Genomic DNA, 115,343 nt, shown 5'->3' with positions numbered 1-115,343 from the left:
GCCACTGACGCTGTGGTTATATTCCGCCACAACGAAGATATAGCCATCATATTGCGCTACCGCATTTGACCACTTTTTGGTGTGCTCTTGGCTGTACTGTGCGTACGCAGCTGGCATCGCTTCGTCCAGCAACGGCAAATTAAAATCAGCAATGTCCACCAATTCAAAGGTTGCATCAGTACGCTGGCTGGCTTGTTCCAATACCCAATTGGCTACGGCAATGTTGTTGCGGCCTGGGCGAGTACTACCGGTAATTACGGCTATCTTGATCATCGTCATCTCCTGTTAAGGCACCCCCATGGGTGGCTCAAAATCTTTTCACCAGCACAGTATGAAGACTACTAAAAAGCAATCAACCGCATTAATATAGACGGACAGTTTCTTATTAGGAAACCATGAATGGATACGTTATTGAGCATGCGCGTTTTGGTCGCCATCGTCGATCACCACAGTTTTGTCCAAGCGGCAGAGCAATTGGGGTTGTCCAAGGCCATGGTCAGCAAACATGTAATGCACCTTGAAAACCGGATGGGCGCGCGCCTACTGAATCGGAACAGCCGCAACCTCAGCCTGACCGAATCGGGGCGCATTTATCTGGAACGTTGTCGTACCGTATTGGAAGAACTGGATGAAGTCGAAGCGACTGTCAGTCGCGCCACGGTTTCGCCGCGCGGCACCATAAAATTCACCGCCCCCATGTGGTTAGCGACCGATTACTTTACCGGTTTACTGCATGAATTCCGCACGCTTCATCCTGACGTTTATTTTGATATCGACATCAGTGGACGTTTTGTCGATATTGTCGAAGAAGGTTTTGACCTAGCCTTACGTGCCAGTCGCACGCTGCACCCCAACCTGATTGCCCGACCACTGATGCCGATGGAATTCCATATCGTGGGGGCACCCGACTATTTAGCCCGATACGGTTGTCCGAAACATCCGAGCGAACTGAGCCAACACGCGATGCTGGCGTATTCCCTGGTTAAAAACCAGCAGATCATTCTTACTGGCCCAGAAGGTGATGTTAACGTACCGATCAAGCCGGTCTTACAATCCAATAACGAGTCCATGTTACTCGCCGCTGCATTGAACAGCATGGGCTTGACCATCATGCCGGGAGGCTTGGCCAATCGGGAAATTGAACTCGGGAATTTACAACGGGTATTGCCTGACTACCGACCGCAAGACAGCAAACTCTATGCGGTGTACACCAGCCGCCGATATCTGTCGGCGAAGGTACGCACCTTCATCGACTTCTTATCGGAACGAATGGCAACGTAAATCGTCACTCAATATGACGGCGCACATAGGCGGCGCCATGATTAGGGCGTACACGCCCACCTCGAGCCTCCAAGTGCGCCCGGCAAAAGGCCGCACCATACAACAGTACTAAGGCGGAATACTGCACCCACACCAACAACAACACCAAGGAACCCGCAGCACCGTAGGCCGATCCTACGGCTGTATTGGTGAGGTAGCGGGCCATGAAATAACGCCCCAACATGAAGAGCAGCGCGGTGAGCAACCCCGCCGGCAATACATCGCGCCAGGACAGGAAAACGTCCGGCAGTACCTTGAAGACAGCGGCGAACATGACACTGATCACCACCATGGAACCCAACAATTCAACCCCGACAATGCCCGATTCCGGCACCTCAACCCACTGGTCTGCATAGTTCAGCAGCGCCTGTACTAAAACGCTCAAGAGCAAGGAAGCCATCAGCAAGATACCGATCGACAATACGATCACCAGCGAGAACAGCCGCTGCCGCAGATACACCACCATGCCAGAGCGCGAAGGTTTGGGCACCACATCCCAAATCGCGTTCAAAGATTGCTGCAAATGCGCAAACACGGTGGTGGCCCCCACGATTATGACGCCTAAACCGATCAACGTCGGCAGCCAACCACCGCGATCCAAGCGCGCGCCCAGCACCGCGTTTTGAATCAACAAGGCGGCATCGGCGCCGACAAAGGAGGTTAAGTACGCCAAAACCTGACCTTCCGCCGCAGACTCTCCAAACACCACTCCGGTAAGCGTTACCAACACGATCATCACTGGAGCTAGGGAAAATAAGGTAAAGAAAGCCAGCGCAGCAGCATAGATAAACGCCTTGGTTTCGAGCCAATTGATCGCCGCCAAACGGGCGATAGAAAGCCAATACCGAAGGTTTGGCCCGACCAGCAATAAACGCTGAAACCCATATGGATACTTCATTCAAACCTCTTGTTTTCGCGAATGCCTTCCAGTTGATATCGTCCGTTCAGCAGTCTTGGCACTACTAGGCCGCTCAGGGTATAGTCTCACACCAGATGTTCCACAAGAACGATAAGAAGGTCAGCATCTGATGTTGAAGTTGTCGACATTAACGCTCGTCGTCGGAGCGTTCATGCTCTTTGTCAGCGCGCCAAGTTGGGCTAACGAACACCTCAGCCCCGAACACCACCCGGAACGTCCCATTTGGGCAATTGCCGATGTGTGGCCGTGGGGTTATACCGATCGAGAGATGCCTCAGGGTTTATTGGTGCGTTTGACCGAACACCTGATGGCACGGACGGGTATCGATGCACAGGTTATCGTTCGGCCGTATGTGCGTACCTTAAAAGGCCTAAACGAAGGCAGTATCGACTTGGCGTATGCCTTTACCAATCCGGCATCTGCACCCGACCTGATCAACCTGGGCACCATCGTCAATTCCGCCACGTTGCTCACCACACTCTCGGATCCGGGTAGCCCTGCTCCCATGTTAGACCATTTTTACGGGCGACCTGTGGGTTATATTCGTGGCACTTACTACGGTGAGGAGTTCGAGCAAGCCGAACAGATTATAAAAGTACCTGCAGAAGACGCCGCCCAAGTCATGCTATTACTGGCCCGAGGACGTGTCGACGCCGTGGTCACCACAGAACAGGCGATCTTCTATGGGGCGCCTCGATTAGGCATTCCAGCCGAACGGCTAAACAGTAGCGTACTCCGCGCGAGCCAAACAGGTTACCTCTATGGCTCGCCACATTCCGACTTCCGCGACCAATTCGCCAACATAGCGCAAAGTTTAGACGCCCTGCACCTGAACGGTGAACTGGAGCGCTTATTCCAACCTCCGGGCAGTGCGCTTGCGCCCTAGGGGTTGGTGGTGATATAGCGCGCTAAGGGCAACTGGCTCTGCACCACCAAACCGCCGGGACGCCCGAGCTGCAACTGTAAGCCTTGGCGCACCAGCCAGCCCTGATTCACCTCTAAGGCATACAACGCCGGTTGACGGACACAATGCGGCGTTTCCGATAGCGGCTCCATATCATTGACTTGAACAACGCGTTGCTGCTCATCAAGAAACAGGATGGTGAGCGGAATCAGGGTATCCTTCATCCAAAAGCAGTAATTACCTGGCCGATCAAACACAAACAACATGCCTCGATTCTCGGGCATGGAAGGCCGATGCATTAAGCCCACATTGCGTTCTTCCGTGGTGGCTGCAACTTCCGCAATCACTTGTCGATTGCCCAGCGTCAGCGTAATCTCCGGCAATTGCAGGGCGGGCTGCTGCGCGTTGGTCGATTGCGCCCCAGCCGGACCCGCCAGCCCAACGGCGACGAGAAGGGCCAGCGCCCGGATTTTCATGCCGAACCACGTTTTCATGACCTTGCCTCTGCGTTATTTTAATTTACTTTCTATGCGATCCAATTGCGCCTGCAAGGTACTGACTTGCGCGCGAATCCATTTCACATCTGCCGCCTCACCTTCACCGCTTTCCAACGCCATCGCAGCGCTTTCCTTTTGCATGACTTCCAACACAATACCAATCATCATGTTCAAAAACACGAACGCGGTGAGAAAAATAAACGTCAGGTAATACAACCAACTCCATGGATACTGTTCCATGGTGCCGTACATAATCGACGTCCAACTTTCAAATGTCGCGACCCGGAACAGAGTCAGCATGGCAATCGATATGTTGCCCCACAGAAACTCATCAACGGAGGCAAACAGAAAACTGCCAATCGCCGCGTAAATATAAAAAATGATGAACATCAACAGCAGCACATAGCCCATGCGCGGAATGGACTTCAGCAGCGCGGCCATTAGCATGCGCAATTCAGGTATCAGCGAGACCAGCCGCAAAACCCTAAAAATACGTAACAAGCGGGCCAGCAACACCATCTCGGAGTCATCGACCGGAATCAAACTCGCCACCACAATAATGGTGTCAAAAATGTTCCAGCCATTCTTGAAGAAATCGACCGGGCGTCGCTCGGCGGCCAGCCGGATCAGCAGTTCAGCGAGGAAAAAAACGGTAATAAAGAGATCGAACCAGCCCATGATCTGCTCAAAGCGACTGGTTTCTTCATAGGTCTTCGCGCCGATCAACAAGGCCGAAATGATGATGATGGCAATGACAAAGCTTTCGAACCACTTGTTGGCGCGCAGAGCTTCAAAGTGGTCACGCAGATTTCGTGCAGCAGTGGTCATGATGTTAGGTCTCAAGCACGGATAAGCAAACGGCAGGCATTATCCGTGATTGTGCGGCGGGTTCAAAGTGTGTTTACGGGTTGGAAGCGCATGGCGGGTTTTTGCGGGCTGTACAAGCCATCACCTGCGCAGCCCGCCCGTTCAGCTTTAGTTTTCCATCGCCATGCGCTGCTCGGCACGGCGTTTCATCTCCAGTTTGCGGGTGAAATACCAACTGCTGAATGCCACCAGAGATACCACAAGTATAATCAGAGTGGCCAAGGCATTGATCTGAGGCGATACCCCACGACGCACCGACGACAGTACCTCGATGGGCAAGGTAGTAGCACCCGGTCCCGTTACGAAAGAGGCGATCACCACATCGTCGAGCGACAACGTGAAGGCGAGCAACCAAGCGGACAATAACGCGGGGGAGATCAACGGTAGCGTAATAAAGATAAAGGTTTTCAGCGGTGTGGCGCCTAAATCTTGCGCCGCTTCTTCAATACTGGTGTCCATTTCGCGCAACCGTGAGGATATAACCACCGTGGCATACGCCATGCTGAACGTGGTGTGGGCAATCCAGATGGTCAACAATCCCCGGCTCGGCGGCCAACCCACCCATTGCTGCATCGATACGAACAACAGCAACAACGACAAACCAATAATAACGTCGGGCATAACCAGGGGCGCCGTGATCATGCTGTTGAACAGGCTTTTGCCGCGAAAACGCCGGATGCGTACCACCACTATGGAGGCCAGCATGCCAAACACCGTGGCCGAACAGGCTGAAAAGAACGCCACTTGGAGCGAACGTCCAACGGAAGCCATCAGTTGGCGATTGGCAAACAACTCACCGTACCACTGGGTCGACCAACCCGCCCATACGGTTACCAAGCGACTGGAATTGAACGAATAGATGACCAGAATGACCATCGGCACGTACAGAAATAAAATGCCTACCCAGAAGAAAAAACGAGAGACGTTGAACGATTTCATCAGCGATTCTCCAGTTCTTTTTGTTGGTAGTGCTGGAAGATGCTGATCGGGATGATCAAGATCAAAATCATGATGCCCGCCAGTGCCGACGCCACAGGCCAGTCACGATTATCGAAAAATTCCTGCCACAGCACTTTACCGATCATCGGCGTACCCGTGCCGCCCAGCAATTCAGGGATGACGTATTCACCGACTACCGGAATAAACACCAACATGGAACCGGCAATCACCCCGTTTTTCGACAACGGCAAGGTGATGCGGAAAAAGCTGGTGATCTTGCGCGCACCCAAATCGGACGCGGCCTCTATGAGTGTGTGGTCGTGTTTCGACAGGTTGGCGTACAGCGGCAGAATCATAAAGGGTAAATAGGAATACACGATACCGATGTATACCGAGAAATAGGTGTTCATCATTTGGATGGGTGCATCAATGATGCCAATCGATTGCAAAAACGTATTGATGTACCCACTGTTACTTAATAACCCCATCCACGCATAGACGCGGATCAGGAACGAGGTCCAGCTTGGCATCAGAATCAACAGCAATAATGTGGGCTGCTGATAGGCGGGGGCCTTAGCAATGGCGTAAGCCATTGGGTAGCCAATCAGCAAACAGAAGACGGTACTGAAAAATGCGATTTTCAGACTGTTCCAATACGCGTTGATATACAGCGTGTCACCAAACAACCAGATGTAACTGCCCAGGCTCAGACGAATATTGAGCGCGTTATCGACCCATTCCATCATTGCCGAATAGGGCGGAATGGAGATCTGCGCATCGGCGAAAGAGATTTTCGCCACAATAAAGAATGGCAACAAAAAGAAGATGCCCAGCCAGAGGTATGGCCCGCCGATCACCGACCACCGAATCCCCGGCAGCCGGGCAATATCCCAACGGGACTTAGGTGGATTATTTGTGGTTGGGTTGCTCATGATCTCAGTACCACCCCGCTGTCGTCGCTCCAGTGGACAAATACCTTATCGTCCCATGTCGGTCGATCAGTACGGCGTTCGGTATTGGCGAGGAAACACTGCACCACCTTGCCAGAAGGTAATTCCACGTAGTACTGACTGTGCCCACCCAAATAGGCGATGTCGTACACCGTGCCTTCAGACCAGTTGTGCTCGCCTTCCGGCTGCTCGGTCGACAGCCAGGTTTTTTCCGGGCGCACCGCAAACAACATGCGTTTTTCATCCACCCCGGAAGTGACGCCCCGGCCGATGTAGATCGGCTTGGTGAGATCGGCACTTTCCAAAATCATGTGGTCTTGTTCGTCGGCCACAATATCGCCTTCAAACACGTTGATAGAGCCAACAAACTCGGCCACCATGCGGTTGGTCGGACTTTCATAGATGTCGACCGGCGAACCTACTTGGGCAATCATGCCCTCGTCCATAATCGCCATGCGATCCGACATCGTCATGGCCTCCTCCTGATCGTGCGTCACCATAACGCAGGTCACGCCCACGCTTTCCAAAATATCTACAACTTCTAACTGCATTTGCGTGCGCAATTTTTTGTCGAGCGCGCCCATGGGTTCGTCAAGCAGCAGCATTTTGGGCTGTTTTGCCAAGCTGCGGGCTAACGCTACGCGCTGACGCTGCCCACCGGACAATTGGTGGGGTTTGCGCTTGGCGTATTTTTCCATGTGCACCAGCTTCAACATGCGCGCGATACGATCGGTAATTTCCTGCTTCGGCAAACGGTCTTGCCGTAAGCCAAAGGCCAAATTCTGTTCCACGGTCATGTGCGGAAATAACGCGTAGGACTGAAACATCATGTTAATGGGCCGCAAATAGGGCGGCAGTTGGGTGATGTCTTGTCCGTCGAGAATAATTTTTCCGGCCGACGGTATTTCAAAACCGGCCAGCATACGCAACAACGTCGATTTGCCGGAACCAGAAGCCCCCAGCAACGCAAAAATCTCGCCTTTACGAATATCCAAGCTGACGTTGTCGACCGCCAACATTTCGTCGTAGTACTTGCTGATACCTTCAATGTGCAGCAGGGTTTCGGTGCTGCGCGACGAGGCATTTTGTTTCTTCATTGCACCGGCGGATTTTGTCATGCGGGTTAACCCCTTATGTTCTTCTGATGATCAGCACAGTAAGCAGCACCCGACAACATAGGTCACCTTAGGTACTACGCAGTTACAGGATTAAGAATAGGGGCCAATGTTGGCCCCATCGGTGTTTTTGTGTTGCGTTGTGTTCGAACCGCTTAACGGCTGGACTTAATGCGCGTCCAGGCACGGGTGCGGATACGGTCTACACTGGGTGGCAGTGTCTCGAACGACCACAACTCGGCTTCTTCACTGGGGAAAATACCGGGGTTTTCGAGGATTTCAGGATCAATAAATTCACGTGCGGCCAGGTTAGGGCTGCCGTACCACACATAGTTGGTGATGTCGGCACCGATCTGTGCATCCAATACGAAGTTGATAAAGGCATGGGCGTTGGCAACATTGGGCGCATCGGCAGGGATGACCATCATATCCGACCACAGGGCCGTACCTTCATTCGGAATCACATATTCCACGGCCACACCGGCATCGGCTTCATCGGCTCGTGCTTGCGCGATGAATACGTCTCCCGACCAGCCTAACGCCAGGCAGATGTCGCCATTCGCCAAATCGGTGATGTAGCGTGAACTGTGGAAGTAGGTGATGTACGGACGAATGCTCAACATCAATTCTTCCGCTTTTTGGTAGTCGGCGGAGCTTATGCTGTTGGGGTCTAGGCCCAAATAAAACAGTGCGATGGGCAAAACCTCACCGGACGAATCCAAGACAGAAATGCCACATTCCGCTAACTGGGAAGCGTATTGCGGATCAAACAGCAAATCCCAACTATTGGTCGGTGCGTCGTCGCCTAGAATTTCATTGACTTTGTCGACGTTGTATCCCAGACCCGTGGTGCCCCACTGCCAAGGCACACCGTATTCCAAGTTGGCATCATAGGCGCGCAATGAGTCCATCAAGTCCATGTCGAGATTGCCGTAATTCGGAATCATCGACTTATCGACTTTCTGATAGGCGCCTGCGGCGATTTGGCGTGCCATGTAGTTGGTGGTTGGCACCACAATGTCATAACCGCTGTTGCCTGCCAAAACCTTAGCTTCCAACACTTCGTTGGAGTCGTACATGTCGTACACCACACGAATGCCGGTGGCCGCTTCAAACTTTTCAATGGTGTCTTCGGCAATGTAGTCGGACCAGTTGTATACCCGGACTTCATTCGCCATCAGCGGGCCGCTGACCACAGCCGCCATGGCTGCGCCCAACAGTGTTTTCTTTATTGCAGGTTTCATGGTTTATCCCCTACGGTCGTGAGTGTTTATTAAATTACTTTCTTATCTTTTTGCATAGTCCGAGGATCATTTTCCCTTCAGTCTATGCCATGTTTTATCTAACGCACTCTTCGTTTTTGTAATAAGTTCGTCCAGATGTTGGTCATTAATGACCAACGGGGGTGACATCATCATGGTGTCGCCGGTTGCCCGCAACACCAAGCCATCCTGTAATGCCATATCACGGCACAGTGTGCCGGTACTTCCTTCGTCGGGATAACGCAACCGCGTCGTCCGATCTTTCACCAACTCGATAGCACCTAGCAAGCCAACACCGCGTACTTCGCCCACCAAGGGGTGGTCGGCGAGCGTAGCAATCGCCTGCTGGAATTTAGGGCCAATGTCGTCTTTAACCCGCTCAACAATGCGTTCGCGTTTGAGAATACGCACATTTTCCAAGGCCACCGCAGCACAGACCGGATGGCCCGAATAGGTATAGCCATGGTTGAAGTCGCCACCTTTCGCCAAGGTTTCGGCAAAGTGGTCGGCCATAACAACGCCGCCGATCGGCAAATAGCCACTGGACAGCCCCTTGGCAATGGGCATTAAGTCTGGTTGCAGGTGATAGTATTGGCTGCCGAACCACTCTCCAGTGCGGCCAAAGCCACAAATCACTTCATCCACCACCAGCAAAATGCCGTATTTTTTCACAATCCGCTGGATTTCTGGCCAATACGAGTCGGGTGGGATGATCACACCACCCGCGCCCTGAATGGGCTCGGCAATGAATGCCGCGACCTTATGGCTGCCCAGTGCCTTGATTTTTTCTTCCAAGCTGCGGGCGGCACGTACACCGAATTCGTGCGGGGTTAAATCGCCGCCCTCACCGTACCAATAAGGCTGATCGACATGCTCAACGCCGGCAATGGGCAAGTCACCTTGCTTATGCATGCCCGGCATACCGCCCAAGCTCGCGCCTGCAACGGTTGAACCGTGGTAACCGTTCTTCCTACCAATAATGATTTTGCGTTCAGGCTGATTTTGAATGTCCCAATACCGACGCACCATGCGAAATACCGTGTCGTTCGCCTCGCTGCCGGAACCGGTGAAGAAAACCTGGTTCATGTGACTGGGGGCGATGTCGGCAATTTCGTGCGCCAACTCGATAACCGGTGTAGTGGTCGTTTTGAAGAACAGGTTGTAATAAGGCAGTTGCTGCATTTGCTGGCTGGCTGCCTGCACCAGCTCTTGTCGGCCATAGCCTAAATTCACGCACCACAGGCCCGCAAAGGCATCCAGATATTGTTTGCCGTCGCTATCCCACAAATGGCAACCTTCCGCTCGCTCAATGATGCGGGAGCCTTCGGCACGAATATCAGCATTATTGGAGAACGGATGAAAATGATGCTGCGCATCCATACGTTGCCATTGCTGCGTCGTTGTGACAGATGTGTTGGCTGCTGTGGCCGCTTTTATGGTCATGGCTGCTGTGCTCCACGAGGCCATACGCCTCAAATGTGGGGCGTTCACGCCCCACGTCGTCGTTATTGTTATAACAGGCTCTTCATGCCTGAATTAAACCGATGACAGCAGGTATTCCCGCTCCCATGAGCTGATGACTTTCTTAAAGCCTTCGTATTCCGCCCAGCGGGTGGCAATGAAGCCATCCACAAAATCATCACCCAACACTTCGCGCAGTTCCGTGCACTCCGACATCATGTCCAAGGCGACTTCCAAGTTGAACGGCACATGGTCGTCGGCCTGATCACCCAAGCGACCGGCGACGGGCTTACGAGGTTTGAGATCGTCGACCATGCCGAGGTAACCGCAAATCAAATTTCCGGCCAAGGCGATGTAGGGGTTGGTGTCCGAACCGGGCAAGCGGTTTTCAACGCGTCGTCCTTCCGGGCTGGAGGCCGGGACACGTAAACCAACGGTACGATTCTCTTCGCCCCACTCAATGTTGACGGGGCTGTTGCCCGCCGCACCGGGCAAGTACCGGCGATAGCTGTTCACGTTGGGGGCAAACATCGGCATCGCTTGTGGAATGTAAGTTTGTAATCCGGCAATGAAGTTGTAGAACAGCTTCGATGCCGTGCCATCCGGGTTCGAGAAAAGGTTCTTACCCGTTTTCACATCCACAATAGATTGATGAATATGCATGGCGCTGCCCGGCTCGTTGGTGATCGGCTTCGCCATAAAGGTGGCACTGATATTGTGTTTGAGCGCGGCTTCACGCACCGTGCGCTTGAACACAAACACTTGATCGGCCAGTTTGAGGGCATCGCCGTGGCGGAAGTTGAACTCCAACTGCGCGGTGCCTTCTTCGTGAATCAGGGTGTCGATATCCAGATTTTGCGCTTCGCTCCAATCGTAGATGTCTTCAATGATCGGGTCGTATTCGTTGGCGGCGTCGATACTGAATGACTGACGACCACTTTCACTGCGCCCGGAACGGCCAATCGGCGGTGTGAGTGGTAAGTCAGGGTCGGTACAGCGGGCGGTTAAATAGAACTCCATTTCGGGAGCCACAATGGGTTTCCAACCCTTGTCTTCATACAATTCCAACACTTTTTTCAACAAGTTACGGGGCGACAGGTTAATCGCATTACCCATGTTGTCGTAACAATCATGGATAACTTGCGCGGTGGGCTCTAAGGCCCAGGGTACGAGAAAGACGGCGCTGTCGTCCGGGCGCAAATGCATATCGATGTCGGCCGGGTCGAGCAGGCTGTAGTACACCTCATCGTCCGGGTAATCGCCGGTGGCGGTTTGCAGCAACACAGATTCCGGCAAACGAATGCCTTTTTCGGCAATAAATTTGTCGGTGGGCATAATTTTGCCCCGCGCTATGCCCGTTTGGTCAGGCGTGATGCATTCGATTTCAGTGATATTGTTTTCTTTAAGCCACTTCGTGAGCTTTTCCATAGTGTTCCAGTGGGGTGATGCGCATCATAACAACTGAGTTTGACGACACGCGGCCCCGAAAGCCTCAAACAGGTTTTTGTTAGGTTGATTTTCCATTACACGCCATTCCGGGTGCCACTGCACTGCCATAGCAAACGCGGTGGCACCGTCAACACTGAAGGCTTCCACCAACCCATCGTCCGCGATGGCTTCAGCAGTTACCCCCGGTGCTAAGCGATCAATCCCTTGGGTGTGCAGGGAATTGACGCGATATTCTTGTACGCCGGTTATGCGCTCAAGCTGTCCACCTGATACACAGTTGATGCGGTGCGCGTCCGCGTATTGTTCGGCCACAGTGAGCGTTTTATCTTCTCGATGCTCCTGATATGGACCGACCTTATGCAGGTGTTGATGCAAGGAACCGCCTAACGCCACGTTCATTTCTTGCAAACCACGGCAGACCCCGAACAACGGCTTTCCTGCATCCAATGTACTGCGAATTAAATCCAGTGAGAGCTGATCGCGGGCTTCGTCGTACAGCGTGCCCTCAATGTGTTCCCCGTCATAGTGCTCAGGGTGCACCATGGAATAACCACCCGGCAGAAATACACCATCCAGCCGTTTTATCCACGCGCGCACATCCACCAAATCACTTAACGCAGGAAGCAACACTGGCACAACATCGGCGGCCTGCACCAGAGCCCGCAAATATTTATCGCCTACCGTGTGAAACGGATGTGGTGGAATAACTTTGACATCGGCGACCACGCCAACCCAAGGCTTGCCCGAACTGAGGCTCATATTGCACCCGAAAATGATGTTTATGCACTGCCTTTGTACTGTAGCCCAAATGACCGCGCTGTGTGTTTGTTTTTTGCAACATTAACATAAAATATAATTAACACAAGAGAGCTTAAAGCCACTTTTGTAAATTATATCGAACACTCGGAAACGCTCTATTCTAGCGCACTCACGCCCTGCTTTCGTGCAGCCTATGCACAGACTTACTCTGTTTTCTGACCATTCAGACCATCATCTATGCACTGTGCAAAGGTCACACCACAAACCCCTGAGCTAGAAAGGCCGTGATCTCCGCTGCACTGGCTTCCCGACATTCCGGCGCGCGCTCACCCGCCCACAATGGCGAGAAGTCAGCCACGCCCTGCGCCTCTGCAGCTTGGCGCAATGGTGCCAGAGCATTAGATGCCAAAGGGAACGGAGGCACAATGGCACTCATAGCACCCAAATCATTCATCAATTCCGTGACCAAACCACGCGCCGGGCGCCCCGAATACAAATTGGTCAAGGCGGTCATCTGCGCCGCCGAACTGCTCAAGGCAGCGCGGTGCAGAGGTGATGTCGTGGCTTCAAGACTGCGTAAATAAGCCGTGCCAACCTGCACCCCAGCCGCTCCGGCCGCCATCGCTTCGGTTACGTCTTCGGGCGTTGCAATGCCTCCGGCAGCGACCACCGGCACCTTTACATTAGCCAGTACATCACGCAGCAAAGGCATACGACGCTGCTGTGTTTTGAGGTCGGTTGAAAGGAACATCCCCCGATGTCCACCGGCTTCCAAGCCCTGGGCAATAATCACATCAGCGCCCTGTTTTTCCAACCAAAGCGCCTCGTCGAGCGTGGTCGCTGAAGACCATATCTGGGCACCCAAACGCTGCACCCGTTTTAGCAACGCCGGAGCTGGCAAACCAAAATGAAAGCTGACCACGGCAGGCTTATGCGCCTCTAGCACCTCGGCCATGGCATCATTAAAGGGCTGGCGGCTGGGTTGCGAGGTTGATGTTGGCAACGTTAAACCGAAGCGTTCGTAACAGGGTTGCAAAGCGGCACGCCACAACAGGTCACGTTCGGCATCGTATTCGGGGGGCATATGGCAGAAAAAGTTGACGTTATAGGGGCCTTGAGTGTGCTGGCGAATTTGTCGCAAGGCCGCATCCAATTGTTCGGCTGACAACATGGCGCAGGGTAAGGAACCTAACCCGCCTGCCTCAGTGACGGCAATGGTTAGAGCGCTGTCCTGCACACCGGCCATCGGTGCTTGTATTAGGGGAAATGCTAAACCGAGCTGCGTTAAATCCATCATTTTTGACACCTTGTTTACTGATTAAGCACGGCAATAGTGGCACGCAGTTTGCGGCTGCAACGCCAAGCACCATAAAATATTTTTAACAAATAAGTTCAAAACAGCCAAAATGTTAATTATATTAAACACCCTAAGCAAGACGAGGGGACCATTGTGAAGACCACCACGCTACTGTTAGAGCACGCTTTTATCAACGGAGAATGGCAACAGGCTGATACAGGAAAAACCTTTCCTGTGCGCAACCCTGCCACCGGTGACGTGCTGGCCAACGTAGCCGACTGCTCTGCACTCGATGCAACCCGCGCCGTCGAAGCCGCCGCCGAGGCGTTTAAAACCTGGCGGCATACCACCGCGAAAGAGCGTGCAACGATTTTGAAACGCTGGTTCGCGCTGATTAACGAACATCAAGACGACATTGCCCTATTAATGACGCAAGAATGCGGTAAGCCGCTGGCAGAGTCCAAGGGCGAAGTGGCCTATGGCGGTTCGTTCATTGAATGGTTTGCCGAAGAAGCGCGCCGGGTATATGGCGATGTTATTCCTACCAACGCCCAGGGGCGTCGTCTATTAGCCAGCAAACAACCGATTGGGGTATGTACGGCCATTACGCCATGGAATTTTCCGCTGGCGATGATCACCCGCAAATGTGCGCCGGCTTTGGCTGCCGGGTGCACCGTCGTCGTAAAACCTGCCGAAGCCACACCGTTAACTGCCTTGGCCTTGGCCGAATTAGGTCGCCAAGCCGGACTACCGGCGGGCGTCTTCAATGTCGTTCCGGCGTCCAGCGGCAAAGACGTTGGCGCTGTATTAAGCGAACATCCGCTGGTGCGCAAGGTGTCCTTCACGGGCTCAACCCCCGTGGGAAAAATTCTGCTTAAACAAGCGGCGAATACCGTCAAACGTGTGTCCATGGAACTCGGCGGTAATGCACCTTTCATCGTGTTTGATGACGCAGATATCGATGCTGCTGTCGCCGGTGCTTTAGCCTCCAAATACCGCAACACCGGGCAAACCTGCGTATGTACGAACCGGTTTTTGGTGCAGTCGGGCGTGTACGATCGCTTCGCGGAGGCGTTGGCGAAAGCCGTTAGCGGTCTAAAAGTGGGCAACGGTGCGGACGAAGGCGTGACCCAAGGCCCACTCATTAATGAAGCCGGTGTGCAGAAAGTTGAACGCCTAGTGGACGATGCGCGCAACAAAGGCGCAACCGTATTACTGGGTGGCAAACGCCATGCGCTCGGCGGTAGCTTCTTTGAACCGACGGTTTTAACCAACGTCACGACCAACATGGCGGTGGCACAAGAAGAAATCTTCGGGCCGGTATCGCCCTTGTTTCGCTTCGAGACCGAAGAAGAGGCCATTCAAATGGCTAACGACACACCCTTCGGCTTGGCCGCGTACTTTTACAGCCGCGACATCGGTCGCGTGTGGCGCGTTGCCGAGGCGCTGGAATACGGCATGGTGGGCATCAATGAAGGTATTATTTCTACCGAAGTCGCTCCTTTTGGCGGCGTGAAAGAGTCTGGCTTAGGCCGCGAGGGCTCCCGATACGGCATCGAAGAATACCTGGACATCAAATATATGTGTATGGGCGGCCTGTAACTGGCCGTTCAATGAACGAGATTGCATCATGACAAACCCTGAAGTTGCAGCATTTTTAGAACAACACCCGGACGTTCAGACCATTGAGTTACTGATTGGCGACCTGAACGGCGTGATTCGCGGCAAGCGCATTGAAATTGAGCTCCTGGATAAAGTATTCACCGAAGGCTTCAACCTTCCCGGCTCCGTAATGGCCTTGGATGCCACCGGTACAACGGTGGAAGAAACCGGCTTAGGCGCCGATGCCGGTGACCCGGATTACCTCTGCCTACCGGTGCCTGGCACGTTAGCGACGGTGCCATGGATCGGTGAAGATCGCGCCCAAGCACTTTTCTGTATGTACGAAACCGATGGCGAAACGCCGTTCAGTATCGACCCTCGACAAGTGCTGCGTCGCGTGATGGATGCGTTCAACAATATGGGTTATACGCCCGGCATTGCGGTAGAAATGGAATTTTATCTTATGGATAAAGACCGCGACGCCGACGGTCATTTACAGCCACCGGTATCACCCACCAGTGGCCGTCGCATGAGTTCCAAGCAAGTTTATTCCATGGACGATCTGGATGATTACGATTTCTTCATCCGCGATGTTATTGATACGGCCCATGCGCAAAATATACCGGCGGATACGGTGATCACGGAATACGCGCCCGGTCAGTTTGAAGTGAACTTAAACTACTGTAACGATCCGCTGCAGGCGGCGGACCACGCGGTGCTGTTAAAGCGGGTGATCACACAGGTGGCAAAGAAGTGGGAAATGGAAGCCACTTTTATGGCAAAACCTTACATTGAGCATGCGGGCAGTGGTATGCATATCCATTTGAGCCTGATGGATAAAGACGGCAACAACATCTTCGGTACAGAAGATGTGCTGAACAACAAATACATGCGCTGGGCGATGGGTGGCATCATTTCCATGGCGGATGCGACGCAAGCGTTGCTGGCACCGAACATCAACAGTTACCGTCGGTTAAGTCCGGATTTTCTAGCGCCGACCAGTAAGACGTGGGGCTACGATAACCGGACATTGGCATTACGTATTCCTTCCGGTAACGTGGAGGCGCACCGTATTGAGCACCGTATGAGTGGGGCAGATGCAAACCCGTACTTGGCGGTGGCGGTGGTGTTGGCGGGGGCGGCGGAAGGCATTATGCATAAGATTGAGCCACCACCACCAACAGAGGGTAATGCTTATGAGCAGAACCACCCTGAGCTGGCGGATAATCCACGCGATGCGTTGCGGGCGATGAAGGGCGACGCTCGGGTGCTGGATTGGTTCGGTAAAGACTTCATTGAGATGTACAGTATTTGCAAATGGTCGGAAGTGCGGCTATTCGAGCGGCAGATCACCCCCATGGAGTTGGAATTGCTGCTACCCTATCTTTGATCTTCTAAGGTTAAGCGGGTGGGTATACCTTTCCTCGGGACGCCGTGAATGATCTAGTGGGCGCGATGCACAAGATAGGAAGGGCCTGTTAGGGGACGCCGTGAAAGCATCCCTGCTGGCTCGCTGCCGCCATCCTTGGCGGCAGACGCCCCTGCACAGGCCATCCCTATCTCACACAGCTCGCCGATAGCCAAACGTTAACGATAGGTAGCAGAGCGCTAAGCGCTATTTGACATGATGGTAATAGGCGCCCCCCACCTGCACGCCGAAAAAAGGTAGATAATTATCGCGGCCATGGCATCATGCGCCGCCAATAATAGATGAGGTTATTATGAGAAACGTAACCGTTGCCGCCACCCAAATGGCTTGCGGCTGGGATGTAGACGAAAACATCCGTAACGCTGAAGTAAAAGTCCGCGAAGCACACGCCCAAGGGGCGCAAATCATCTTGCTGCAAGAATTGTTCGAACGTTGCTATTTCTGCCAAAAACAGAAATATGAATACCTTTCGTTCGCCACACCTGTAGAAGAAAACCCGGCTGTTGCGCACTTTGCCAAAGTGGCCGCAGAGCTGAAGGTTGTGCTGCCCATCAGCATTTACGAACGCGCCAATAACGCCTATTACAACACCGTGGTCATGATCGATGCCGACGGCTCCGTCATGGGCATTTACCGCAAAACGCACATTCCGGATGGCCCCGGCTATTCCGAGAAATTCTATTTCACCCCCGGCGACACCGGCTTCCAAGTGTGGGACACCGCATACGCCAAAGTCGGCGTTGGCATCTGCTGGGATCAGTGGTTCCCGGAAACCGCGCGCTGCATGGCCCTCATGGGTGCGGAACTGCTGTTCTACCCCACCGCCATTGGCAGTGAACCGCACGACAGCTCATTGGATTCTGCCGCGCATTGGCAGAACACCCAGTGTGGCCATGCCGCCGCTAACCTAATGCCGGTGATTGTCAGTAACCGTATTGGAACAGAGTATGAAGGTGAGCAATCACAAACCTTCTATGGTTCGTCGTTCATTGCTGATGAATCCGGCACCAAGGTGCAGGAACTGAACCGCACCGAAGACGGTGTACTGGTTCATACCTTTGATTTGGAAGCACTGGCAACCAAACGCCACAGCTGGGGTGTCTTCCGTGACCGCCGTCCGGATTTGTATGACGCCATATTGACCAAAGACGGTAAAACCTTTTAAGCGGAGTCTTCAATGACCAGCCGGACACTCAACACTACGCCACGTGCCGACGGCTTTTGGATGCCTGCCGAGTGGGCACCGCAACAGCAAACTTGGATGCTGTGGCCGGAACGCCCCGATAACTGGCGTTTGGGCGCCAAGCCCGCGCAACAAGCGTTCATCAATGTGGCGCGCGCCATTGCGCGCTTTCAACCGGTGAGCATTGGGGTATCGGCCGCGCAGTATGAGAACGCTTGTTTGCAGTTTGCCGCAGACGAAGGCGTCCGCGTGCTGGAAATCAGCAGCAACGACGCCTGGATGCGTGACGTGGGGCCGACCTTTGTGCGCAATGCGGCCGGTGAGCTGCGCGGTGTAGACTGGATGTTCAATGCCTGGGGTGGACTGCACAGCGGGCTGTATTTCCCGTGGGACCGCGACGACCAAGTCGCGCGCAAAGTGCTGCAAGTGGAAGGTAAAGACCGTTATCGCACCGATTTTATTTTGGAAGGTGGCTCCATTCATGTGGATGGCGAAGGCACGGTGTTGGTCACCGAAGCCTGCTTACTGCACCCGAACCGCAACCCCGAATTGTCACGTGGGGAGATCGAACAACGCCTGTGTGACTATTTAAGCGTTGAAAAAGTCCTGTGGATTGCCGAAGGCATCTACGAAGACGAAACCAACGACCACATCGACAACGTGGCCTGCTTTATTCGCCCCGGCGAGATTGCCTTAGGGTGGACAGTTGACGAGCAAGACCCACAGTTCGCTCGGTCAAAAGCCGCTTACGATCATTTGATCAAACAGACCGATGCCCAAGGCCGCAGCCTGAAAGTACATAAAATCCCTGTACCCGGCCCGCTGTTCATCACCGAAGATGAAGCATTGGGTGTTGACCCGGTGGCCGACGGGATGGCGCGCAGCGCTGGGCAGCGCTTGGCCGGCAGCTACATCAATTTCTTGTTCGTGAACGGTGGTGTCATCATGCCCAAGTTCGACGACCCAATGGACGAAGTCGCCGCGCAGTTGTTGCGTGACCTGCTACCAGAGCATGAAATCGTTCAGGTTCCGGGCCGGGAAATTCTGCTCGGCGGCGGGAATATTCACTGTATTACTCAGCAGCAGCCAAGCGCTTAAGCCACCGCCTCTTGTGGCACAACCCGCAAGGTAAGCAGTGACAATCCCGCTGCCACCACTGAGCATAGGGCAATGGCCGCCGTCAGCATCAGCGGTGTGCCATCAAAGACCACACTGATCACTGCGATGGCTAAGGCACCGAGCATCAATTGCAGTGTGCCACCCAAAGCGGCCGCAGTGCCTGCAATCGGCCCATGCTCTTCCAATGACAACACCATCGACGTGGGCACCACCAGCCCAAGGAATGCGTAGGTGGTCACCAACATGGCAACCAGCAGCGGAAAGCTGTCGTGCCCAAGGGCTACCACAATGAACATCAGACAAGCCGAAATGGCGTAGCCCGCCACAGCCCATTTGACGACGGCAATCGAGCCAAACCGTGCACCGAGATTCGCCGCGACCTGGCTGGTGGTAAAGAAACCTAACGCATTCAGCGCAAAAGCAAGGCTGAACTGAAACGGTGTCAGGCCATAATAGCCAATATACAGAAAGGAGGCAGTCGCCAAAAAGGCAAAGAAACTTGCCATACCCATACCACCGATCAACGTTAAACCCATGTACCCGGAATCGCGAAACAACACGCCAAAGGCGCTCATCATAGCGTTGAAACGGAAGGGAGCGCGGTCAGCCGGTGCCAGTGTTTCCTTGAGCGCGAAACCAGTCAGCAACATGGCCAGCACCGTTGCCAACGCAACCGAGAGAAAAACGGCACGCCAGCCAAACGGCACGATGATCGCACTGCCCATCAGCGGGGCCAGCATTGGGGAAACCGCGACCACTAACATGATGGTGGACATTAAACGCGTTGCTTCATAACCCGTATAACGATCACGGATTACTGCACGCGGTATCGACATGACCGCCGCAGCTCCCACACCTTGCAAAAAGCGGAGAGCAATCAGCCATTCGATGGTGGGTGCGAACGCACAGCCAAGCGAGGCCAAGCCAAAAATACTCAAACCAAAATACAGGGGTGGCTTGCGACCAAACACATCCGAAGCCGGGCCGTAAAAAAGCTGACAAAGACCAAACGCCATAAAGAATGACATCAAGGTCCACTGCGCGGCCGATACTGACGCGCCCAAATCTTCGCTGATGGTTGGCATAGCGGGCAAGTACATATCAATGGCGAACGGGCCAATCCAACTCAGCAGACCGAGTATTAAGGCCATTTTTATCATGTCGGTGTTCATGGAATATTCCTAAAGAAGGGTTTTTTGGGCACTAAAATCGCCGTGCCACCATGTCGATCTCAATCAAAGCGCCTTTGGCCAACCCGTTCACGCCAATGCAGGTGCGCGCCGGGCGCTTGTCGGTTGGAAAATAAGACGCATAGACTGCATTCATCTGTTCGTAATCTCGGTCAAACTGAGTCAGGTAGATGCGTACTTGCAGTACATTGTTGAGCCCTAAACCACAGCCTTCCAGCACCGCCGACAGGTTCTTCATCACCTGATGCGTCTGCGCTTCAATGCCATCTGGATAACCGGAGTCCAAACCTGTACCAAGAAATGGCATCTGCCCGGTGAGCAACACCCAGCCATCGTGTTCAACGGCGTGGCTGAACGGTGCAACAGGGTCCGGCGCACCAGGAAGCATATGGAAAATAGGCGACATCGACATCGGGGTGATTCCTGTAATATGGAGATAGGTACGCCACTGTACGCGTTTTCCAAAGTGCAACGCAACGCTGTCGCTGGACGTATCACAGCATTCAGCCATCGCTGTCGCTCAAAGCCGACGCGCATGCCTACGCGGTTGCGAGCATTGCAACGCTGGAGTAGGCTGAAACACACTGTCCAGAGGCAGCATAATGGCTGGGCACCGATGATGAGAACGGACGCACCTCTGTAGGCGGAATCGACTTATATCCGAATGTGTTAGAAAAACTCCAAAACATCAAAAATCTACATGGTCATCCGTTTAAGTTCTACCAGAAAGTCGGTTATCAGATTGTCGGCGTGATTCCCGATGCCAACGGCTTCGGCAAGCCGGATATTCTCATGGCAAAACGAGTCAAAGCCCTGGCCCATCTCGATCATTGAACGCCACCTATGCCCTAGGTTAAATTTTCGAATGTTGGGTATGCACTATCCCCACAGCGCCCGCAGTGGTGTCTCCGGCGTATAGTGATGGGCAATTTGCGCTTGCAGCAATTCGGCACTGGCCAGCGCATCGGTCAGAGCATGATGCGGTTGATAGAAAGGTAAGTGGTAACGCGTTCGGCTGTCGGCCAAGCGAATGGAAGGTTGTGGCCGACGCAGCAGTTTATCCCACAAGCTCGGCGGGCGTTGCCGATGCAATCGGCCTTCCAACGCCATGGTGTCCACCACAGGAAACTGAATACCTTCATTAATACGCACTTTTAGTGCGGCGTCTAAAAACTGTCGTTCGATGAGGTGGTGATGCACCACCACAATTCGCCCAGCGAGGGCAGTCAACAAGTCGTCCAGAATATCCATCAAGTCAGGCGCTTCCGCAATGGCCGAATGCGTGATGCCGTGAATGACCACCGATTCATCCTGCAACACACGGCGCGGATTCACCACCCAATGCCGCGCTGCATTGCATTGAATGCGAGCCAGGGTCATGGGCACCAGACCGATACTGATAATGCCATCGCGCTGCGGGTTCAAACCCGTGGTTTCAAAGTCGAGTGCCACGAAGGGCACATCCGACAGCGGCGTATCACCGGGCACTACGCCAGCAGCGTAGTAAGCACGCAGGCGTTCATGATGCGTATGATCGTGCAGTTCAGAAAAGCGCTCTGCCCAATCCGGCACGGCGCTCTCTGCCGACGTTTTATGGCCAAGATACAGCATGTCAGCGCGCCCGGTTCGGGTGATAACGGAATTTTAGAAACTTTTGCGCGTTACTGAGAATCTGAAATGCATCTTTCAAATTACGCCGTTCAAAGGGCGACAGGTTTTCCGGCTGAACGTTGTTATCCGGCTCTTCGCCTTGCTCCAACATAAGTTTCTGGTGGCGAATCCGTACCCGCGAAATAAACTCCATGGCATCGCGTAAATCGGCGCCGATACGCGGAGTAACCCAACCGCCAGCCACAATATCTTCAATCCGCTGAAAGGAATTCTGCGCTCGTGAACCACTGGCCAGCGCATGCACACGAATCAAGTCGGCCAGCGGAGCTGTACCCCGCCGTTTCAGGTTAATCGAGTCGTTATGTTTTCCGTCTTTCTCCATCACAAAGTCTTTAAAGAACCCCAAGGGTGGTGTGCGGCCTAACGCATTGTGCGCCATGGCGGCAAGAAACCTCGGGTTTTGTGGCGCCTTGGTGGTGATCAAATCCTTCAAGCTGGCTGCCAAGTTGGTGTCGCCGGCGACACCATCGACATCAAAAAAGATGGAGCTGTGCAATAACGACTCTACATTCGGCCGCTCGATCCAATGCGTAAAATACTGTTGCCAAACGGACAATGGCTGCCGCCATTTCGGGTTGGTGCCCATGATACCGCCCGTGCAATAACTGTAGCCACAGGCTGCAAGGCCATCGCTGACGAAGGCGGCCAAACGTTTAAAGTAGTCGTCATGCTGTTTAGGGTCGAAGTCATCGTGCAGAATCAAAGCATTGTCTTGATCGGTCACAATCAACTGTTCGTCACGCGCCATGGAACCCAGTGCCAACAAACAATAAGGGACGGGCGGTGGCCCCAACTCGGCTTCTGCCAAGGTTAATAGGCGCTGGGTGAATGTCCGACCAATGCCCGCCATGGCACTGCCTATCATGCGTGAGTTGGCATCTTCATTGACCATGCGCACAAAGCTGCCTTGCACATCTTTGGTCAATTCCTGCAATTCAGCAACGCTCTGTCGATGAAAAATGCTGCGCACGACGAATAAGCTGTTTTGCGATTCGTACTGCACAATATCGGAAATCCCCACCACCCCGATGGATCGCCGGTGATCTAAAACCGGCAGGTGGTGCACATTAAAGCGCAGCATGGCCAACATGGCGTCAAATACGTATTGGTCTGCGCGCACCGTGATCAGGTCGGTCGACATGATCTCGGCCACGGGTGTGTCAAACGACAGCCCTTGCGCCATAACACGCTTGCGCAGGTCACGGTCGGTAATGATGCCCACCATCACAGGCTCTGTAGTGCGCTCGTGCTGTTCAGCCATGATTACCAGGGACGAGACACGCTCGCTGGTCATCCGTTCAGCGGCCTCCCGCACGCTGGCGGTGTCGGGTAAGGTTACTAATTCCCGGTTGATCAGCTTTTTGACCTGCGAGGTCAGCAGTTCATTGGATTCTTTATGTTCAGAAACCGCCTGGCGCAACCGCGAACGGTCTTCAACTTCCACAAAGTCGGCAAATTGTTCATCGGTTTCAAACAATTCAGTAAACAGGGTATCGGGGATGCAATACAGCAAGGTGTCTTCCATCGCTTTGGCCGGAAAGCGCACCCGCTTATTCATCATCAGGGCCAGTTGCCCGAAAATGTCGCCTTCACTCAGTCGATTGTATAGCTCGCCATTGCGGCGATAGATTTCCACGGCGCCACTGCGAATAAAATACAAGTCATGAATGTCGGCACCGAAGGTTAAAATTTCTGTATCGGATTTAAAATAGGCCACTTCAACCGCACTGACTACGCGGTCCAGCACGCTGTCGGGCAATGCTTGGAAGGGCGCAAAACGACGCAGGTGTTCGCGGATTTCCATTAATTCCACCTGCATAGCGTAGTCCTCCCGGGTATAAACAATGGATGAATAAAAAACGGGGCAATCACTCGCGCGACGCCCCGCTTTCAGCTTACGTATTAAACAACAGTGTGCTTAAGCACGCGGCTCGGAGGCCAGCCCTTTAAACAAGGACACACAAGCGGCCAAAAGCACGAAGGTAAACGGCAGGCCGGTTGAAACCGACATGGCCTGCAAGGCCACCAAACCACCGCCCATTAACAGAGCGATCGCTACCAAGCCTTCAAATGTACACCAGAAAACGCGCTGTGGCGTAGGTGCATCCACTTTACCACCAGCAGAAATGGTATCAATCACCAACGAACCGGAATCTGAAGAGGTCACGAAGAAGACGATGACCAATACGATTGCGATAAACGACGTGATCTGTGCCAATGGCAATACATCCAGCATGGTGAACAATTGTAATTCCAAAGCAGCATTCGCGGCGACCTGATAACCGTCATTAACCACTTGGCTGATCGCTGTCGTACCAAAGGCCGTCATCCATAGAATACAGGCGGCTGACGGAATCAATAACACGCTGATCATGAATTCACGCACCGTGCGACCGCGCGATACCCGTGCGATAAACATACCGACGAAAGGTGACCAGGAAATCCACCATGCCCAGTAGAAGGCCGTCCAACCTTGCGCGAAGTTCACATCTTCACGACCTAACGGATTTGCCAGCGCCGGTAGATTTTGCAGGTAGGCCAATAAATTTCCGAAGAAACCGGTGACGATGGCCAGGGTCGGGCCAACCAAAATCACAAACAGCAGCAGCAAGGTCGCCAGTGCCATATTGATCTCTGATAACCGCTTTACACCAGCATCCAAACCGGCGAGCACCGAGATCAACGCAATAGCAGTAATACCGATGACCAACAATACTTGCGTCGTAATACCATTTGGCAAACCGAACAGATAATTTAACCCGGCAGCGGCTTGCGAAGCCCCCAAACCGAGCGAGGTTGCCAGACCGAACATCGTCGCGAAGATCGCCAGAATATCGATGATGTGTCCGGGCCAGCCCCATACGCGCTCACCCAGGAGCGGATAAAAGACCGAACGTACGGTTAACGGAAGCCCCTTATTGAAGGAAAACAGCGCCAAACCCAAGGCGAGTACGGCGTAGATCGCCCACGGATGGAGCCCCCAGTGGTAGATGGTGGCCGCCATGCCCAAACGCTGGGCTTCTAGCGTATTACCTGCAGCTCCACCGAGTGGCGCCCAATCTGTCCGCACGCCATCTGCACCCACACTGGTGCCGCCCATGGCCGCGCCATAGTGCCCCAACGGTTCAGAAACGCCATAGAACATCAAACCAATGCCCATGCCCGCGGCAAACAGCATGGAGAACCAGCCTAAATAGGAATAGTCCGGCTTGGCCTCTGTACCACCAATACGCACTTTACCCAAGGGAGAGACGATCAGATACAAACAGACCAACACGAAAACATTGCCCGCCGCCAGAAAGAACCAATCCAGATTACCGGTCAGCCAATTACGCAAATTGGCGAACATAGGCTCTACCTGACTTTGGAAAATCAAGGTAAGAATAACGAAGGCCACAATTGCCAAACCGGCGATCAGAAAAACCCGATTGTGGATGTCCAGGCCGAAGGGGCCCACTTTGAGAGCAATATTGTCTTGCCCTACTTGGTAGTCGGTATCAATCGGCGTGACGTCTCCGTCCGGCTTCATGATGTCTTTTACTTCAGTCATATTACTTTCATCCCATAGTAGTTCGGTGCCTGCGCGAAGACTTTTCTGCTCATTTTTATTCTTAAAAATCGAGCGGAAACGCACCTGCAATTACTTAGTGATGAAAGAGTATAGCACTGACTCTCTCTTTACGAAACCCGGATACCTGACCCTAAGGTCAGGCAACACGCCATGCTATTAGGTCGCCCGCCCGAATGGGCACCACCCGCGCATCGCCCATCGGGTAGTCCGCGGGCACAGTCCATGATTCACAGCGCAGCGTGATGGTGTCGGTATTGCGCGGCAAGCCATAAAAGTCTGGCCCGAAATGACTGGCAAAACCTTCCAGCTTGTCCAGTGCATTCTGTTCATCAAAGACCTCAGCATAGAGTTCTATCGCCGCATGGGCGGTATAGGCACCTGCACAACCACAGGCCGCTTCTTTCTTGTCTTTCGCGTGCGGCGCTGAATCCGTGCCTAAGAAAAAGCGCGGATTACCACTCACCGCTGCACGCACCAAGGCTTCTTGATGCGTCGAACGCTTCAAGATCGGCAAGCAGTAATAGTGCGGGCGAATGCCGCCCGCCAGCATGTGATTACGGTTGTACAACAAATGGTGCGCGGTGATGGTGGCGGCAACATTGGCACTCGCTGCACTGACAAAATCCACCGCATTGGCTGTGGTTATGTGTTCCAGCACAACTTTTAGAGCTGGAAAATCGCGCACCAGGTCGGTCAATACGGTATCAATAAACACCTGTTCCCGATCAAAAATATCAATGCTGCTGTCGGTCACCTCACCATGCACCAGCAGTAACATGCCCACGTCCTGCATGGCTTCCAGTACAGGATAAATTCGTTTGACGTCACGTACCCCGGAATCCGAATTCGTGGTTGCACCCGCCGGATACAACTTTGCGGCGACCACCAGCCCCGCCGCCTTAGCCGCTCGGATATCATCGGGCGTGGTTTGTTCCGTTAAATAAAGCACCATCAAAGGCGTGAAATGCGGTTGTGGTCGCTGTGCCATAATGCGGTCGTAATAGGCTTTTGCATCATGTGTATTGCGTACAGGCGGCACTAAATTGGGCATGACAATCGCCCGACCCATGTACCGACTGACATCTCGTACGGTATCAACCAAAGCCGCCCCATCGCGTAAATGAATGTGCCAGTCGTCAGGACGGGTCAAGGTCAGGGTATTAACAACGGGTGAAAGGGTTGTCATGGCGGGCCTCGGTTATCTGTTTGGCGACGATGCTAAAGGCTGCATCGTGGCATGTAAAGCCGATTGCAACTTGCCAATTGGTCAAATTTTAACCCGTCGCTTTTTTGTCTCATTTTCTTTATAGTGCCGTCGATTACTCACTCCCACACTAAAGAAGTAGTTCGCTATGTCTGACGTTTTGACTGCGCGACAGGAAGTTGCTCGTACCACCTATGCGGATCTGATTGTTGAATATCTACGCCAACTGGACATTCATTATGTTTTCGGTGTCCCCGGCGGGGCCATCGAGCCCTTGTATGATGCCCTTGCCCGCAGCGCACGCCAAGGCGGCCCGCGCGCGGTGATCGCCCGCCACGAAGCCGGAGCAGCTTTTATGGCCGAAGGCTATTACAACGAAACCGGAAAAATGGGCGTGGTGTGCAGCACCACCGGCCCCGGCGCTACCAACCTAATAACCGGCGTTAGCTCGGCCTATTCAGAAAACACGCCGATGCTGGTGATCACCGCACAAACCGCCTTACCCAAATTCGGTCGACGCGCCTTACAAGACTCCAGTTGTACCGCCATTGATACGGTGGGCATGTTTCGCCATTGCACACGCTTCAATACCTTGGTGTCACACCCCGACCAAATGGAAAGTAAACTGATTTCGGCGATTATGGCGGCACATCGTATTCCGCATGGACCGTCTCACATCAGTATCCCGTCCGATGTGTTGAGTGCGCCTGCCAACTTGCCCTTAAACGTGCGACCGAAAGTACTGCTGCAAGACTTCGTCTTGTCGGATGAAGAATCCATTCAAGACCTTTGCACCGCCATCGATCAAGCGGAGCGAGTAGCGGTTTACCTTGGCAACGGCGTCGGCACGGCCAGTGCCACCATCATGGAATTCATTGAAACCTTACGCGCGCCCTTTGTGGCTGGCCCAATGGGCAAACGCTGGGTTAATGAGCTACACCCACAGTACTGTGGTGTTTACGGCTTTGGCGGACATGCCAGTGCGCATACCGTTCTACGCGGTGGTCTAAGAGGGGGTAAAACCAGCCCTCCGCCCGACCTAATTCTCGCCGTAGGTGCCATGCTGGGCGAACTGGACACGGGCGGTTGGCATGATGACTTGCTGAACAGTCGTTTGGTTCATATTGATAACAGTGTGGAACACTTTACCCGCTCGCCGATGGCCAAAATGCACGTATGCGGTGACATTGCCGCCATTTTCCGTCGTTTAACCGAACGCGCAAAACGGCTACAACAGCAGCAACCTAAGACTGAAGCAAGCAATCTGCCAATAACGGGTAAACCACGTAAATCACTGAATATCCTAGGCAACCGAGTAGCAATACGTGACCAGGAAATGTGCCTGTCAGACGCTTCACCCATTAAACCACAGCGTTTGATGTATCAGCTTTCACACCAATTGCCCGCGGATACTCGCATCTATATTGACGCTGGCAATGCTTGGGCGTGGGCAACGCATTACTTAATGCGTGAAGATGTACTGGGCTATTATCGTATTGCCATGGCCTTTGGTGTTATGGGCTGGGCCATTGGCGCGGCGGTCGGCTCTGCGCGCGGAAACGCCCAGCATCCTACGCTCTGCATTACGGGTGACGGCAGTTACTTAATGAGTGCACAGGAAATTACCGTCGCGGCGCAAGAAAAACTCCCGGTTATTTTTATGGTCTTGAATGACAGCGCCTTGGGCATGGTGTACCACGGCCAGCGGCTCGGCGGGGCGGAAGCCATTGGCTGGGAGCTGAACCGCGTCAATTACGCCGCCATGGCAGAAGCCATGGGCGTGGATGGTCTGGTCATCGAACACCCGAATGAATTGCAATCCATCGACTTCGCCCAGCTTGGCCGCAAGAATGGGCCTACCCTGTTGGATGTGCGCATCGACCGCAACGAAGTACCACCCATGGGTGACCGGGTACAGGAACTTAAAAAGCAACGCGCCGCAGGAACTACCGAGGGCGGTGTGTTATGAGCGCCCCCAGCAATGACATTCGCAGCCGTGGTGATGCCTTTGCACCCCACTTGGAAACCCGCATAACCGAAGAAACTGCGCATGCCACCAACCCGTACTTGGCAGAAGAGGTGCGCTTTCACGGCTATGACCATATAGAGCTGATGGCAAAGCTACCGTTTACCGATGTGCTGTTTTTGTTGTTACGTGGTGAATTACCAACACCCGAGCAAGCCGATGTTTTTCGTCGCTTAAGCGTCGCCTTGATTAACCCAGGTATCCGCCATCCCGCCGGGCAGGCCGCGATTGTGGCAGGGGTGGGGAAGACCAATATAGAACAACTTTTGCCAATCGCCCTTACCATTTATGGTGGAAAAGAAAATAGTGCAGGAGCAGTGGCCGACATCATGCAGGCTTTCCAAGCTCAAATCGAATCATCTACACAAGCACACGAGCCTAGCACGACAGATATTTTGATGGGCTTCGGCACCCTGTATGGTGACATCGACCCCTATGCAGCGAAGTTACTCAATGAGTTTTCGCCTGATATCGGCCACTTTACAGCATGGGCACATCAACAACAGACCATGCTCGCCCCCAATGGCCGCGGGATTCTAAGAGCGGGCTTATGCGCTGCGGTATTACTTGATCTAGGTTTTACACCACGTCAGGGCATCGGGCTTATGCAACTCTTCGCCGCACCCGGCTTGCTGGCTCATGGCATTGAGTTTGCCGGAAAACCGTTAAATCACATGCTGTTCGAGCCGGACAGTCAGTACGACTTGGAGTTGGACCAATGAATCATCAACTTTGGGATCAGTACCATGGTCGAGTAAAAAGCAAAAAAGGCGCCTGGCGCATTGGCAAGCAAGTGATCAGCCATGGCTATGACGTCATGCAAGATATGGTGGGCAAATTCAGCTTTATGCAAGTCGTCGTGCTAAACGCTACCGGCCGCCTGCCAACCCCAGCATTAGCCCAATGGTTTGAAGCTTGCCATGTTTGCTTAAGCTGGCCCGACCCGCGCATTTGGTGTAATCGTATCGGTGCACTTGGCGGGTCCGCTCGCGTTTCCACCGTAGCCGCAACCTGCGCTGGTGTAATGGCGGCAGATTCGCGTGTCTATGGCATTAAGCCCATGATAGAAGGGGTACAAATGATTCAGCGTGCAGTGCAAGAAATTCAGCAAGGCACATCGGTAGAAGATTTTGTTATGCGCCAAGTCGAGCAAAAAGGCGGCCGGCCTCATCTTATGGGGTATGCACGCCCTATTGTTAAAGGCGACGAACGAATTGATGTCATGCGAAAAACAGAGCAGGCACTGGGCTTTTCACCCGGCCTACACATGCAGACCGCACTGCACATTGAACGCGTGTTGCATGAACGCTACGATGAAAGCATGAACATTAACGGACATATATCGGCCTTTGTTGCGGATCAAGGGTTCAGCCCAGAGGACGCGTACCGCATTTTTTCAGTACAAGTATTCAGTGGTGTTACCGCCTGCTATGTCGATGCTGCGGATCGCGAAGCGGGTACTTTCGCCCCGCTCCAGGTAACAGATGTTAAATATCAAGGTAAAGCCAGGCGCGCAGTGCCGTAACAACCCATCAGTCTACAATATCTGCAAAGGGCCCTAGAATGTCACGCAGCTCACCACTGCGTTTCATTTCAGCCAACACCTCATTGAAATGCATTAACGCTTGTTCATTTTCAGGTGTTACACGGCACACAATCGATGCCCCTTCATCACGATACAATGCCAGTTCTTCCGCATAATGCGGCGTCGGCAAGTTCAAAGCCTCGGCAACCAACAAAACATCGGGTACAAACCCAATGATCACATCCAAGCGCCGCGCGTCCAACATGCGTACGCGCACACTTTCGTTCGGTGTTTGCTCCACTACCGCATCGACATCGCCCAGAAAAGCACTGGGATCTAAACCATTCCATAGGGCCACACGCCGACCACTCAATTGTTGTAAATCGGTAACCAGAGGGTCTTCCTGCCGGGTCAAAACTCGTAAGCTGATCGCATCTACGGGGTCGCCCGTGACCAAGGGAATATTGGAAAATTGTGGATAGGAACGAATCACAGCATTGATGGTGGCGGGAAAGTTACAGGCGGTAGGGTCTTCTTCCATGTTGCGCAATCCCCGCACTAAGGAAACCACGGTTAAATCAATCTCGACACCACGCGCTTGCAGAGCTTGTATAAACGCATGGTAGTGCCCATCTCCATTGGGCTGCAGTCGGAAATCCAAGTCATAACCATAGACTTTCAGAGGTTCCGCTTGGGCGATAACGCCACAACAGAACATCAGACCGAGTAAAACTGTACGCTTCATTTCTGCCACCTAGTCAATACCCTGAGTTTTATTTTTAGCAGTAGATCAGCTCTGCCGCCAATAAAAACGACTGCAGCTTAACTCTATCGGCTCAAGCCCGCTAAACTTTAGGCATACAACTCAGGAAGCTACCTTTTTTGTAACACGGTTATGTCTTTCCAGTAGCGTTTTATAAAAAAACTTGTGGGGATACTCGTTGACAGTTTTCAGGTAGCGAGGTGTAATGTGTGCACTGCTTGGCTTAAAACAACTACCATCCACCAACGGCGACTCAACAGCGACCCTGTGATGACACGACTTGGCTCAGAAGTAACCAGCAGGCGTACAGGATGAGCGTCGATTTTTTCCAACGGATCTCGGTTCGGCTGGCCCGCAATGTAGTGCTGGTTGCGCTGTTGATTGGGCTTTTAGGCGCTGCACTGCAAGTCATGATTGATGCGCGCACGCAAGTCCGCCAATTCCAGTCCCAGCTTGATGAAATTGCCCTGGTCAGTGGCAGCTCTGCCCAACGCGCCGTATATCTGCTGGACAATGTACTCGCCGAAGAAGTTATCCGTGGTTTAAGTAACTATCGTTTCCTGCACCAAGTACGCATTCTGGATGACCGACAGAATGTGCTCGCCGCCTATTCGGTGCCCATACAATCCTCGCAAACAGCCCCTTTTACGCAGTGGTTTTTAGGCGGTCTATCCAAAGAATACCAATACCCTTTGGTGAATCCGGACAACGGCAACACCGAAGGCACCTTGATACTCGCCTTAGACAATGACATGGCGATGGCGCCGTTTTATGGACGGGCACTTTACATATTCCTGTCCGGGTTAATCAGCAACATATTTCTCGCCTTAATTCTCTTACTCTTATTCAACCGGCTACTGACCAACCCACTAACCGCCATTGCACAGCAAATCGGTTCAATCGGCCAGTACAAACTGGGGCAACGCGGTATCCGTCATCCATTGGGGCATGAACGGGATGAGCTGGGCTTTATTGTCGACTCCACCAATCATTTTATCGAGCAGGTGGATTGTTCACAGGTCAAACTCAAAGCCAGCGAGTTACAATTGCGCGTGGTGGTCGACTCCAGCCCCAATCTGGTTTTTGTATTGAACAAACATCAAGAGATTGTGTTTGCTAACCAGCGCATGGCCGAATTTTACGGCACAGACATCGACACCTTGCTGGGCAAAAATTATGTTGATCTGCAATACAGCCTTAATCCCTTAGAGGCTGACCGCATTGCCGATGAAGTTATACGGGTTCTGGATCATGGTGAGCGCATCAACCACGACAACGCGACCTTAACCGATATCTATCACGTCGAGCGGATTGTTCAAGTCACCCGTATCCCATTCTCCTTTTCCGGCACGGCTTGCGTACTGTCCATTGCGGGCGACATCACCGATCGCGTAGCGGCCGAAGCGCACGTTGAACACCTAGCCTATTACGACACGCTGACCGATTTACCCAACCGGAACTTGATCCTGGACCGCTTGGAAATGGATATCCGCCGCGCCCAACGTAACGGCCTCTATGGCGCGGTGATGTTCGTCGACATTGACGATTTCAAGCGCATCAACGATACCATGGGACACAGCATTGGCGATCAATTGTTGGTGGCCATGAGCGAGCGCATGAAAGTCCAAATGCGTCGTACCGATACCCTCGCGCGCGTCGGGGGTGACGAATTTGTTTTGAGCCTACCCGAGCTGTCCGGACAATTGGTGGATGCGGAAAGCAAAGCTGCTTATCTAGCCGAAGCGCTCAATGTGCGCATCAACGCCCCCATTCGCATCGGTGAACATGAATTCCGCATGTCGGCCAGCATCGGCATTGCCATTTACTCCACCAAAGACGAGACCGTGGAAGAAATGCTGCGCTACGCCGACACCGCCATGTATCAGGCCAAACGCAACGGCAAACACCGCCATGAATTGTTTCACCCGTCTATGGCCACCGAAGCCACCCGCTTGGTGCAATTGGAGCATGATTTACGTCAGGCCCTGCTGGAAGACCAGTTCGAAGTCTATTTACAACCCATCGTTAGCCAGTTAGATGGTTCATTGGTCAGCGCCGAAGCCTTGCTGCGTTGGCAACACCCGACCAAAGGCCTGCTGACCCCCATCCATTTCATGACCTTCTTGGAAAATTCCAACATGATCAATGATGTGGGGCAATTGGTGATCGACCGCGTATGCCAGTACCTCGCCGCCGACAATATTGACCACCAATTGCCCGACAATCTGCGCATATCCATTAACGTCAGCGCACGCGAATTGTTTCACCCGGATTATGTTGAAAACGTGAAAGCCACCCTACTGCGTTATGGTCTGACAGGTCAGCGATTGGAGTTTGAGATCACCGAAGGTGTGGCGATACAAAGCATTGCCGACGCCATTGAAATTATGCGGCAATTGAAAACCTTGGGCATTACCTTTGCGCTGGACGACTTCGGTACGGGTTACAGCTCATTAAGTTACTTGAAGCAATTGCCTGTGGACACGGTGAAGATTGATAAGTCCTTCATCAACGACATCACGCACGACAATCAAGATGCCGCGTTAGTGGCCTGTATCATGGCGATTGCGCAAACGTTGAATCTCAAAACCGTGGCCGAAGGGGTGGAAGAATTGGATCAGGCCGATTGGCTGCGCCAATACGAAGGGGTTTGCATGCAAGGCTATCTCTACAGCAAACCCATTCCGATGCCAGACTTCCATCAACAATGGAAGAAACCGGCCGCCTAACCCTCTACTGCGCTTGGCTTGGCAACACCCCTGCTGGAATTAGCCCACTCAAAACCCGAGCCTTGAGCAACTCATACGCCGCGTGCATGTCCGGCGCAAAGAACCGATCTTTGTCGTAATAGTCGACTTTTTCGCGCAACAGCGCTCGCGCTTGTTCCAAGGCTGGCGTGGTTTTCAGCTCACCCCGCAAGTCCAAACCCTGGCACGCGGCCAGCCATTCGATGGCAACAACGTTGCGTGTGTTCTCGGCCATTTCCCATAAGCGCTTGCCGGCAGCCGGGGCCATAGAGACGTGATCTTCCTGATTGGCCGACGTCGGCAGACTGTCAACACTGTGCGGATGGGCCAGCGCTTTGTTTTCGCTCGCCAGCGCCGCAGCGGTGACCTGCGCAATCATAAACCCGGAATTCACCCCGCCGTTTTGCACCAAGAACGGGGGTAATTGCGACATGTGCGTGTCCATCATCAGCGAAATACGCCGCTCGGCCAAGCTGCCGATTTCAGCGATCGCCAGCGCCAGATTATCCGCCGCCATGGCCACCGGTTCGGCGTGAAAATTCCCACCCGATATCACATCGCCACTGTCGGCAAACACCAAGGGATTATCGGATACCGCGTTGGCTTCCACTGCCAACACCTCGGCCGCTTGGCGCATTTGGGTTAAACACGCACCCATGACTTGCGGCTGACAACGCAGAGAATACGGGTCTTGCACCTTACCACAGGCAACGTGCGTGGCACTGACGTCACTGCCATCGCCCAGCAACGCGCGATAGGCAGCAGCGGCATCGATTTGGCCTTGTTGGCCGCGAATGGCGTGAATACGAGCATCGAACGGACTGCGCGAACTGAGCGTGGCTTCGACCGTCAAAGCACCACACACCGTCGCGGCAGCATAAAGGTCTTCCGCTTGAAACAAGCCTTGCAAGGCATACGCGGTGGACACCTGGGTACCGTTGAGCAGCGCCAGGCCTTCTTTCGGGGCCAGTGCCAGTGGTTGCAACCCAGCAACCTTTAGCGCGTCGGCGGCACTGAGCCACTCGCCACGGTAACGAGCCTGACCCTCACCCAACAATACGGCGCTCATGTGCGCTAAGGGCGCGAGGTCACCCGATGCACCGACCGAACCTTTTAAGGGAATGGCCGGGTAGATTTCTTTGTTGATCAAGGTCATCAAGGCATCCAACACCGTGCGCCGAATACCGGAATAGCCCCGCGCCAGGCTGTTGACCTTCAACACCATGATCAAACGCACCAGCGCGTCGTCGATGTACGCACCCACACCCGTCGCATGCGACAACACCAACGAGCGTTGCAAGTTTTCCAAATCTTCGTGTTTGATGCGCGTTTGCGCCAACAGGCCAAAGCCGGTGTTGATACCATAGACGGTGCGGTCTTCGGCGACCACGGCATTAACGCAATCCACCGAGGCCGCAATGGCGGCATTGGCGCTGTCGGGCAGGGTGATCATGACCGGTGCTTGCCATACGCTGCGCAGTTGCGCCAAGGTCATCGCACCCGGTTGAATCTGTAAGTGAGTCATCACTTCGTTTCTCCTGTAGACAACATGGGCAGATCAAGTCCATTGTCATGCGCGCAGTCGATGGCGATGTCATAACCGGCATCGGCATGGCGCATGACACCAGTGCCGGGGTCATTGCGCAACACGCGGCCCAAGCGGGCGTGTGCTGCGTCGGTGCCGTCGGCCACAATCACCACCCCTGAATGCTGCGAAAAGCCCATGCCGACACCGCCACCATGGTGCAATGACACCCAGGTCGCACCACCCGCAGTATTCAACAGCGCGTTCAATAGTGGCCAGTCGGACACGGCATCGGAGCCGTCCAACATGCTTTCGGTTTCGCGGTTTGGGCTGGCCACCGAACCGGAATCCAGATGATCACGGCCAATCACCACCGGCGCTTTCAATTCGCCGTTTTTTACCATTTCATTGAACGCCTGACCCAAACGCACACGGTCTTTTAAACCCACCCAGCATATGCGAGCTGGCAAGCCTTGAAAGCTGATGCGTTCGCGCGCCATGTCGAGCCATTGATGCAAATGGTGATTGTCGGGCAACAGCGCCTTCACCTTGGCGTCGGTCTTGTAGATGTCTTCCGGGTCACCCGATAATGCCGCCCAGCGAAACGGGCCAATACCCTGGCAAAACAACGGACGAATATAGGCCGGTACGAAACCGGGGAAATCGAAGGCATTTGCCACACCTTCGTCTTGCGCCATTTGACGAATATTATTGCCGTAGTCGAACGTTGGAATGCCTTGTTGCTGAAACGCCAGCATGGCTTGGACGTGCACAGCCATCGACTGTTTTGCGGCTTTAACGACCGCGTCTGGCTCCGTTTTACCGCGTTCTACATAGTCATCCCACGTCCAGCCCGCCGGTAAATAGCCGTGCAGCGGATCATGCGCGCTGGTTTGGTCCGTCACCATATCGGGGCGCACACCACGCCGAACCAGTTCGGGCAGCACATCAGCGGCGTTCGCGCACAGCCCAATGGATACCGCGTGACCGGCTCCGGTATGACGTTTGATACGCGCCAAGGCGTCGTCCAAATCCGTGGCTTGTTCATCCAAATAGCGCGTGCGCAAACGGAAGTCGATGCGGCTTTGCTGGCATTCAATGTTTAAAGAACAGGCACCGGCCATGGTAGCGGCTAGCGGTTGCGCGCCGCCCATGCCACCGAGGCCCGCCGTGAGCACCCAACGACCTCTTAGGTCGCCACCATAATGCTGCCGCCCGGCTTCAACGAAGGTTTCATAGGTGCCTTGCACAATGCCTTGCGAGCCAATGTAGATCCACGAACCGGCCGTCATCTGGCCATACATCATCAAACCTTTGCGGTCGAGTTCGTTGAAGTGCTCCCAGGTCGCCCAATGCGGTACAAGATTGGAATTCGCCAACAGCACGCGCGGCGCGTCGGCGTGGGTTTTGAACACGCCAACCGGTTTGCCCGACTGAATCAGCAGAGTTTCTTCGTCTTCCAAACGCTGTAGCACTTCGACAATTTTGTCGTAACACGCCCAATTGCGGGCCGCACGGCCTATGCCGCCATACACCACCAAGTCTTCCGGGCGCTCGGCGACGGCGGGGTCGAGGTTGTTCATCAACATACGCAGCGGAGCTTCGGTGAGCCAGTTTTTGCAGGTCAATGTACTGCCGGTCGGCGCAGTGATGCGGCGGGTGGCATCGTGTCTGGGGTCAGTCATAATAGGGTCCTCTTGCTCATTATTGTTGTTGCATGAATCGTTAAACGGTGGATCATACCTTTGGCGTAGGAGCGCAGCCCCCTGCGCGAACATTCGGCCAGAGGGCTGGCCTCTTACTGGTTCAAGGTAGCCCAATGAATCAAGCGCGCAGCAACGCGGGCGGTGTGGTAGTCCACATCAAAATGCGGGTTCAATTCCGCCACATCGAGCAGGCGGAGCTTGCCGCTGTCACGGATGCGCCCAATCAACGGCTCCACCACATCCAAGCCAATGCCGCGTGGTGCGGGCGCACTGACACCGGGGGCGACGCTGGCGGGAAAGGCATCCAGATCAATGGTCAAATACAGGTGGTCGCAATTCGCCATAAAGGCATCCAACTGCTGGGTGATCTCTGGCAACTGGGTCACCGTCATAACGTGGTCTTCACGAACCCACACATTTAAGTCAGCCGCCCGCTCAAACAATGCCCGTGTATTGGCGGCGCGTGACACGCCCAAACACGCGTATTGAAACGGCCACCCGTGTTCTTTGCACTGTGTGGCAATTTGCAGAAAGGGCGTGCCCGACGATGCCTGCACGTCAAATGACCGAAGATCAAAATGGGCATCGAAATTAATGATGCCAATGCGTGGCGTGGCGCCAGGGCCTTCCATGTCGCTCAAAAACTGCGCTAACCCCAGCCATGAGCCAAACGCGACTTCATGACCACCACCCAACACGATGGGAAAATGGCCGTTCTGTAAGGTACAAGCGATGGTATGGGCCAGACGACGTTGCGCGCTGTCGAGGTCTTCATTCAGGCATTCCACATCGCCCACTTCATACACCGGGCTGGCATGATGCACGGGCAAATTGCCCAGTACCTTGCGCAGCACTTCCGGGCCTTCCTGCGCGCCGATGCGGCCCTGATTGCGCTTTACCCCGACGTCACTGGCGAAACCAATCACGGCGATACCCGGTTCGCTGTCCGCTTGTAAAGGCTGAACGACTTGATGCCACCGCTCGCTGTTCGGCTCAGCATCTATGCGGCCGCGCCAAAGGTTCATGAGCGGCCCACGGTCTACCGACACGCTGATCGCTTTATGTTGTCTTTTAACCATGGGTCACTGCTCCACGAAATACCCGTTGTTGCAACCGGCCGGGTTGTACGGTGCTGACCAATTCGTAGGGATTGCGCGCGCGCCAGAGACAAAAATCGGCGTGCCGACCGGGTGCAATAACACCCGCCTGTTCCGCCAAGCCCAATGCCTTGGCGGCGTTTTTCGTTACACCCTGTAAGGCCTCCAAGGGTGTTAAACGAAACAGGGTGCAGGCCATATTCAGCATAAGCGTCAGCTGAAAAATCGGCGAGGAGCCGGGGTTGCCATCGGTCGCCAACGCCAGCGGCACACCGTATTGACGCAACAGATCAATGGGCGGCACCTGCGTATCACGCAATGTATAAAACGCACCCGGCAACAAGGTCGCCACCGTGCCAGCCTGCGCCATTGCGCTAACGCCAGCTTCATCGAGCCATTCAATATGGTCAACCGACAGCGCCTGATAGCGCGCCGCCAACGCCGACCCACCCAGATTCGACAACTGCTCGGCATGCGCTTTTACGGCCAAGCCATGACGTTGCGCGGCCTGAAACACACGCTCGCATTGCGCTACCGAAAAACCAATGCCTTCACAAAACACATCCACCGCGTCGGCCAGACCTTCGGCGGCGGCTTGCGGTATCATCTGTTCGCAAATTAAGTCTATGTAGGCGTCGGGTTGACCGGCGTATTCAGGAGGCAAAGCATGTGCACCCAATAGCGTCGTGCGTATGTGAACCGGGTTTTGTTCGCCCAAACGCCGCGCCACGCGCAGCATCTTCAATTCGTCGGCCATGGTTAAACCATAACCGGATTTGATTTCCACCATGGTCACACCGTCGGCCATCAGGGCTTCTAAGCGTGCTTGCGCACTGGTGAACAATTCTTCTTCGCTGGCGGCACGCGTGGCTTTCACGGTACTGAGAATACCGCCACCTTGCGCGGCGATTTCGGCATAACTTACGCCTTCCAAGCGCTGCGCAAACTCATCCGCACGGTCACCGCCGAACACCAAATGCGTGTGGCAGTCGATCAAGCCTGGCGTCATCACACCTCCCGTACCCATCAGATCAGCGCTGGCAAGTTGAGAGGCTGACAACTCTGTCTTTGGCCCTACCCAGACAATGCGCTCTCCTTCCACCACGACTGCCATCGACTGGGTGTGAATCTGCACCCCATCGAAAAGGGTGAGGTCCGTCCAAAGACGTAGTGGATTGGTGGTGGTTGGCATCGGCGCTCTCAAGGGTCTAATCATTTGTATATACAATTGATCATCCAAGAGCAAAAGTCAAGGTTACGGTAGTCACATTTATAGGGAGTTCGTTTTGGTCGGTGGCCTAAAATTACATGGCAGTTTTTTCTACTAGCGGTGCATAATGCGCATGCGCTTAACAGTCGCAGATTAAGAACCTGCCACTTTTCCGCTCTCGAATGCGTTTCATTGCTCATTCATTTTCCAGAGTAAATTATGAAAAACCACCCGACTGAAACCGAAGTTCCAGCGAATAGCCGCATTGCCGAGCTCTTAGACGGCGCAAGCTTTTATGACGCATGGAGTATTAGGTCTACAGATGTGACGCTTTCAGCGCTTGATCATTTTATTGTTGCCGCGAAGCAAACACCGCGTTGGATTGATGCCTGCATGATCCTGCGCAATCGTTTAGGCGGGCTTGTTGGCCTAAAGAATCTTGGCACCTTGTCTGGGGTAGCAGCTGACAAACCAGCCTCAGACTTCGAGCCGGGCAGTCGCGTGGGTATTTTTACCGTTTTTGAAAGCAGGTTTGATGAAGCCCTGATTGGTGACAAAGACAAACACTTAGATGTTGTCCTCAGCATCCATCGTAGCGAGAGTCCCGATGGGAAGCACGTCACCATTACTGTTACGACGGTTATACACGTCAAAAATAGGCTTGGGCGCATTTATATGCTGCCGGTCAAACCCATGCATCGGCTGATTGCTCCGGCCGTACTTGCTGGGAAGATAAGAGCTGAGCAAGCGGCATGACAGGAAACCTATCTCGATAGGTTCCCTGTTGTTCCCACAAAATTTAGGACTTCAGCGAACGCGGCAGTTCACCCGACTGCCACAGTCCGAGGCCGAAACCATCCGGGTCTAGGAAATCTGCGCTCCAACCGCCAGGCGCCTCTGACACCGGGGTCACGATGGTAACACCGGCCGCCGCCAGTTCGGCAACAATGTCGTCGATTCCGCCGTCATCGACTTCAAACACGATGGCGGGCGTATCACCGCGCACGCCTTCCATCTCGAAGAAGATCAGGTCGAGGCCACTCTCCAAATGCCCTTGCAGCCAGAAGGGCTCGGCGCCCTCCATACGCTCAAGGCCAAGATCAAAGGTTTCGTTGTAGAATTTTTCCGTGCGCAGAATATCGCTGACGTAATAAACGATGCTGGCACTCTTGGGTTTGAAGCTCATAGGTTACTCCTCTATGGTTTATTCACCTTCTAGTTGCCGCCGAGTTCCCTTTTGTGAGCCACTAATAACAAAAAGATGTCCATCAGGATCATGACTGGCCAGAACTCCGCCCCGTTGAAACAGTTTAGACAACAAAGCGCCACGGAGGCGGCCGTAGGCTACACCTAATACTAGACCTGGCAATTCGGCAGGCATGGCTATGCCTTCTGCCAATATGTGGCGTTTTAGCGCAAGGATACGCTGGCGAAGCGCGGCATCGGTAAGGTTCAATAAGTAAGCTATTTCCCGCCGATTGTGACCGGATAAAGCCAAAGCGGCGACGGCCTTGAGTGGCGGAGTCAGAGTTTCTAGTAGCTCAGCAAGCTCATGGTATTCATCGGTAAAGGCGTCTGCTTGTGTCATCAGCCATTGGCTTTCACGGCCCTCTCTGCGAACGGTGCCACGCCGTGCCATACGCGCTTTGTTCTTTACCGTGCCGACCAGCCAGTTTCTGGTTTCAACGGCTTCAAAATCCGTAAGGCCAGTAAGGAAAGCCGCTAGAAAAGCCTCTTGTACGACGTCTTCCGCGTCACCCGCATCATGGGTGATCCGGTGTGCGATAGAACATAGCTGGGTATATTGGCTTGGGCGCATCAGTCTCACCCTCGCCGCACGGCAGAGCGCAGTTTATAGCGTGAACCTGGATGCAGCAGCCGCGCATAACTGATCAAGTGGTCGCCCGACCACGTACGGCGCGTCATTTGAAGGCAGGGCTCTTGCGGTGCTATGCCCAGCCATTCGGCGGCACGCCTATCAGGCAATACGGCTTCGACGATGTGTTCTAAGTCGGTGATGGGGCAACTGGATACCAGCACTTCGTTGGGGGTGTGTTTTGAGAAGTCGGTGGATAAATAATTCGGCACCCATCGTGGGTTGACGTAGCGCTCTTCCAACTGCACCGGTACGCCGTTCTCTTCATGTAGCAAGATGGTGTGGAATACCTCTGCGCCAAGGCGAACACTCAAGCGCAATGCCGTTTCGTCGTCTGCCGAAATGGCTTCGCATACCAACACCTGATTGCTGTAAACGTGCTGCCGTTGGCGCACTTCTTCTGCAATATTGGTTACTTCCAACAATGGCGACTCGGCTTTTTGGTCGGTCACAAAAGTACCCAAACCCGCTTGGCGAGTCAGTCGGCCTTCTTGCACTAAGTCTCGAATGGCTTTGTTGGCGGTCATCCGGCTGACGTCAAATTGCTTCGCCAATTGTTCTTCCGGCGGAATTTGGTGGTGCGGCGCATATTCGCCGGACTCAATGCGATCGAGTAGGTATTGTTTGATAACTTGATAGCGTGGGGCAGCCAAGGGTTTACTCATGCGGTCAGTGTTTGCCCAAAAGTATATACATTATTGGGACGCAGGAGGATAAATCGAGCCAAAAAACAACAAAAAAGCCGACACTGAAACTTTCTTCAGCGTCGGCTTTGCTGGCCTAGTTGCGATGTCTCTCGCTTACTTGTTTTCTAAAATAATATGTCCCACCGCGCAGTTGGACGCTGGCACATGGTAGAAGCGATAGCGTTCGTCGATGTCATCATTCAACGCGCCGCGCATGATCAACCACATGACCATTTCAATGCCTTCCGAGCCCGCTTCGCGCACATAATCAATGTGCGGCATTTTCGCCAAGCCTTGCGGGTCTTTCGTTAGGCCATCCAAAAAGGCGGTGTCGAATTCTTTGTTGATCAACCCGGCACGCGGACCTTGCAACTGGTGCGACATGCCGCCGGTGCCCCAGATCTGCACGTTCAGGTCGGCGTCGAAGGATTCCACTGCTTTGCGGATTGCTTTACCTAAGTTGTAGCACCGGTTGCCGGTTGGTGGTGGGTATTGCACTACGTTCACGGCCAGGGGGATGATCTTGCAGGGCCATTCTTCGGGCTGACCAAACATCAAGGACAAGGGAACAGTCAGGCCGTGATCGACGTCCATGTTGTTCACAATGGTCATGTCGAACTCGTCCAGAATGGCCGACTGGGCGATATGCCACGCCAATTCGGAATGCCCCTTAACCGTTGGCACGGGACGTGGGCCCCAGCCTTCATCGGCGGGTTGGAATTCTTCGGCACAGCCAATGGCGAAAGTCGGGATTAGGTCCAACGAGAACGCGGAAGCGTGGTCGTTGTAAACCAGAATAATCACATCTGGTTTTTCGTTCTTGATCCACTCTTTCGAAAACTCATACCCGTCAAAAATGGGTTTCCAGTAGTCTTCCTGGGTTTTGCCCAGATCGAGCGCGGCCCCAATGGCCGGTACGTGTGAGGTAGCTACCCCGGCGGTAATTTTAGCCATTATTGCTGCTCCGATTTACTGCGGTTGCCATCGGGTGAACGTCCACCGGCCACCATCATGGCGCGGTATTCTTCTTCGCTGACGCCAGTCATCGTCGAGGCCAGTTTCTGAAACGACAGACCATCGGTAGCACCGATCTTCGCCAAAAAGTAGATGTTACCGCCGAGGGCAATCATGCGATTGTAGTCCCGGTCGAGCACGGCTTGGCGTTGCTCTTCGGTCATGGGAAACTTCTTCAGATACGCCGCCTCGTCGGCGCGAAACTCTTGCCGCGCAGCGTCTTTCATCAGCGTCATGCAGAACTGATTAAGATGGAAGCCGAGGCGCGATTGGGTCGCGTCAAAAATAACGGTGCCCGGTATGTCTTTAAAGGCATCGTTATAGGCGCTGTTCTTAGCATTACTCATCACTTCACCTCTTCCGGCCAATATAACCGCATGGGGTTGTCGACCAATAATTTGTGCTGCAATTCGACCGTTGGCGCGATCTGGGGAATAAAGTCCACCAGCAAGCCATCGTCCGGCATATGGTCTTTCAGGTTCGGGTGCGGCCAGTCCGTGCCCCACAACACGCGATCAGGGAAACGCTCAACCAAATACTTAGCGAACGGCACCACGTCTTGGTATGCCTGCTGTTCGCCATTCAAAGCTTTCGGTCCACTGATGCTCAAGCGCTCGGGGCAGCTTACTTTCGACCAAATATTCTCGTGCTCGTCCATCAAACGGACAAACCGCTGGAACTCTTCACCGTCCACCGGCTTCGTAACATCCGGCCGCCCCATATGATCGACCACCACGGTGGTCGGTAGGGCAGTGAAGAAATCCCAAAGCTCTGGCAGGTCGACCGCTTCAAAGTAGATGACGATGTGCCAGCCCAAGGGCGCGATGCGTTGGGCAATCTCCATCAACTCCTCTTTCGGCGTGAAGTCCACCAGCCGCTTCACGAAGTTAAAGCGTACGCCGCGCACCTCGGCGGCGTCCAACGCATGGAGTTCCGCGTCTGAGATGCTGCGTTTCACGGTGGCGATACCGCGTGCCATGCCTTTGGAATGTTGCAAGGCATCGACCATGGCGCTGTTGTCTGCGCCGTGACAGGTGGCCTGCACCACTACGTTGCGCGCAAAGCCCAGATGGTCCCGTAGGGCGAACAGTTGGTCTTTCGACGCATCGCATGGCGTGTATTTGCGTTCGGGGGCAAACGGGAACTGATGGCCGGGACCAAACACGTGGCAATGTGCATCCACCGCCCCTTCGGGTACTTTAAATCGAGGTTTCGCGGGGCCTTCATACCAATTCAGCCAGCCGGGCGTTACTTCAAAGGTCATGATGTCGTCTCCTCGCTCACCGGCCTTGTTGCTTCAGTTTGGCGTCCAAACGCGGGAACACGCGGCGCGCGTTGCCTTCGTAGATCTGGTAACGCTGGTCGTCGGTCAAATCAGCGGCTTCGATGTAACGCTTAGTGTCGTCGAAATAGTGGCCGGTTTGCGGGTCGATTCCGCGCACGGCACCGATCATCTCGGAGGCAAACAGCACGTTCTTGGTGTCGATCACTTCCGTCAGCAGGTCGATACCGGGCTGGTGATACACGCAGGTGTCGAAATAGATGTTGTTCATCAGGTGCTGATCCAACATCGGTTTTTTCATCATGTCGGCCAAGCCACGGAAACGACCCCAGTGGTAAGGCACTGCGCCGCCGCCGTGCGGAATGATGAAACGCAATTCGGGGAAGTCTTTGAACAAATCACCTTGCAATAACTGCATGAACGCGGTGGTGTCGGCATTCAAATAATGCGCGCCTGTGGTGTGGAAACAGGCGTTGCAACTGGTGCTGACGTGAATCATCGCCGGGATGTCCAACTCCACCATTTTTTCATAAATCGGGTACCAATGGCGGTCGGTCAATGGCGGTTCTTTCCAATGCCCGCCCGAAGGGTCCGGGTTCAGGTTAATGCCGACAAAACCATACTCGTTGATGCAACGTTCCATTTCTGGGATACAGCTTTTCGGGTCAACACCCGGCGACTGCGGCAACATGGCAGCGCCGATAAAACGGTCGGGAAATAACTGCGATACGCGGTAGCACAGTTCGTTACAAATGGATGCCCACGTCGAGCTGGTTTCAAAATCGCCAATGTGGTGCGCCATAAAACTGGCGCGCGGCGAGAAGATCGTCATGTCCAGACCGCGCTCGTTCATCAGTTTGAGCTGATTGGTTTCCACAGACTCACGCAATTCGTCGTCGCTGATGTTCAAATCAGACGGCTTAGGACCGGAGCCGGGCTTGCCCAAGGCAGCCACCTGAGCGTTACGCCAATCTTCCAGTGCTTGTGGGGCGGTCGTGTAGTGACCATGACAATCGATTATCATGCAAAAGCTCCTGTTTATCATGAGGAAAGCGTGCGCTTGCGTCCGCATCCAAGGTTATACATGACATTATTGTTCTCCGATCGCACTACCTTCGCTACCGTTATGTCGCTCTATCAGCTATAACAGTTTGCGATACTTGACAACACACAGGATGGGTTCCTTCCCATGGACCTCAAACAAATCCATTATTTCGTTCGCGTTGCCGAATTAGGCAGCTTCACTCGGGCCGCCATCGATCTTGATATAGCGCAGCCCGCATTAAGCCGCCAAGTACGATTATTGGAAGTGGAATTACGCCAACCGCTGCTGATTCGCAACGGACGTGGCGTCACGCTGACGGACGCCGGTCAACGGTTACTGGAGCACGGGCGTGGCATTCTGTATCAAGTTGAGCGCGCCCGCGAAGACTTGTCGATGTTGCGCGGCGGGTTAACCGGGCGCATTGCTGTGGGCTTGCCACCCAGCTTATCCAAAACCATGGCGGTGCCCTTGGTGCGCGCGTTTAAGGAGATAATGCCAGAGGCCACCTTAGCGGTTAGCGAAGGCTTATCCACGGCCATGGTGGACGCAGTGATTGCCGGTCGGCTCGACATTGCCCTGCTGTACAACCCCACCCCATTGCCCGACATTGATTTAAGTCCGTTGGGTGAACAGGCGCTTTTTTTGGTGAAATCGGCCGCGCTGCAAGCCGACTTAACGACCGGAAACCCTGTCACCCTAGCCCGCTTGGCCGACACGCCACTGATCACACCCAGCCCACACAACGCCATTCGGCGGTTTATTGAAAGTGAATTGGCGAACATTAAACGGCGACCGAACATTGTGTTAGAGATCGACAGTATTGGGGCTATTCTGGATTTGGTGGCGGATGGCGCGGGTTCTGCCGTGTTGTCGCGTAATGCGGTCAACAGCCTTGGGGCTTCGCATTGCTTTACCATTCACCCCATTGTTGAACCGGAACTGCACATTAAACTCTTCCTCGCCACCAGCGCCCGCCGCCCTGCCACGCAGATGCAGAACACCATGATGCGGTTGATTGAGCAGGAAGTGACTCGGCATTTTCGCTATGCTGAACCCTGAACAGTTTTTTGCAGACGAGTAGATTATGAAAATCGCCCTCGTAGGAGCCGGTGCCGTCGGTTGTTATTACGGTGCCATGTTAGCGCTGGCCGGTCATCAGATGTTGCTGATCGGGCGACCAGCCTTTGTGGAGGCAGTTAGGGCACAGGGCTTAATACTGGAAAAAGCAGGCCAACGCATAGTGGCGCAGGTTGAAGCCACGACGGACCCGGCGGCAGTTGCTGGTGCCGACTGGGTCTTGGTGTGTGTGAAATCCGGTGATACCGAGCAGGCCTCACGAGAGATCGCGCCGCATCTCAGCGCACATAGCCACGTACTCAGCCTACAAAATGGAATTTCCAACGCCGCAACGCTGACCAAAATTCTGGCCCGTCCGGTCATGCCCGTGGCGGTATATGTCGCCAGCCGCATGAACGGTGTCGGCGTGGTGCGCCATGAAGGAAGGGGGGATTTAGCACTTTCCGGCCAGCATGCTGCCGAGATCGCCACGGTACTCAACGCGGCAGGCATTCAAACACAGGTGTCCGACGATGTAATGGGGGCACTGTGGACCAAATTGGTCATTAACTGTGCCATTAATCCTCTGTCAGCCATCACCGGGTTGCCCTATGGAGAAATGGTGGCACAGGATGGCATACCGCAACTGATGGAAGACGTCGCCCGCGAGGCAATCAGCGTGGCGCAGGCCGAAGGCGTCACGGTGCCAGACAGCGTATTCGAGACCATTCGCAGCATCATGGTCGCCATGCCCGGTCAGTTTTCTTCCACCGCACAGGACCTGATGCAAGGCAAGCGCACCGAAATCGACTATTTAAACGGTGAAATTGTGCGCCGGGCTGCAAAACATGGCATGGATGTTCCGATCAATCGCACCCTAACGTTGCTGGTGAAAAGTGCCGAACGCCGTGGTGGCCAAAAACCTCTATAAGCCTGCATTGGCGTCGCTTATTAACCCCCCGAACCTGCAATCACTTCCCACAACGCCAACAAATTCGGCGACGGCGTACGCGCTTTCGGGTACGCCAGCGCCGAGAAGAAGTGAAACGGTGTATCCGCCACATCCAGTTCGCACAACTGCTGGCTAGCTAAGTCTTCGGCAATTACGCAGCGCGGCAGCAAACCAATGCCGAGGTCCGTAAGCACACAGCGGCGCACCACTTCAACGTTTGAAAACGCTTGCCGCGGCACCAAGGCCAGCCCCTGTTGCCGACAATGCGCTTCAACCGTTACCCGGTAGGTACAACCCTGTTCCGTGCTTATCAGCGGCTCCGCCAACACCTCTGCTAAGGCCCAGGTTCCGGGCCGAAAACGCGTTGGATGGCAGAAGAAAATGACCTCTTCGTCAGCAATGTGCTGATAACACAGGTCCTCACGCTGTTGCTGTGCCACCAGCACCGCTGCATCCAATTCACCGCGCTGGAAGGCCGTGTCGTAGTCGAACGGTTCATGCGTGAGCAGCACTTCGATGCCGGGATGGCTGGTCTGTAACGCTTGAATATAAGCAGGCAGCCGATAGATGCACATGGAACTGGGGGCAAAAATGCGCAGTGGCCCTCCCGTGCGTTGCGCTAAGTGCTGCGCCTGATGCTGAATATCGTCGTTCAGTTGCAACCATTGCCGCAACGGCTCGATCAAAGCACGGGTTGCCGCACTGGGTAAGACGCCACGCCCAACCGGCTCAAACAGAGTGACACCCAGTTCCGCCGACAGTTCGCGCAATTGGGCTGAAACGCTGGATGGCGCGAGATGCAAATGACGGGCGGCGGCTTGCACACTGCCCAGTTCCACCACCGTGAGCAGGCTACGGACTTGTCGAGGTGTCATTCAATCAATATTCCGAATGGTTTATGCAAAATTATTCGCTTTTATTGTTTTTGTCACGGAAATATTCTGCACAGGAATCCACCACATCAATGAAGCTCTTATGGAACTGGTCATCGCTTACAAAAATTATTCGTCGTGGTCTTTGCGTCCATGGTTATTGATGCGCGTTGCGGGCATCGAATTCGACCAGCGTCTGCTGCCCTTTGCGCACAGCGACGCCTTAAAAGAGTTTGCCGCGCAACATGACCTGCTGCCACAGGTTCCCGTGTTGCTTGATCAGTTGCTCGACCAGGAGCACGTCATTTGGGACAGCCTGGCCATTGCCGAGTATCTGGCGGAGCAGTTTCCGGAACGCGCCTTGTGGCCAGCCGATGTTACTCTTCGCGCTCTTGCCCGCAGCGCCAGTGCGGAAATGCACAGCGGTTTTATGGCCCTGCGGCAAACCTTCCCGATGAACTGCCGCGCCCAGAAGCAAGCACCCACTCACCTCATAACCGAGTCTGTGCAGCGCGATTTGAACCGCTTGGCGGTGCTGTGGGCACGTTTCGCGGCAGCGAAAGCGAAGCATAATGCAGAAGGGGCATTTTTATGCGGCGCGTTCAGCATTGTGGATGCTATGTACGCTCCTGTTATGTGGCGGGTAAGGGGTTATGGCTTAACCGTATCGGACGATTTCGTGGCGTGGAGTGCAGCCATGTATGCGTTACCGGAAATGCAGGAATGGCTGGCAGCGGCACAGGCAGAAACCTGGAGCATGCCGCAGTATGATCAAGTGGGCGGGGCATAGCGCCCCCCAACTTCAACGCCGCCGCAGCACACTGGCCAGTAAAATACCGGCAATGATCAGCCCCATGCCGAGCCAGTGAAAACCGACCAAACGTTCACCCAAGAAAATACTCGCCAACACCAAGCCCCACACCGGGATCAAGTGAATCGAATTACTGGCCCGATTCGCACCCAGCATCTGTATACCGCGATTCCAAAACAAAAACGCCAACACCGACGCAAAGAAACCGACATAACCCACACTGATCAACGCCGTGGTGTTGAACACCATGATGCGTTCCTGCACAAAGTGCTCATAGAAGAAAAAAGGCGACAGCACAATCCAGCCCACCACGGCCGTGAGGGCAAAAAACACCGTGCCATTCAGTTCGGCCGGGCGTTTACGCAGCAAAACCGAATATAAGGCCCACGCGATGACAGCGGCCAGAATCCATAAATTCCCGGTACCGCCTTGCAACAACACCTGCAATGCCAACGGATGACCTTCCGTCACAATCACCACCACACCCACCAGAGACAATAAAATCCCCAAGACCTGCTGCGTACTGACGCGCTCACCAAACAACGCCCACGAAAAAATCAAAATCATCACCGGGCCGGAAGACAACAGGAGCAAAGCGTTGGTCGCCGTGGAGGTCTGCAAACCCAAATACACAAAGGTATTGAACACACTGACGCTCAACACCGACACCAACAGCAAATACCCTTTATGCTGCCAAAGCACCGCCCGCACCTGCCACAGCCCGTGGGCCGCAAAGGGCATAATCACTGCCATCGCCAACACCCAGCGCCACCATGCCAGTGCGATGGGCGGAATGTCCGCTGCCACCGCACGGCCCAGCACAAAATTACCGCCCCAAAATAAGGTGGTGGCAGCCAACAGAAACCAAGCGAAACCGACTGAGGTACTTTCCGAGTTTTGCGCTAACGGCTGGGTCATGGTGCAAACTCCTTAAAGAATGAACGCTAAAACAACAGGGATCACCAACAAACTGCCGATATTGCCTGTTAATACAATGGACGCTACGAGATGCGGTTCCTGCTGGTAGCGTTCCGCAATCATATAATTCAAAACGGCCGGGGGCAGGGCACCAAACAAAACCAAGTAACCGAACTGGGTCGCATCGAGTTGCAAAAATGGCTGCAGCAATAGCGCAATCAAAATGCCACTCACCGGCGCTAATAACGCGCCCCAGGCACCGATCTTCCAATGCGTGAAGTCGATGGTGGTCATGCGCACGCCAAGGGCAAAGAGCATCAACGGAATAGCAATTTGGCCCAGCATATCCACTGCCGTTTTGACGGGCGTTGGTAGGGGCAACTGCCAAACACTCCAGACCAAACCCGCCAGCGTCGCCGCAATCATCGGCATCCGCAACATCCGAAACAGTTTGGTTTTGTGGTCCATGATGTACGCGCCCACCGAAAAGTGCAGCACATTTTCCACCAAAAACATCACCACCGCCGCTGGCAACGCCGCTTCACCAAACGCCAGCACCATCAAGGGAATGCCCAAATTCCCACTGTTGTTGAACATCATCGGTGGCAAGAATGTTTTGGGTTGCACACCCAACCAGCGGCATAACGGCCACAGCAACAAACCAGACCCCAACACCACCACCATTGCGCCCAGGGCCAAGGTGGAGTACGTCGGCAAATCAAAGGATTCTGACGACATAACCGAGAAAATAAGCGCCGGCACGAACACATCAATGTTGACCTGATTCGCCATCGCCATATCCGTGGGGCGACGTCGGGCATAGATAAAACCCACACCCACAATGATCACCAGCGGAAATACCGTGAAGAAGATGCGCTCAAACAGCGAGAGGCCGACGATATCCAAGATGTACCCTTAACAAACAACGAAGGAAAGACAGAATGTCAGATAGCGGCGCAAAGGCCATCCGTAGAACTACGGTTTTATCTTACGGCTTTGAACGTCGCTTAGTGGATAACGCCCGAATACCCAAACCCGCCAAAATAATAGGCGACAGTAAAATAAAGAAGATAAACAAGCCCGCCAGCACCGCCAGGAAGCCCAAAAACAGGGTAATCACAATGGAAAAGGCCATGCCCAATAACGGCATCAACACCAAGAAAAACAACGATACAGCACCCACAACCGCACAAAAAATCACCAAAAACCGCATGCCCGGTGAAAGCTCCGAGCTACGCACGGTGTATTGGACTGTGGTTTCTTTTGGCTTGTTCGAATCCATGGTTGGCCGCCCCATTGCTGCACTCATTGTGTGCACATCAGCATAAACTTAACCCTGCGACTTGTCATCTGCGCGTGGCGAACTCTGTACATTTGTTCGACAACGCGTGCAAAAAAAATCCGTACGAACGGCCAACATGGTCGCCAAAGTGTGGTAGTTTCCTGTTTTGACCATAGACTTAAGAACGCTGCGTCTCGGAGACCACCATGCCCCGCTATCTCGCGCCCTTGTTGGCGCTGTTCACCGGTGTTGCCGCCTTATTGTTGGGCAACGGGCTGCTGAATACGCTAGTTACCTTAGCGGGCGAATACCGTGGGTTTTCAACCACCCTGCTGGGCTTGCTCAGCTCCGGGTACTTCATAGGTTTTTTTATCGGCATCTGGCTGGTGGTGCCCCTAATTCGGCGCGTCGGCCACATTCGCGCCTTTGCCTTTTGCGCCGCCATGGCCGCCGCCGCCAGCCTTATTCATACCCTCATCGCCTACCCAGCCGTTTGGTTTGTGTTGCGCGTACTCTATGGCATAGCACTGGTTTCCCTGTACGCCATCATCGAAAGCTGGCTCAACGCCGTGGTGCCTGCCGAGCAACGCAGCAAAGTATTTTCGGTGTATATGGTCATCAGCTTGGGGGCCGTCGCTTTAGCGCAGCAACTTTTGCGCATCGACAGCCCGGCGGCCTATACCCTATTCGTGCTCGCCGCCGTATTGATTTGCCTGGGCATGCTGCCGGTTACCCTGACCCGGCTCACCCAACCGAATAACCTCACCCTACCCACCTTCGACTTCCGTGTGCTGTGGCGCGGTTCGCCCGTCGCCGCCGCAACGTCCGGATTCTCTGGCTTGGTGCTGGGGGCATTTTGGGGCCTCGCCCCCGTATTTGCAGCCCGCACCGGCATGGACGCCAGCGGCATAGCCGGCATGATGAGCGCGGCTATTATTGGCGGCATTGTCGGGCAAATTCCCTTGGGTTATTTTTCCGACCGGCACGACCGGCGCGCCGTGTTGGCTGGCATGATGGCCGCAGCGGTGGCCTTGTCCGTCCTTATGTTGGTGCTCCCCGGCACGCCGTGGATATTTATCTTTATGGCCTTGTGGGGCGCCATGAACTTTGCCCTGTATCCCATTGCCATAGCCCTCATGGTCGACCACTTAAAACCGGAGGATATTTTGTCCGGCTCCAGCGGCTTGTTGATGATTTACGGCATCGGCGCCGCAATCGGCCCAATCATGGCCGGGGTATGGATGGGTTGGCAGGGGGCCGCCTCATTACCCGCCTATTTTGCGGTGATGTTATTTGTGTTGCTGATGGTGTTGCTGTTCAGCATTCGCCAAACCCCAGACGAAGACATCGACACGCCCGGGCATTTCTCCCCCATGTTGCGTACCACGCCTCAAGGCTTGGAAATGATGGAAGATGTACCGAATCAGGAAGATTTGGACGACGCGCCTGCGGATGACGTACTGCCCGTGGAGGATGACTTGCCAGCGGAGAGTCGGTGATTTGTCTGGGTGGTGCTATTTGCGCTTGTCTTGGTGATCTTGAAAGGCGTCACTGAATGTTACCGGCAGAATACCCGCTGGCATGGCCACCAAGCCTATGCCAGCGATGGCAGACAACCCAGCAAGGATGCGCCCCATCACCGTGACCGGCGTCCGTTTTTATTTGGCAAGTTCACAGTCCGATAACATGCGTTTGTTAGGGCTATGTTTAGACGGTTTGAAACACGTCATATATATTTGTCTCAATTCTAGCGTGATGTTTGTAATTGCCACGACATGCCAAATCGGCGAAGTGTTTTTCACACACTACGATATCCGCATAGCACGTGGCCGGGACTAATCCAGCCCAATCTTCAAGGTCACTATGCTTGGGCTTATACTGTGGGTTCTTGAGCACCTGCTTGTGGAGATGAATGTCTAGTTTGCGAGTAGGTATGGAGTTCATAAATGACTTAATGCCACTTTTTCCCCATGATTCAATATCAGAATTCGGGATTTTATGCTTACTCATCACTATATATAAAGGTTCTGTGATGTCAGCCATGGATAATGCATAAATCCAATCTTCCCACTTGCCCTTTTCAAGATCTTCTTTCTTTTCGTGGATCGAACGCAAATGGTTCGCGAAATTGTTGCGATGCTCAGCGCTTACCCCACCATGGATTGGAGGAATATCATCCATGCCACATAACATCGCCTCATCAATTTTTTCTGGAAACATAGCAGCAATCGGATTATCTAGTTTCTCTCCAAAAGCATGGGCTATACCTCGACCCAAATACGAAGGCCTTTCAGAATTGACGGCGTATCCTTTATTGGCAAATGCTACTTCCAACTCCCAGCACAACAGTTCCTTCAGAGATTTCGTAGTTATACCTCCCGAATACTCCCACATCACCCTTCCTAGCCTGGCTCGACGCTTGTTATCTTTTATCCTAGCGAACTCCAATATGTGTATCGCCGATAAAGGAAATATAACCCCGCAATCACGTGCTGCATCAATCTCCCTTAATAACTGTCGTGCACGATCAGATGAGTCCTTTCCATTCCTGATTCGTGCGAGTTCAATCCACTTATTTTGATCGAGGTATACAACAGTCAAAGCGCCTCCTTAAGCCCTAACGAGGCTGTAGAAAAACTCATCGGACACATGCCTGAGCATCTCTACACCCTAAAAGTTCTGGGCCATCAGCAGTTTGTCGTCGATGACTCCGTTTCAATGTTCTGGTTCCAGCATAGCCACTTTTGTCGTATTTGGCTTCATTGGAAGCCGTTTTCATGGCGTATCGGGCTGCTTTACTGGCTCAGTCGTCCGTATCGCCCCAGTTTCTCAATGTTGTGCACCATGCAGTACAACTGCCAATGGCCTTGCACCTTGTCTTTACCGCGCAAGCTGAAGTGGTTGAGTCTTTCGTTTGTACCGATGTTGCCGAACACCGGCTCCACCACCGACATTCGGTGCCCGCCTTGTGCCTCAAATCTAATGCTTACTCTGTGCATTCAGGTGAGTCGTCGTAACTGAGTAATTCCATGCATGTTGTTATATATTTTTCTCATTCTCTTTGTGATGCCAAATTCTTAATATATAGATGATTTCATCCGTGATCAGGTAACGTGCCATATAGTTACCTATATACAGATCGCGTACTAGCTCAGGGTCAGATGATTTCAAAACGGGAAGACCAATTTTAGGAAACTGTTTTAGTTTATCGAACGCCTCTTGAATATCTATTGCAATGCGACGAGCTGCAAATGGATTCTTGGCCTCTACAAATTCAACCACCCTACTGAGATCCTCGACGGACTCAGGTGAATACCTTATCTTCATGGCTTAGGTGGTGACTTACGATTGCCCGTACCCCAGCTGTTCAGCCAGGCATTAACATCTTGTTCGTCAACAGAATTACCCGCCTTTACGGATTCAAGCGCCACAAGGGTATCTTGCCACCTTGCATCTTCCATAGACTGCCGAGCAACAAACTCTTTGATTGCCTGATTGATGATGTAGTTCTTACTTCTATCAAGCCTTTTAGACAGCACCTCCAAGGAGGAGTCGACATCTTCAGCGATTCGAATACTTGTAATGCTCATGACAACACCCTCAGTGTAGCGACATGTATTACATGTTAGTACAGTCAATGAAAGATGGCTAGAGATCGTTTACACCAACGTATCGCAGTCAAATATTGGGGGAGACATCCTAAACAGTGGCGCGATGACAGGGGGTGTTCAATTCGCTGAGAAGATTTCGAAGAGAGCCCTCAAAAATAACGGTGCCGTGCAAGAGGTAAACCGTGAGCTTCAACGTATGCGTTCGAACTGGCCAGAGCACCGGCATTTTCTTTCAACCATGCCTCTTGTTTATGCAGTTTCACAGTCGCCGTGACACCTGCTTCAGCGGATTGTGAAACATTGGTATCTAAGGCTTCAACTTCTTTGAGTAGAGCACTGTCTACTGACAGGTTCGCTGGTTTTCGGTTGCCTTTCGTAACTTCAACAGCTTGCATGGCTTAGTCCTCGTGCGGAACGAACGCCCACATATTATGCACACCTTACTTGGGCATCAAGTATGCAGAGTGACAGGTCTTGTCTTAGGCATTAAGGAATATTTGGATTCAATAACGCCCGGCTCACGCGCCGGTTTGGAGCCGCGAAGCGGCGGAAAATCGGTCGCTGTGCAGCCGATTGTTAACTGTTGGTGCTCAGTGTCAGCGGCACATGGTCACTTATTGAAATCCACTCGTCGTGCTGACCGACCTGCAAACTACATTCTTCTGGAAAGTCTGACGAGGTGAAAACATAGTCAATGTGATAGGCCTTCTCGGGGTTCCGATGCAAGAAAAATGTCGGGCTGGTCTCATTGCCCTGTTCTTCCTCGAAAACTCGATGATACTGACTCTTGAAACCCATCTCGCTGAGCTCAGCAACTACGTCAGAGTGATTCCACCAGCGGTCCGGCTTATCCCAGCGCACATTGCTATTAAAATCGCCGAGAATAATTGTCTTTGGCCCGCCAAGATCGTCACGGTGAATCTGAAGATACTTCCAGAATTGCCCCATGTAGCCAAATGCTTCTTCATTGCGTCCCTTCGTCCAGACGGCCAGCACGGTTAAATCTCTGTTGATAGTGAAAGGGAGAAAAAGCCTCAGATCTTCCGTGCTCCAATTCAACGTTTCACTTTTGCTGAGCAGCCCAGGGACGGAAAAGCTGCCACTCCAATCTAACTTTTCAACTCGATGGCCGTTTCGGGGAAAAATACCGATGCCACGATTTTTTGACTCGCCCACCCACAGGTAAGAACCGGCCCACTCTCTATATGCGGGAGTCGATAGCGCGGGGTCTTCACACTCCTGAACCACCAAGACATCAGCTCGCAAGCTATCTGCTTCTGCAAGCTTTCGTCTGAGTGCTCCATTACAGTTCCAAGTTACGACTTTCATAGGTAGAGACAGTTAACAGTTTTATTTCTGCGCATGCGCGCTTTTCTGGAACATTGAACTTAAAAAAATCCGCTAACATACTGATATTTTTAGAGTTTCCACAACGATACAGCTCAAGCTTCGTCAGTTTAACAAGCATGCGCGTTAATCTGGCCGAGCGGTTGTCTCAGTGTGTGCATAAACACGGCGAACGAAACTCTACCCCTTTGTTTTAAAAGGTATTTCTGGAAATCTGCGCAGAAAAACGCGCAATTCATTGGGTTCAGCTTAGCAGAAAAACACGCAAGTGCCCGCGAAAAGTCATTTTCGGTATTAGGGTGGTGCCCAGTTAAGGCAATGGACGTAGGGGTATGCCTCAAGGCGCGATCAATTGCGACAGCAATAGACACCGCCGCTAGGCGCCCGTAGGGCGAGAAAAATGCACAAACATTTTTCTCGGTAACTCCCGGCCTGCCGTGGAGCGCCGGAGGCATGCGCCGAAAGTCCATGCCGGGGCGTTTGTGCGGTGTTCATGGATGGATTTCCGCCTGCGCGGAAATGACTGCGCTTACCAAAACCCGTGTAGGCGAAACGTTTTACCCGGCAGGGGCGCGCTGCCCGGTTCATGCACCAGCGTTTGCTCGTGAACGTCTGCCGTGCCATCGGCACGCACCAACAAGCCGGTTTGGGCGCGGGTAGCGTATTCCGGCAGGTCAATGCATTGCGCCGACAAGGCCCGTTCCCAAGGTAACGACAACCCCGTTTTGGGTAACTGATCGTCCTCGGCTTTTTGCCGGGAAGAAAGTAATTGCGCGAGGTCACGCACATCGCCCGCATCCGGCAGATGTTCCCGCATGCGCTGGGCTGCACTCTGGGTTTTCGGCCATGCGATGTCTAGCGTTCCGTTGCTGAGTGCATAAATGCCAGGACTCAGTTGTCGTACATCCGGCGTATGGGTGCTCATGTACCACAGGCCGTTGGCATCGCCCACCAGCAAATTAAAGCCATGATAAGCATCGGCTTCTTGCTTGATGTCGGTCAGCACCTTGGCAACGGGAGCGCGTTCCAACAATGCACGCAGCACAACCTGCCCGCGCGATGGGCCATTTTTCTCGGGGGCCGGTAACTGGCGCACATTGGTCAATGCCGCAAAGCGGCCGGTATTCGGCCCGCGCGCCATGATACCCATCCAGGTGCCACCCGCCTGTTCGTCGCGCCCGGCCAGTAACTGGGGGTGGGCTTGCCAATAATGCATAGCGGCGGTGGGGCGGGCCAAAAACTCATCCCGATTCGCCGCCAACAACAGCGGAAAGTCGGGATGTTGCTGATAGGCAAACGCCAACAAGCACATGGGTTAACCGCGTTCGGCAATAACGGTACTGGCGCGAATAACAGCCGCCCGCACCTGGTTGGGTGCAGTGCCACCAAAATGGTCGCGCGCTGCAACCGAGCCTTCCAGTGTCAGGACATCAAATACATCGTCTGCGATGGTGTCGCTGAATTGCTGCAACTCGGCGAGGCTCATTTGGCCCAAGTCTTTACCACTCTGAATGCCGTAAGCGACCGATTTGCCCACCACTTCATGCGCATCGCGGAACGCCATGCCTTTTTTCACCAGATAATCGGCCAGATCCGTCGCGGTTGAGAAGCCTCGAATGGCCGCTTCACGCATGTTTTCGCGCTTCGCCTGAATGTGCGGCACCATGTCGGCAAAGGCACGCAAAGAACCGCCGAGGTTGTCGACCGTATCAAAAATGGGTTCTTTGTCTTCCTGGTTGTCTTTGTTGTACGCCAAGGGCTGCGATTTCATCAGCGTTAATAAGGACACCAAATGGCCGAAAATCCGCCCGGATTTGCCGCGCACCAGTTCAGGCACATCGGGGTTTTTCTTTTGCGGCATAATGGATGAACCGGTGCAGAAACGGTCGGGCAGTTCGATGAAATTGAACTGGGCCGAGGTCCAGAGCACCAGCTCTTCCGACATACGGGACAGGTGCATCATGATCAACGAGGCGGCGCTGGCGAATTCAATGGCGAAATCGCGATCGGACACACTGTCCAAGCTGTTTTCAGTGGGTCGGTCAAAACCCAGCAGTTCGGCGGTATAAAAACGGTCTATCGGGTAGGTTGTACCCGCCAGTGCAGCGGCACCCAAGGGCAGAATATTCACCCGCTTGCGGCAGTCCACCAAGCGCTCGTAATCGCGGTTCAGCATTTCATTCCAGGCCAGCAAGTGGTGCCCGAACGTCACCGGCTGGGCGGTTTGCAGGTGGGTGAAACCGGGCATGATGGTGTCGGCTTCTTGCTCGGCCAAGGTGATCAGGCCCGTTTGCAAGCGGGTGATTTCGGCCAACAAGTGATCAATTTCATCGCGCAGATACAGGCGAATGTCGGTGGCGACTTGGTCATTGCGCGAGCGGCCGGTGTGCAGTTTTTTCCCCACCGGGCCAATTTTATCGGTCAGCGCCTTTTCGACGTTCATGTGTACGTCTTCCAGCGCCACGCTCCATTCAAAGCGGCCTGCTTCGATATCGGCTTGCACGGCGTGCAGACCCTTGACGATGGCATCACGCTCTTGCTGAGTCAGTACGCCAACCTTTTCCAACATGGTGGCATGCGCAATCGAACCGGCGATATCTTGTTTGTATAGGCGGCGGTCAAAGCCGACACTCGCCGTAAAGGCGGCTACGAAGGCGTCGGTGGATTCACTGAAGCGGCCGCCCCATTGAACGTTGGTGTGTTGTTCTGCCATGCTGACTCCAAAGTTGAAGACCCAAAATCGAGCGTAAAGGGTACTGGAAAGCGTCCAGCGAATATACCTCCCGCATCAGGAAAATTGCCTGAAAAAGCGGTACTGGCGCACATTTGCCATGCTTGCGGATTGGCCTGCGCAATACAACGCGCTATGGTACTTCCGGTTCATTTAGAAGCGACCGCCATGGCTGTTCAAGTGCCCGAAAACCAAGCCCTACCACCTCGTTCGTTGAATCTGTGCAGCGACCAAGCGGCGTGGTTTGTGCTGTTGATCAGTCAGTTATTGGCCTTTGTGCAAGCGCTCTTGATGGGCCCGGAAGCGTTTTGGTGGCATCTCGCCAGCGCTTCCTTATATTGCCATTGGGTCGGGCTATTGGGCTTATTGGCGTTGTGTCACTGGCAACGCCGGGGTGTTGATGGCCAAAAAACCTGGCATTGGGTGGTGTACTGGTTATCGCTGTGCGTCATCGCGCTGTTGGGGTTGGTGATGGGCTATGCTGGCCTACGCTGGTTGTTGCCCGCGTCTATGGCCTTTTCCGGCTTGCAACTCAGCATGCAAGCGGCTGCGTTGATGATGTTTTGTGCCCTATTGCTGCGTTATGCCTACGTGCAGCAAGCGCTGGCGTTGAGGCAGCGTGCAATCACCCAAGCGCAATTCGATGCGCTGCAAGCTCGCGTGCAACCGCATTTTCTGTTTAATGCGATGAACGCCATTGCTGCCCTCATCCCGCTTGACCCCAAACGCGCCGAACAGGGTATTGAACAATTGTCCGACCTGCTGCGCGCCAGCCTGCAAACCCAACAGCCCCTGGCGACGCTGCGCGAGGAAGTGCAGTTGGCCGAAGCCTATATTGGCCTAGAGCAAGCGCGTTTTGGCACCCGGTTGCAGGTGCATTGGGGGATAGACCCGAGCCTGCTGGAGCAACGATTGCCTCGCCTAACGCTGCAACTGCTGATTGAAAACGCGGTCATTCATGGTATTTCCACACGGCCCCAAGGCGGCTGCGTCGCCATTAACACCGAGCGCCAAAACCGGCATTGGCAATTGACGGTACAAAACCCGTTGCCCGAAAGTGCCGCCGTAGGGCGCGGCAATGGCATTGCGTTATCCACGTTAAGACAACGCGGCAAAGCGTTAATGGGTGAGGCGTTCTATTTAGGGCTAAATATGCAGGTTGACCAAGCGACCGCCACGGTATTACTTCCCTACCAAACCACTGAAGACAAGGAGGCCGGATGAACATTTTGATTGTCGATGACGAGCCTTTGGCACGCCTGCGTATGGTGCATTTGTTGCGCGACTTGGAACCGAACGCAACCCTGTTTGAGGCGGAGTCCGCCATGGATGCGATGCAACAAAACAATCGCACGCTGATGGACTTGGTATTACTGGACATTCACTTGCCGGGCGAATCGGGCTTGTCGTGGCTGCATCAATTGAAGCAACAAGCGGAACCCCCGGCGGTGATTATGATTACCGCGTACAGCGAACACGCCTTGACCGCTTTGCAACAGGGTGCGAACGGTTATCTGCTTAAGCCGGTGAAACGGGAGGATTTGGCCCACGCCTTGGCCCAAAGCAAAAAACTACATCGACTGCAGCGTTCGACCATACAACCTACAGCAGACGTTACCCGCCCTGTTTGCATGCATGCCGATGGCACAGGTGACTATGTGAGCCCCCGTGACATTCTGTATTGCTGTGCCGAGGGCCGCTGGGTGAAGGTGGTTACGCAAGCTCATGAATACATGAGTGATCGGGCATTAAAAGATTGGGAATCTTTGCTGGAGAACCTATTGATACGTGTACACCGAGGGATTTTGGTCAACCCGGAACAGGTCAGTGCATTGCGCCGGCAAACCGGACAATACTCTTTGGAATTGAACAATGGCGTGCGTTTACCCGTCAGTCGACGACACGCCAAGGCCGTAAAATTGCGCATGCATCTTCCCTGATGCTATGTCTGCGGTTTTTTTACGCGGCTTTCTTTTTACGCGGCTTTCTTTTTACGAGAGAAGCCCAAGCCCGCCAAACCTAGACCTAACAAGGCCAAGGTGCCTGGCTCTGGTACATTAGCACTGACGCGGTAAACGATGGTTTCCCAGTACCAACCATCAACCGTATCAGCGAACGACCATTCGCCAGCCAAACCATTCGACACATCAATGTGCGAGTAATTTGTGAACCAGCCAGCGGCTTTAGCGTACTGGTTGCCACCATAAGACTGCGTATTGCTTGAGGTATAGTCCACCAAGAATGTCGCTGCACTCAGGTTAAGGTCATTGAACAAAGACGACGTCATTACGGCCCAGCCATAACCCGACTGTTCGCTCATATCTATGGCACTGCAAGAAGACTCCAAGATGCCGTCGGCACAGGGAGAGGCCCAAGCCAGATCGTAACCGCCAACGGAAACATAAGCGTCGGCATCGACTTCACCGCTGTAGAGGGCAGCATGGGCTGAGCCCACAGCCATGGTAAGGGCGGCAGCAGACAGGGCTTTTAAGGTAGTTTTATTCATGATAATTCCTTGAATAAGGTGAAAAAATTCATTCAAGGAGGTACAAAGCAAGAATGGCACCAATTAATTTTTATCGTTATTAATCAATGTTTTATGAACAATCTACCGCACACCCAAGGGACACACTGTAAAGCAATTCGACAGTGCTTAAGCGGCCGTAATGAGGTGGTACTTGTCCATTAATTGCGCTTTGCTCTCTACGCGCGAGGGGTCGAGCGGAATGCAGTCTACCGGGCAAACTTGCTGGCACTGCGGCTCATCGTAGTGCCCGACACATTCCGTGCAAAGATTGGGGTCGATGACGTAGATTTCTTCACCTTCAGAAATAGCCCCATTAGGGCATTCCGGCTCACAGACATCACAGTTGATGCAATCGTCAGTAATCATTAAGGCCATGTTGTTCTGCTCGTCTCTTAAGAGTCTAAACCGCTTTTTTCTTTCAGCGCGGCGGCTACGGCGGGGTGCACAAACTTCGCCACATCTCCGCCCAACAATGATACTTCGCGTACCAACGTAGAAGAAATAAAAGAATAGTGTTCGGCGGGGGTCAAAAACAAGCTTTCCATGTTGTCTACCAGTGCGCGATTCATATTCGCCAACTGGAATTCGTACTCGAAGTCCGACACCGCACGCAAACCGCGCAAAATGGCTTGGGCATTCTGTTCTTGCACAAAATCCACCAACAAGTTCCGAAACCCCAATACGGTGACATTCGGAATGTCCGCCAATACCGTGGTGGCTAGGGCAACACGCTCATCCAAGCTGAACAGCGGCCGCTTCTTTGGGCTGGCAGCCACGCCGACCACCACATGATTAAACAACCGACTGGCACGTTCAACCAGGTCACGGTGTCCTATGGTGATGGGGTCAAAGGTCCCCGGATATACAATGGTCACCATGCTGTCACTACTCGCAGTTAATGGCTGTGGGGGCGCATGGTAGCGCGAAACCCCCTGCATACTCAACTTGTCAACGTCCAATCAGCCATTGCAAGGCCCGATGTACCGGGCGGCCAAAAGGCGGGAATATCAATGGCAAGGTACTGAAACGACCATGTTGCACCACCGAACGCGCGTGCGAAAAGGTCTGGAACCCTTCAAACCCGTGGTAGGCTCCCATGCCCGACGCGCCTATCCCCCCAAACGGCAACTGATCATATGCCGCCTGCACTACCGTATTGTTGACCATCAACTGACCGCTGTGTGTATCGTGCAACAAGCGCTCAACCATGGCCGCATCGTGACCAAAATAATACAGTGCGAGGGGCCGAGGACGGGCATTGATATAGGCCACCGCATCCGCCTCTTGACGATAAGTCACCACCGGCAGCCACGGCCCGAATATTTCATCTTGCATTAACCGGACGTTATCCGGTGCTTGCTGTACCACCAAGGGCGGCAATTTAATCTGCTCACGCCATGTGTCAGACAACGCTTCTTGGCCATGCATTACCGCGCCTGCCGCCACGGCCTCGTCCAACCACGCCAGAAGCCGTCGGCGATGGGTTGCATTGACCACAGCGCTGTAGTCGTCGTTATTGACATAATCCGGGTAAAAGTCCTTCATCGCTGCCAAGTAGTGCAGCGTAAACGCATCAACCTGACTTTCATGCACCAACACATAGTCGGGGGCGATGCAGGTTTGTCCGGCGTTCATACCCTTACCAAACGCAATCCGGCGCGCGGCTTCCGCCAAGGGCGCTTGCCGACTGACCAAGACGGGGGATTTTCCGCCCAATTCGAGCGTAACCGGCGTAAGATTTTTCGCGGCGGCGGCCATCACTTGTTTACCCACCGCGGTCGATCCGGTGAATAACAGATGGTCAAACGGCAACTGCCCAAAGGCCACGGCAACATCCACATCGCCTTCCACCACGGTCACGATACCGGGATCAAAATAGCGCTCAATCAACTGAGCAAAACAACGGGCAAAGGCGGGCGTATGTTCCGACATTTTGACCATGGCGTGGTTGCCGGCGGTCAACGCTCCGATCAATGGCCCGGTGGCGAGATACAAGGGATAATTCCACGGCACAATGATGCCCACCACGCCTTTCGGTTGATGATGCACCGCTGCTCGGCTGGGCCAGAATGTCCAATGAGACAAACGGCGCTTGGGCCGCATCCAGCCGGTAATGCGACGCAGATGATAATCGACGGCCGTCAAGGTCGGTGTCACTTCAAGCAGTTGCGTTTCATCGTGGCTGCGGTGCCCGAAATCTTCCGCGATGGCCGCACAGATCATGTCCTGGTTCTCCGCCACCAAGCGGCGTAACAAGCGCAAACGCCGTTTTCGTTCACGTTCGTCCGGGTACGGCTGGGCATCGTAGGCGGTACGCTGACGCTGCCAGCGGGTGTGCAAAGTCGTCAACTCAGTCATAAAGTCTCCGGGTCATAAAACCTCCGATTGCGCTTGCTTACGCAATAAACATTGCACCAGTTGCCCACTGGCTTTTTCTTTTTCGACCGTGAAGGGGGCCATGTTGAAACCACTGAACGACCGTGGCGCTTCCAAATAGACCAATGCACCCGGGCGCACCGCCGGGGCTGAGGCGACCGCCTGCAGGGCTTGGTTGAACAGATCTTCGGAGAACGGTGGATCGAGAAATACCACATCAAACGGCTCTGTTGCGTGCGCCAACCAGCCAAAAAAATCTGCCTGAACCACCTGTCCGCGTTCGCTGCATCGCCATTCTTTTAACGTGGTCTGTATCGCTTGGCTGGCAATGGTATCGCGTTCCACAAAAACACAGTGCGCGGCGCTTCGGCTCAAGGCTTCCAAACCCAAGATACCGCTGCCCGCAAAAGCATCCAAAATGCTTCGCGCGGCGAGGTCGAATTGCAACCAGTTGAACAGTCGCTCACGTTCGCGTTCCAACGTGGGGCGTAGCCCCGGCCGAACAGGAAACCGCATCCGACGTCCGCGCAGTTCGCCGCCGGTAACACGCAAGCTGTTGTCGCTTTGTTGGGGTTTTTTACTTTGTGCTTTAGCGCCCACCGATGGTCTCCTGCCAGACCCGCGCAAAGGTGGCGTAGTCGAGCTGCTCGGTGCGGGCGGCCTGCGTCGCCATGTAGTCGGTACTGAGGTTGAACGCTGCCATGGTCATTACGTAGCGACTGATCTGCTGCACACTGCGCGCACTCACATTGGCTTGCGCTAAAAAGGCATTCCGCAACGCCAAGAATTGTTCTCGCGTAGGCACCTGGCGCTGTGCCGGCGACAAGCTGGTGTTAATGAACACCTGGCTGCGCGGGCCGCGATGGTCCCAAATGAAGCTGACCGAATCACTGGCCACCTGCGTGCGTAGCCATTCGGCGGCCATAACAAAGGCCAAATTATCCTGACTGCCGGTAGGCGGGCTGGTCAACTCGGTAATGGCGCTTCGGGACTGCGCCACAAAAGGCACCGCCGGGCCACGGCTGGTGGTCAATACCGCCGCTATTTCTTCTGCCAAGGTGCCATTCAAATCACCCACCAGTACGTATTGTGTGGTAGACGATGGCGCAGGCAACCATTCGGTCAGAAATTCCAAGCTGACTTCGAGCGCTGCCGCTTCAACCGGCGAGCGCAAATAGGCGATGAATTGGTTATTACGCGCTGCGGTGGCTAAGTCCTGAGTATCTGGAATGGGAATTCGCGCGGTCGGCAGTTGCGGTTCCAACACACCAATTTCCACTACGCCACTGTTTGGCAAGGGCACCCACCAAACGGTTTGCCCGGCCAGCCGTTCACGCTGCACGGGCACTTGGCGGATATCAAACGTGGTTTGTAAGGCACCCGTATTGGCCTGCACGGTTTCATCCGGGCCCATCTCATTCAGTACATAGATTAATGGAATGAGGATAAAAATGAGTATCCACAAATTGCGGCGGCTGAAAAATTTTGGACGAGGAAAGGGTTCAGTCACAACGAAGTCACACACTTGAGTTTTGCTACATTCTGCATTCTGTTAGCATGCACTACCAGAATTTCCTGCGATTTTACGGATCACCCCCATGTTTGGTTTTGGCAAAAGCAAGAAACCAGCAGCCGAGTCGGTTTCGGCTGCCGAAGATACCGTGGTGCCTAGCCGCGAAGGCCTGTTCAGCCGCATGCTGTCTGGCTTGGGCAAGACCCGCGCGCAACTCAGCGACGGCTTGAGTTCGCTGTTTTTAGGGCGCAAAGAAATTGATGATGCCTTATTGGAAGACATTGAAACGCAACTGCTGAGTGCCGATGTGGGCATAGCCGCCACCACCGACATCATCCAAAACCTGACTGACCGCGTGCAACGAAAAGCATTGAAGGACCCTGCCGCGCTCAAAGAGGCTCTGCAAGAACAATTATCGGCGCTGCTTGAACCGGTCAATAAACCGCTGGATGTGAGCACCCACAAACCCTTTGTGATCCTGATGATCGGCATCAATGGCGTCGGCAAAACCACCACCATTGGCAAGTTGGCGCATCAATTTAAGTCGGAAGGGAAGTCGGTGATGTTGGCCGCTGGCGACACCTTCCGCGCCGCTGCCGTTGAACAACTGCAAACCTGGGGCGAACGCAATGCGGTTCCCGTTATTGCGCAGCATACCGGCGCTGATAGTGCTTCCGTTCTCTTCGACGCGCTCCAAGCAGCCCACAAACGGGACGTTGACGTGCTGATAGCCGATACGGCCGGTCGGCTGCACAACAAAGATAATTTGATGCAAGAACTGGAAAAAGTGGTGCGCGTCATGCGCAAACTCGACCCGGCGGCGCCGCATGAAATCATGCTGGTACTCGACGCCGGTACGGGTCAAAACGCCATCATGCAAACCAAAACCTTCAACGAAGCTGTGGGTGTGACCGGCCTGACACTCACCAAACTCGATGGCACCGCCAAAGGTGGGGTGATTTTTGCGCTCGCCAAACAATTCCAAATTCCGATACGCTACATTGGTGTTGGCGAGCAAGCGACCGATTTGCGACCCTTTGATGCGCGCGAATTCAGTTCTGCCCTTTTCCATACCCCAGACAGCGAAGCCGAATCCCAATGATTGTGCTAGAGCAGGTCACCAAGCGCTACGATGGCGGGCATGAAGCACTGCGCGGCGTCAGTTTGCACATCGAAAAAGGTGAAATGGTCTTTATTACCGGGCACAGCGGAGCAGGGAAAAGTACGCTGTTGCGCCTGATCACCCGAATCGACGTGGCGACCAACGGTCAGGTGCGGGTGAACGGGCAAATGCTGAACCGCATGCGCAAAGGACAGATTCCATTTTATCGCCGCGAAATCGGCATGGTATTTCAAAACCACCAGTTATTGATGGATCGTACCGTCTTCGAGAACGTCGCCATGCCTTTGCGGGTAGCGGGTTGCACCACGCAGGACATTCAACGCCGGGTACGTGCTGCGCTGGACAAAGTGGGTTTATTGAAGCGCGAGAAATACTACCCGATGATGCTGTCCGGTGGTGAACAACAACGGGTAGGCATCGCCCGTGCGGTGGTTAACAAACCCACCATCTTGCTCGCCGATGAACCCACCGGAAACCTCGACCCTTTATTGTCTCGTGACGTTATGAACCTGTTCGCGGAATTTAATCGCGTCGGCACCACGGTCGTGATCGCCAGCCACGATTTAGGGCTGATCGCCCGCATGCCGTATCGCGTTATTACTTTGCGGGAAGGCCAACTGGTGAAATCATCGGCCTTGGAGAGCGTGCGACATGGCGCCTAAGAAGAAGCCGACGAACCGCATGAAGCGACGCGGCTACACGCCACGCGAATTCAACAGTCAGGCCTGGATTAACCACCACAAACACTTGTTTGCCGAAAGTCTGCGCGATGTGGTGCGCCGCCCCTTTTCAAACGCCCTAACCTGGTTGGTCATTGCCGTGGCGCTGGCCCTGCCAGCGTTGCTCTTTGTGACGCAAAAGAACCTGCAACAACTGGCCGGACAATGGCAAGAAGGCGCGCAGGTATCACTATTTTTGTACGATACGGTATCCCCACGGGACGGCGCTTTACTGGCCGACGATGTTCGCCAGCGCCCCGAAGTGCGCGATGCGTGGTACTTGTCAAAACAACAAGCGCTCACCGAATTTTCGGCGTGGCTGGACTTGGGTGGCGTCATTGACGCGCTGGACAGCAACCCGCTGCCCGCCACCATCGTGGTATTGCCCATCAGCCAAACCCGCACTGATATTGAAATTCTCGGCACAGTGTTGGGCAGCCTGCCCGAAGTGGCGGATATGCAATTGGATATCGAATGGGTGCAGCGTTTGGAAAACATCAACGCCTTTTTGCATCGGGTGATGTGGGCGGTGTCATCCGTATTAGGACTGACCGTGCTCTTAATTGTTGGTAACACCATGCGTATGGCCACCGAAGCACGGCGCGATGAAATTATGGTGGTGAAGCTGGTGGGTGCGACGTCCAGTTTTGTGCGCCGTCCTTTTTTATACATGGGCCTGTGGTATGGCTGCTTCGGCGGTTTGATGGCTTGTGTTATGGTCTGGACGAGCCTGGCACTGCTGCAGGCCCCGGTTGCCGCTTTGGCCGACAGCTATGCCAGTAACGTGCGCCTGCAAGGTTTAACGATTCCCGAGAGCCTGCTGTTGCTGATCATTGCCGTCGCGCTGAGCATTTTAAGTACTTGGGTAACGGTATCGCGGCGCTTGGCGCGGATTGAACCCAACCCGGTGCTCTAAACCGCCATTGATCTACCCGTGTAATAGCTGCGTAAACTCGACGCCGACCTATGGTGTTATACCATTTTATGGTAATATTCAGGCAATTTTTGAGGCTCCTTGTCACGCTTCTGTGAAGGTGGCAAATCCTCGTTTCACGTAACTGAGGTGAAAAACGTACATGGCTAATCAATTACCGGTATTAGCAATCGACACCATGAGCCCTGGTGCCAACTTGGATTCCTACATCCAAGCGGTCAACAGTATTCAGGTGCTGACGCCGGAAGAAGAGCGTGTTCTCGCCGAAGAATTGTATTACCAAGGCGATCTCTCTGCGGCGCGTCAATTGGTTCTGTCGCACATGCGGTTTGTGGTGCACATTGCACGCAGCTATTCAGGCTATGGCTTACCCTTGGCGGACCTGATTCAAGAAGGCAACGTCGGCTTGATGAAAGCGGTTAAACGCTTCAACCCTGAAGTGGGTGTGCGCTTGGTCAGCTTTGCTGTGCATTGGATCAAAGCCGAAATGCACGAATACATTTTGCGCAACTGGCGCATTGTGAAAGTGGCCACCACCAAAGCCCAACGCAAACTGTTCTTTAACTTGCGCAGCTCGAAAAAGAGCTTGGGCTGGTTGAATCCGGATGAAGCGCAGCGCATTGCGGACGACTTGGGTGTTTCCGCCAAATCTGTTTATGAAATGGAAGGTCGCCTGACCGCCCAAGACGCCACCTTCGACACCGATGAAGATGACGACGACGCGCCTTACGCTCCGGTGAATTATCTGAGCGATCAACGCTACGACCCGGCGCGCCAAGTCGAAATGGCGAACACCGAAGACGATGCGCACGACCGGCTGTATGCCGCGCTGGAACACTTGGATGACCGCAGCCGCGACATCCTGAACAAGCGCTGGTTGGGCGATGCCAAGAGTACCCTGCACGAATTAGCCGACGAGTACGGCGTTTCTGCAGAGCGTATCCGGCAGCTCGAAAAGAACGCTATGAAGAAAATCAAACTGGCCATGAGCCAAACCGAACTGGCCTAAACCGCCTATTCTGCTAAGATACCGGGCCGTTTTCATCACGGCTCGGTATTTTTTTATATGACGCTATCCTTAAACCGCCAACGCACATTGTTGATGGCCTGTGGCTTAGCCGGCTTGCTGGCCGTTGGCTTGGGTGCCATGGGTGGACATGCCTTAAAAAGCATCCTTACCCTTGATCAACTCGCCACATGGGAAACCGCTACCCGCTATTTGGTGTGGCATGTACTCGCTGCCTTATTGTTAACCCTAGCTCACCCGCGCTTTTGGTTATGGCCAGCAAGTATATTACTGGCTGGAGGAGTAATATTTGGCGGTAGCCTCTACCTGTGGCTCTTAACAGACATCCGCTGGCTCACCTTCCTCACCCCGTTAGGCGGCTTCACTATGTTGGGCGGCTGGTTAACCTTAATTGTAAAAAGTATTCAATATGAACCCTGATGCCATAACCACACCCTTCAAGCGCACCATTCGCAGCTTTGTCATGCGCACGGGTCGTATGACCCCCAGCCAGGAAAAAGCCCTTGCTGAGCAATGGCCTATTTACGGCTTAAATGCCGATGGCGCCGTTTTAGACTTTGCCGCCATTTTTGGCCGCCAAGCACCCGTGGTGCTGGAAATTGGCTTTGGCATGGGCGATTCGTTACTTGCCATGGCACAGGCCGCGCCCGAGAAAGACTTTATCGGCATTGAAGTTCACCTGCCCGGCGTCGGACGCTTGATGAATCTAGCCCAGCAAGCGGGCACGACGAATCTGCGTGTAATGAAAGACGATGCCGTAGAAATTCTTAAAAAACAGGTACCTGATGGCAGCTTATCGGGTGTGCAAATTTTCTTCCCCGACCCATGGCACAAGAAAAAGCACCACAAACGCCGCATCGTTCAACCGGAATTCGTTGCTCTATTGGCACAAAAAATGGTACCGGGTGGCATTCTGCATTTAGCCACCGATTGGGCCGAATACGCTGAACACATGATGGAAGTCATGAGCGCGGCACCCGATTTTCGCAATACCCTAGGCGATGGACAATTTACCGATGGCCGCCCGGCGTTTCGGCCGGAAACCAAGTTTGAGCGACGTGGCCATAAGCTAGGCCATGGGGTATGGGATTTATTGTTTGAGCGGGTGTGATGGGCTAAGCATCCCGAAAGAAGACTTGGCGTCACTCGGCGGCCACGCCAAGTCTTCAACATATAGCTTTAATTAGACTGCTATCTTAATTATTCCAAGATTGATTAAAGTTAATGTTTCCGAGGTCTTCAAGAACGCCTTTTGGATCATTTTTTACGCCCCTATAAGCACCGGCGACACCACCAAAAACGCCACCGACGACTGCACCTGCCTTACCCCCAAATCTAGCACCTGAAACAGCACCTTTCACGGCTCCTTTTGCACCGCCTTTTAGCGCGCTCCCAAGCGTATTAGGAAAATCAGTTACCGATAAGTCTGAACCCGAGTCTTCAAAACTACCGCCTTGTCCCCGCCCGTCATCCATTCTCAGGCGCATACCAGTGTCGTAACTGCTGACACTATTGCCATAGAAGCCATCATTCAAACGGACAACACTGCGGTTATTGGCTTGCGCATTAGCGAACGACTCATCTCTGGCACTGCCAAGATAAGGGGCACTGCGCAAGGTAAGACCACCAGAGCGATTTGATGATCGAGTGCTATAGCCCGCGCCACTGGAACTGTAGCCAGCGCCGCTCGAACTAAAGCCAGCACCACTGGCACTGCCAAACCCTACGCCACCACCACCGCCTCCGCCAAAAACGGCACCACTGATGGCATCAACAGAATTCCTGCGTAATGTAATTTTACTCATGTTGCTTTTTCCTTAATTTTCTCATTTCAGTTATTAAAAACCGCTGGTGAGCGGTATTCAGCTCCTGCCGAAGCATTCACTGAATTTTGCTGCTCCTTAATTATTATTTTCTTATTAAACTTCGTTACGAAGAATTACTCTAATGGTAATTTTTAACGTCAGCTAAACGTTGTTTGGTTGTACGGGTCACACAATGTTTTTGGATTACAGTTATTTAAAATTTTATAACTATTTTTTCAAAAATAATTGTTCATTTAGTCAAATTCATAGGGTTTGAAATAAGAACAATTTCATCGATTAAATATGACTCCGCTATCATTGTAAAATAATGACGTCAATGGCTTGTATATTCCTGCGCAATAAGTCGAATTTTCTTAGTGTATCCGCTTTAATGAAATCGGATCGGTTTCCATTATTAATGGTGATGCATCATTACATGCACATACAGTTGCAAATAAAAAGGTGCCGTAAATAGATGCTGCACATCACACCAATCCTGCGCCATGGTGTCGTCAATATGAATAGAGGGGCCATAAAAGGCTCGGTTATGAGTTAGCCATAAGTCCGATACGGATTTAGCAGTAATACGGGGTAGGCGATACAAGTCCGCTTCGAACGCATGCAGCATGGCATGGCGTTGACCCAATTCAATGGTTTGGTAGGTTAAATATTCGGTCAGACTGTTTCTTAACGTTGTAGGAATAGCACAATCCAATAAGGCGGCAATGACCTGTCGTTCAAAACCGATGGCGCGTTGTTCACACACCAGCGGTGGCAAGGGCATGGCGGCATCCGGGCTGGCGCGCTTTTCGTGTCGATGTTCGGCATGATGAATGGCATGCCCCAGTTCATGGGCTAGGCTCATCAAACTGAACACCGAGCCGTCGAAATAGACCTGCACATAGCTGCCGTACGGGGTATCCACACAGAGGGGATGCGTATTATCGTCAGCATTGAGTTGCAACCGTTGTTCTTGCACGATCTGTTGGATAACGTGCGTGGCCTGCGGCATCGTCGCTTTAATGGTCGGATGTTCTGTTGCTTGCTCAATCCACCCTATAGCTTCGTCGGCTGACATTCGATGCTGATTGATGCGATCAGCTTCATCCTGCCGGAATCGGTGCAGTGGTAACTGAACGTGGCCGGTAGCGCGTACTTTGTCGGTGAAATAACGGTGCGCGGCAGTATAACCTGAAGGCTTAAATGGCTCGATGGGCAAGCCATTGTCCCAACAACGCAAAGCATAGGACCACGGTACGTTATGCGCTCTGCTGTCTATTTCAACGCGCTGGGCGAGCCATTCCGCACCCTGCTCTGGGGTTAACGGCGTTTGGCTGTGCAAGTGTTGCACATACTCGCCGCCGACACGGCGTAAGGTTTTGCTCACGGGGTCAGGAAGGGTGAAGGGCATGGGCGCCAACGACTGAACCCACGCCGCATAACGCTGTAGTGCTGGAGTTTGCCACGTGGAACTTGGCACTTGCAAAACTGCTTCAATAAACGCGCCGCAGAGTTCAGACAGCCTATCGGTTTGGGTATCCCATGCGGTTAGCAGGGTTTCTGGAACAGACACGCCCATTAAACGCGCCAAATCCAGTATCGATTGCTGGCGTTCGTAGTGGCGGTCCAGCGCAAGAAACGACTCGAGCAGCCCGACCAGTTCGCCATCCTTCTGAACAGCGAGGGCATCCCAAGCTGTACGAAGCGCCTGCATCTCGGCGTTCAGTGCGACACATTCTGCCGGCCAGATGTCGGATGCCAAGCGCGCCTGTATGAAAGATGTATCCCAAGCGTATCCAGTCATGGTTCGGCTCAGTGGCGCAGAAAATAACTGACCGAGAAGGTTGGGGAGTCCAAGCAGTACACGGCATGAAACCACCCCGCCGGTTGCACCAGCAGTTCTCCGGGGTGCAACACCACTTCCAGCCCTTTTGCTTGGGCGTACAAAGGGTAACGCGCATAGTCCGGTGCTTCGGGTTTTACCCAACAAGGTTGGTAGTTGTTGTAGGCTTTCATGGGGTACAGGTAAGGCGCTTGGTCGGGCGCGAACAGCATCAGTTTTTTGCGCCCCATGATCTGATACAAAAAGCCATCCAAGGGGTCATGGTGCAGGCTGCTGGCGGGTACATTGACCGGCACAGAACCCAGCCAAATTTGCGGTTCTATGTAGTCACTGCGCATAAAATGGTTGGGTAGGAATTCCGCATGCAGAGCTTCGGGCAGGCTACAGCCTTCGGTATAGGCTTTGGTGTGCCCTTCAATGATGTCTTCCGCCTGTTGATGCTCCGACGCCCGAACCCGCGCGATGAATTCCGCCACGGTTTCTTTTTGCTCGGCGGAGCGCACGCGCAAGGGGACATCGCCATAGGTGTTTTCGAGGCGTTCCAGGCTCCAATCATCGGTGCGTATGGGTAAGCCGGTGATGATCAGCGGTTGGCCTGCGGCCAAGGCTTGCAAAATAGTGAGTTCGGACGGATTTTCCAGCCGTGGTATGTCGGTGAGTTGATACGCGGGCGTGGCTTTGTGTTGCGCCGCATGAAAGCGCTCTTCGGTGTCCTTCGATGGTCGCAAGAGTGCCTTCGCAATGTGGTTGACCAAATCCAGATCACCGTCAAGCGTAATGGTGCTGATGATCTCCGGGTCACGAAAATCCACGTATTCGATGGTGTCGATCAGTGTTTGTACCGTGGCTAAGGGCATGCGCAGGGTGGCATGCGCGGCGCTGTCCCACGCTGCACTGATGTGGACATCATCGTGCAATTCCAAGCGCAGGGGTAAGGCATCGGACTCGGTAAAAATCACCAACTGCACCACACCGCGGACTTGCTCCGGATTTTCATACCCGTGTTGCAACAATGTAGTGAGGGCGTGTTGAATGCTATCAAACCGTTCGGTGTTTGAAGGCTCTGTGTTTGACGTCTCGGTCGTTGAGTGTTCTGCGGTTTCCGTTACTTGTGCTGCGTGGTTCATCGAGTCTCCTTCGCCCACAACTGGGCCATTGTGGGTTGCTGCGCATACAGCCGTTCTATCAAAGCTTGCGCACGCTGGGTGTCCAGCTCCACCCGTTCTTGTTGTCGGTCTAGCAATGCTTGTTGCTGCTGTTGCACGTCTCTGAAGCTGGCAAAACCGGCTTCCAGGCGCTGGCGTTGTTGGTGCAGTCCGCGCTCGGTGAGTTCGACAGAACGGTTAAGTAGCTCCGCTTGTTGCCCCAGCATGGCCCACTCCGCTTGCCAGTTTTCAGCATCGGCCCGCAGTTGCGCTTGCGTATCCTGCTCCGCCCATTGCGCACTCAACCATTGGCCTTCAGCGCGCCGTTGGGAGACGTAAACGGGTACATTGTTGATGCGATACGTTAAGCGCACGCCCCAGCTGGTGGTTTCGGTATCCGGTAGGCGTTCACGGACGTCGTGCTGATAGCGGTAGAACGCATCCAGTGTGGGCCAGTGCTGGCGCTGTGCTTCCCGTACGTTGTATTCCGCTTGTTGGCGGGCGAGCACGCGCTGTTGCCATTCGGGGTGTTCACGGGTCAACAAGGGGTTATATGGGGTGTCGGGGTTGGCAGCGCTTGAAAGCCACGCAATAAAGTCGTTCAGTGAAGCAAAGGGTGCAACAGAAGGCAGTTCTACACCAATGAGCGAGCGGCGCAGATCCGCTTGGCGGGCCAGATACCGTTGTTCTTCCTGCTGGCGCTGATTGGTTTGGCGGGCCAGTTCCAGTTCGGCAGTGGCAACGTCCAGGTCAGTCGCACGCCCCGCCAAGCGTTGCTGTTCTGTTACGGTCAGTAAATAGCGATAGGCCTCTTCCAGTTCACGAAACACCGCAACACGGTCAAACTGCGCTTGCACGGCAATCAAACGTTCCAAGCTTTCGCGCATGATCGCCCATTCCGCTAACGTGCCTTCGAGCTGATATTCCTCAAAAGCGGTTTCGGCCCTACGCAAAGGAAGACGCTGATTCTCCGGTTTCCACGAACGCAACAAGGGCTGTGTGACTTCCACTTGATACTGCTGAATGTGCTGGTATTTCTCCGGTATGCCTGAAGCAGTTTGACCCGTTTGTTGGCCGTATTGTTGTTCTGTGCCGAGTTGTAATTGCGTACCAAAGGGTAACGTCCAAGTGGCATCGAGCCCAACTGAACTTCCCTGTTGAACTTGAAAGGGCGTGTCTGGCAACGGCGCTTTGTTGTCCACCCGTGCGGTTTCATTCACTTCCCAGCCAGAGCTTAGCGTAAATTGTGGGCGATAGTGCTGGCGCGCTTCGTTGACCGCCAAGCGCTCACCGGGCAAGCGCGCTTGATGTTGCTGTATCGAAACATGGTGCTGCAACGCTAAGGGCAAATACTCGGGCATGCTAAGGGGTGCTTGTTCGGCCATAACATGGTTGAAAAGAGCGAGTGGAAAGGCGGTCAGCCACAGAACATGCCTAGGTTTCACGATGGCTCCCGCAGCGCGGTGCGCAAATACTTGGTGAAGGGGTCAAAGATGTAATTGATTAACCGGCGTTCACCCGCTTTTACTTCCACCGACAGTTGCAAGCCGGGGCGTAAAAAAGTTTCTGCTGCGCCTTGGCGGTCGGACCGTTCACTCAGGTTGATCTCGGTAATGCGACCTTTCATGCGGTAAATGCGTTGCCCTTCCACCACATCGGTAGACTCCGACACAAAATCCACATAGCCATGAATATAGCCGTGGTCGTCGGGGTTATTGCCTAAGGAGCTGGCACGAAAGGTCATGCCCGGCTCGACCCATACGGCGTAGTTCGACGGAATTTGAATGTCGATCTCCAAATCATCCTGATCAAACAAGGGCCGCAACTGCACCAGCGTTGCCCCTTGGTCTAGCACCTCACGCTGACCGCGTACCGCAATGGCATCCACCACCGCCGCAAACGGAGCGCGAATGTCTTGGTCGCGCAGGGTACGCTGTTGTACGGCTAAGCGGAGATTCACTTGTTCGTATTGGTCGCGTTGTTCGTGCAGGCGCAACAAGCGTTCGAGCACAAATTCGTTTTGCCGCTGCTCGCGTTCCAGCTGTAGGCGGTCTTGTTCATGTTGATCCGCTAAGAGGTTGGCGCGCAGGGATTCTTGATTACCCTCCAGTTCCAACAAGCGTTTGCGTTGTTGTTCCAGTTGCACGCGGTTTTCAATGCCTTGGTCGACCAAGCGTTGCAGGCGGTGAAACTCATCCTGTTCCAGCGCAAAGGCTTGTTGGGTCAACGCCAGTTGCCGCTCGGTGGATTGCTTGCGGCTGTCGATGCTTTGCATTTTTTGCGTAAGCGCCGCTAAGGTATCGTTCAAGGTGCGGGCCAAATAGCCGTCGTAGCCTAGGACACTGACCGAATCCGGGATATCGGTCAGGGTCGCGGTTAATTGCGTGCGCGTTGCTGCGGGTACATGCGCATGAATTTGATAAAACTCCGTCCAGATGCTGCGCGCGAGAGTCTGTTGTTCTCGTTCCAGGCGGGCAATTTCCAGCTCTAACTGTTCGGTATCAAAACGCACTAAGGTGTCACCCGCGGCAACATGCTGACCCTCTTCAACTAAAATCTGGTCGATAAATCCGGCTTGGGTACTGCGCACATCAAACAGGCGCGCACGGGTTTCTAATACACCTTGAGCGGGCACAATTTTGTCGACTTTAAAGAGAATGGCCCCGGTGATGGCGGCGGCGATCACACATAAGACCACGATGGTCATCAGCTTGAGATCAAAGGGGATATTGAACCGCTTACTGAACTCCGGGTTATCGTTCAGCAAATTCAGGGCATGGATTTCCTTAAAGCTATACTGCACGGCGCACCTCGGGAAGACTGTCATTGGGTATATCGGCTTCCGCTACAACAGGCGGCTCGGTCGATAACGCCAAACTGTGCAAGGCTTCATCGCGCTTTAGCATGCTGTCCCACATGCGGCGGTAACTGTTATCGCCAGCGAGCAATTCATCGTGCGTACCGACCGCTTCAATTTCGCCATGCTGCATCACCACAATGCGGTGGCAATACGACAGCGTGTTCAAGCGGTGGGCGATGATGATGCCGGTTTTGTGTTCACACGCACTGTAAATGGTGTCTTTGATCTTCTCTTCGGTTTGGTTGTCTAACGCACTGGTGGCTTCATCGAACAGCAAAATATCGCTGTTGCGTACCAGGGCACGGGCAATGGCTAAGCGTTGGCGTTGCCCGCCGGACAGATTGCCGGCGTCTTCTGTCAACGGGGTAAGGAACTTGTGTGGCATCTCATCCACAAAGGTCGCGCTGCCGGAATCTTGCAAAGCCTGCATGATGTCGTTCACATCGGAATCCAACCGCCCCAAATGCACGTTTTCCAACACACTGGTGTTGAACAAGAAGTTGGTTTGCTGCACGGAAGAAATGCGCGAACGCAAATGCTCGGGTTTTACCAAATCAATGTCGTAGCCGTTGACCTTGATCTTGCCGCGCTGTGGCTTATAAAACCCCAGCAACAGGTTGGCGAGGGTGGATTTCCCCGAACCACTGCCACCCACAATGCCAATGATTTCGCCCTGCTTTATGGTGAGGTTAATGCCTTTTAATACATAGTCGGCAGTATCGACTTGTGCATTGGCAGAAGTCGGCTCACGATCTTCACTGGCCGGGTAACGAAACCACACGTTTTGGAATTCGATGTCGCCGTTCAGGCTGATGTCGTGCTCACTGAGCTGCAAGGCGGGCGGTTCAGGTGGCGTGAGTTCGCTCAATTTTCGCCGGGCGAGCTTAAAGGTTTCCCAACCGCTGGCGGTCATCACCAGCGACATCAACGGGTTCACCACATTGTTCGCCAGCATATTAAAGGCTATCAGCTGGCCGATGGTCATTTGGCTGGAAAACACCGCTTGCGCCCCGAAGAAGATCACCGCAATGGTGATCAACTGGCTTTGAAAACTCACCAACGCGCGCACCACGTTGCTCAAACGCGCGACGTTAAAACCACCGTACAGGTTGTGTTCCAAGCTGGTGTTGGCGCGGTGGCGGAAAAAGGACTCATTGGCTAACGACTTAATGGTGCGCATGCCTTTTAAGGTTTCAATAAGCGTACTTTGAAACCCCGCATCATAGGCATAGGCTTGCATCACGCGGTTACGTAACGGCCGTAACGAAACGCCCACGGTAAAGGCCATCAACAACCCAATGCCCAGTACAATGAACGACAGCTTCACGCTGTACATAAAGAGAATGGGCAGCACCACAAACAAGGAAATGACCGACACCACGGACGACAACAACTGCCGCACGAGAAAATTTGACGCCTCATCAACCTGTTCTACCAGTTTGGTTAAATCACCCACTTTGCGGCGGTCAAAATAGGGCACATCCATCGCCAACAAACGGCGAAAAACGTCTTTACCCAAACCGTTTTGGTATTTAGCAAACAGCACGCTTTCTTGATAATCCCGTGCGCACTGCAACACACTGGTGGCGACAGCAGCCAACAATAACAACACCGCAATCACCGCCAACGAATTCACCGCCGAATACGGCAGGATTTTATCAGTAAAGGTCTGAAAGCCGAGCGGGGTTGCAACTCCCAGTAAAGCCAACATCACCGCCAGACCAATAATGCCCAACGCATACTGTTTTTGGCGAAAGAAATGGGTATATACAAAGCGAGCATTCGCGAGGTTAGCTTTGGGGTTTGCCGTGTCTGACTCAATATCAACATTTTCCTTAGGGAGCGCACCCAAGCCAGCTGAAGACGTTTTCGCCTCCAAGCGTTCAATCACCATTAAGGTATCCAACAGACCTAAATCGGCTTTGAGTTCCTTCCATGTACCGACAAAGGTATCCACCACTTCGTTCACACGGAAGTAGTTGTTCAGCGTCAAACGATCGCCATCAACACCGGTAATAATTGCTGTGTCGCCATGTTCAGATATGCACAAAGCTTGTAACTGAGGTTGAGGAGAGGCCGACAAAAGAGATAGAGGCAGCTCAGCAAAAGACACATAGCGCACCGCAATGCCGTCCAGCTCTGCCAGTTTGGAGGCAAGCACGCCCGTAGCGATGTGATTGTCAACCGCGTAGGATGCCGCTGTCATGCCAATGCGGCCGGACATGCATAGGACGGACAATATCTGGTCAAATTGGTTTATGCTACTGACTTTCAATTTTGTAGGTATCATAAAGTCCTAAGGATTTTTCGTTATTTGAATTCTACACTCGTTGATCTACAATTCTTAGGCCAAGACTGTTAATGCCCTCAATATAAATGTCTGATATTTCTTTAGGCAGTGAATTCGATCTAACGATTTCAAGAATAGACATGAGCTGGAAAGATATAATTACTTCCGACCTTGCGTAATCATTGGATGATAATATTTTCCTTATTTCGTCGAAGTAATGTTCGGCGTAATCTATGTTGTCCAAGCAATCACAAACCCTGGAGTAGTAAAATCCTCTGGATAAGTAATGCCATGACAGTAAATAGGAATTACTATTATCTAAGAGCGTCTCAATATTGTTCAATAGTAATGAATGCAGTTCTTTATTGTCAGGAAAAAAAGCCATAAGACTCCTCATTATCAGATAAGTATTAACCATTTTTTCCTCATACGATAGCATGTCGCAGGACTCTAGATAGCGTATAAGATCTAGCCTAGAATCTATATTTGTTCCATATGTTTCATAAAACTGTCTAGGCTCGTTGATCATTGAATAACTTATTACTCTGCAATCAGAAGAGTGCTCTCCGTCCAACAAGTGGTTAAATATTTCTGCTTCTACCCCCTCTTGGAGATAGGACATCGAGGCCATAATCAATAGCGTTTGCTGCGAATTTTCTGGCCCAGATCTAATGAGATCTAATAATGTCTTTGAAAAATTTTCTACCCTTTCCTTAGTATTGGCATTAATGGCCATGCTCTTGTAATACGGAAACATATTAATTGAATTAGCATTCAAATTAATCGACAAGAGTAAAAGTATCAGTGCTATGATTAATGTTTTTTTCATAAAAATTAGGTGCCATTTAAATGGCACCCTCCCATATTGATTAATATGCTGGTACTTTTTGTAATTCGATTGATATTTGGGGTATTCCGAGTTTTATTCCATAGCTCACAGTTTCTGGACCACTACTAATGCTAGCGCCTGATCCATTTGAGGTAGCGGAAGCTGTGTCTAGAATCGAACTGAATTTAAACTCATGACTCAGGCCATTATTGGTGTCAAATTCTGCATCCAAGGTCATTGAAGCAATACCTACCTCCCTGTTTCCTGCGTTCGCACTCAGGCCAATCGTTGCATCACCTACCAAAGACACATCATTACCCGTTATCTTCAAACCTCCAGAAACGCCTCCACCGATATGAAGGTCGACTAGCGTTTGACTCCCAGCAGATTGATTGTATTTTACGCCGACACCAGCACCAGCGCCGAGAGTTACACTTGTTAATTCCCAACTCCCTGTAGAAAAACCGTTTCCTCCTTCTTTTATCGAAAGAGGAGTGCCATTAACACCAGCGTTATCCGGCCCGGCGTTAGAATTGTAATTAGTTACGAAATGTGAACTGCTGTTTCCCACCCCTGAATTCGATGTAGTATTCGAATTCTTAACTACTGATGAGGTGGTTTTTTTCGCCTTTTTAGCCTTTTTGCTCTTACTGCCGCCACCGCCACCGCCACCGCCGCCGCCTCCAAAGACGACGCCACCGATAACATCCACTGCATTGCTACGCTTGTATACTTTAGACATAATGTCTCTCCTTGAAATTGTTTCGTTACGGTTTTAAGGAACCGCCCTTGGGCGGTATTCGGCGGGTGTGTCAGCACCCGCTGAATTCTTGACGACACTTAGAAACTACTGCGCTTGCACTGGCTGTGTTAAAACTCTCCTCAAAATGCTCATTTACCTTCAGTAAACTGCGCGTTTTCGTCAAATTTTGCCTTGCCATTGCTTCGCTCGTGACGTTTCTATATGCCCTCGTTTGATCAACCCGTTGCAGTGTTTTCGTTCTTTGCTACCAGGTTAATCAAAATCTTCTCTTTGGATTCTTTACCTTTCCAGTGATAGACCTTTCGTACAGAACCATCTAGGTTACGACCCAAACTGAAAGCGATTTCTTTGGGGAACACATTGGTGCGTAGGTCGCTTAAAATGTTTTTTGCATGACCCCACGGGGCTATATAGTCGCCAAACATCAGATGATCACCACTGCGCCAGTCATCAAATTCCAGTGTCCCGCCGGCAATCATTACGTTTTTCATTTCTTCGCTTAGCCATGCCCATGTGGCGCACCCTACCGGGTTTCGGTGTTCGTCGAAGTAGATTCTGAATTGGCGATGTATCAGCGGCGGCACCAAGTCGTTATCTACCGCCCACAATGGCCATGTTTTGTGATAGTCCGCATGGCTGCACAGCCATAGCATAATGCCCAAGGCTTCGTGGTAGCCGAGTTCAGGCACCTCGGGGGACGAAGACGGTTGCTGCAATTCCATCACCAAATCCTTCTGGGTTGTGTAGCGGTATCGGGGATATTGCCCACCAGTGCCCAAGCAGTCGGAAACGCCGAAAATCGCTCTTTAAGGCTTATGATTAGCGGCAGGGTACTGGAAAACGGGGTAATTAGGTCAACAAACCATAGGTGCTGCTGTTCTGGGTTGGCCGCATCTGGGTCAACAGCATCCATGTTATTAATAGAGGATGCATTGTTAATGACCGCCAATGATGGGGTTTTCGTTAACCGATCGTGTAGATTGTCGTCGGCAACAATCCAACTGGCGAAGCCCAGTGGTCGGTTTTGGGGGTCGAATACAATATGAGCTTGCCCAGCTTGTAGCGCTGGCAATACACGCGCCATCAGTGCTTCGATGGTAAGTTCGTTATAGTCGCCGTGGTTGATGCACAAATCGGTAATGATACCCAACGCGGTAAACAGGTTGAGTTGTCCGTTTTGTGGTACTGCTACAGGTGCCAATGGGCTTGTTATATCCGTGTTCATGGAAAGCTCCTGTTTCCATTGATCCTATTTAAATATTCCATTCTGGGTGCTCGGTGAGCACCGAGTTAAATCTGCTCTGCTATTGTCATTTCAAACCAACGCCGAAGAATCTAGCGTTGATCAAAAAAACGGTCAAACCTTTGTTCTCAAAATGAGATCTTGGTCACAATTACAGGTTCTATAAGATTTATAAAAAGGGGCGCCATCCTTGGCTCAGTGTGTTCCTTTAGCGTGTGTCGGTGAACTGTTAAAGATTCCTTCTTCGTTTCCATCAACCTTGGTGGATTACGTCCCTAGGGTGGGGTGTCCTTCACCCGTTCACATTCAACGGGGTTAGAATAACACTGTTATTTTCTGCAACACCATAGTGAAACCTGACGATTTTGGGGGTCTAAAATCGTCAGGTTTCACTAGATTAGAATATCCAGATTAAATAATGCATGAATTAATAACTCTATATTAATCAATGCATTAAGATTCTTTCATAAAGTCACCTCAAGAATATTGTTGTGCAATTGGTCGGAAAAATAATTTATAAGGATTTTCACCACGGACTGATCATATTTTGATCACATTTATTTCGATAATTTTATCGGTGGTAGGAAATTTCAAGGGCGCAGGGCGTATGCCTCAAGGCGCGCCTTTCGGCCTGCCGTAAAGCGCCGGAGAATGCCCCGAAAGCCCATGAAGATGTCATGCTGACACATGACAGGAAGTTAATGCACCGCCCTAGGACTTAATACCACCCAAGGCCGGTCGAAAGTTCAATTTGCCATGAGCCGTCATGGCGCACTTTCGCCGCTGGCGTCAGGTGAATGCGGTCCACCCAATAGGCATAACCAACGCCAATTTCCGTCAGTATGTCATCGTTAGTGGGCAGGCGCGCCCCGGCTTCCAAATACGGGCCGGTACGCAAAGCCCCGGTCAGGTACACGCGAGCCGCAGGGTTCAAGATGATACCTTGCTCAAGATCAAACGCATTGAAGGCTAAGTCACCGCTGAACGACCAATGGTCGGACAAACGATATTCGTAACCCACATTCGGGTAACCCAAGCCCCACCAAATCAGGTCTGTTCCAGCATTTTGACGCAGCCCCAACGCCTGAGCCGAATTGGCCAACACCAGTCCAAAAACACCGAGCACGATAAGCCCTGTCCACGGCGACTTGCGCCGCCCGTTGTTGGCGGTTCTTTGCTGATCTGTTTTTACGATGCTCACCGTGCCGTATTCCTCTTAGTCTTTCTGAATGCTGAGTCTTGCCGCCCGACCTTGTAAATGGTCGGCGTCGGCTTCTTGCGCCAGTTTTATCATCAAACGTAAATCATTGGCCGAGTCGGCATGGGCCAGGGCGTCTTCATAGGTGATTTCTCCGGCTGAAAACAATTCGAACAGGGCCTGATCGAAGGTCTGCATGCCCACATCATTACTCTTTGCCATCAAATCTTTGAGTGTATGTACTTCACCTTTACGAATGAGGTCCGACACCAAGGGTGTATTGACCAATACTTCCACCACCGCACGCCGACCTTTACCATCGGGCGAGGGGATCAGTTGCTGCGCCACGATGGCTTTCAGGTTCAGTGACAGGTCCATCCAAAGCTGTCGTTGTTTCTCGGCTGAGAAAAAATGCATGATACGGTCCAACGCTTGGTTGGCGTTGTTGGCGTGCAAGGTCGCTAAACAGAGGTGGCCGGTTTCGGCGAAGGTGATGGCGTATTGCATGGTTTCACTGGTGCGCACTTCGCCGATCATAATGACATCGGGCGCTTGGCGCAGGGTGTTTTTCAGAGCGATTTCAAAACTTTCGGTGTCGATACCGACTTCGCGCTGGGTGACAATACAGCCTTCGTGTTGATGGATAAACTCAATGGGGTCCTCAATGCTGATGATATGGCCCCGCGAATGACGATTGCGATGTCCGATCATGGCCGCCAGCGAGGTCGATTTACCGGCCCCGGTTGCACCCACAAAAATGACCAAACCGCGCTTGGTCATGGCGAGGTCTTTGAGCGTATCGGGCAGGCGAAGTTCGTCAAAGGTGGGAATCTTCACTTCTATACGCCGCAACACCATGGCCGCCAAATTGCGCTGATGCATGGCACTGACCCGAAACCGGCCGATACCACGCGCACTGATGGCAAAGTTGCATTCCTGAGTGTCGGTGAATTCCCGGCGCTGCTTTTCCGTCATCACCGAGAACACCATTTCCCGTGTTTGCTCCGGGCTTAAAGGGTTCTTGGTGACCGGCACTAATCGACCATTCACCTTAATGCTGGGTGGCACACCCGCGGTAATAAAGAGGTCGGATGCCCCCTTGTCAACCATGATGCGGAGCAGTGCTTCAAAATCCATAATCTATTCCCAATAGCCTGTTGTGCGACGTCACTGTAACGCCTTATATCATCGTTAAAAGTTTTCCGGGGCCTTCGCTTTGCTGCGCGCTTCTTCCGTGGCGATAACCCCTTTGTCCACCAAATTGCGTAACGATTGGTCCATGGTAATCATGCCCTGTGCCGCGCCCGTCTGGATGGAGCTGTACATTTGCGCCACTTTGTCTTCCCGGATGAGGTTACGAATGGCCGAAGTCCCGCGCATGATTTCATGTGCCGCCACGCGCCCACCGCCTTTACGTTTCAACAACGTTTGTGAAATGACAGCTTGCAACGATTCCGACAACATGGAGCGTACCATGGACTTTTCTTCGGCGGGGAATACGTCAATGATCCGGTCGATGGTTTTCGCGGCGGAAGTGGTGTGCAACGTTCCAAACACCACATGGCCGGTTTCGGCGGCGGTCAGCGCCAGGCGAATGGTTTCAATGTCACGCATTTCGCCGACGAGAATGATGTCGGGGTCTTCGCGCAAGGCCGAGCGCAAGGCCGCGGTAAAACCTTTGGTGTCGCGCCCCACTTCGCGCTGGTTGATCAGGCAGCGCTTGCTTTCATGCACGAATTCGATGGGATCTTCCACCGTTAAGACATGCTGATAGCGTGTTTCATTCAAGAAATTGATCATCGCCGCCAAGGTGGTGGACTTACCCGAGCCGGTCGGGCCGGTAACCAAAACCAAACCACGCGGCACGCCGGCGATGTCCTTGAACACATCGCCCATGCCCAGATCTTCCATGGTCAACACCTTGGACGGGATGGTACGAAACACGGCACCGCAACCCCGGTTGTGGTTAAAGGCATTGACCCGGAAACGGGCGACGCCGGGCACTTCAAAGGAAAAGTCGGTTTCCAGAAACTCTTCGAAATCCTTACGTTGTTTGTCGTTCATGATGTCGTAGATCAACCCATGGACCTGCTTGTTGTTCATCGCGGGTACGTTGATCCGGCGTACATCGCCGTCTACCCGAATCATCGGCGGTAGGTCGGCTGACAAGTGCAGGTCAGATGCATTCTGTTTCGCACTGAAGGCTAGGAGTTCGGTAATATCCATGTTCATCCTCTGGAGCAATGGTGTCTAGAAGCATTGGTGTCTAAGAGCAATACTTCTCCGGCGCACTGTTTTTCCGGGTTCTTGGCGCGCAAGATCGCTGATTTACTGGATCAACGGTTTTGCCAACGACCGGACAAGGCTAGAATACGGCCTTCCGTATTCAGGCAGCAAGGTATGAGTAACATAGCAGAGCGCTGGCAAAATATCCGTGAAAAGGTCGACACTACGGCAAAACAAGCAGGGCGTTTACCCAATGAGGTAACCGTGCTGGCGGTCAGCAAAACCTTTCCCGCCGACGATGTGCGTGCGGCGTGGGCTGCCGGGGCGCGTGAGTTCGGCGAGAATTATGTGCAGGAAGGCGTTGAGAAAATAGCAGAATTGGATGATTTGCCGGCTATTTGGCATTTTATTGGCCCCTTGCAGTCGAACAAAACCCGTCCGGTGGCCGAACATTTTCATTGGGTGCATACCGTGGACCGGGAAAAAATTGCCCAACGTCTCAATGATCAACGGCCAAGCCACTTACCGCCATTGCAAGTTTGCTTACAAGTGAACATCAGTGCTGACCCGGCCAAATCCGGGGTATCTATTGACGAATTAGCGCCACTCGCACAACAGGTAGCACAACTGCCCAACTTGACACTGCGTGGTTTAATGACGGTACCGGCGTTGGATTTAGACGACACCGCATTGAGCGCCCAATTTGCTCAGATGCAACAAGCGTTTAAGGCACTACAAAGCCTTCATCCTGACATGGATACGCTGTCAATGGGTATGAGTGACGACATGGCGCTGGCCATTCAACACGGCAGCACCTGTGTGCGCATCGGGCGCGGCATATTTGGCCACCGTGAACGCAAAGGAAATTTAGCATGAACACTGAATATAACAGCTCCACGCACATCAGCTTTATCGGTGTCGGTAATATGGCCGGAGCCATCATTGCCGGAATGTGTCGCCATGGTTTTCAGCCTGAGCAGCTATTGGGTACGACACGCAGCCCGGAAAGTGCTGCACGTGCTACTGAAGCCTACGGCATACGGGTGATCAACGACAATGCGCAGGCGGTGCAATACGCGGATGTGCTCGTACTGGCGGTCAAACCGCAGATGATGCAAGACACCTGTATCGCGCTGGCCGCCAAGGTACAGGCCAAAAAGCCCTTGATCGTTTCCGTGGCCGCTGGCATTTCGGCGCAAGACATCGCGCATTGGCTGGGTGGGAATCTGGCCGTTGTGCGCTGCATGCCAAATACGCCAGCCTTGGTGGGAGCTGGCATGAGTGGCCTGTACGCTAATGCCCAAACAGCTAACGCACAGAAAGCGCTGGTTGACCAAATGTTTGCCGCGGTCGGACGAACCCTTTGGGTAGACGAGGAACAGGCGATGCACACGGTCACCGCCTTAGCGGGCAGTGCCCCCGCTTATTTTTTCCGCTTCGTAGAGGCCCTAATGAAAGCCGGTGAAGCGCGCGGGCTAAGTTCCGCCCAGGCACATGAGCTGGCGACCTATACGGCGCTGGGCGCAGCACGTATGATGACGGAAACGCACGACCATCCAACCCAGTTGCGCCAAAAAGTGACGTCGCCGAAAGGCACGACCGAACAAGCCATTTTATCCTTCGAACGTGAAGGTATAGACACCTTAGTAGAACATGCGGTTGCGGCCTGTATTGGCCGCAGTGAAGAATTAGCGGCGCAACTCGCCCATCGAGACGTATAGGAGTGCCTCATGGCAGAAATTTTAGTGTTGATCCTGAAGACGGCCTTTTCCATTGTGTTGATTGCTACATCAGCCCGTTTTCTCGCCCAGTTCAGTCGGCCGGATTATCGCAACCCCATTGCCGACACCGCGATCAAGATTTCACAACCCTTCATGGGGCCGATTCGTCGATTTATCCCCGGCATCGCGGGCTACGATATGTCCGGCTTGGTGGTGATCTGGTTTATGCAGTTCCTGCTGGGGGCGGTACTGCTGGCCGTGGTCTATGGCAATAATCCCGCGCAACTGTTAAGCCCGCTGTTGATCGGGGCGGTTTTTGCCATGTTGGGGATTGTATTGGAAGTGCTGCGCTGGTCGATGATCATTGTGGCTATCGGTAGCTGGATTGCGGGCGGCTATAACCCCATGCTCGCGTTCCTGAGCCAAATGATCGAACCGTTCGTTGCGCCATTTCGCAAACTGAACCTGCAAGTGGGTGTGCTGGATTTGAGTTACATTCTGGCCTTTATGACGCTGTACATCATCAAAATGCTGCTGACCGGGGTCGCCACCAGCACCGTTGGTAATGTACGGGTCTTGTTTGTGGGGCTTTAAGCCCCCATGTAACCTGACCGATCTCGATTCACCTTTTATTGAAGCGAACACACTTTGAATCCGAACCTGGCCAACAGCGTGGGCATTGTTGCCCCGCAACGCATGACCTTCACCGAACCATTGCCGTTGCGCAGTGGCCGTGTGTTGGAGCAATACGAACTGGTGTACGAAACCTACGGCACGTTAAACGACGCCAAAGATAATGCCATTCTGATTTGCCACGCCCTCAGCGGTCATCATCATGCCGCTGGCTACCACAGCGAAACTGACATCAAGCCCGGTTGGTGGAACGACTGCATCGGTCCGGGTAAAGCCATCGATACCAATCGCTTTTTTGTATTGAGCCTGAACAACCTGGGTGGCTGCCATGGCAGCACGGGACCGACCAGCATCAATCCGGAAACGGGGAAGATATGGGGGCCGGATTTTCCCGTTATGGCGGTACGTGACTGGGTGAAGAGTCAGGCGCGGTTGGCGGATGCCTTGGGTATTCCTTCGTTTCTCGCCGTGGTGGGTGGTAGCTTGGGCGGCATGCAGGCGTTGCGCTGGTCGATTGATTATCCCGAACGCGTGCGGGCCTGTGCCATCATTGCTTCGGCCCCCAAACTGACGGCGCAAAACATCGGCTTCAACGAAGTAGCCCGCCAAGCCATTATCAATGATCCGGAATTCCACGAAGGTCATTACATTGAACACAACGCCTACCCACGCCAAGGCTTGTCGTTAGCGCGCATGTTGGGCCACATTACCTATTTGTCGGACGAAAGCATGCGCAACAAGTTTGGCCGTGATTTGCGTTCCGGCACCTTGAGCTTCGATTACGACGCCGACTTCCAAGTAGAAAGCTACTTGCGCTACCAAGGTGAGCAGTTCTCGGCAAATTTCGACGCCAATACCTACCTGTTGATGACCAAAGCCTTGGATTATTTCGACCCCGCTGCCGACCACGACGGCGACCTAGCGCGTTGCCTGGCGCAAGCCAAAGCGAAATTTTTGGTGGTGTCCTTTTCCACCGATTGGCGCTTCGCCCCGGAACGCAGTGAGGAAATTGTCAACGCACTGATTCATGCGCAAAAAGACGTGACCTATCTGGAGGTCGACGCACCACAAGGGCACGATGCCTTCTTGTTTCCCATTGCGCCGTACGTCAATGCCTTAGCCGGTTTTCTGCGTCGAAACCATGACGTTGCTCAGCAGGAGGCCCACCATGCGCGTTGATTTAGAGCTTATTGCCGACTGGATTCCAGACGGAGCGCGCGTCCTCGACTTAGGCTGTGGCAGCGGCGAATTGCTGGCGCACCTGCGCGATCAACGCCACGCTAGTGGGCTGGGGGTGGAAATTGAAACCGACCGTATTCAAGAATGCATCGAGCGCGGCGTGCCTGTGGTGCAGAAAGACCTCGATACGGGTCTGGGTAACTTTCTGGACCAGAGCTTTGACATTGTGGTGATGTCGCAGTCGTTACAGCAGATGAAAGCCCCGCACCTGACGCTGGCCGAAATGCTGCGCATCGGGAACGAGGCCATCGTGACCATTCCCAACTTTGGATTCTGGAACGCACGGCGCTATTTAACCTTTTTAGGCCGTATGCCGATGTCGAAATTACTGCCCTACGGCTGGTACGACACGCCCAACATTCATATGTGTACGTTGCGCGACTTTGAGGATTTATGCCGCGAACAAAACGTTCACATAAAACGCCGCACCGTGGTCGACAGCCAGCACCGCTCGCGGCGCTACATCAACCTGTGGCCTCATTTGTTGGGGGAAATTGCCATTTACCATCTGGGGAGTAAGGCATGATTCAGCGCATCGTTCGTGTAACGCTTGGTGCGTTTATCTTGGGTCTGCTTTCCAATACCGCCGTGGCATCGGGTGGTCAGCGTATTGTGTCCGCCCCGTGGGAAGCGCATTACATGGTGTTGCCCACCACGGCGTTAAGCGCTGAAATTGCCGCGCGCAATGGCATTACGCGCTCCAACACCCAAGCCTTTGTGAACATCTCTATTCTGGACAGCCGCGAATCCCCTGCCAAACCGCATCCGGCCCAATTAAGCGGTCAAGTGCTTAATCTACTGGGCCAGCCGACGACATTAGAATTTCGCACCATCACCGAAGGTCAAGCCATTTACCACATCGCCGTGTTTCGTTTTACCCATCGTGAGCGCTTGCGCTTTCGTCTGAATTATTTACCTGGCGGCGAAACTCGGGCTATCGAGCTGAATTTTGACCAAACCATCTACCGCGAGGATCGCCCCTAATGACCCGCAGCCTTGTACTCGCCAGTGGTAACGCCGGTAAACTCGCCGAATTCAAAGACCTCCTTGCCACCCTGCAAGTAGAGGTGAAACCGCAAAGTGCATTTAATGTTGAAGACGCCGATGAAACCGGCCTGACCTTCATCGAAAACGCCATTTTGAAGGCCCGTCATGCCGCCGCACTTACCGGCCTCCCGGCGCTGGCGGATGACTCCGGCTTAGAAGTTGATCACCTGAATGGCGCACCGGGCATCTATTCCGCCCGGTACAGCGGTACGCATGGGGATAACGCCGGGCACATCGCCAAAGTACTGCAAGAATTAAACGGCGTAGCCGATGCCCACCGCACCGCGCGCTTCGTTTGTGTACTGGCCTTAATGCGCCACGCCAACGACCCACGACCGTTGATTTGTCAGGGCGTTTGGGAAGGGCGCATTTTAACAGCCCCACAAGGTGACGGCGGCTTTGGTTACGACCCGATTTTTTACGTGCCAGACCACCAATGCAGTGCGGCCGAGCTGCCCAAAACCCTGAAATATCAAATCAGCCATCGCGGCCAAGCCACGGCGCAACTGCAACAGCAGATACAGCGCTGGTTGCCACCCGCATGAATGCTCTGAACCCCGAGCGTATTCCGCTTGGCTTGTATGTGCATTTTCCATGGTGTGTACGTAAATGTCCCTACTGCGACTTCAACTCCCACACCCATCAAGGCCAGCTCCCCGAAACCGCTTATGTCAGCCAGTTGATCGTCGATTTGCAAGATGAACTGGCCCGCGTGCCTGAACGCCGCATCAGCAGTGTGTTTTTTGGTGGCGGCACGCCAAGCCTGATCAGTGGCCGGGAACTGACGCGCTTTCTGGATGTTTTGCGCGCCAGCGGTCAACTGGCTGAGGACGTCGAAATCACCCTGGAAGCCAACCCCGGCACCGTTGAACGCCAGTATTTTGCCGACTACGTGGCCGCAGGCGTGAATCGCTTTTCGCTGGGGGTACAGTCGTTTGATGATCAGGCCCTTAAGGCCCTTGGGCGCATTCATAACGGCGATGACGTCTATCGTGCTTGGGACTTACTGCAACAGCTCAACGTTCAACGCATCAACATCGACCTAATGCACGGCCTGCCCAAGCAAACCCCAGCGGGAGCCTTGGATGACCTTAACAAAGCCCTAGTGCTCGACCCCGGCCATCTGTCTTGGTACCAACTGACCATTGAGCCCAATACCGTTTTCTATCGCCAACAGCCGACCCTGCCTAGCGATGACGTGCTAGAAACCATCGAGCTTGAAGGCCAAGCCTTATTGGCCGCCCGTGGTTATGCACAGTACGAAATTTCCGCCTACGCGAAACCGGGCCACGACTGCCGCCACAACCAAACCTATTGGACCTTTGGCGACTATCTGGGCATTGGGGCAGGGGCGCATGGCAAGATCACCACCCCTGACGGCATCCTACGCACCCAGCGGACCCGCATGCCCGAACGCTACCAAAACGCCATCGACTTTGGCCGTAAAGTGCATACCGTCGCTACCGCAGACCTCCCATTCGAGTACATGTTGAATGCATTGCGCCTGAAAAACGGTACACCGCCTCATCTGTTCAACGAACGCACCGGCCTGCCTCTTAGCGACCTCGAACCCACACTAAGCCAGTGGCAACAAAAAGGCATGATGCATACCGAGCGGCACGCCTTAACCGAGCGCGGTTGGTGGTTTTACAATGATGTTGCGGGCGGGTTTATAGGCGGCTAATGCGAATGGTTGTCTTCCGGATGATGATGTTCATCGCCATCTTCCATTAAACCCACCACATAAGACGTGAGCTTTTTAATCTTAGGGTTCTTCAAGCCATTCAAATCATAGACATCGCAAAAACCGAAGCGTTCGCCGGTAGGGCTGCGCAATTCACCATTAACCGCTGCCGAACGGCCATGCGTGATGATGTGATGAATCGTCAGTTGCATCGGCTCGCCGTCTGCCGCTTCACGCAGGGCGGCTTCCATGTCGGCTTTTCCCGTCACGGTGATATCACCGGCCATTTCCCAATGAATATCGTCCGTTACAAAGCTGAGTACGGTGGCAACGTCGTTGCCCGCAAAGGCTTCATTGAACTGCCGCAGCATACGTTGGAGTTCGGTCGTGGGCATGATGTTCAGTCACCTGCAAAACAAAGGAATTATTGGGGTGGTAGGGTCAAGGTGTGCGTCGCCCAGGCATCCACACTGGGCAGGCTGTCAAACCACGATTGAAAGATTAATGCCGCCGCTTGGCTGTCCACCGAATGCTGACCGAAGTCGGTAATGCCACGCGCCCGTTCCGTGCGCTTAATCTCGTCGGATGTTAAACGCTCATCCCAGGCCAGTGCGGCGATACCGAATCGTCCCATAATACGTTTGCGGAACTTATCCGCACGGCGTGCCATATCACTGGCGGTGCCATCCATGTTGAGCGGCAGACCAACGATGATCGCGGTCGGTTTCCAGCGTGTGAGCAACGCCTCAATATCCGCCCAATCGGGCTGCCCGTTAGCCATCGGCAACGGCGCTAACGGCTGAGCCGTGCCCGTGACGGTTTGCCCTGCGGCAACACCCGTGCGTTTGATACCGAAATCAAAACTTAAAAAGGTCAGGGCGTTCATCCGGTGGTCATCGCCCCTTCCACTTCAAACCGGAAGGTACGAATGATCTCCAGAATGTCGTATTCCTGACGCATTTCGGCATTGAAGGGGTCAAACGGAGCCGACTCCATGACGATCCGCCGGGCGGCGTCATCCAGCAGGGCATGGCCTGAACTTTCCATTAAACGGACGGAGCGCAAATCGCCCTGCGGGCCGATTTCCACCAACAAACGTACGCTGCCCCGCATGCGTTGAGCCCGTGCCGCTTGCGGATAATTCACATTACCAATGCGTTCGACTTTTTGCAGCCAAGCTTGGACATAGGCTGCTTCCGATGCCGCACGCGTTGATACTGCGGTTAGGGTGCGCACGCGCGGCCGGTTGGCATAGGCTTGGCGGCGGCTGTCCAGCATGGCCCGCAGAGTCGCAATGTCCATGGTCGCGGTTTGCGTTTGTTCAATGTCGGCCGCATCCTGGGCGATGTCCGGTGGTGGAACATCCTGCTCCAAACCCCATGAAGAATCGCCCTCCGTTACAATGAACCGCTGCGTGAGCGGCACGGGCGGCGCACTGGCCAGTGTTTGCATGGGCTCTACTTCACGCACCACGTTGTCGTCGAAGTCCGCTACCTGGTCGGTGCTGATTTGCTGTTTTTCATCCAAGGTGCCACTGCCTTCCTGACTGGATTGCGCCAAGAAATCCGCCGTTTCATTCGGCTGCTGGTTGTCGGAAGCCAGAGCCAAGGTGACTTCCAGCGTGGGGTTCGGTTGACGGCTTGAGGAAGCGTCAAACGAAATACCCAAAATGACAAAGGCATGCAACACCACAGCAATAAAGCCGGTGAAAAGCACGCGGTCGGTGGCGGTTACGGCAGCAGCACTGGAAGCGGTGGTCATCGGTTGCTCATACTCTCATTAGGTTCAAGCGATGCCTTTGCGGCGTGCAATGGCATCCATCAGCAAACCACCGATATGGGTGTTGTATTCGGCATCAATTTCCCGAATACAGGTGGGGCTGGTGACATTCACTTCGGTTAGATAATCCCCAATCACATCCAAGCCCACAAACAATAAGCCCTTTTCTTTTACAATAGGGCCGATATGACGTGCAATTTCCCAGTCTCGTTCACTCAACGGTTGTGGCCGACCACGTCCGCCAGCGGCTAAATTACCACGGGTTTCACCCTGGGCCGGAATACGTGCCAAACAATACGGTACCGGCTCACCATCCACCAGCAGAATACGTTTGTCACCGGCGGTAATCTCAGGCAAGTATTTTTGCGCCATAATGAGTTCTTGGCCGTGCTGGGTCAGGGTTTCTATAATGACGGAAACGTTGGGGTCGTTCGCTTGCAAACGAAAGATCGACGAACCACCCATGCCATCGAGCGGTTTAAAAATGACGTCCTGATGCTCGGCGTGAAAAGCGCGTAATACATCCGCCCGGCGGGTCACCACATGCGGCGGACAAAACTGGGCAAACCAGGTGGCATACATCTTTTCGTTACAATCACGCAATGCCTGCGGCCGATTAACCACCAAAGTACCGCGATGTTCGGCCATTTCCAGCACATAGGTGCTGTAGATATATTCGTTATCGAACGGTGGATCTTTACGCATCAACACCACGTCCATGCTGGATAAGGGCACGCAAGCCGCTTCGCCCAAGGTGAAGTAATTGTCAGGATCGCGCCGCACACTGAGTGGGCGAACATAGGCCATTGGCTCACCATCGGCCACCAACAAATCACCTTGTTCCAAGTAAAACAATGACCAGCCACGTTCTTCGGCAGCCCACAACATGGCCAAGGTACTGTCTTTTTTATAGGCAATGCGCTCTATCGGGTCCATCACTACAGCAACTCGCAACGACATAGCCTGTCCTCTTTTCAATATTGGAGTTTTGACGTTGGTCTCATTCTAACGTATTCCTGATAAAATGCAGGCCCCTTACACGGTGTATGCTATGGCACGGCGTCGTTAACTGTGGTAAAAACAAGAGCTATGGGGTGTGCCTGTGCAATCCCCAAGCGTGATGACACTGAGCAGATGAGTTCCGCTACTCGGCAATAAGAACAAATATCCTATAAGGTAAGGTATGGACAACGCATTCGAAAACCTAAAGGTGATGGTCATAGACGATTCCAAGACCATCCGGCGCACCGCCGAAACCTTGTTGAAAAAGGTCGGCTGCGAGGTCATTACAGCGACCGATGGTTTTGATGCGCTCGCTAAAATCGCGGACACCAAACCCAATATCATTTTCGTCGACATTATGATGCCCCGCCTTGACGGCTATCAAACCTGCGCCCTCATCAAGAACAACAGCTCGTTCAAACACACTCCCGTGATCATGCTTTCCAGTAAAGACGGTCTTTTTGATAAGGCGAAGGGGCGCATTGTCGGGTCTGATCAATATTTAACCAAGCCATTTGGCAAAGAAGAGTTGCTGGGTGCAATCCGGGAACACATCAGTTAGCAAGGGGTGCTTACGCGCTATGGCCAAGATTTTGATTGTAGATGATTCACCCACGGAAACCTTTGCGTTCCGTACCATGCTGGAAAAACACGGACATACCGTGGTGGCGGCTGAAAACGGTGCCGATGGTGTTGCCATGGCCCGTAAAGAGCTACCCGATATTGTGCTGATGGACATCGTGATGCCCGGACTGAACGGTTTTCAGGCCACACGACAACTGGCCAAAGGTGATGATACAGCCCATATTCCCGTGGTGATTGTGACCACGAAAGATCAGGAAACGGATAAAGTTTGGGGTAAGCGCCAAGGCGCCCGAGGCTATTTGGTTAAGCCGGTAGACGAAAATACGTTGCTGAACACCATTGCCGACTTACTCGGCTAGGGCGATTCGGTGCAATAATAATAGTGCCGACGCAGGCGATTCGCGTACGGCGCAGAATAACGATAAAGACCACTTATGGCACAAGTAGCGACTCCATTTCAGGCTCTCCTAGACCTGAACGACCGTTACCGCGCAGCCGCTGCAGGCCTGCCGGAACAGGAAGCTTTTGTTGAAACGTGGACCGGCATCGCCTATCGGCTGGCCGGGTGTGCCCTAGTGACGCCGATGAATCAGGTGTCTGAAATTCTTACTCCCCCACCCTTTACCCGACTGCCCGGTGTTAAATCCTGGGTCCTCGGTGTGGCGAATGTGCGTGGTCGCTTGGTCCCTCTGATTGATCTCTGCGATTACCTTGGCATTGAATCTGCAGCAACGCGTCAGAACCGGCGTGTGTTGATGGTAGAAATGAATGACCTGTTGTTTGGCCTACGAGTCGATCAGGTCATCGGTATGCAACACTTTAACGTCGATAATCAACAAGAACTGACGGTGGACTTACCACCCGAATTCGACGCCTATACCGAGGGTGCTTACCAATGGAACAAAGAAATTTGGAATCTATTTTCCATGGAGAAGCTGGTCAACCAGCCGAACTTTTTGCACGTCGCGGCCTGATGCCACGCGCCGCTCACACACATTACTTGGGGTACGAACAGGAGTTCACACAATGAAAACAAATACTGGAAGCATCCTGTCGATCGTTGCCAGCAACCGCAACCTGACGGTCTACGCCGCGCTGGCACTGCTTTTGTTGGTCGCGGTGGTTGGCTTCATTGCCATCATCAACGTCAACAGTGAACATGACCGGCAGTACCTGGCCTACGCCAGTGACCTTAAAGTGTTGTCGCAGGAAATATCGAAAAACGCGACCGAGGCCGCCGCCGGTAAAGATGAAGCCTTCGCGTTATTGCAACAGTCGCGCGATCAATTTCAAAGCAGTTGGGATGCCATCTTGAACGGCAACCCGGAAACTGGCTTGCCGCCCGTGAACAGAACCGTGGTGGACCCGGAGCCTCTGGAACGCGTATGGTTGCGGGTACGCGTCAATGCCGACCAGATTTTGGAGTCCCGGCAGACCATCCTGAATATCCACAATCTGGCGCGCACTATGTCAGAGCGTATCCCGGTGATTCAGGTCGAAAATGATGCGGTCATTGAAATCATGCTCGACCAAACCATGGACCCGGCACAGGTCGCGGTGGCACAGCGCCAAAACTGGTTGGCTGAGCGGATCATTCGTAACATCAACAACGTTCTGGTCGGTGGCGATGCTGCGGTATTGGCCGCCAACTCGTTCAGCCGGGACGCGGAGCTGTTCGGCCGTATTCTGGATGGCATGATCAACGGCAACCCGGATTTATCGCTTGAACAAGTGAATGACCCGGAAGCCTCCGCCCACCTTGGCAACATCATGATCGATTTCGATCGGGTCAGTAACTCGGTAGACCAGTTGCTGCAAACGTCGACTGAATTGTTTCAAGTGCGGGAAGCGGCAAACCAGATCTTCTCCGATTCTCAGACCCTGTTGGACCGCGCTAATCAATTTAACGACCAATTAGAAATTCTCCCTGCCAGCCGTTATGTTCAGCCGCAATACGCCATCGGCATGGCGGTGGTGGCGACTATCCTGATCTTCTTGGCCATCGTGGAAATCTATCGGGCACAAACGCGCAACCTGGTGCGTACGGAAGAACAGAACGAGCAAAACCAAAACGCTATCTTGCGCTTGCTGGACGAACTGGCGGATTTGGCGGACGGTGATTTGACCACCCAAGCCACGGTAACCGAGGATTTCACGGGCGCCATCGCAGACTCCATCAACTTCGCGATTGACCAGATGCGTCAGTTGGTTGGTGCGATCAACGCGACCGCTGTACAGGTATCGTCGGCAGCCCAAGAAACACAGGCCACCGCCATGCACTTGGCGGAAGCCTCAGAGCACCAGGCGCAAGAAATTGCCGGGGCATCCGCAGCGGTGAACGAGATGGCCGTGTCGATCGACCAAGTATCCGCTAACGCGGCCGAATCATCGGCGGTAGCAGAACGTTCGGTGGCCATTGCGAAAAAAGGTTCAGACGTCGTGCAGGCGACCATCAACGGCATGGATAACATCCGTGAGCAGATTCAGGAAACCTCTAAACGGATCAAGCGCTTGGGTGAATCGTCACAGGAAATCGGTGACATTGTTTCGCTGATCAACGACATTGCCGACCAAACGAACATCCTGTCATTGAACGCCGCTATTCAGGCCTCGATGGCCGGTGACGCAGGCCGTGGTTTCGCGGTAGTAGCGGACGAAGTACAGCGTCTGGCGGAACGTTCATCGGCCGCGACAAAACAGATTGAAGCCTTGGTTAAGACGATTCAGTCGGACACCAACGAAGCCGTTATTTCGATGGAACAAACGACCTCAGAAGTGGTCAGCGGTGCTCGCCTGGCACAAGACGCCGGTGTCGCACTGGAAGAAATCGAGAACGTATCGCGCAGCTTGGCGGACTTGATCCAGAACATCTCCAATGCGGCACGCCAACAGGCATCGTCGGCGGGTCACATTTCCAACACGATGAACGTTATTCAGGAAATCACGACTCAAACCTCGGCGGGTACCATGGCGTCGGCGAAAAGTATCGGGAACTTGGCGAAGCTGGCCAATGACATGCGGGCTTCGGTGGCGGGCTTTAAGTTGCCGGAAGAACGTGATACCGATGACTTGGAAGAACTCATTGCATTGCCTGATGACAGCGTCAGTGCGGCTTGAAGCGGACAGCATTCGGCATCATGAATCGTACCGACACTGCCCTTCCCACGTTGTGGCACGCCGTGAGTGATACCCGGTTTGATGATCAGCAGTTCGCCCAATGGCGCGCCCTGCTGGAAGAACGCACGGGTATGGAAATCACGCCGCAACGCCGTAGCTTTTTGGAAACCAGCCTCCGTATGCGCATGCGAGAGGCCGGTTTCGCGCATTTTCAGCGCTATTATGAACATGTGGCGGCAGACACGGTATTAAGCAGTGAATGGTATGAACTGGTCGACCGACTCACCGTTCAGGAAACGCGCTTTTTTCGTGATGTCCAAGCCATGGAATTGGTGGCTGATCATTTAAAAGCCCAATGGCGGCGTTCGTCTCATCCACTGCAGGCTTGGTCGGTTGGCTGTGCCACGGGTGAAGAAGCTTATAGCTTAGCCATCCTTTTAGCGGAACTGGCGCGGCGCTATCCGCAGTCACGGTATTTTTCCGTGACTGGGTCTGACATCAGCGCACCCGCCGTTCTGAAAGCGCGCGCAGGCGTGTATTCCGCACGCAAGCTCGAGCCGGTTAAGCCCGCTTGGCGCGCACGTTATTTTGAGCCTTTAGCAGACCGCTTTCAGATTACACCCACGTTAAGCAGCCGCGTGTGCTTTACCCGCTTGAACGTGACCGAATCGGCCGCCGCGCCGGTGCAAAACCAAGACGTCATTTATTGCCAGAACCTGTTGATTTACTTTCGCCGTTGGCGGCGGCGCGAGATTGTGCAGCAGTTGGTCGAGAAATTACGTCCCGGCGGCCTGCTGGTGCTCGGACCCGGCGAATTAACCGGATTTTCACATGAAGATCTGATCGCCATACCCAATAAACACTGCTTGGCGTTTCTCAAGAAACGTGACGCCACCACGGAGTAAGCATGGCACAGCGGCATGACTACATCGCCCTGGATTGGGTGCATAAGGAACTCGAAGAAACGCTAAAGCAAGCGCAACTGACGCTGGCCGCGTTTGAAGATGACAACAGCGATGTAGCGCAGCTGCAGTTTTGTCTCACCTATCTGCATCAGGTTCGTGGCACACTGGATATGATCGAAGTCAGCGGGGCTGGTGTGCTCGCCGCTGAGCTGGAGAAATTATCGGCCTTTTTGGTCAGTCGGCCCGAACGTGCAACACCCGATGCCCTATCCATTTTGTTACAAGGCATACTGCAACTGCCGACCTATTTAGAGCGCCTGTTAAAAGGTCAGCTTGATCAGCCGATGATTCTGGCCCCACTGATCAATGATATTCGCGCCCAACGGGATGCGACCGGCATACCAACGGCCCAATTGTTTGTCCCTGATCTCTCGCCCGTTCAGGCGCAGCTAAGTCAACCTTTGCGTGCTGACCAACTCTCCGATGACAACGTGTTGATGCTGCAACGCCTGCATCAGGTGTATCAATGGTCGTTGTTGAATGTACTGCGCCAAACGCAGGATCACGAGTCGCTGAACTACCTACCGCGGGTGACCGAACGGTTGGCGCAATTGTATGACGGGTCTGGTCTGGCACTATTTTGGCAAGTGGCCTCTGCGTTATTGGAGGCGGTGGCGAAAGGGGGTCAAGTATTAACGCCTGACCTGCGCCGTCTAATGAGCCGTTTAGACCGCATTTGGCGGCAGCAATTGCGGCAAATCAAGCGCCACCAAGAGCCGCTGGTCGATCAGGCTGAATTGCATCAACTGCTGTATTTTATCAGCCAAATCGACGCCGACATTCCCAGTATACGGGCGGTTCAATTACGCTATCAGTTGTCGGAATCCTTGGTCACCGACGAGCAAGTTCAACGCGGACAGGATCAGCTTCGTGGCCCCGACTCCCTAACGTTAGACAGTGTTGCTCACGTCTTGGTCGAAGAACTCGGTACGGTAAAGGACCAACTTGATCTCATTGTGCGTGCACCGGATCGAACCCCGCAACAACTGTTACCGCTGGTTCCGCCACTGCGGCAAATCAGCGACACCATGTCCTTGTTGCAAGTGCATCAAGCGCGACAGGTGTTGGATGAACAAATCGCGTTATTGCTCAAGCTGGCACAACAACCGACGTTGGCCGATGACGAACTGATGAATCTGGCGGGTGGCTTGTTGTACGTTGAAGCCAGCCTGTCCGGCCTTGCCCAAAATGAAGGTGACACGCGACCAAACGACTCGCTGCGCACCACCATTGACCAAGCCCAAGTGTCACTGGTGCGCGAAGTTCGCAACAGCATCGAAAGCTGCAAAGAAGCCATTGTGGCGTACATCGGCGCCCAGTGGGACCCGTCACACTTGGCACCCGTACCCGACTTATTGCAGCAAATTCATGCAAATTTAGCGCTGATCCCGTTATCGGGCGCGGCTGCCGTGGTTGAGGGAATCCAACGTTATCTCGAAGAAAGCCTATTGAACGGTCGACAACGTCCGGACTGGGAAGACATGGACCGTTTGGCGGACGCTTTGATGGGGGTCGACTATTATCTGGAACGCCTCCCGCGCGAACACAGCCATGGGGTGAACTACAATATTCTGGAGCGGGCCGTAGAGAGCCTAACAACGCTTGGCTACCCCGTCGCCCTCGCCGAAGAGGAAGACCTCGAAGGCGACACGACACCACCGGCGGACAGCGCCGTTCATCAAGTATTGGATGATTATTTCGCGCATGTGAGTGAACTTGACGAAGCGACCATTGACGCCGCCATCGAAGCCGCTGACGAACTGGATACCGGGTCGGAATTCGACCACGAGGATGACCTCAGTGACTTACCGAATGTTGTCGACGTCAGTGCACACGAACCGGCCACCACTGAGGCTGGGCCTGAACTCGCTGCCATGGATGCGCAAACGGCAGTAGCACCTTTGGCTGAGGTGGCACAAGCCGAACACCCCGCTCCCGGGGCACCGCCGGTTTCCGCGTCTGCGGATACGGCCGATGATGATCTGATTGATGACGACATTCGAGAGATATTTCTCGAAGAAGCCGGTGACGTGCAGGCGGAAATCGCCGAATGGTTCCCGAAATACTGCGCGGACCCGGACGACAAAGCCGCTTTGCTGGAACTCCGGCGCGCCTTCCACACACTCAAAGGCAGTGGCCGCATGGTACGCGCTCTGACCATTGGCGAATTGGGGTGGTCGGTTGAATATATGCTTAATCAGCGTCGTGATGGCCTGATTGAACACAGCACAGCCCTTGAACAGGTGGTGCTGGATGTTTCCGACTTGTTACCCGAACTGGTGGCCGACTTTGCGGCGGGTCGTGCATCGGATGAAGGCCCGGTGACCGCGTTGCAACAGCGCGCGGCGCAGATCGCGCGTGGTGAAACGCCGAAGGTCGAGACGCTAGCCACAACACCAGTGTCCGAAACAAAATCCGAAGCAGAAGAGATCGTAACAGCCGACGCCGCACCAACGGAGGACAGCGAGGCCGACGCGGATGCGGGCGAGCGCCTGTTCAGCATTTTTAGTCAGGAAGTTCGAACGCATGTACGCGCGATCGAAGATTTCATCGACCATGTTCATGCCGAGCCCGATGCGCAGATCACTGATGCAATACAGCGCGCGTTGCACACCATAAAAGGCAGCTCACACATGGCCGGCATTGATGCCATGGCCGACATTGCTGCTCCGCTTGAGCAATTGGTCAAAGCGCTGCATGTCCACCGCCTGCCGATTCAACCGAAAGTCGTCACTGCACTTGGCCGCGCGGTGGAATTGATCAATGCGCAACTGAATCAACTGGCCGTTGATCAGGCCGCCAGCCCGGCCCCTGACGACTTCTACGACGAACTGAAAGACATTAATGCTTGGATCGCCGATCAGGCGGCTGAACTGGGCAACGTGCCCTCGTCCAACCTCATGTCCATCTTCCTTAATGAGGCCATGAACACCGTGCTGGAAGCGGAAGACACGCTGAAAGCCTGGCAGGACACCGGACTGGAACCTCATCGCGTACAGACCCTCCAGCGCGACCTGACGACCCTGGCCGATGCCGCGCGCGCCATCGACCTCTTACCCCTCAGTTCCCTATCCAACCAGCTCGTGGTGTTGTACGAATATTTAGCCGATCATCCACCGAGCAATGCGCAGGATCCCGTGTTTCATGCTCTCTATGAAGCGCATGAAGCGGTGATCGACATGATGGATCGTTTGGCTGCCGGACAAAGCATTCAAACCCGGCATGACATCGAAAGCGAGTTGGCCGAATTTGCCGGCGCCCCGTTAGCCGGGCCGCGTTCGGCACCATCAATGCCGCCCGCCAGGACACCGGATGAGGCAACACCAGTCCCGCAGTCAACGGCTTCCGTCCAGGCAACCCCGCCTTCGTTAGATCGTCAGGAAGCGGAATGGTATTCATTAAAAGCCATGGATGCAGATATTCTGGATGTGTTTCTGGAGGAAGCCAGTGAATTGCTGGAAACCATTCAGCAGGCACTGGATGATTGGCGCAACGACCCGGACAGCCTTACGCCGGTGCACCACCTGCAGCGCGACTTACACACCCTGAAAGGTGGCGCCCGGATGGCGGAAGCCGTGCCCGTGGGCGACTTGGCGCATGAACTCGAATTTTTGTACGAAGGATTAACCAACGGGCAACTCGAAACCAGCGAAGCATTGCTGGGCTTGATTGCCCAAGGTCAGGACAAGCTGGCCGACATGGTGCATGACATCCTTGAACGGCAAGGCTGTATGTCCGCACCTGAACTGATTCAGGCCATTCATGCGGCAAGGATTAACGCCAAGGGCGCGACCGCTGACCTTACAGACTTAGCCACCCAGCGCGACGATTTAGACCGTACCTCGCTGGACCGGCAAGCCGTTTTATCGCGCGTTGAATTGGAAGCCTTAGACGCCGATATCCTTGAAGTCTTTGTGGATGAGGCGGTGGAACTGCTCAGTGAACTGGATGAAGCCATTGCGCAATGGCACGCCGACCCAACGGATGAATTAGCCGCCGATGAAATGAAGCGCGTGCTGCACACCTTAAAAGGAGGTTCGCGCCTCGCGCGCCTGCCCACATTAGGGGTGTTGAGCCACGATTTGGAAAGTTTCATCGTGGCACACCAGGAACGGCGTGCGCCGCTGGATAACGCTTTTTTTGCGCACTTATTGCAGCAATACGACCAACTCGGTATTGCGGTAGAGCAACTGCAAAGTATTGCCCAACAAGCCGCCGGACATGCTGAACGGCGACGCACCAGTACACCCAAACCCAACCGTTCGAATACAGATGACGGTGAGCCCGCAGACGCCAAGGTGCCGGCCGCCGCGGATAGCTTGTCGCAAGCGCCTAAACAGGCCACTAAAAAAGCCACCAAATCACCGGCAACCCGACCGTCCGACGCTAACGCCTCGGCCACCGCAGTTCGGCGTACGCCTCAAGAAACCATTAAGGTTCCCGCCAGCCTGTTAGAGAATCTGGTTAACCTGGCCGGTGAAACCAGTATTTCGCGTGCCCGACTAGAGGAACAAGTCAGTGATATGGGCTTTACGCTCAATGAACTCGACACCACCATTGATCGTCTGCGTGAAAAAGTACGCTTATTGGATATGGAAACCGAAGCGCAGGTGATTTTCCGCCAAGAGCGCGCGGAAGAATCCAATTATGAAGATTTCGACCCACTGGAAATGGACCGCTACACCCAAATCCAGCAGTTATCACGGTCGTTGATGGAAACCTCCTCCGATCTGATTGATCTACGCGCTACCTTAGCCAATAAATCGCGCGATGCAGAAACCGTGTTATTGCAGCAGTCACGAATTCATACCGAACTGCAAGAAGGCTTGATGCAAACCCGCATGGTGCCCTTTTCTCGCCTAGTACCAAGATTGCGGCGTATTGTGCGCCAAGTGGCGACCGAACTGGGAAAAGATGCCAAGTTCGATGTATTGAACGCCGATGGTGAAATGGATCGTTCGGTGCTGGAGCGTATGGTCGCACCGCTCGAACACATGCTGCGCAATGCCGTGGATCACGGTATTGAACATCCCAACGACCGCACACAAGCGGGTAAACCTGTGCAGGGTGACATTACCCTGTCCTTAACCCGTGAAGGCGGGGATGTGGTGTTGGCATTACGTGACGACGGGCGCGGCATTAATGTCGAGTCGGTGCGGAAAAAAGCCATTGAGAAAGGGCTGCTCACCGCCGAGAGCAATATGCCGGATGAGGAAGTGCTGCAATTTATTCTCAGCAGCGGCTTCTCGACCGCCGAAAAGGTGACGCAGGTTTCCGGCCGTGGTGTGGGTATGGATGTGGTGCACAACGAGGTAAAAGCCCTCGGTGGCACCATGGAAATTCAAACCGCAGTAGGGCAGGGTTCACAGTTCCTGATTCGTCTACCGTTCACGGTATCGGTCAACCGCGCACTCATGGTAGCCAGCGGGGATGATATCTATGCCATTCCGTTGAATACCATTGACGGCATCGTACGCTTGCAGCCGGAAGAGTTGCGACAGTACCTCAATGTAGCCGAAAACCCCTACCCCTATGGCGACAAGCAATATCAAGTCATGCCGTTAGGCACACTGCTTGGCAACGATCATGAAGTGCATATCGACGAGATATTGCTGCCACAGCCCATCATCCTAATCAAGGGTGGCGACCGTAACCGGTCGGTCGCCCTACACATAGACCGTTTGATGGGCTCACGAGAAATTGTGGTAAAAACCCTCGGCCCCCAATTTGCCAGCGTGCCCGCCGTGTCCGGGGCGACCATCTTGGGGGATGGTAGTGTAGTGGTCATTCTGGATGTACCGGCCATGTTGCGCTCTAACTTATCGATTTTGCTCAACAAACAAGACGCAACCCCCGCGTTGCCAGAGCGACATCGGGATGCTGATAGCCCGATTAAAGTGTTGGTGGTCGACGATTCCGTTACGGTGCGCAAGGTCACAAGCCGTTTGCTCAGCCGCCATGGCATGGAAGTCAGTACCGCCAAAGATGGCGTCGATGCCATGCTGATCTTGCAAGACCATATTCCAGACATCATCCTGCTCGACATTGAGATGCCCCGAATGGACGGTTTCGAAGTGGCGAATCGTGTGCGCCATACCGAGCGCATACAGCACATCCCCATCATCATGATCACCTCACGGACGGGGCAGAAGCACAAAGATCGAGCCATGGAAATTGGCGTGGATGACTACATGGGCAAACCGTTCCAAGAAGCGGCGTTGATGGCCGCTATTGACCGTTTGGTGAACACCTGAGGTACTGTTCAGCATGAACGAACGCGGGCAACGCATAGGAATTCTGGCGGATGAACCGTTGCAACAGCAGCGTTTACGGAGCCTGTTGACGGAAGCCGGTTTTCAGGTGGCGCTGTGCACGGCGCCACAGCGTATCAGCCCCGCCTTGTTTGACAGCAGCAGTATCGAACTCTGGTTGGTCGATGCCGATTTAGAAGCCTGCCCGGAAGCCGTCGTAGATGCACTTTTTGGCGAGCATCTCGCCCCCATCATTTTCAGCGACACGCCGGAAGGCGCGCGCGAAGACCGGACCTATCGAGCCTGGGCCAACCGCTTAATCGAAAAAATTCAGCACAGTTTGCCACCAACGCCCTTGGCTCCGGTCACGGCCTTAATTGACGGCCGCGAACTGGCCGGATTGAACACGCAAACATCAACCAATAGCCCATCACGCACCGCCATTCCCTTACCTTCTGCGTTGCGCGGCAAATCCGCGGAGCCGGTGCAGGAGCTCTGGGTTTTAGGGGCTTCTCTGGGGGGGCCGGCTGCCGTGAAAGCGTTTTTAGACGCCTTACCCGCTGATCTACCCTGCGCGTTTCTGTATGCCCAGCATATTGATGCCCCCTTTCAAGCGCATTTATTACAAGCGCTCGGCAGCAGTGCACTGACGCTGAATTTCTTACACGACACCGCCCAGCCACTGCGCAACGGACATCTTTACTTGGTGCCGGTAACGCATCGGTTTCAGGTAACGCCGGAAGGCATATTGGAGCGGCAATCTGGCCCATGGTCGGGACCCTATGCGCCCAGCATTGATGAATGCTTTGAGCTGGCAGCCAGCCAGTTTCATGGACGCTGCAATGCCATCGTATTCAGTGGCATGGGCGGTGATGCGCTGCTGGGTGCGGCACACATCCACGCATCGGGTGGACAGGTGTGGACGCAATGCAGTACGTCTTGCATTCAGTCCGCCATGCCCGATGCGCTTTACCACGCTGGCCTATCAAACTTTTCTGGCACACCGAGCGCCTTAGCGCATGCGTTAGTACATCATCTGGAAAAGCAGTTAGGTTCAGGCACCAGGGCTAACCCAACGTCCAACATCACTCATTCTTTATAGGGCACTGATTATGGCGCACTCGCTGTTGACGCAAACCAATACAACCGCCGACCCCATACTCTCAACGCTCTTGCTGCCGTTACAGGCCAGTCATTTATTAGTGCCTAACGTTAGTATGGCGGAATTAGTCGGGCATCAATTGCCCCAACGGCCGGATCAGAAGCTACCCGCGTGGATACAGGGTTTCGTGCAATGGCGTGGCGAATCCATTCCTTTGGTACTGTATGAAAACTTCGTGGGTAAACGACGTGGCGCCGAAGCCCCGGATCTGCGCATTGCCATCATGAACAGCATCAATCCAGATTACCCCGGCCGGTTTTTCGGTTTACTGATTCAAGGGATTCCCCGGATGTTAAAGCTGCGTGCCGAAGAGCTTGAATCCGTGCCGGACGTCGAGCAAAGAGGTGCGCAATATGTCGTGGATACACCCTTGGGCCGTGCTGCTATTCCCGACCTGGAAGCCTTGGAGCTCGCGCTGGCGAAGGCCTTGCCCAGTCAATAATCGCCCCACAGAGTATTGATGGCCGCGAGCAACACCACCGGTGCGGTTTCCGTGCGCAACACTCGCGGCCCTAAGGCCACCGGCGCGAAATCAGCGGCATACGCGACCGTTAAATCACTGTCGCTTAGCCCGCCTTCCGGACCAATTAAGGCTCGTACGAACTCGGGTTTTGTGTGCTCTGCCAGACGCTGTGCATGCTCATGATGCAGAACCAGCTTGCAGGCGGTCGACGGGGTGTTCACCCAATCGCGGAGAGACATCACCGGATGAATCTCCGGCACCTGAGCCCGATAGCATTGCTCGGCTGCGCTGATCGCGACCTGCTGCCAGCGCGCATGTTTCTTCTCTGCGCGGTCGCCTTTCAGGCGCAACTCACTGCGTTCCGTTTCCAGCGGTGTGATGGCAACCACCCCGGCTTCGGTGGCTTTTTGAATGGCGTATTCCATGCGATCACCCAACGACATTCCCAAGCCGATGTGTACCTGCACCGGGCTTTCCGTGGGTAAGGCCAGCGCCTCAGTAATACGGACCAGGGTGCTTTTTTTGTCGGTGTGCACCACCTCGGCACAATAATCCTGTCCGGAATTGTTAAACAGCCGCAAAGCACCACCCACCGCCATCCGCAGTGCGCGGTTCAGATGTTGATGGTTGGTCGGGTTCAGCTCGATTTCATGACCCACCATTAAGGGCTGTGCTTCAAAACAACGAGGGACGCGCATCACCAAAAAGCCTTGATATACTGATGCACGCATAGTACCCGGAATGAGGACAAATGCCATGGGTCGGGCAGCAAAACGACACACCGGAACCACCACAAGCCATGGCGAAACCACCGGCTGGCAAGCACAGCTCTATGCGATAATGGCCAATCTACCCGCCCAACGTGTGGTCAGTTATGGCGCGTTAGCACAGGCTGTGGGCGTTGGTCCACGGCAAATAGCGCGCACCCTGCGGCAACTCCCGGCAGACAGCCGACTGCCTTGGTATCGCGTCGTGCGCAGTGACGGTCACATCGCGGATTTCCCTGGCCGCGATGAACAATGCAAGCGGCTGCAAGAAGACGGCATTGTGGTATCGCGTTATCGGATTGCCCCAGAGTGGTTTTGGGCGATGAAATAAATACCCAAATTAATTGTCTAATTAAATATTTTCTCCTGTAGCGTTTTCTTGAACTATACTTCAGTAGCTTGGAGCCATTCTAATTTACGCCAAGGCTTTTAAGTTCGTCGCTGTTTGGCACGGTCTATTAAAGGAGATCGCCGCAATGCGTAAGAATCTACCCGTTACGGACACTGAATACCTTTTTCCAGAACACGAGCGCTTGATCTCCAGTACAGACGCCAAAGGGAAGATCAAACACTGCAACGATGCTTTTGAAAAAACCAGCGGTTTCACCCGCGAAGAACTGATCGGTAAACCGCATAATATTGTCCGCCACCCGGACATGCCGCCGGTCGTCTTTGAAGATATGTGGAAGTGCTTGCAGTCTGGTCAGGCGTGGATGGGGATGGTAAAAAACCGGCGGAAAAATGGCGATTTCTACTGGGTCAGCGCCTATGTCACACCGATCTCGGAAAATGGCAAGATCATCGGCTATGAATCGGTACGGGTTAAGCCCAGCCCTCGTGCGGTTGCGCGTGCCGACAGCCTCTATCGCCGGATCAACGCGGGGAAACGGCTCGAAACGCTGCCCACCATGGCCAAACGATTAACCAACGCCTGGGGCCCACTCCTGTTCACGGCCATGATCACGTTAATCGGAGGATTTTTGACCAACGACTGGGGCTTAGCCATGGTCGCACTGATTCTGGTCGCGGCACTCGATTCCATGCGGTTTCTACAACGGAAAAAACTGCTGCAAGCCTTCCAAGAACGGCTCACCGGGGCCTTTACCGACCCTATCGTGGCGCAGACTTACAGCCGCCAAACCGGAGCGGCGGCCTTGATTGACATGGCAATCATCAGCTCTCGCGCCCGCTTAGCTAATGTTTTAACACGGATCAATGATGCTGCGGGGGGCTTGGCAGGCCAAAGCAGCGGCATGATGACGCTGGCTCAAGAAACCACCACCTCGTTGCAAGAACAACAAGAGGAATCGGCGCAGGTGGCGACCGCCATTAATCAAATGACCGCCACCATTCACGAGCTCTCGGGGCAAGTACAAACCTCCGCAGAGCATGCGGATCAGGCACACCAGCTTGCAGAAGCCGGCACACGTATCGTGCACACGACCCGCGATGGCATTAACCGCCTGGCACAAGCCGTACAAACCATCGGGCATTCTGTCACCGATGTGGTCGAGAAAACCGGCAGCATCTCTAAGGCGGCTGAATTGATTCAACAAATCACGGAGCAAACCAATTTATTGGCCCTTAATGCCGCCATCGAAGCAGCTCGCGCCGGAGAACATGGCCGAGGATTCTCCGTAGTAGCTGATGAAGTACGCGCCTTGGCGAAACGCACACATGAATCCACAGAACAGATTCACCATATCATTGTAGCCTTACAAAGCGGTGCGAAAGAGGCCGAAACCGCCGCCGAAAGTGGCGTGACGGCAGCTCAAGAGGGCGTAGCACTGGTCGAACAGACCAGCACCAGCCTGCAAGAGATTGCCAGCGCAGTCGAGAGCATCACGGCAATGTCGCACCAAATGGCGACGTCGATTGAAGAACAGTCCCATGTGGCGGAGGACATCAACCGACAAATCACGCGCATATCTCAGCTCTCGGATCTTTGCCTCAACAAAGGTGAAGAAAATGCACGCATCGCAACGGACCTCAATCACACCTCCGAAGAACTGCATGAATTGGTTGAGCGCTTCAGCACGTAAAGAAGCGGTGCGTTGTTCTTCTTGCACTGTACAAATACTGATCCAATCCCTGCTATACTCCAAGCCAAGCCTTCAGCAACAGGATGTTGATGGAGGCTTCGCGCTTCTCTATGTCTCTAACCACCGGATTGCAGCAGGCCTTCTATGCATGACCGTGTAACCTATAACAATAATGCTCGTGGGCGCTGTTTTGCAGCGGTCAATGAGTAGGGATGCCACGCTATGGATTATCATCATATCGTTCGACAGCCAATTTTTAATCGACAGCGGCAACTGCATTCCTATGAATTGCTGTTGCGCCGCGCGCCGCTCCCTGACATGGATGAACCACCCCCTGACATTACCGAAGAAGCGATGCTGCGCCCCAAAGGCCCCCATAAGCTCGCCACCACACTGGACATGACGGCGGGACTGCCGGCCATGATTCAATTCGACACGGCCGAACTGCTGGAAATGGCGCCACTGTCGATTCCAAAAAAACAACTCATTGTCCGTGTCGCCTCCTCGGTTCGACCCACATCAGATGTGATCAATGCACTGATCAAAATATGCAACCGCGGCTATCAACTTGCCGTTCACCTACCCAACGACCCTACTTGGGAGCCCATATACCCACTGTTGTCTTATGTTCTGGTGAACTTAAAAACCGACAGCCAGGAAGCCATCGTCGCTCTGAAAGCACAACTGGATGAGAGCGGTGTTAACTATCAATCCATGGCCATTGGGGTCGATTCCTACAAACATTTTGTGCAAGCCAAAAAGCTGGGATTTTCCTTGTTTCAAGGCACCTTCTTTAGTCGTCCACAGGGTCACAACCCCATCGACTTGACGCCACAACAAGAAAAGCTGGTGCAATTGATCTGCGAATGCAGCAAGCCAGCCGCCGACTTGCTGTTGATGAGTTCCATCATTGAAACCGACCGCGCAATCACCGAACGGCTGATCAAATACGTCAACTCCCCAGCGTTCTTGCGCGGCAATCCGATTGAAAACCTGACCCAAGCCTTGGTGTATTTGGGGGAAGATGAGGTGAAGCGCTTCGCCACCGTCATCGCTGTGGGTCAATTGAACGACAGTAAGCCGGCGGAATTGTTGCGCCTTGCCATTACCCGCGCCCGCTTTTGCGAATTGCTGGCGAAAGAACAGAACAACACGGTAGACCCCGCCCGCGCCTTTTTGGTTGGTTTGTTCTCAACCCTTGACGCCGTGATGGACGCGCAATTGACGGAACTGTTGCAACGCTTATCGCTGAATACCGATGTTCGGCAAGCCTTGATTGACCATAAAGGCATGATGGCGGGCTATTTAGCCGTGGTTAGTACCATGGAAAAAGGCAGTTGGGCGCGCCTAAAAACCGCCCTAGACCGCTTGAAAGTGCCTGAAGAAAGCTTGGTACGGATGTACAAAGACGCCATTCAATGGGCGAACGCGTACGAGCGGGATAAGTGAGGCAATTCGGCTAGGCTTGGCTAGGAGCGAATGTCTAAAAAATATCTAGAAATGTCTAAACTATCGTTTCTTAGACATTCGCCAAGACTTTCCATCAGGCTCAATGACACCCTCTTGTTTCAGGGCCTGTAGCAGGTTTTTGACCTTATTATCTTTCTGGGTCGCATCCAGAACATCGGGCAGTTTGTCTAAAAGAAGCCTGTTAATGTCTACACGTTTCACTGTGCCGAAATACTCTAAAAATGAAGTTGAACGGTAGTTGTTCTCATTTACATCTCAAATTGCTTGATATTTTGCTAATCGACTACCATAATGCCTGCACGCTCTTCGGAGCTGGTTGAACCTTTACCTAGCGTTTTGGTTCGTGGCTGCGCCTCAGTCGCCGTTAAGACTGGGGCTTATCTCCCTCCTTGTTTAGTTTCCACTAAAAAGCTCGTCCTCTTTATCCGCTCAAGATAGGCTTGGTCTGCTGGAAATGCTGTAACAAACCAATGTGGATCTCCGACCTTCCTTGGATCATCAAATACAACCACATACTTTTCTTCAACGACGACCAATGTCCTACGCTTTGCGGTTTTACCGCGATCGGTTTGACGAGATTGGCTGTAGCGCTGCACAGTCCCGGCTGATAGAGCCAACACTTCTTTAATCCACATTATTCGTCTAGCACGCTTTTTGGAGAAACCGCTATCGTGAATACCTGAACTGGTTCGGTAATTGGTAGACTCAGTAAAGGCATGATCAAAAGCACTCGCACCAAACTTGTATGTTACACCGCACCAATCGGTAAACACTCTAGCATTGCCATTTTCATCATGCACATACGTTTCCAGATATACCTTTCGGTATTTCTCAATCAACTCTTCTTCAGTATCAGCTTTTAGCCGCAGTTGCGGCCACAAACTTTCTGCCACAGCTATCGTCCCTGCCAATTGAAGATATTAAAGTTTCGCTCGCCTTTGGTTGTGGTGTAACGCAGGCTACCCTTACCTAACGATCTCGCAAGCTCATCGACAAACGCAGATTTAAATGCACTGGCATTAGGTCGGTTCTGCATTTCGTTCCAGCTATATCCTACCGCTCCCATCAATAAATCAGAGAGTTGTATCAGTGGTTGGTTATGTGATTCAACTGGCTCTAAACATGCAAGCTTGGCGCGGTCAGATAGTTTGTGAACCAGAATCTGGCGCAATTCCTCAAAGCGCGTGCTGCACGCATTCTGCTGCCAATCAAGATATACATGATAGCTGTCGCCAGGTTGAAGCCAGTGGACTAGCAATTGATAGTACAGCTTGTAAAAACCAAGCTCTTTATCCCCATCGTTCCACTGTTCGTGATTCAGTTGCCTGCGGTCGACCACAATACATCGAAATGAAAGTGAGTTTTCTTCAGAAAACAACTGTATAAGGCTTCGATAAAAATCAGATTTGTTGGGAGATAATTTTTTCCAACCAAACTCGGTCTTAATGCCATGCTTGCTCATCAGGCCATGTAAGCGCCCAACAATACGGTATTTTTCTTCACGAGGGCATTGCAGCGCACCAATAACTATATACGGCTGTGACGGGTCTGAAGTGTGGCGGCTTTCATCGCAGTAGACGTTGTAAATTGTCATTCTTCGTACTCAATAAATTACTTACTCTGATAGCGCCACTTCGTAACCACCGCACCAATCTGCTCTATCGTCATTGCCCGTTGCTGCCAACCCTTGTCAAAATCCACATCATTCGAACGAGGTAGTTGATCATCAGACAAGCTGCGAATCATCACTCTGGTTGGTAACGTTGCTGCTTGCCCGACAAATATAGCCTCTTGACGCCTTAAACCGGAGAGCATTTTTGTTAAGCCAGACATCGAATCCGGTAACACACTACGAACATGTTCACGGTCGGCATCATTGGTTATTCGAAGTACAATCCATGAGTTGCATTGCGATAACACCGTTGCCTCAACTTCACTAGGTCTCTGAGAGACGAGTAACAGACCAACGCCATACTTACGGCCTTCCTTCGCAATTCGACGAATTGCAGACTGCGCTGCCTCATACTGAGCTTCACCACGATTCGGTACGTATCGGTGTGCCTCTTCGCACACCAAAAGTACTGGGCTATTTTGCCGTTCAGCTTCGGTTTGCCAGACTTTAAGTTGAAAAACGATTCTCGCTATTGCAGCGCTAGCAACACCGGCGACTTCATTAGGTACACCAGACAAGTCAACAATCTGAACTGTGGTTTTCTGCGTTAAGAATTGATTGACGATTGTAGGTAACGGATCTTTGTCACCATCCCAACTTTCCATCATGAATTTGAGTCGACCATCTTTTAGCAATGAATCTATCTTTCGAATAACTCGACTAAAATCCTCATGCTGCTTTTTATCTTTGTTTTCTGGTCGCTGCGCGTTGATGGCACCGATTAATCCTTCTTCGTAGCGTGTTCCATCTTTGAATCCAAAATGATCTAAGCCTTCTGCACTTCCAATAATGTAAGGGATCGGCGAGTCAACTGTTAATTGGTTCTTATTAAGCCCAAGCTGTCCAGCTGCTGCCTCACGAACCGCTATTAGGGCATTTTTAATTATGTTTGATTGTGATGTTGCTGCAAACTCGGTCTTGCCGATAAACAAGCTCAATGACTCTTCTAAATCGAGTAACCAATACGGTAGTTTTAGTGAACCTTCATCGGTCGATAAACGTTGGTGTGCGGGAAACGCTTTGCCGTATTCATTATGAGGGTCGAGGATAATAATTTGTGGGTGCCAATGCTCATGATTAGCTATCTGTCCGCGCTCGAGAATACTGTGAATAACTGCCGCCACAGTACCTGATTTACCGGCACCGGTGGAGCCAAGAATAGCAGTATGCTTGCCTAGCAATTCATTCAACTCAGCGTAACAAGGTGCACCGCCAGAGCCAACATGCTCTCCAAGTTGAATAACCGCACCTTTGGCGTCACCGTAAATAAACCTAAGTTCTGATTTGGGTGTCAGATAAATGGTTTGCTGCGGTAGTGGATAAGTAGCAACGCCGCGTTCAAATTCGAGAGAAAATTCATCTTCACCTTTCCTGCGCCACTCTCCCTCACCAAACAAGTCAGCCTCAATTATGCGCTCATCTGAAGACGCGATAGGCAAGCCCTTTTCTAGCTGGTAGTCAGCCTTCATACGCAATCGACTAACTAACCCATAAATAGAGCGGCGACCAAAATGAACTTTGATGATTGAGCCAAACTGCCCAATCGGATAGTTTTCACCAGCAAATACGCGGGATAAGTCTGAAATCGTAGGGTCGAGCTCGGCGATAATACGCGAGCCATCCACCTCAATAATTTTCCCGATAGAGAGATTCTCAATGGGTTTTATATATTTGTTATCCATATCAAATACCTCCTTCAAGGATCTGGGTTAGGATTTCAAACTTCCACCATTCAATGCTATTGGTTGAGGTTGCCTTGTGATCGGCGTGATAAAAACCTTTATCGGCAAAAATAAGTACTTGTTCGTTGATTGAGCTGTCTTCATACCAAATTTTCAGCGCGCCACTAGGTACAGGGTCGCTCGTAAACGCAATCACGGTTAAATTGCCATTTGAAGCCCTTAAACCACGTTCGATTTCTAGATTGATATGGGCATCGCCAAAGCTATAACCTGCAATCAATAAAACTCGTTGGCTACCATCTCGCGGGTTTAAAACAGCTCTTGCTCTGTGCATTAAATTTGCGTAGGGGTCGAGTTGAGTTTCACGGTATTTAGTCGATGCAGGCCAAATCATAATCTTCGCAGCTTGATCTTGGCTGCGCTTCAAATGCGGAGCAATACGCAGTGGTGTTGATGAAGAAGCATGTTCAGCCCAATTGATGGAACCATGTAGCTTAAACACTCGGGCATCTAGATTGTTCTGTTCAAACGTCGAAGGGTTCCACCATCCTGATACGCCGCCTTCTAAACCATCGGCATATCGCAATTGTGATAGTGCGAGTGAGTCTTCAATTAACGTGTCGTAGTTCATCACCAGATAATCGATTGTGCTCGACTGGTTGTCTTTCCCTGGTCGCATTGGTCGATGCAGTGCCTGAACAAAGCGCTCATGTACAGCAGAATCTACATCAACTTTAATTACGTCAAAAATAGCCAGTTTTATCTCGTTTATCGCTGCTAATAGCTGATCATTACTATATTCAGCACCTCCAATAGATACATCACTAACAGTTACATTGCGATTTGTTCGG

113 protein-coding genes (2 of these 113 running past the window's edge) are annotated in these 115,343 nt (G+C 53.3%); 42 read left to right on the top strand and 71 right to left on the bottom strand.

Features of this window, described 5'->3' with window-relative positions:
* On the bottom strand, positions 1-273 hold the 5' end (the start) of the coding sequence (locus tag ACFOSD_RS06435; protein ID WP_380692494.1) for an NADPH-dependent FMN reductase. 282 nt of this gene lie to the left of the window's left edge; the window shows 273 of its 555 coding nt (coding positions 1-273); its start codon is at positions 271-273; the stop codon falls past the left edge of the window.
* A gap of 126 nt (positions 274-399) precedes the next feature.
* On the opposite strand from ACFOSD_RS06435, the gene ACFOSD_RS06430 reads away from it, so the two are divergent.
* Entirely contained in the window at positions 400-1,281 is an 882-nt protein-coding gene (locus ACFOSD_RS06430) for a LysR family transcriptional regulator (RefSeq protein ID WP_380692495.1), read from the top strand.
* A gap of 4 nt (positions 1,282-1,285) precedes the next feature.
* Here the strand turns inward: ACFOSD_RS06430 and ACFOSD_RS06425 are convergent, their stop codons facing one another.
* Positions 1,286-2,218: a YihY/virulence factor BrkB family protein gene (locus tag ACFOSD_RS06425; RefSeq protein ID WP_380692496.1), complete on the bottom strand. Its 933-nt coding sequence runs from the start codon at positions 2,216-2,218 to the stop codon at positions 1,286-1,288.
* 130 nt (positions 2,219-2,348) lie between these two features.
* Between ACFOSD_RS06425 and ACFOSD_RS06420 the strand changes: the two genes are divergently transcribed.
* Positions 2,349-3,125: a substrate-binding periplasmic protein gene (locus ACFOSD_RS06420; protein ID WP_380692497.1), complete on the top strand. Its 777-nt coding sequence runs from the start codon at positions 2,349-2,351 to the stop codon at positions 3,123-3,125.
* Here ACFOSD_RS06420 and ACFOSD_RS06415 read toward each other — a convergent pair.
* The 10 genes from ACFOSD_RS06415 to ACFOSD_RS06370 all read right to left on the bottom strand — a co-directional run bounded on the left by ACFOSD_RS06415 (position 3,122) and on the right by ACFOSD_RS06370 (position 13,739).
* Positions 3,122-3,637 carry a DUF192 domain-containing protein gene (locus tag ACFOSD_RS06415; RefSeq protein ID WP_380692498.1) on the bottom strand — a complete coding sequence of 172 codons (516 nt, stop codon included), beginning with the start codon at positions 3,635-3,637 and terminating at the stop codon, positions 3,122-3,124. The genes ACFOSD_RS06420 and ACFOSD_RS06415 overlap by 4 nt on opposite strands.
* A 15-nt stretch (positions 3,638-3,652) precedes the next feature.
* On the bottom strand, positions 3,653-4,468 hold the full coding sequence (locus ACFOSD_RS06410; protein ID WP_380692500.1) for an ion transporter: 816 nt from the start codon (positions 4,466-4,468) through the stop codon (positions 3,653-3,655).
* A gap of 147 nt (positions 4,469-4,615) precedes the next feature.
* Positions 4,616-5,446 (bottom strand): ABC transporter permease subunit, encoded by an 831-nt coding sequence (locus tag ACFOSD_RS06405; RefSeq protein ID WP_380692501.1) that lies wholly within the window; start codon positions 5,444-5,446, stop codon positions 4,616-4,618.
* Positions 5,446-6,378 (bottom strand): ABC transporter permease subunit, encoded by a 933-nt coding sequence (locus ACFOSD_RS06400; protein WP_380692502.1) that lies wholly within the window; start codon positions 6,376-6,378, stop codon positions 5,446-5,448. The genes ACFOSD_RS06405 and ACFOSD_RS06400 overlap by 1 nt, the downstream gene beginning before the upstream one ends.
* Positions 6,375-7,514 carry a polyamine ABC transporter ATP-binding protein gene (gene potA, locus ACFOSD_RS06395; protein WP_380692503.1) on the bottom strand — a complete coding sequence of 380 codons (1,140 nt, stop codon included), beginning with the start codon at positions 7,512-7,514 and terminating at the stop codon, positions 6,375-6,377. The genes ACFOSD_RS06400 and potA overlap by 4 nt, the downstream gene beginning before the upstream one ends.
* Positions 7,515-7,666: 152 nt before the next feature.
* On the bottom strand, positions 7,667-8,755 hold the full coding sequence (locus ACFOSD_RS06390) for a polyamine ABC transporter substrate-binding protein (RefSeq protein WP_380692505.1): 1,089 nt from the start codon (positions 8,753-8,755) through the stop codon (positions 7,667-7,669).
* Between the two features lie 66 nt (positions 8,756-8,821).
* The gene (locus ACFOSD_RS06385; protein ID WP_380692507.1) at positions 8,822-10,216 is read right to left on the bottom strand and encodes an aspartate aminotransferase family protein; all 1,395 of its coding nucleotides are present in this window, start codon (positions 10,214-10,216) and stop codon (positions 8,822-8,824) included.
* A 93-nt stretch (positions 10,217-10,309) separates the two neighbouring features.
* Positions 10,310-11,662 carry a glutamine synthetase family protein gene (locus tag ACFOSD_RS06380; RefSeq protein ID WP_380692509.1) on the bottom strand — a complete coding sequence of 451 codons (1,353 nt, stop codon included), beginning with the start codon at positions 11,660-11,662 and terminating at the stop codon, positions 10,310-10,312.
* 24 nt (positions 11,663-11,686) lie between these two features.
* A complete protein-coding gene (locus tag ACFOSD_RS06375; protein WP_380692510.1) occupies positions 11,687-12,442 on the bottom strand; it encodes a gamma-glutamyl-gamma-aminobutyrate hydrolase family protein in 756 nt (251 codons plus the stop codon).
* Between the two features lie 253 nt (positions 12,443-12,695).
* A complete protein-coding gene (locus tag ACFOSD_RS06370) occupies positions 12,696-13,739 on the bottom strand; it encodes an NAD(P)H-dependent flavin oxidoreductase (RefSeq protein ID WP_380692512.1) in 1,044 nt (347 codons plus the stop codon).
* 150 nt (positions 13,740-13,889) lie between these two features.
* Between ACFOSD_RS06370 and ACFOSD_RS06365 the strand changes: the two genes are divergently transcribed.
* The 4 genes from ACFOSD_RS06365 (at position 13,890) to aguA (ending at position 19,051) form a co-directional block, all read left to right on the top strand.
* Positions 13,890-15,341: an NAD-dependent succinate-semialdehyde dehydrogenase gene (locus tag ACFOSD_RS06365; RefSeq protein WP_380694938.1), complete on the top strand. Its 1,452-nt coding sequence runs from the start codon at positions 13,890-13,892 to the stop codon at positions 15,339-15,341.
* A gap of 28 nt (positions 15,342-15,369) precedes the next feature.
* Positions 15,370-16,731: a glutamine synthetase family protein gene (locus ACFOSD_RS06360; protein ID WP_380692513.1), complete on the top strand. Its 1,362-nt coding sequence runs from the start codon at positions 15,370-15,372 to the stop codon at positions 16,729-16,731.
* 331 nt (positions 16,732-17,062) lie between these two features.
* Positions 17,063-17,935 carry an N-carbamoylputrescine amidase gene (gene aguB / locus ACFOSD_RS06355; protein WP_449329089.1) on the top strand — a complete coding sequence of 291 codons (873 nt, stop codon included), beginning with the start codon at positions 17,063-17,065 and terminating at the stop codon, positions 17,933-17,935.
* 12 nt (positions 17,936-17,947) lie between these two features.
* On the top strand, positions 17,948-19,051 hold the full coding sequence (gene aguA / locus ACFOSD_RS06350) for an agmatine deiminase (protein ID WP_380692514.1): 1,104 nt from the start codon (positions 17,948-17,950) through the stop codon (positions 19,049-19,051).
* Here aguA and ACFOSD_RS06345 read toward each other — a convergent pair.
* From ACFOSD_RS06345 to pyrC, 7 genes are all read right to left on the bottom strand, one after another.
* On the bottom strand, positions 19,048-20,244 hold the full coding sequence (locus ACFOSD_RS06345; RefSeq protein ID WP_380692516.1) for a multidrug effflux MFS transporter: 1,197 nt from the start codon (positions 20,242-20,244) through the stop codon (positions 19,048-19,050). The two genes, aguA and ACFOSD_RS06345, sit on opposite strands and share 4 nt — an antisense overlap.
* 31 nt (positions 20,245-20,275) lie before the next feature.
* A complete protein-coding gene (locus ACFOSD_RS06340) occupies positions 20,276-20,773 on the bottom strand; it encodes a RidA family protein (RefSeq protein WP_380692517.1) in 498 nt (165 codons plus the stop codon).
* A 185-nt stretch (positions 20,774-20,958) separates the two neighbouring features.
* On the bottom strand, positions 20,959-21,093 hold the full coding sequence (locus ACFOSD_RS06335; protein WP_380692518.1) for a hypothetical protein: 135 nt from the start codon (positions 21,091-21,093) through the stop codon (positions 20,959-20,961).
* 48 nt (positions 21,094-21,141) lie between these two features.
* On the bottom strand, positions 21,142-21,873 hold the full coding sequence (locus tag ACFOSD_RS06330) for a 3'-5' exonuclease (RefSeq protein ID WP_380692519.1): 732 nt from the start codon (positions 21,871-21,873) through the stop codon (positions 21,142-21,144).
* A gap of 1 nt (position 21,874) precedes the next feature.
* The gene (locus ACFOSD_RS06325) at positions 21,875-23,752 is read right to left on the bottom strand and encodes a DUF294 nucleotidyltransferase-like domain-containing protein (protein ID WP_380692520.1); all 1,878 of its coding nucleotides are present in this window, start codon (positions 23,750-23,752) and stop codon (positions 21,875-21,877) included.
* Between the two features lie 99 nt (positions 23,753-23,851).
* Positions 23,852-25,483: a BCCT family transporter gene (locus ACFOSD_RS06320; RefSeq protein WP_380692522.1), complete on the bottom strand. Its 1,632-nt coding sequence runs from the start codon at positions 25,481-25,483 to the stop codon at positions 23,852-23,854.
* Positions 25,484-25,640: 157 nt separating this feature from the next.
* Positions 25,641-26,690, bottom strand: coding sequence for a dihydroorotase (gene pyrC, locus ACFOSD_RS06315; RefSeq protein WP_380692523.1), 1,050 nt, complete (start codon positions 26,688-26,690; stop codon positions 25,641-25,643).
* A gap of 166 nt (positions 26,691-26,856) precedes the next feature.
* Between pyrC and ACFOSD_RS06310 the strand changes: the two genes are divergently transcribed.
* The 3 genes from ACFOSD_RS06310 to ACFOSD_RS06300 are packed head-to-tail and all read left to right on the top strand — an operon-like array spanning position 26,857 to position 30,259.
* Complete coding sequence (locus ACFOSD_RS06310) at positions 26,857-28,677, top strand: thiamine pyrophosphate-binding protein (RefSeq protein WP_380692524.1); 1,821 nt, start codon at positions 26,857-26,859, stop codon at positions 28,675-28,677.
* Positions 28,674-29,456: a hypothetical protein gene (locus tag ACFOSD_RS06305; RefSeq protein ID WP_380692525.1), complete on the top strand. Its 783-nt coding sequence runs from the start codon at positions 28,674-28,676 to the stop codon at positions 29,454-29,456. The genes ACFOSD_RS06310 and ACFOSD_RS06305 overlap by 4 nt, the downstream gene beginning before the upstream one ends.
* On the top strand, positions 29,453-30,259 hold the full coding sequence (locus ACFOSD_RS06300) for a hypothetical protein (protein ID WP_380692526.1): 807 nt from the start codon (positions 29,453-29,455) through the stop codon (positions 30,257-30,259). The genes ACFOSD_RS06305 and ACFOSD_RS06300 overlap by 4 nt, the downstream gene beginning before the upstream one ends.
* 7 nt (positions 30,260-30,266) lie before the next feature.
* Here the strand turns inward: ACFOSD_RS06300 and ACFOSD_RS06295 are convergent, their stop codons facing one another.
* Positions 30,267-31,004 carry a hypothetical protein gene (locus ACFOSD_RS06295; protein ID WP_380692527.1) on the bottom strand — a complete coding sequence of 246 codons (738 nt, stop codon included), beginning with the start codon at positions 31,002-31,004 and terminating at the stop codon, positions 30,267-30,269.
* A 329-nt stretch (positions 31,005-31,333) separates the two neighbouring features.
* Here ACFOSD_RS06295 and ACFOSD_RS06290 point away from each other — a divergent pair, with 329 nt between their 5' ends.
* Positions 31,334-33,751, top strand: coding sequence for a putative bifunctional diguanylate cyclase/phosphodiesterase (locus ACFOSD_RS06290; RefSeq protein ID WP_380692528.1), 2,418 nt, complete (start codon positions 31,334-31,336; stop codon positions 33,749-33,751).
* A 4-nt stretch (positions 33,752-33,755) separates the two neighbouring features.
* Here ACFOSD_RS06290 and hutH read toward each other — a convergent pair whose 3' ends face one another.
* The 4 genes from hutH to hutI form a co-directional block, all read right to left on the bottom strand.
* The gene (gene hutH / locus ACFOSD_RS06285) at positions 33,756-35,294 is read right to left on the bottom strand and encodes a histidine ammonia-lyase (protein WP_380692529.1); all 1,539 of its coding nucleotides are present in this window, start codon (positions 35,292-35,294) and stop codon (positions 33,756-33,758) included.
* Positions 35,294-36,979, bottom strand: coding sequence for a urocanate hydratase (gene hutU / locus ACFOSD_RS06280; protein ID WP_380692530.1), 1,686 nt, complete (start codon positions 36,977-36,979; stop codon positions 35,294-35,296). Before hutU ends, hutH begins: the two co-directional genes overlap by 1 nt.
* A gap of 113 nt (positions 36,980-37,092) precedes the next feature.
* Entirely contained in the window at positions 37,093-38,079 is a 987-nt protein-coding gene (gene hutG / locus ACFOSD_RS06275) for a formimidoylglutamase (RefSeq protein WP_380692531.1), read from the bottom strand.
* A complete protein-coding gene (gene hutI / locus ACFOSD_RS06270) occupies positions 38,072-39,289 on the bottom strand; it encodes an imidazolonepropionase (protein WP_380692532.1) in 1,218 nt (405 codons plus the stop codon). Before hutI ends, hutG begins: the two co-directional genes overlap by 8 nt.
* A 237-nt stretch (positions 39,290-39,526) precedes the next feature.
* Here hutI and ACFOSD_RS06265 point away from each other — a divergent pair, with 237 nt between their 5' ends.
* Positions 39,527-40,063 carry a DUF2867 domain-containing protein gene (locus ACFOSD_RS06265; RefSeq protein ID WP_380692533.1) on the top strand — a complete coding sequence of 179 codons (537 nt, stop codon included), beginning with the start codon at positions 39,527-39,529 and terminating at the stop codon, positions 40,061-40,063.
* Positions 40,064-40,106: 43 nt separating this feature from the next.
* Here ACFOSD_RS06265 and ACFOSD_RS06260 read toward each other — a convergent pair whose 3' ends face one another.
* From ACFOSD_RS06260 to ACFOSD_RS06230, 7 genes are all read right to left on the bottom strand, one after another.
* Positions 40,107-40,493, bottom strand: a complete 387-nt coding sequence (locus ACFOSD_RS06260; RefSeq protein WP_304995818.1) for a VOC family protein — start codon at positions 40,491-40,493, stop codon at positions 40,107-40,109.
* An 18-nt stretch (positions 40,494-40,511) separates the two neighbouring features.
* Complete coding sequence (locus ACFOSD_RS06255; protein WP_380692535.1) at positions 40,512-41,126, bottom strand: RNA polymerase sigma factor; 615 nt, start codon at positions 41,124-41,126, stop codon at positions 40,512-40,514.
* A gap of 5 nt (positions 41,127-41,131) precedes the next feature.
* Complete coding sequence (gene hutC, locus ACFOSD_RS06250) at positions 41,132-41,848, bottom strand: histidine utilization repressor (RefSeq protein ID WP_380692536.1); 717 nt, start codon at positions 41,846-41,848, stop codon at positions 41,132-41,134.
* A 135-nt stretch (positions 41,849-41,983) separates the two neighbouring features.
* Complete coding sequence (locus tag ACFOSD_RS06245) at positions 41,984-42,823, bottom strand: class III extradiol dioxygenase subunit beta (protein ID WP_380692537.1); 840 nt, start codon at positions 42,821-42,823, stop codon at positions 41,984-41,986.
* Positions 42,823-43,230, bottom strand: coding sequence for a protocatechuate 4,5-dioxygenase subunit alpha (gene ligA, locus ACFOSD_RS06240; protein ID WP_380692538.1), 408 nt, complete (start codon positions 43,228-43,230; stop codon positions 42,823-42,825). Before ligA ends, ACFOSD_RS06245 begins: the two co-directional genes overlap by 1 nt.
* Complete coding sequence (locus tag ACFOSD_RS06235; RefSeq protein ID WP_380692539.1) at positions 43,230-44,147, bottom strand: amidohydrolase family protein; 918 nt, start codon at positions 44,145-44,147, stop codon at positions 43,230-43,232. Before ACFOSD_RS06235 ends, ligA begins: the two co-directional genes overlap by 1 nt.
* Positions 44,148-44,163: 16 nt before the next feature.
* Positions 44,164-45,189, bottom strand: a complete 1,026-nt coding sequence (locus tag ACFOSD_RS06230; RefSeq protein ID WP_380692540.1) for an amidohydrolase family protein — start codon at positions 45,187-45,189, stop codon at positions 44,164-44,166.
* Positions 45,190-45,354: 165 nt separating this feature from the next.
* Between ACFOSD_RS06230 and ACFOSD_RS06225 the strand changes: the two genes are divergently transcribed.
* Entirely contained in the window at positions 45,355-46,269 is a 915-nt protein-coding gene (locus ACFOSD_RS06225; protein WP_380692542.1) for a LysR substrate-binding domain-containing protein, read from the top strand.
* Positions 46,270-46,294: 25 nt separating this feature from the next.
* Positions 46,295-47,197 carry a ketopantoate reductase family protein gene (locus ACFOSD_RS06220; RefSeq protein ID WP_380692544.1) on the top strand — a complete coding sequence of 301 codons (903 nt, stop codon included), beginning with the start codon at positions 46,295-46,297 and terminating at the stop codon, positions 47,195-47,197.
* A gap of 20 nt (positions 47,198-47,217) precedes the next feature.
* On the opposite strand, the gene ACFOSD_RS06215 is transcribed toward ACFOSD_RS06220, so the two are convergent.
* Entirely contained in the window at positions 47,218-48,093 is an 876-nt protein-coding gene (locus tag ACFOSD_RS06215) for a LysR family transcriptional regulator (RefSeq protein ID WP_380692545.1), read from the bottom strand.
* A 100-nt stretch (positions 48,094-48,193) separates the two neighbouring features.
* On the opposite strand from ACFOSD_RS06215, the gene ACFOSD_RS06210 reads away from it, so the two are divergent.
* The gene (locus ACFOSD_RS06210; protein ID WP_380692546.1) at positions 48,194-48,880 is read left to right on the top strand and encodes a glutathione S-transferase; all 687 of its coding nucleotides are present in this window, start codon (positions 48,194-48,196) and stop codon (positions 48,878-48,880) included.
* A 12-nt stretch (positions 48,881-48,892) separates the two neighbouring features.
* Here the strand turns inward: ACFOSD_RS06210 and ACFOSD_RS06205 are convergent, their stop codons facing one another.
* The 3 genes from ACFOSD_RS06205 to ACFOSD_RS06195 form a co-directional block, all read right to left on the bottom strand.
* Positions 48,893-49,819, bottom strand: a complete 927-nt coding sequence (locus ACFOSD_RS06205; RefSeq protein WP_380692547.1) for a DMT family transporter — start codon at positions 49,817-49,819, stop codon at positions 48,893-48,895.
* 12 nt (positions 49,820-49,831) lie between these two features.
* Complete coding sequence (locus ACFOSD_RS06200; RefSeq protein WP_380692548.1) at positions 49,832-50,725, bottom strand: AEC family transporter; 894 nt, start codon at positions 50,723-50,725, stop codon at positions 49,832-49,834.
* Positions 50,726-50,807: 82 nt separating this feature from the next.
* Positions 50,808-51,101, bottom strand: coding sequence for a hypothetical protein (locus ACFOSD_RS06195; protein WP_380692549.1), 294 nt, complete (start codon positions 51,099-51,101; stop codon positions 50,808-50,810).
* A gap of 206 nt (positions 51,102-51,307) precedes the next feature.
* Between ACFOSD_RS06195 and ACFOSD_RS06190 the strand changes: the two genes are divergently transcribed.
* The gene (locus ACFOSD_RS06190) at positions 51,308-52,600 is read left to right on the top strand and encodes an MFS transporter (RefSeq protein WP_380692551.1); all 1,293 of its coding nucleotides are present in this window, start codon (positions 51,308-51,310) and stop codon (positions 52,598-52,600) included.
* A 15-nt stretch (positions 52,601-52,615) separates the two neighbouring features.
* On the opposite strand, the gene ACFOSD_RS06185 is transcribed toward ACFOSD_RS06190, so the two are convergent.
* The 9 genes from ACFOSD_RS06185 to argH form a co-directional block, all read right to left on the bottom strand.
* Positions 52,616-52,738 carry a hypothetical protein gene (locus ACFOSD_RS06185; protein WP_380692553.1) on the bottom strand — a complete coding sequence of 41 codons (123 nt, stop codon included), beginning with the start codon at positions 52,736-52,738 and terminating at the stop codon, positions 52,616-52,618.
* Positions 52,739-52,808: 70 nt separating this feature from the next.
* Positions 52,809-53,702: a hypothetical protein gene (locus ACFOSD_RS06180; RefSeq protein WP_380692554.1), complete on the bottom strand. Its 894-nt coding sequence runs from the start codon at positions 53,700-53,702 to the stop codon at positions 52,809-52,811.
* 194 nt (positions 53,703-53,896) lie between these two features.
* Positions 53,897-54,085, bottom strand: a complete 189-nt coding sequence (locus tag ACFOSD_RS06175) for a transposase (RefSeq protein ID WP_449329090.1) — start codon at positions 54,083-54,085, stop codon at positions 53,897-53,899.
* A gap of 55 nt (positions 54,086-54,140) precedes the next feature.
* On the bottom strand, positions 54,141-54,428 hold the full coding sequence (locus ACFOSD_RS06170) for a type II toxin-antitoxin system RelE/ParE family toxin (protein ID WP_380692556.1): 288 nt from the start codon (positions 54,426-54,428) through the stop codon (positions 54,141-54,143).
* Positions 54,425-54,691 carry a CopG family ribbon-helix-helix protein gene (locus ACFOSD_RS06165; RefSeq protein ID WP_380692558.1) on the bottom strand — a complete coding sequence of 89 codons (267 nt, stop codon included), beginning with the start codon at positions 54,689-54,691 and terminating at the stop codon, positions 54,425-54,427. The genes ACFOSD_RS06170 and ACFOSD_RS06165 overlap by 4 nt, the downstream gene beginning before the upstream one ends.
* Before the next feature lie 170 nt (positions 54,692-54,861).
* Entirely contained in the window at positions 54,862-55,107 is a 246-nt protein-coding gene (locus tag ACFOSD_RS06160) for a type II toxin-antitoxin system CcdA family antitoxin (protein WP_380692559.1), read from the bottom strand.
* Between the two features lie 181 nt (positions 55,108-55,288).
* Positions 55,289-56,041, bottom strand: a complete 753-nt coding sequence (locus ACFOSD_RS06155; RefSeq protein WP_380692560.1) for an endonuclease/exonuclease/phosphatase family protein — start codon at positions 56,039-56,041, stop codon at positions 55,289-55,291.
* Positions 56,042-56,588: 547 nt separating this feature from the next.
* Entirely contained in the window at positions 56,589-57,371 is a 783-nt protein-coding gene (locus ACFOSD_RS06150) for an NRDE family protein (protein WP_380692561.1), read from the bottom strand.
* Between the two features lie 3 nt (positions 57,372-57,374).
* Positions 57,375-58,772, bottom strand: a complete 1,398-nt coding sequence (gene argH / locus ACFOSD_RS06145; RefSeq protein WP_380692562.1) for an argininosuccinate lyase — start codon at positions 58,770-58,772, stop codon at positions 57,375-57,377.
* A gap of 186 nt (positions 58,773-58,958) precedes the next feature.
* On the opposite strand from argH, the gene ACFOSD_RS06140 reads away from it, so the two are divergent.
* On the top strand, positions 58,959-60,014 hold the full coding sequence (locus tag ACFOSD_RS06140) for a sensor histidine kinase (protein ID WP_380692563.1): 1,056 nt from the start codon (positions 58,959-58,961) through the stop codon (positions 60,012-60,014).
* The gene (locus ACFOSD_RS06135) at positions 60,011-60,730 is read left to right on the top strand and encodes a LytR/AlgR family response regulator transcription factor (protein WP_380692564.1); all 720 of its coding nucleotides are present in this window, start codon (positions 60,011-60,013) and stop codon (positions 60,728-60,730) included. The genes ACFOSD_RS06140 and ACFOSD_RS06135 overlap by 4 nt, the downstream gene beginning before the upstream one ends.
* Positions 60,731-60,765: 35 nt before the next feature.
* On the opposite strand, the gene ACFOSD_RS06130 is transcribed toward ACFOSD_RS06135, so the two are convergent.
* The 6 genes from ACFOSD_RS06130 to ACFOSD_RS06105 form a co-directional block, all read right to left on the bottom strand.
* Positions 60,766-61,296, bottom strand: coding sequence for a PEP-CTERM sorting domain-containing protein (locus ACFOSD_RS06130; RefSeq protein ID WP_380692565.1), 531 nt, complete (start codon positions 61,294-61,296; stop codon positions 60,766-60,768).
* 147 nt (positions 61,297-61,443) lie between these two features.
* Positions 61,444-61,692 carry a YfhL family 4Fe-4S dicluster ferredoxin gene (locus ACFOSD_RS06125; protein WP_380692566.1) on the bottom strand — a complete coding sequence of 83 codons (249 nt, stop codon included), beginning with the start codon at positions 61,690-61,692 and terminating at the stop codon, positions 61,444-61,446.
* 17 nt (positions 61,693-61,709) lie between these two features.
* Complete coding sequence (gene coaD, locus ACFOSD_RS06120; protein ID WP_380692567.1) at positions 61,710-62,195, bottom strand: pantetheine-phosphate adenylyltransferase; 486 nt, start codon at positions 62,193-62,195, stop codon at positions 61,710-61,712.
* A 70-nt stretch (positions 62,196-62,265) separates the two neighbouring features.
* Positions 62,266-63,675, bottom strand: coding sequence for a coniferyl aldehyde dehydrogenase (locus ACFOSD_RS06115; RefSeq protein WP_380692568.1), 1,410 nt, complete (start codon positions 63,673-63,675; stop codon positions 62,266-62,268).
* Between the two features lie 12 nt (positions 63,676-63,687).
* Entirely contained in the window at positions 63,688-64,293 is a 606-nt protein-coding gene (gene rsmD, locus ACFOSD_RS06110; protein ID WP_380692569.1) for a 16S rRNA (guanine(966)-N(2))-methyltransferase RsmD, read from the bottom strand.
* Positions 64,283-65,203 (bottom strand): hypothetical protein, encoded by a 921-nt coding sequence (locus ACFOSD_RS06105; RefSeq protein WP_380692570.1) that lies wholly within the window; start codon positions 65,201-65,203, stop codon positions 64,283-64,285. Before ACFOSD_RS06105 ends, rsmD begins: the two co-directional genes overlap by 11 nt.
* A gap of 88 nt (positions 65,204-65,291) precedes the next feature.
* On the opposite strand from ACFOSD_RS06105, the gene ftsY reads away from it, so the two are divergent.
* From ftsY to trmB, 6 genes are all read left to right on the top strand, one after another.
* Positions 65,292-66,308, top strand: coding sequence for a signal recognition particle-docking protein FtsY (gene ftsY, locus ACFOSD_RS06100; protein ID WP_380692571.1), 1,017 nt, complete (start codon positions 65,292-65,294; stop codon positions 66,306-66,308).
* Positions 66,305-66,991, top strand: a complete 687-nt coding sequence (gene ftsE, locus ACFOSD_RS06095; RefSeq protein WP_380692572.1) for a cell division ATP-binding protein FtsE — start codon at positions 66,305-66,307, stop codon at positions 66,989-66,991. Before ftsY ends, ftsE begins: the two co-directional genes overlap by 4 nt.
* Positions 66,981-67,964, top strand: a complete 984-nt coding sequence (ftsX, locus tag ACFOSD_RS06090; RefSeq protein WP_380692573.1) for a permease-like cell division protein FtsX — start codon at positions 66,981-66,983, stop codon at positions 67,962-67,964. Before ftsE ends, ftsX begins: the two co-directional genes overlap by 11 nt.
* A gap of 160 nt (positions 67,965-68,124) precedes the next feature.
* Complete coding sequence (gene rpoH, locus ACFOSD_RS06085) at positions 68,125-68,991, top strand: RNA polymerase sigma factor RpoH (RefSeq protein WP_380692574.1); 867 nt, start codon at positions 68,125-68,127, stop codon at positions 68,989-68,991.
* Between the two features lie 57 nt (positions 68,992-69,048).
* Positions 69,049-69,429, top strand: coding sequence for a DUF423 domain-containing protein (locus ACFOSD_RS06080; RefSeq protein WP_380692575.1), 381 nt, complete (start codon positions 69,049-69,051; stop codon positions 69,427-69,429).
* On the top strand, positions 69,419-70,120 hold the full coding sequence (trmB, locus tag ACFOSD_RS06075; RefSeq protein WP_380692576.1) for a tRNA (guanosine(46)-N7)-methyltransferase TrmB: 702 nt from the start codon (positions 69,419-69,421) through the stop codon (positions 70,118-70,120). The genes ACFOSD_RS06080 and trmB overlap by 11 nt, the downstream gene beginning before the upstream one ends.
* Before the next feature lie 85 nt (positions 70,121-70,205).
* On the opposite strand, the gene ACFOSD_RS06070 is transcribed toward trmB, so the two are convergent.
* The 12 genes from ACFOSD_RS06070 to ACFOSD_RS06015 form a co-directional block, all read right to left on the bottom strand.
* Positions 70,206-70,814: a hypothetical protein gene (locus tag ACFOSD_RS06070; RefSeq protein ID WP_380692577.1), complete on the bottom strand. Its 609-nt coding sequence runs from the start codon at positions 70,812-70,814 to the stop codon at positions 70,206-70,208.
* 415 nt (positions 70,815-71,229) lie between these two features.
* Positions 71,230-72,618 (bottom strand): hypothetical protein, encoded by a 1,389-nt coding sequence (locus ACFOSD_RS06065; protein WP_380692578.1) that lies wholly within the window; start codon positions 72,616-72,618, stop codon positions 71,230-71,232.
* An 8-nt stretch (positions 72,619-72,626) separates the two neighbouring features.
* A complete protein-coding gene (locus ACFOSD_RS06060) occupies positions 72,627-73,784 on the bottom strand; it encodes a cupin-like domain-containing protein (RefSeq protein WP_380692579.1) in 1,158 nt (385 codons plus the stop codon).
* Positions 73,781-75,247 carry a TolC family protein gene (locus ACFOSD_RS06055; RefSeq protein WP_380692580.1) on the bottom strand — a complete coding sequence of 489 codons (1,467 nt, stop codon included), beginning with the start codon at positions 75,245-75,247 and terminating at the stop codon, positions 73,781-73,783. Before ACFOSD_RS06055 ends, ACFOSD_RS06060 begins: the two co-directional genes overlap by 4 nt.
* Positions 75,244-76,605, bottom strand: a complete 1,362-nt coding sequence (locus tag ACFOSD_RS06050; protein WP_380692581.1) for an HlyD family efflux transporter periplasmic adaptor subunit — start codon at positions 76,603-76,605, stop codon at positions 75,244-75,246. Before ACFOSD_RS06050 ends, ACFOSD_RS06055 begins: the two co-directional genes overlap by 4 nt.
* Entirely contained in the window at positions 76,595-78,952 is a 2,358-nt protein-coding gene (locus ACFOSD_RS06045; RefSeq protein WP_380692583.1) for a peptidase domain-containing ABC transporter, read from the bottom strand. Before ACFOSD_RS06045 ends, ACFOSD_RS06050 begins: the two co-directional genes overlap by 11 nt.
* 869 nt (positions 78,953-79,821) lie before the next feature.
* Entirely contained in the window at positions 79,822-80,523 is a 702-nt protein-coding gene (locus tag ACFOSD_RS06040; protein ID WP_380692584.1) for a hypothetical protein, read from the bottom strand.
* Positions 80,524-80,759: 236 nt separating this feature from the next.
* A complete protein-coding gene (locus ACFOSD_RS06035; protein WP_380692585.1) occupies positions 80,760-81,266 on the bottom strand; it encodes a toxin-activating lysine-acyltransferase in 507 nt (168 codons plus the stop codon).
* Entirely contained in the window at positions 81,266-81,769 is a 504-nt protein-coding gene (locus ACFOSD_RS06030) for a toxin-activating lysine-acyltransferase (RefSeq protein ID WP_380692586.1), read from the bottom strand. Before ACFOSD_RS06030 ends, ACFOSD_RS06035 begins: the two co-directional genes overlap by 1 nt.
* Positions 81,770-82,505: 736 nt before the next feature.
* Positions 82,506-82,988 carry a DUF3575 domain-containing protein gene (locus ACFOSD_RS06025; RefSeq protein WP_380692587.1) on the bottom strand — a complete coding sequence of 161 codons (483 nt, stop codon included), beginning with the start codon at positions 82,986-82,988 and terminating at the stop codon, positions 82,506-82,508.
* Positions 82,989-83,003: 15 nt separating this feature from the next.
* Positions 83,004-84,122 (bottom strand): PilT/PilU family type 4a pilus ATPase, encoded by a 1,119-nt coding sequence (locus tag ACFOSD_RS06020; RefSeq protein ID WP_380692589.1) that lies wholly within the window; start codon positions 84,120-84,122, stop codon positions 83,004-83,006.
* A 54-nt stretch (positions 84,123-84,176) separates the two neighbouring features.
* Positions 84,177-85,211 carry a type IV pilus twitching motility protein PilT gene (locus ACFOSD_RS06015; RefSeq protein WP_380692590.1) on the bottom strand — a complete coding sequence of 345 codons (1,035 nt, stop codon included), beginning with the start codon at positions 85,209-85,211 and terminating at the stop codon, positions 84,177-84,179.
* 174 nt (positions 85,212-85,385) lie between these two features.
* Between ACFOSD_RS06015 and ACFOSD_RS06010 the strand changes: the two genes are divergently transcribed.
* The 8 genes from ACFOSD_RS06010 to hemW are packed head-to-tail and all read left to right on the top strand — an operon-like array spanning position 85,386 to position 91,535.
* Positions 85,386-86,087, top strand: a complete 702-nt coding sequence (locus tag ACFOSD_RS06010; RefSeq protein WP_380692591.1) for a YggS family pyridoxal phosphate-dependent enzyme — start codon at positions 85,386-85,388, stop codon at positions 86,085-86,087.
* A complete protein-coding gene (gene proC, locus ACFOSD_RS06005) occupies positions 86,084-86,932 on the top strand; it encodes a pyrroline-5-carboxylate reductase (RefSeq protein ID WP_380692592.1) in 849 nt (282 codons plus the stop codon). The genes ACFOSD_RS06010 and proC overlap by 4 nt, the downstream gene beginning before the upstream one ends.
* Before the next feature lie 9 nt (positions 86,933-86,941).
* Positions 86,942-87,526, top strand: a complete 585-nt coding sequence (locus ACFOSD_RS06000) for a YggT family protein (protein ID WP_380692593.1) — start codon at positions 86,942-86,944, stop codon at positions 87,524-87,526.
* A gap of 54 nt (positions 87,527-87,580) precedes the next feature.
* Complete coding sequence (gene metX, locus ACFOSD_RS05995; protein WP_380692594.1) at positions 87,581-88,744, top strand: homoserine O-succinyltransferase MetX; 1,164 nt, start codon at positions 87,581-87,583, stop codon at positions 88,742-88,744.
* The gene (gene metW / locus ACFOSD_RS05990) at positions 88,734-89,330 is read left to right on the top strand and encodes a methionine biosynthesis protein MetW (protein WP_380692595.1); all 597 of its coding nucleotides are present in this window, start codon (positions 88,734-88,736) and stop codon (positions 89,328-89,330) included. Before metX ends, metW begins: the two co-directional genes overlap by 11 nt.
* A complete protein-coding gene (locus ACFOSD_RS05985) occupies positions 89,327-89,788 on the top strand; it encodes a DUF4426 domain-containing protein (RefSeq protein ID WP_380692596.1) in 462 nt (153 codons plus the stop codon). The genes metW and ACFOSD_RS05985 overlap by 4 nt, the downstream gene beginning before the upstream one ends.
* Positions 89,788-90,396: an RdgB/HAM1 family non-canonical purine NTP pyrophosphatase gene (gene rdgB, locus ACFOSD_RS05980; protein WP_380692598.1), complete on the top strand. Its 609-nt coding sequence runs from the start codon at positions 89,788-89,790 to the stop codon at positions 90,394-90,396. The genes ACFOSD_RS05985 and rdgB overlap by 1 nt, the downstream gene beginning before the upstream one ends.
* Positions 90,393-91,535, top strand: a complete 1,143-nt coding sequence (hemW, locus tag ACFOSD_RS05975; protein WP_380692599.1) for a radical SAM family heme chaperone HemW — start codon at positions 90,393-90,395, stop codon at positions 91,533-91,535. Before rdgB ends, hemW begins: the two co-directional genes overlap by 4 nt.
* Here hemW and ACFOSD_RS05970 read toward each other — a convergent pair.
* From ACFOSD_RS05970 to gshB, 4 genes are read right to left on the bottom strand one after another with little or no spacing between them, the layout of a single operon-like run.
* A complete protein-coding gene (locus ACFOSD_RS05970; protein ID WP_380692600.1) occupies positions 91,532-91,930 on the bottom strand; it encodes a nuclear transport factor 2 family protein in 399 nt (132 codons plus the stop codon). The genes hemW and ACFOSD_RS05970 overlap by 4 nt on opposite strands.
* A gap of 29 nt (positions 91,931-91,959) precedes the next feature.
* Positions 91,960-92,421, bottom strand: a complete 462-nt coding sequence (gene ruvX / locus ACFOSD_RS05965) for a Holliday junction resolvase RuvX (RefSeq protein WP_380692601.1) — start codon at positions 92,419-92,421, stop codon at positions 91,960-91,962.
* Complete coding sequence (locus tag ACFOSD_RS05960; protein ID WP_380692602.1) at positions 92,418-93,296, bottom strand: energy transducer TonB; 879 nt, start codon at positions 93,294-93,296, stop codon at positions 92,418-92,420. The genes ruvX and ACFOSD_RS05960 overlap by 4 nt, the downstream gene beginning before the upstream one ends.
* Before the next feature lie 24 nt (positions 93,297-93,320).
* Positions 93,321-94,274, bottom strand: coding sequence for a glutathione synthase (gene gshB / locus ACFOSD_RS05955; RefSeq protein ID WP_380692603.1), 954 nt, complete (start codon positions 94,272-94,274; stop codon positions 93,321-93,323).
* Between the two features lie 223 nt (positions 94,275-94,497).
* On the opposite strand from gshB, the gene pilG reads away from it, so the two are divergent.
* From pilG to ACFOSD_RS05915, 8 genes are all read left to right on the top strand, one after another.
* On the top strand, positions 94,498-94,878 hold the full coding sequence (gene pilG, locus ACFOSD_RS05950) for a twitching motility response regulator PilG (RefSeq protein ID WP_380692605.1): 381 nt from the start codon (positions 94,498-94,500) through the stop codon (positions 94,876-94,878).
* Positions 94,879-94,897: 19 nt separating this feature from the next.
* Positions 94,898-95,260: a twitching motility response regulator PilH gene (pilH, locus tag ACFOSD_RS05945; protein WP_380692606.1), complete on the top strand. Its 363-nt coding sequence runs from the start codon at positions 94,898-94,900 to the stop codon at positions 95,258-95,260.
* A 75-nt stretch (positions 95,261-95,335) separates the two neighbouring features.
* Positions 95,336-95,875, top strand: a complete 540-nt coding sequence (locus ACFOSD_RS05940) for a chemotaxis protein CheW (protein ID WP_380692607.1) — start codon at positions 95,336-95,338, stop codon at positions 95,873-95,875.
* Between the two features lie 52 nt (positions 95,876-95,927).
* A complete protein-coding gene (locus ACFOSD_RS05935) occupies positions 95,928-98,018 on the top strand; it encodes a methyl-accepting chemotaxis protein (protein WP_380692608.1) in 2,091 nt (696 codons plus the stop codon).
* A 20-nt stretch (positions 98,019-98,038) separates the two neighbouring features.
* Positions 98,039-98,923, top strand: a complete 885-nt coding sequence (locus ACFOSD_RS05930; RefSeq protein WP_380692609.1) for a CheR family methyltransferase — start codon at positions 98,039-98,041, stop codon at positions 98,921-98,923.
* A gap of 2 nt (positions 98,924-98,925) precedes the next feature.
* On the top strand, positions 98,926-105,237 hold the full coding sequence (locus ACFOSD_RS05925) for an Hpt domain-containing protein (protein ID WP_380692610.1): 6,312 nt from the start codon (positions 98,926-98,928) through the stop codon (positions 105,235-105,237).
* Between the two features lie 13 nt (positions 105,238-105,250).
* The gene (locus tag ACFOSD_RS05920; protein ID WP_380692611.1) at positions 105,251-106,336 is read left to right on the top strand and encodes a chemotaxis protein CheB; all 1,086 of its coding nucleotides are present in this window, start codon (positions 105,251-105,253) and stop codon (positions 106,334-106,336) included.
* 10 nt (positions 106,337-106,346) lie between these two features.
* Positions 106,347-106,838 carry a chemotaxis protein CheW gene (locus tag ACFOSD_RS05915; RefSeq protein ID WP_380692612.1) on the top strand — a complete coding sequence of 164 codons (492 nt, stop codon included), beginning with the start codon at positions 106,347-106,349 and terminating at the stop codon, positions 106,836-106,838.
* Here the strand turns inward: ACFOSD_RS05915 and ACFOSD_RS05910 are convergent.
* Positions 106,832-107,590: a 16S rRNA (uracil(1498)-N(3))-methyltransferase gene (locus ACFOSD_RS05910; protein ID WP_380692613.1), complete on the bottom strand. Its 759-nt coding sequence runs from the start codon at positions 107,588-107,590 to the stop codon at positions 106,832-106,834. The two genes, ACFOSD_RS05915 and ACFOSD_RS05910, sit on opposite strands and share 7 nt — an antisense overlap.
* 25 nt (positions 107,591-107,615) lie before the next feature.
* Here ACFOSD_RS05910 and ACFOSD_RS05905 point away from each other — a divergent pair, with 25 nt between their 5' ends.
* The 3 genes from ACFOSD_RS05905 to ACFOSD_RS05895 all read left to right on the top strand — a co-directional run bounded on the left by ACFOSD_RS05905 (position 107,616) and on the right by ACFOSD_RS05895 (position 111,117).
* Positions 107,616-107,957, top strand: coding sequence for an MGMT family protein (locus ACFOSD_RS05905; protein ID WP_380692614.1), 342 nt, complete (start codon positions 107,616-107,618; stop codon positions 107,955-107,957).
* A gap of 145 nt (positions 107,958-108,102) precedes the next feature.
* Positions 108,103-109,668, top strand: coding sequence for a methyl-accepting chemotaxis protein (locus ACFOSD_RS05900; protein WP_380692615.1), 1,566 nt, complete (start codon positions 108,103-108,105; stop codon positions 109,666-109,668).
* A 222-nt stretch (positions 109,669-109,890) separates the two neighbouring features.
* On the top strand, positions 109,891-111,117 hold the full coding sequence (locus ACFOSD_RS05895) for an EAL and HDOD domain-containing protein (RefSeq protein WP_380692616.1): 1,227 nt from the start codon (positions 109,891-109,893) through the stop codon (positions 111,115-111,117).
* Between the two features lie 398 nt (positions 111,118-111,515).
* Here ACFOSD_RS05895 and ACFOSD_RS05890 read toward each other — a convergent pair whose 3' ends face one another.
* The 4 genes in view from ACFOSD_RS05890 to ACFOSD_RS05875 are tightly spaced (at most 17 nt apart) and all read right to left on the bottom strand, a layout consistent with a single transcriptional unit that may run on beyond the window.
* A complete protein-coding gene (locus ACFOSD_RS05890; protein ID WP_380692617.1) occupies positions 111,516-112,031 on the bottom strand; it encodes a hypothetical protein in 516 nt (171 codons plus the stop codon).
* A 2-nt stretch (positions 112,032-112,033) separates the two neighbouring features.
* Positions 112,034-112,732 (bottom strand): DUF3800 domain-containing protein, encoded by a 699-nt coding sequence (locus ACFOSD_RS05885; RefSeq protein ID WP_380692618.1) that lies wholly within the window; start codon positions 112,730-112,732, stop codon positions 112,034-112,036.
* A 17-nt stretch (positions 112,733-112,749) separates the two neighbouring features.
* Positions 112,750-114,492, bottom strand: coding sequence for an ATP-binding protein (locus ACFOSD_RS05880; RefSeq protein ID WP_380692620.1), 1,743 nt, complete (start codon positions 114,490-114,492; stop codon positions 112,750-112,752).
* A 1-nt stretch (position 114,493) separates the two neighbouring features.
* Positions 114,494-115,343 carry the 3' portion of an SIR2 family protein gene (locus ACFOSD_RS05875; RefSeq protein WP_380692621.1) on the bottom strand. 293 nt of this gene lie beyond the right edge of the window, so only the last 850 of its 1,143 coding nucleotides appear in the window; the start codon falls outside the window, past its right edge; its stop codon occupies positions 114,494-114,496.

Origin of the sequence: Salinispirillum marinum (genome assembly GCF_042650105.1) — a bacterium.
GTDB classification, from domain to species: Bacteria; Pseudomonadota; Gammaproteobacteria; order Pseudomonadales; family Natronospirillaceae; genus Salinispirillum; species Salinispirillum marinum.
Note: the sequence above shows the minus strand (reverse complement) of the source record. Positions and strands in the feature narration are given on the sequence as shown.

Bases quoted from the DNA above. Each gene is read 5' to 3' on its own strand.
- ACFOSD_RS06430 (WP_380692495.1), top strand. From the start codon at position 400: ATGGATACGTTATTGAGCATGCGCGTTTTGGTCGCCATCGTCGATCAC.
- ACFOSD_RS06425 (WP_380692496.1), bottom strand. From the start codon at position 2,218: ATGAAGTATCCATATGGGTTTCAGCGTTTATTGCTGGTCGGGCCAAAC.
- ACFOSD_RS06420 (WP_380692497.1), top strand. From the start codon at position 2,349: ATGTTGAAGTTGTCGACATTAACGCTCGTCGTCGGAGCGTTCATGCTC.
- ACFOSD_RS06415 (WP_380692498.1), bottom strand. From the start codon at position 3,637: ATGAAAACGTGGTTCGGCATGAAAATCCGGGCGCTGGCCCTTCTCGTC.
- ACFOSD_RS06410 (WP_380692500.1), bottom strand. From the start codon at position 4,468: ATGACCACTGCTGCACGAAATCTGCGTGACCACTTTGAAGCTCTGCGC.
- ACFOSD_RS06405 (WP_380692501.1), bottom strand. From the start codon at position 5,446: ATGAAATCGTTCAACGTCTCTCGTTTTTTCTTCTGGGTAGGCATTTTA.
- ACFOSD_RS06400 (WP_380692502.1), bottom strand. From the start codon at position 6,378: ATGAGCAACCCAACCACAAATAATCCACCTAAGTCCCGTTGGGATATT.
- potA (WP_380692503.1), bottom strand. From the start codon at position 7,514: ATGACAAAATCCGCCGGTGCAATGAAGAAACAAAATGCCTCGTCGCGC.
- ACFOSD_RS06390 (WP_380692505.1), bottom strand. From the start codon at position 8,755: ATGAAACCTGCAATAAAGAAAACACTGTTGGGCGCAGCCATGGCGGCT.
- ACFOSD_RS06385 (WP_380692507.1), bottom strand. From the start codon at position 10,216: ATGACCATAAAAGCGGCCACAGCAGCCAACACATCTGTCACAACGACG.
- ACFOSD_RS06380 (WP_380692509.1), bottom strand. From the start codon at position 11,662: ATGGAAAAGCTCACGAAGTGGCTTAAAGAAAACAATATCACTGAAATC.
- ACFOSD_RS06375 (WP_380692510.1), bottom strand. From the start codon at position 12,442: ATGAGCCTCAGTTCGGGCAAGCCTTGGGTTGGCGTGGTCGCCGATGTC.
- ACFOSD_RS06370 (WP_380692512.1), bottom strand. From the start codon at position 13,739: ATGATGGATTTAACGCAGCTCGGTTTAGCATTTCCCCTAATACAAGCA.
- ACFOSD_RS06360 (WP_380692513.1), top strand. From the start codon at position 15,370: ATGACAAACCCTGAAGTTGCAGCATTTTTAGAACAACACCCGGACGTT.
- aguB (WP_449329089.1), top strand. From the start codon at position 17,063: ATGAGAAACGTAACCGTTGCCGCCACCCAAATGGCTTGCGGCTGGGAT.
- aguA (WP_380692514.1), top strand. From the start codon at position 17,948: ATGACCAGCCGGACACTCAACACTACGCCACGTGCCGACGGCTTTTGG.
- ACFOSD_RS06345 (WP_380692516.1), bottom strand. From the start codon at position 20,244: ATGAACACCGACATGATAAAAATGGCCTTAATACTCGGTCTGCTGAGT.
- ACFOSD_RS06340 (WP_380692517.1), bottom strand. From the start codon at position 20,773: ATGGCTGAATGCTGTGATACGTCCAGCGACAGCGTTGCGTTGCACTTT.
- ACFOSD_RS06335 (WP_380692518.1), bottom strand. From the start codon at position 21,093: ATGATCGAGATGGGCCAGGGCTTTGACTCGTTTTGCCATGAGAATATC.
- ACFOSD_RS06330 (WP_380692519.1), bottom strand. From the start codon at position 21,873: ATGCTGTATCTTGGCCATAAAACGTCGGCAGAGAGCGCCGTGCCGGAT.
- ACFOSD_RS06325 (WP_380692520.1), bottom strand. From the start codon at position 23,752: ATGCAGGTGGAATTAATGGAAATCCGCGAACACCTGCGTCGTTTTGCG.
- ACFOSD_RS06320 (WP_380692522.1), bottom strand. From the start codon at position 25,483: ATGACTGAAGTAAAAGACATCATGAAGCCGGACGGAGACGTCACGCCG.
- pyrC (WP_380692523.1), bottom strand. From the start codon at position 26,690: ATGACAACCCTTTCACCCGTTGTTAATACCCTGACCTTGACCCGTCCT.
- ACFOSD_RS06310 (WP_380692524.1), top strand. From the start codon at position 26,857: ATGTCTGACGTTTTGACTGCGCGACAGGAAGTTGCTCGTACCACCTAT.
- ACFOSD_RS06305 (WP_380692525.1), top strand. From the start codon at position 28,674: ATGAGCGCCCCCAGCAATGACATTCGCAGCCGTGGTGATGCCTTTGCA.
- ACFOSD_RS06300 (WP_380692526.1), top strand. From the start codon at position 29,453: ATGAATCATCAACTTTGGGATCAGTACCATGGTCGAGTAAAAAGCAAA.
- ACFOSD_RS06295 (WP_380692527.1), bottom strand. From the start codon at position 31,004: ATGAAGCGTACAGTTTTACTCGGTCTGATGTTCTGTTGTGGCGTTATC.
- ACFOSD_RS06290 (WP_380692528.1), top strand. From the start codon at position 31,334: ATGAGCGTCGATTTTTTCCAACGGATCTCGGTTCGGCTGGCCCGCAAT.
- hutH (WP_380692529.1), bottom strand. From the start codon at position 35,294: ATGACTCACTTACAGATTCAACCGGGTGCGATGACCTTGGCGCAACTG.
- hutU (WP_380692530.1), bottom strand. From the start codon at position 36,979: ATGACTGACCCCAGACACGATGCCACCCGCCGCATCACTGCGCCGACC.
- hutG (WP_380692531.1), bottom strand. From the start codon at position 38,079: ATGGTTAAAAGACAACATAAAGCGATCAGCGTGTCGGTAGACCGTGGG.
- hutI (WP_380692532.1), bottom strand. From the start codon at position 39,289: ATGCCAACCACCACCAATCCACTACGTCTTTGGACGGACCTCACCCTT.
- ACFOSD_RS06265 (WP_380692533.1), top strand. From the start codon at position 39,527: ATGAAAAACCACCCGACTGAAACCGAAGTTCCAGCGAATAGCCGCATT.
- ACFOSD_RS06260 (WP_304995818.1), bottom strand. From the start codon at position 40,493: ATGAGCTTCAAACCCAAGAGTGCCAGCATCGTTTATTACGTCAGCGAT.
- ACFOSD_RS06255 (WP_380692535.1), bottom strand. From the start codon at position 41,126: ATGCGCCCAAGCCAATATACCCAGCTATGTTCTATCGCACACCGGATC.
- hutC (WP_380692536.1), bottom strand. From the start codon at position 41,848: ATGAGTAAACCCTTGGCTGCCCCACGCTATCAAGTTATCAAACAATAC.
- ACFOSD_RS06245 (WP_380692537.1), bottom strand. From the start codon at position 42,823: ATGGCTAAAATTACCGCCGGGGTAGCTACCTCACACGTACCGGCCATT.
- ligA (WP_380692538.1), bottom strand. From the start codon at position 43,230: ATGAGTAATGCTAAGAACAGCGCCTATAACGATGCCTTTAAAGACATA.
- ACFOSD_RS06235 (WP_380692539.1), bottom strand. From the start codon at position 44,147: ATGACCTTTGAAGTAACGCCCGGCTGGCTGAATTGGTATGAAGGCCCC.
- ACFOSD_RS06230 (WP_380692540.1), bottom strand. From the start codon at position 45,189: ATGATAATCGATTGTCATGGTCACTACACGACCGCCCCACAAGCACTG.
- ACFOSD_RS06225 (WP_380692542.1), top strand. From the start codon at position 45,355: ATGGACCTCAAACAAATCCATTATTTCGTTCGCGTTGCCGAATTAGGC.
- ACFOSD_RS06220 (WP_380692544.1), top strand. From the start codon at position 46,295: ATGAAAATCGCCCTCGTAGGAGCCGGTGCCGTCGGTTGTTATTACGGT.
- ACFOSD_RS06215 (WP_380692545.1), bottom strand. From the start codon at position 48,093: ATGACACCTCGACAAGTCCGTAGCCTGCTCACGGTGGTGGAACTGGGC.
- ACFOSD_RS06210 (WP_380692546.1), top strand. From the start codon at position 48,194: ATGGAACTGGTCATCGCTTACAAAAATTATTCGTCGTGGTCTTTGCGT.
- ACFOSD_RS06205 (WP_380692547.1), bottom strand. From the start codon at position 49,819: ATGACCCAGCCGTTAGCGCAAAACTCGGAAAGTACCTCAGTCGGTTTC.
- ACFOSD_RS06195 (WP_380692549.1), bottom strand. From the start codon at position 51,101: ATGGATTCGAACAAGCCAAAAGAAACCACAGTCCAATACACCGTGCGT.
- ACFOSD_RS06190 (WP_380692551.1), top strand. From the start codon at position 51,308: ATGCCCCGCTATCTCGCGCCCTTGTTGGCGCTGTTCACCGGTGTTGCC.
- ACFOSD_RS06185 (WP_380692553.1), bottom strand. From the start codon at position 52,738: ATGGGGCGCATCCTTGCTGGGTTGTCTGCCATCGCTGGCATAGGCTTG.
- ACFOSD_RS06170 (WP_380692556.1), bottom strand. From the start codon at position 54,428: ATGAAGATAAGGTATTCACCTGAGTCCGTCGAGGATCTCAGTAGGGTG.
- ACFOSD_RS06165 (WP_380692558.1), bottom strand. From the start codon at position 54,691: ATGAGCATTACAAGTATTCGAATCGCTGAAGATGTCGACTCCTCCTTG.
- ACFOSD_RS06160 (WP_380692559.1), bottom strand. From the start codon at position 55,107: ATGCAAGCTGTTGAAGTTACGAAAGGCAACCGAAAACCAGCGAACCTG.
- ACFOSD_RS06155 (WP_380692560.1), bottom strand. From the start codon at position 56,041: ATGAAAGTCGTAACTTGGAACTGTAATGGAGCACTCAGACGAAAGCTT.
- ACFOSD_RS06150 (WP_380692561.1), bottom strand. From the start codon at position 57,371: ATGTGCTTGTTGGCGTTTGCCTATCAGCAACATCCCGACTTTCCGCTG.
- argH (WP_380692562.1), bottom strand. From the start codon at position 58,772: ATGGCAGAACAACACACCAACGTTCAATGGGGCGGCCGCTTCAGTGAA.
- ACFOSD_RS06140 (WP_380692563.1), top strand. From the start codon at position 58,959: ATGGCTGTTCAAGTGCCCGAAAACCAAGCCCTACCACCTCGTTCGTTG.
- ACFOSD_RS06135 (WP_380692564.1), top strand. From the start codon at position 60,011: ATGAACATTTTGATTGTCGATGACGAGCCTTTGGCACGCCTGCGTATG.
- ACFOSD_RS06130 (WP_380692565.1), bottom strand. From the start codon at position 61,296: ATGAATAAAACTACCTTAAAAGCCCTGTCTGCTGCCGCCCTTACCATG.
- ACFOSD_RS06125 (WP_380692566.1), bottom strand. From the start codon at position 61,692: ATGGCCTTAATGATTACTGACGATTGCATCAACTGTGATGTCTGTGAG.
- coaD (WP_380692567.1), bottom strand. From the start codon at position 62,195: ATGGTGACCATTGTATATCCGGGGACCTTTGACCCCATCACCATAGGA.
- ACFOSD_RS06115 (WP_380692568.1), bottom strand. From the start codon at position 63,675: ATGACTGAGTTGACGACTTTGCACACCCGCTGGCAGCGTCAGCGTACC.
- ftsY (WP_380692571.1), top strand. From the start codon at position 65,292: ATGTTTGGTTTTGGCAAAAGCAAGAAACCAGCAGCCGAGTCGGTTTCG.
- ftsE (WP_380692572.1), top strand. From the start codon at position 66,305: ATGATTGTGCTAGAGCAGGTCACCAAGCGCTACGATGGCGGGCATGAA.
- ftsX (WP_380692573.1), top strand. From the start codon at position 66,981: ATGGCGCCTAAGAAGAAGCCGACGAACCGCATGAAGCGACGCGGCTAC.
- rpoH (WP_380692574.1), top strand. From the start codon at position 68,125: ATGGCTAATCAATTACCGGTATTAGCAATCGACACCATGAGCCCTGGT.
- ACFOSD_RS06080 (WP_380692575.1), top strand. From the start codon at position 69,049: ATGACGCTATCCTTAAACCGCCAACGCACATTGTTGATGGCCTGTGGC.
- trmB (WP_380692576.1), top strand. From the start codon at position 69,419: ATGAACCCTGATGCCATAACCACACCCTTCAAGCGCACCATTCGCAGC.
- ACFOSD_RS06070 (WP_380692577.1), bottom strand. From the start codon at position 70,814: ATGAGTAAAATTACATTACGCAGGAATTCTGTTGATGCCATCAGTGGT.
- ACFOSD_RS06065 (WP_380692578.1), bottom strand. From the start codon at position 72,618: ATGACTGGATACGCTTGGGATACATCTTTCATACAGGCGCGCTTGGCA.
- ACFOSD_RS06060 (WP_380692579.1), bottom strand. From the start codon at position 73,784: ATGAACCACGCAGCACAAGTAACGGAAACCGCAGAACACTCAACGACC.
- ACFOSD_RS06045 (WP_380692583.1), bottom strand. From the start codon at position 78,952: ATGATACCTACAAAATTGAAAGTCAGTAGCATAAACCAATTTGACCAG.
- ACFOSD_RS06040 (WP_380692584.1), bottom strand. From the start codon at position 80,523: ATGTCTAAAGTATACAAGCGTAGCAATGCAGTGGATGTTATCGGTGGC.
- ACFOSD_RS06035 (WP_380692585.1), bottom strand. From the start codon at position 81,266: ATGGAATTGCAGCAACCGTCTTCGTCCCCCGAGGTGCCTGAACTCGGC.
- ACFOSD_RS06030 (WP_380692586.1), bottom strand. From the start codon at position 81,769: ATGAACACGGATATAACAAGCCCATTGGCACCTGTAGCAGTACCACAA.
- ACFOSD_RS06020 (WP_380692589.1), bottom strand. From the start codon at position 84,122: ATGGATTTTGAAGCACTGCTCCGCATCATGGTTGACAAGGGGGCATCC.
- ACFOSD_RS06015 (WP_380692590.1), bottom strand. From the start codon at position 85,211: ATGGATATTACCGAACTCCTAGCCTTCAGTGCGAAACAGAATGCATCT.
- ACFOSD_RS06010 (WP_380692591.1), top strand. From the start codon at position 85,386: ATGAGTAACATAGCAGAGCGCTGGCAAAATATCCGTGAAAAGGTCGAC.
- proC (WP_380692592.1), top strand. From the start codon at position 86,084: ATGAACACTGAATATAACAGCTCCACGCACATCAGCTTTATCGGTGTC.
- ACFOSD_RS06000 (WP_380692593.1), top strand. From the start codon at position 86,942: ATGGCAGAAATTTTAGTGTTGATCCTGAAGACGGCCTTTTCCATTGTG.
- metW (WP_380692595.1), top strand. From the start codon at position 88,734: ATGCGCGTTGATTTAGAGCTTATTGCCGACTGGATTCCAGACGGAGCG.
- ACFOSD_RS05985 (WP_380692596.1), top strand. From the start codon at position 89,327: ATGATTCAGCGCATCGTTCGTGTAACGCTTGGTGCGTTTATCTTGGGT.
- rdgB (WP_380692598.1), top strand. From the start codon at position 89,788: ATGACCCGCAGCCTTGTACTCGCCAGTGGTAACGCCGGTAAACTCGCC.
- hemW (WP_380692599.1), top strand. From the start codon at position 90,393: ATGAATGCTCTGAACCCCGAGCGTATTCCGCTTGGCTTGTATGTGCAT.
- ACFOSD_RS05970 (WP_380692600.1), bottom strand. From the start codon at position 91,930: ATGCCCACGACCGAACTCCAACGTATGCTGCGGCAGTTCAATGAAGCC.
- ruvX (WP_380692601.1), bottom strand. From the start codon at position 92,421: ATGAACGCCCTGACCTTTTTAAGTTTTGATTTCGGTATCAAACGCACG.
- ACFOSD_RS05960 (WP_380692602.1), bottom strand. From the start codon at position 93,296: ATGACCACCGCTTCCAGTGCTGCTGCCGTAACCGCCACCGACCGCGTG.
- gshB (WP_380692603.1), bottom strand. From the start codon at position 94,274: ATGTCGTTGCGAGTTGCTGTAGTGATGGACCCGATAGAGCGCATTGCC.
- pilG (WP_380692605.1), top strand. From the start codon at position 94,498: ATGGACAACGCATTCGAAAACCTAAAGGTGATGGTCATAGACGATTCC.
- pilH (WP_380692606.1), top strand. From the start codon at position 94,898: ATGGCCAAGATTTTGATTGTAGATGATTCACCCACGGAAACCTTTGCG.
- ACFOSD_RS05940 (WP_380692607.1), top strand. From the start codon at position 95,336: ATGGCACAAGTAGCGACTCCATTTCAGGCTCTCCTAGACCTGAACGAC.
- ACFOSD_RS05935 (WP_380692608.1), top strand. From the start codon at position 95,928: ATGAAAACAAATACTGGAAGCATCCTGTCGATCGTTGCCAGCAACCGC.
- ACFOSD_RS05930 (WP_380692609.1), top strand. From the start codon at position 98,039: ATGAATCGTACCGACACTGCCCTTCCCACGTTGTGGCACGCCGTGAGT.
- ACFOSD_RS05925 (WP_380692610.1), top strand. From the start codon at position 98,926: ATGGCACAGCGGCATGACTACATCGCCCTGGATTGGGTGCATAAGGAA.
- ACFOSD_RS05920 (WP_380692611.1), top strand. From the start codon at position 105,251: ATGAACGAACGCGGGCAACGCATAGGAATTCTGGCGGATGAACCGTTG.
- ACFOSD_RS05915 (WP_380692612.1), top strand. From the start codon at position 106,347: ATGGCGCACTCGCTGTTGACGCAAACCAATACAACCGCCGACCCCATA.
- ACFOSD_RS05910 (WP_380692613.1), bottom strand. From the start codon at position 107,590: ATGCGTGCATCAGTATATCAAGGCTTTTTGGTGATGCGCGTCCCTCGT.
- ACFOSD_RS05905 (WP_380692614.1), top strand. From the start codon at position 107,616: ATGGGTCGGGCAGCAAAACGACACACCGGAACCACCACAAGCCATGGC.
- ACFOSD_RS05900 (WP_380692615.1), top strand. From the start codon at position 108,103: ATGCGTAAGAATCTACCCGTTACGGACACTGAATACCTTTTTCCAGAA.
- ACFOSD_RS05895 (WP_380692616.1), top strand. From the start codon at position 109,891: ATGGATTATCATCATATCGTTCGACAGCCAATTTTTAATCGACAGCGG.
- ACFOSD_RS05885 (WP_380692618.1), bottom strand. From the start codon at position 112,732: ATGACAATTTACAACGTCTACTGCGATGAAAGCCGCCACACTTCAGAC.
- ACFOSD_RS05880 (WP_380692620.1), bottom strand. From the start codon at position 114,492: ATGGATAACAAATATATAAAACCCATTGAGAATCTCTCTATCGGGAAA.